The sequence below is a fragment of the Paraburkholderia sp. UCT31 genome, assembly GCF_014397655.1.
GTDB lineage: Bacteria > Pseudomonadota > Gammaproteobacteria > Burkholderiales > Burkholderiaceae > Paraburkholderia > Paraburkholderia tuberum.
The window spans coordinates 115,009-226,890 of sequence record NZ_VZQP01000008.1 but is presented as its reverse complement, the minus strand read 5'-3'; the positions used below and the strand labels follow the sequence as shown (position 1 = coordinate 226,890).

Annotated in this window: 102 protein-coding genes and 1 pseudogene (1 of these 103 only partly in view); 59 read left to right on the top strand and 44 right to left on the bottom strand. The window is 63.3% G+C overall.

All coding sequences use genetic code 11. The features are described 5' to 3' along the window. Positions 1-174 precede the first annotated feature (174 nt). Positions 175-510: an IS66 family insertion sequence element accessory protein TnpB gene (gene tnpB / locus F6X40_RS09120; protein WP_158447331.1), complete on the bottom strand. Its 336-nt coding sequence runs from the start codon at positions 508-510 to the stop codon at positions 175-177. Continuing rightward, on the bottom strand, positions 507-893 hold the full coding sequence (locus F6X40_RS09115) for a transposase (RefSeq protein WP_262421409.1): 387 nt from the start codon (positions 891-893) through the stop codon (positions 507-509). Before F6X40_RS09115 ends, tnpB begins: the two co-directional genes overlap by 4 nt. A gap of 80 nt (positions 894-973) precedes the next feature. Here F6X40_RS09115 and traT point away from each other — a divergent pair, with 80 nt between their 5' ends. Further along, positions 974-1,192, top strand: a complete 219-nt coding sequence (traT, locus tag F6X40_RS09110) for a complement resistance protein TraT (RefSeq protein ID WP_187627490.1) — start codon at positions 974-976, stop codon at positions 1,190-1,192. 114 nt (positions 1,193-1,306) lie between these two features. On the opposite strand, the gene F6X40_RS09105 is transcribed toward traT, so the two are convergent. Beyond that, a complete protein-coding gene (locus F6X40_RS09105) occupies positions 1,307-2,824 on the bottom strand; it encodes a sensor domain-containing diguanylate cyclase (protein ID WP_187627489.1) in 1,518 nt (505 codons plus the stop codon). 437 nt (positions 2,825-3,261) lie between these two features. Here F6X40_RS09105 and F6X40_RS09100 point away from each other — a divergent pair, with 437 nt between their 5' ends. Beyond that, entirely contained in the window at positions 3,262-3,849 is a 588-nt protein-coding gene (locus F6X40_RS09100) for a LysE family translocator (RefSeq protein ID WP_184074338.1), read from the top strand. 40 nt (positions 3,850-3,889) lie between these two features. Here F6X40_RS09100 and F6X40_RS09095 read toward each other — a convergent pair whose 3' ends face one another. From F6X40_RS09095 to cadR, 6 genes are all read right to left on the bottom strand, one after another. Continuing rightward, entirely contained in the window at positions 3,890-4,762 is an 873-nt protein-coding gene (locus F6X40_RS09095) for an AraC family transcriptional regulator (RefSeq protein ID WP_187627488.1), read from the bottom strand. 141 nt (positions 4,763-4,903) lie between these two features. Further along, positions 4,904-5,698, bottom strand: a complete 795-nt coding sequence (locus F6X40_RS09090; protein ID WP_187627487.1) for an ABC transporter substrate-binding protein — start codon at positions 5,696-5,698, stop codon at positions 4,904-4,906. Between the two features lie 64 nt (positions 5,699-5,762). Beyond that, positions 5,763-6,917, bottom strand: coding sequence for a pyridoxal phosphate-dependent aminotransferase (locus F6X40_RS09085; RefSeq protein ID WP_184074344.1), 1,155 nt, complete (start codon positions 6,915-6,917; stop codon positions 5,763-5,765). A gap of 340 nt (positions 6,918-7,257) precedes the next feature. After that, complete coding sequence (dbpA, locus tag F6X40_RS09080) at positions 7,258-8,661, bottom strand: ATP-dependent RNA helicase DbpA (RefSeq protein ID WP_187627486.1); 1,404 nt, start codon at positions 8,659-8,661, stop codon at positions 7,258-7,260. A gap of 23 nt (positions 8,662-8,684) precedes the next feature. Next, positions 8,685-8,885: a hypothetical protein gene (locus F6X40_RS42225; RefSeq protein ID WP_090802271.1), complete on the bottom strand. Its 201-nt coding sequence runs from the start codon at positions 8,883-8,885 to the stop codon at positions 8,685-8,687. A gap of 122 nt (positions 8,886-9,007) precedes the next feature. Then, positions 9,008-9,439 carry a Cd(II)/Pb(II)-responsive transcriptional regulator gene (cadR, locus tag F6X40_RS09070; RefSeq protein WP_184074348.1) on the bottom strand — a complete coding sequence of 144 codons (432 nt, stop codon included), beginning with the start codon at positions 9,437-9,439 and terminating at the stop codon, positions 9,008-9,010. Positions 9,440-9,520: 81 nt separating this feature from the next. On the opposite strand from cadR, the gene F6X40_RS09065 reads away from it, so the two are divergent. Further along, positions 9,521-11,956, top strand: a complete 2,436-nt coding sequence (locus F6X40_RS09065; protein ID WP_187627485.1) for a heavy metal translocating P-type ATPase — start codon at positions 9,521-9,523, stop codon at positions 11,954-11,956. A gap of 30 nt (positions 11,957-11,986) precedes the next feature. On the opposite strand, the gene eutC is transcribed toward F6X40_RS09065, so the two are convergent. After that, entirely contained in the window at positions 11,987-12,778 is a 792-nt protein-coding gene (gene eutC, locus F6X40_RS09060; protein WP_187627484.1) for an ethanolamine ammonia-lyase subunit EutC, read from the bottom strand. Next, the gene (locus F6X40_RS09055; protein WP_090802277.1) at positions 12,775-14,169 is read right to left on the bottom strand and encodes an ethanolamine ammonia-lyase subunit EutB; all 1,395 of its coding nucleotides are present in this window, start codon (positions 14,167-14,169) and stop codon (positions 12,775-12,777) included. Before F6X40_RS09055 ends, eutC begins: the two co-directional genes overlap by 4 nt. A gap of 317 nt (positions 14,170-14,486) precedes the next feature. On the opposite strand from F6X40_RS09055, the gene F6X40_RS09050 reads away from it, so the two are divergent. Continuing rightward, positions 14,487-15,368, top strand: a complete 882-nt coding sequence (locus tag F6X40_RS09050) for a GyrI-like domain-containing protein (RefSeq protein WP_187627483.1) — start codon at positions 14,487-14,489, stop codon at positions 15,366-15,368. Between the two features lie 490 nt (positions 15,369-15,858). Here F6X40_RS09050 and F6X40_RS09045 read toward each other — a convergent pair whose 3' ends face one another. The 4 genes from F6X40_RS09045 to dnaA form a co-directional block, all read right to left on the bottom strand. Then, positions 15,859-16,764, bottom strand: coding sequence for a dienelactone hydrolase family protein (locus tag F6X40_RS09045; protein WP_262421406.1), 906 nt, complete (start codon positions 16,762-16,764; stop codon positions 15,859-15,861). 628 nt (positions 16,765-17,392) lie between these two features. Beyond that, a complete protein-coding gene (gene gyrB / locus F6X40_RS09040) occupies positions 17,393-19,864 on the bottom strand; it encodes a DNA topoisomerase (ATP-hydrolyzing) subunit B (RefSeq protein WP_184069936.1) in 2,472 nt (823 codons plus the stop codon). A gap of 114 nt (positions 19,865-19,978) precedes the next feature. Continuing rightward, complete coding sequence (gene dnaN, locus F6X40_RS09035; RefSeq protein WP_187627481.1) at positions 19,979-21,082, bottom strand: DNA polymerase III subunit beta; 1,104 nt, start codon at positions 21,080-21,082, stop codon at positions 19,979-19,981. A 530-nt stretch (positions 21,083-21,612) separates the two neighbouring features. Beyond that, positions 21,613-23,211: a chromosomal replication initiator protein DnaA gene (dnaA, locus tag F6X40_RS09030; protein ID WP_222946028.1), complete on the bottom strand. Its 1,599-nt coding sequence runs from the start codon at positions 23,209-23,211 to the stop codon at positions 21,613-21,615. 383 nt (positions 23,212-23,594) lie between these two features. On the opposite strand from dnaA, the gene rpmH reads away from it, so the two are divergent. The 4 genes from rpmH to yidC all read left to right on the top strand — a co-directional run bounded on the left by rpmH (position 23,595) and on the right by yidC (position 26,260). Beyond that, complete coding sequence (rpmH, locus tag F6X40_RS09025; RefSeq protein WP_004198824.1) at positions 23,595-23,729, top strand: 50S ribosomal protein L34; 135 nt, start codon at positions 23,595-23,597, stop codon at positions 23,727-23,729. Between the two features lie 19 nt (positions 23,730-23,748). Further along, the gene (gene rnpA, locus F6X40_RS09020) at positions 23,749-24,228 is read left to right on the top strand and encodes a ribonuclease P protein component (protein WP_410452391.1); all 480 of its coding nucleotides are present in this window, start codon (positions 23,749-23,751) and stop codon (positions 24,226-24,228) included. Between the two features lie 112 nt (positions 24,229-24,340). Then, on the top strand, positions 24,341-24,571 hold the full coding sequence (gene yidD, locus F6X40_RS09015; protein WP_167050029.1) for a membrane protein insertion efficiency factor YidD: 231 nt from the start codon (positions 24,341-24,343) through the stop codon (positions 24,569-24,571). 30 nt (positions 24,572-24,601) lie between these two features. After that, the gene (gene yidC, locus F6X40_RS09010; protein WP_187627478.1) at positions 24,602-26,260 is read left to right on the top strand and encodes a membrane protein insertase YidC; all 1,659 of its coding nucleotides are present in this window, start codon (positions 24,602-24,604) and stop codon (positions 26,258-26,260) included. Between the two features lie 137 nt (positions 26,261-26,397). On the opposite strand, the gene F6X40_RS09005 is transcribed toward yidC, so the two are convergent. After that, positions 26,398-26,805, bottom strand: a complete 408-nt coding sequence (locus tag F6X40_RS09005) for a helix-turn-helix domain-containing protein (RefSeq protein WP_018418931.1) — start codon at positions 26,803-26,805, stop codon at positions 26,398-26,400. A gap of 381 nt (positions 26,806-27,186) precedes the next feature. Between F6X40_RS09005 and mnmE the strand changes: the two genes are divergently transcribed. The 3 genes from mnmE (at position 27,187) to F6X40_RS08990 (ending at position 30,363) form a co-directional block, all read left to right on the top strand. Next, complete coding sequence (mnmE, locus tag F6X40_RS09000) at positions 27,187-28,581, top strand: tRNA uridine-5-carboxymethylaminomethyl(34) synthesis GTPase MnmE (protein WP_187627477.1); 1,395 nt, start codon at positions 27,187-27,189, stop codon at positions 28,579-28,581. A gap of 183 nt (positions 28,582-28,764) precedes the next feature. Beyond that, positions 28,765-29,934, top strand: coding sequence for a tyrosine-type recombinase/integrase (locus F6X40_RS08995; RefSeq protein WP_187627476.1), 1,170 nt, complete (start codon positions 28,765-28,767; stop codon positions 29,932-29,934). 267 nt (positions 29,935-30,201) lie between these two features. Then, complete coding sequence (locus F6X40_RS08990; protein WP_167368611.1) at positions 30,202-30,363, top strand: hypothetical protein; 162 nt, start codon at positions 30,202-30,204, stop codon at positions 30,361-30,363. A gap of 99 nt (positions 30,364-30,462) precedes the next feature. On the opposite strand, the gene F6X40_RS08985 is transcribed toward F6X40_RS08990, so the two are convergent. After that, positions 30,463-30,792 (bottom strand): ecotin precursor, encoded by a 330-nt coding sequence (locus F6X40_RS08985; RefSeq protein ID WP_090802296.1) that lies wholly within the window; start codon positions 30,790-30,792, stop codon positions 30,463-30,465. Between the two features lie 285 nt (positions 30,793-31,077). Between F6X40_RS08985 and F6X40_RS08980 the strand changes: the two genes are divergently transcribed. Beyond that, a complete protein-coding gene (locus F6X40_RS08980) occupies positions 31,078-32,193 on the top strand; it encodes a diguanylate cyclase (RefSeq protein WP_187627475.1) in 1,116 nt (371 codons plus the stop codon). Between the two features lie 29 nt (positions 32,194-32,222). Here F6X40_RS08980 and F6X40_RS08975 read toward each other — a convergent pair whose 3' ends face one another. Next, positions 32,223-33,062 (bottom strand): SDR family NAD(P)-dependent oxidoreductase, encoded by an 840-nt coding sequence (locus tag F6X40_RS08975; RefSeq protein WP_184069921.1) that lies wholly within the window; start codon positions 33,060-33,062, stop codon positions 32,223-32,225. A gap of 175 nt (positions 33,063-33,237) precedes the next feature. On the opposite strand from F6X40_RS08975, the gene F6X40_RS08970 reads away from it, so the two are divergent. After that, on the top strand, positions 33,238-34,173 hold the full coding sequence (locus F6X40_RS08970) for a GlxA family transcriptional regulator (protein ID WP_187627474.1): 936 nt from the start codon (positions 33,238-33,240) through the stop codon (positions 34,171-34,173). 102 nt (positions 34,174-34,275) lie between these two features. Then, a complete protein-coding gene (locus F6X40_RS08965) occupies positions 34,276-34,701 on the top strand; it encodes an HIT family protein (RefSeq protein WP_090805510.1) in 426 nt (141 codons plus the stop codon). Between the two features lie 204 nt (positions 34,702-34,905). Here F6X40_RS08965 and F6X40_RS08960 read toward each other — a convergent pair whose 3' ends face one another. Further along, positions 34,906-35,085, bottom strand: coding sequence for a hypothetical protein (locus tag F6X40_RS08960; protein ID WP_184069957.1), 180 nt, complete (start codon positions 35,083-35,085; stop codon positions 34,906-34,908). Positions 35,086-35,708: 623 nt separating this feature from the next. On the opposite strand from F6X40_RS08960, the gene sap1 reads away from it, so the two are divergent. Beyond that, positions 35,709-36,047: a surface attachment protein Sap1 gene (gene sap1, locus F6X40_RS08955; RefSeq protein WP_018418921.1), complete on the top strand. Its 339-nt coding sequence runs from the start codon at positions 35,709-35,711 to the stop codon at positions 36,045-36,047. Positions 36,048-36,299: 252 nt separating this feature from the next. On the opposite strand, the gene araH is transcribed toward sap1, so the two are convergent. The 4 genes from araH to F6X40_RS08935 form a co-directional block, all read right to left on the bottom strand. Then, entirely contained in the window at positions 36,300-37,304 is a 1,005-nt protein-coding gene (gene araH / locus F6X40_RS08950) for an L-arabinose ABC transporter permease AraH (protein WP_187615159.1), read from the bottom strand. Positions 37,305-37,378: 74 nt separating this feature from the next. Beyond that, the gene (gene araG / locus F6X40_RS08945) at positions 37,379-38,938 is read right to left on the bottom strand and encodes an L-arabinose ABC transporter ATP-binding protein AraG (RefSeq protein ID WP_187627473.1); all 1,560 of its coding nucleotides are present in this window, start codon (positions 38,936-38,938) and stop codon (positions 37,379-37,381) included. A gap of 94 nt (positions 38,939-39,032) precedes the next feature. Further along, positions 39,033-40,037, bottom strand: coding sequence for an arabinose ABC transporter substrate-binding protein (locus F6X40_RS08940; RefSeq protein WP_187627472.1), 1,005 nt, complete (start codon positions 40,035-40,037; stop codon positions 39,033-39,035). A 160-nt stretch (positions 40,038-40,197) separates the two neighbouring features. Then, a complete protein-coding gene (locus tag F6X40_RS08935) occupies positions 40,198-41,646 on the bottom strand; it encodes an aldehyde dehydrogenase family protein (RefSeq protein WP_187627471.1) in 1,449 nt (482 codons plus the stop codon). A gap of 171 nt (positions 41,647-41,817) precedes the next feature. Between F6X40_RS08935 and F6X40_RS08930 the strand changes: the two genes are divergently transcribed. Then, positions 41,818-42,795, top strand: coding sequence for a LysR family transcriptional regulator (locus F6X40_RS08930; protein ID WP_184036791.1), 978 nt, complete (start codon positions 41,818-41,820; stop codon positions 42,793-42,795). 142 nt (positions 42,796-42,937) lie between these two features. Further along, positions 42,938-43,492, top strand: coding sequence for a YaeQ family protein (locus F6X40_RS08925; RefSeq protein ID WP_026228986.1), 555 nt, complete (start codon positions 42,938-42,940; stop codon positions 43,490-43,492). A 44-nt stretch (positions 43,493-43,536) separates the two neighbouring features. On the opposite strand, the gene F6X40_RS08920 is transcribed toward F6X40_RS08925, so the two are convergent. Continuing rightward, the gene (locus tag F6X40_RS08920) at positions 43,537-43,962 is read right to left on the bottom strand and encodes a VOC family protein (RefSeq protein WP_090802309.1); all 426 of its coding nucleotides are present in this window, start codon (positions 43,960-43,962) and stop codon (positions 43,537-43,539) included. A 463-nt stretch (positions 43,963-44,425) separates the two neighbouring features. Here F6X40_RS08920 and ada point away from each other — a divergent pair, with 463 nt between their 5' ends. The 4 genes from ada to F6X40_RS08900 all read left to right on the top strand — a co-directional run bounded on the left by ada (position 44,426) and on the right by F6X40_RS08900 (position 49,119). After that, positions 44,426-45,616, top strand: a complete 1,191-nt coding sequence (ada, locus tag F6X40_RS08915; RefSeq protein WP_262421405.1) for a bifunctional DNA-binding transcriptional regulator/O6-methylguanine-DNA methyltransferase Ada — start codon at positions 44,426-44,428, stop codon at positions 45,614-45,616. After that, the gene (locus F6X40_RS08910) at positions 45,613-46,533 is read left to right on the top strand and encodes a DNA-3-methyladenine glycosylase family protein (protein WP_187627470.1); all 921 of its coding nucleotides are present in this window, start codon (positions 45,613-45,615) and stop codon (positions 46,531-46,533) included. Before ada ends, F6X40_RS08910 begins: the two co-directional genes overlap by 4 nt. A 230-nt stretch (positions 46,534-46,763) precedes the next feature. Then, positions 46,764-48,380: a glutamate--cysteine ligase gene (gene gshA, locus F6X40_RS08905; protein ID WP_187627469.1), complete on the top strand. Its 1,617-nt coding sequence runs from the start codon at positions 46,764-46,766 to the stop codon at positions 48,378-48,380. Between the two features lie 223 nt (positions 48,381-48,603). Beyond that, positions 48,604-49,119 (top strand): hypothetical protein, encoded by a 516-nt coding sequence (locus tag F6X40_RS08900; protein ID WP_311540095.1) that lies wholly within the window; start codon positions 48,604-48,606, stop codon positions 49,117-49,119. A gap of 51 nt (positions 49,120-49,170) precedes the next feature. Here the strand turns inward: F6X40_RS08900 and F6X40_RS08895 are convergent, their stop codons facing one another. Beyond that, a complete protein-coding gene (locus F6X40_RS08895; RefSeq protein ID WP_187627468.1) occupies positions 49,171-50,733 on the bottom strand; it encodes a DHA2 family efflux MFS transporter permease subunit in 1,563 nt (520 codons plus the stop codon). 211 nt (positions 50,734-50,944) lie between these two features. Beyond that, on the bottom strand, positions 50,945-51,451 hold the full coding sequence (locus F6X40_RS08890) for a MarR family winged helix-turn-helix transcriptional regulator (protein WP_187627467.1): 507 nt from the start codon (positions 51,449-51,451) through the stop codon (positions 50,945-50,947). Between the two features lie 258 nt (positions 51,452-51,709). Between F6X40_RS08890 and F6X40_RS08885 the strand changes: the two genes are divergently transcribed. Then, positions 51,710-52,108, top strand: coding sequence for a hypothetical protein (locus F6X40_RS08885; RefSeq protein WP_187627466.1), 399 nt, complete (start codon positions 51,710-51,712; stop codon positions 52,106-52,108). Between the two features lie 279 nt (positions 52,109-52,387). Then, on the top strand, positions 52,388-53,992 hold the full coding sequence (locus F6X40_RS08880) for an efflux transporter outer membrane subunit (RefSeq protein WP_187627465.1): 1,605 nt from the start codon (positions 52,388-52,390) through the stop codon (positions 53,990-53,992). 138 nt (positions 53,993-54,130) lie between these two features. On the opposite strand, the gene F6X40_RS08875 is transcribed toward F6X40_RS08880, so the two are convergent. The 8 genes from F6X40_RS08875 to gspG all read right to left on the bottom strand — a co-directional run bounded on the left by F6X40_RS08875 (position 54,131) and on the right by gspG (position 60,272). After that, positions 54,131-54,910, bottom strand: coding sequence for a type II secretion system protein N (locus tag F6X40_RS08875; RefSeq protein ID WP_187627464.1), 780 nt, complete (start codon positions 54,908-54,910; stop codon positions 54,131-54,133). Between the two features lie 28 nt (positions 54,911-54,938). Further along, positions 54,939-55,442, bottom strand: a complete 504-nt coding sequence (locus tag F6X40_RS08870; RefSeq protein WP_184069902.1) for a type II secretion system protein M — start codon at positions 55,440-55,442, stop codon at positions 54,939-54,941. Next, on the bottom strand, positions 55,439-56,848 hold the full coding sequence (gene gspL / locus F6X40_RS08865) for a type II secretion system protein GspL (RefSeq protein ID WP_187627463.1): 1,410 nt from the start codon (positions 56,846-56,848) through the stop codon (positions 55,439-55,441). Before gspL ends, F6X40_RS08870 begins: the two co-directional genes overlap by 4 nt. 28 nt (positions 56,849-56,876) lie before the next feature. Then, entirely contained in the window at positions 56,877-57,992 is a 1,116-nt protein-coding gene (gspK, locus tag F6X40_RS08860) for a type II secretion system minor pseudopilin GspK (protein WP_187627462.1), read from the bottom strand. A 1-nt stretch (position 57,993) separates the two neighbouring features. Next, entirely contained in the window at positions 57,994-58,668 is a 675-nt protein-coding gene (locus F6X40_RS08855; RefSeq protein WP_187627461.1) for a type II secretion system protein J, read from the bottom strand. After that, positions 58,646-59,038, bottom strand: a complete 393-nt coding sequence (gene gspI, locus F6X40_RS08850; RefSeq protein ID WP_184069951.1) for a type II secretion system minor pseudopilin GspI — start codon at positions 59,036-59,038, stop codon at positions 58,646-58,648. The genes F6X40_RS08855 and gspI overlap by 23 nt, the downstream gene beginning before the upstream one ends. 52 nt (positions 59,039-59,090) lie before the next feature. Beyond that, entirely contained in the window at positions 59,091-59,618 is a 528-nt protein-coding gene (locus F6X40_RS08845; protein WP_409259081.1) for a GspH/FimT family pseudopilin, read from the bottom strand. Between the two features lie 189 nt (positions 59,619-59,807). Further along, positions 59,808-60,272, bottom strand: a complete 465-nt coding sequence (gspG, locus tag F6X40_RS08840; RefSeq protein ID WP_184069894.1) for a type II secretion system major pseudopilin GspG — start codon at positions 60,270-60,272, stop codon at positions 59,808-59,810. Between the two features lie 135 nt (positions 60,273-60,407). On the opposite strand from gspG, the gene F6X40_RS08835 reads away from it, so the two are divergent. Further along, the gene (locus F6X40_RS08835; RefSeq protein ID WP_184069892.1) at positions 60,408-60,821 is read left to right on the top strand and encodes a type II secretion system protein N; all 414 of its coding nucleotides are present in this window, start codon (positions 60,408-60,410) and stop codon (positions 60,819-60,821) included. A gap of 76 nt (positions 60,822-60,897) precedes the next feature. Here F6X40_RS08835 and gspF read toward each other — a convergent pair whose 3' ends face one another. The 3 genes from gspF to gspD are packed head-to-tail and all read right to left on the bottom strand — an operon-like array spanning position 60,898 to position 66,027. Beyond that, complete coding sequence (gene gspF, locus F6X40_RS08830; RefSeq protein ID WP_184036826.1) at positions 60,898-62,115, bottom strand: type II secretion system inner membrane protein GspF; 1,218 nt, start codon at positions 62,113-62,115, stop codon at positions 60,898-60,900. Positions 62,116-62,119: 4 nt separating this feature from the next. Continuing rightward, positions 62,120-63,640, bottom strand: a complete 1,521-nt coding sequence (gspE, locus tag F6X40_RS08825) for a type II secretion system ATPase GspE (protein ID WP_410452390.1) — start codon at positions 63,638-63,640, stop codon at positions 62,120-62,122. Further along, positions 63,637-66,027, bottom strand: coding sequence for a type II secretion system secretin GspD (gspD, locus tag F6X40_RS08820; RefSeq protein ID WP_187627460.1), 2,391 nt, complete (start codon positions 66,025-66,027; stop codon positions 63,637-63,639). The genes gspE and gspD overlap by 4 nt, the downstream gene beginning before the upstream one ends. Positions 66,028-66,524: 497 nt before the next feature. On the opposite strand from gspD, the gene F6X40_RS08815 reads away from it, so the two are divergent. Both F6X40_RS08815 and F6X40_RS08810 read left to right on the top strand, forming a co-directional pair. After that, the gene (locus F6X40_RS08815) at positions 66,525-66,968 is read left to right on the top strand and encodes a lytic transglycosylase domain-containing protein (RefSeq protein ID WP_090802338.1); all 444 of its coding nucleotides are present in this window, start codon (positions 66,525-66,527) and stop codon (positions 66,966-66,968) included. A 145-nt stretch (positions 66,969-67,113) separates the two neighbouring features. Beyond that, on the top strand, positions 67,114-68,406 hold the full coding sequence (locus F6X40_RS08810) for a GTP-binding protein (RefSeq protein WP_187627459.1): 1,293 nt from the start codon (positions 67,114-67,116) through the stop codon (positions 68,404-68,406). 147 nt (positions 68,407-68,553) lie between these two features. Here F6X40_RS08810 and F6X40_RS08805 read toward each other — a convergent pair whose 3' ends face one another. Together F6X40_RS08805 and F6X40_RS08800 are read right to left on the bottom strand one after the other, a co-directional pair. Continuing rightward, positions 68,554-68,832, bottom strand: coding sequence for an HU family DNA-binding protein (locus tag F6X40_RS08805; protein WP_018418891.1), 279 nt, complete (start codon positions 68,830-68,832; stop codon positions 68,554-68,556). An 18-nt stretch (positions 68,833-68,850) separates the two neighbouring features. Further along, on the bottom strand, positions 68,851-69,048 hold the full coding sequence (locus F6X40_RS08800; protein WP_090802341.1) for a hypothetical protein: 198 nt from the start codon (positions 69,046-69,048) through the stop codon (positions 68,851-68,853). Between the two features lie 230 nt (positions 69,049-69,278). Here F6X40_RS08800 and mnmC point away from each other — a divergent pair, with 230 nt between their 5' ends. The 7 genes from mnmC to F6X40_RS08765 all read left to right on the top strand — a co-directional run bounded on the left by mnmC (position 69,279) and on the right by F6X40_RS08765 (position 78,627). Beyond that, positions 69,279-71,246 carry a bifunctional tRNA (5-methylaminomethyl-2-thiouridine)(34)-methyltransferase MnmD/FAD-dependent 5-carboxymethylaminomethyl-2-thiouridine(34) oxidoreductase MnmC gene (mnmC, locus tag F6X40_RS08795; RefSeq protein WP_187627458.1) on the top strand — a complete coding sequence of 656 codons (1,968 nt, stop codon included), beginning with the start codon at positions 69,279-69,281 and terminating at the stop codon, positions 71,244-71,246. A 939-nt stretch (positions 71,247-72,185) separates the two neighbouring features. Continuing rightward, entirely contained in the window at positions 72,186-73,391 is a 1,206-nt protein-coding gene (locus tag F6X40_RS08790) for a cation:proton antiporter (protein ID WP_090802344.1), read from the top strand. Positions 73,392-73,478: 87 nt separating this feature from the next. Continuing rightward, positions 73,479-74,594: a YbdK family carboxylate-amine ligase gene (locus F6X40_RS08785; RefSeq protein WP_184036839.1), complete on the top strand. Its 1,116-nt coding sequence runs from the start codon at positions 73,479-73,481 to the stop codon at positions 74,592-74,594. A 569-nt stretch (positions 74,595-75,163) separates the two neighbouring features. After that, the gene (locus F6X40_RS08780) at positions 75,164-75,802 is read left to right on the top strand and encodes a MarR family winged helix-turn-helix transcriptional regulator (RefSeq protein ID WP_184069881.1); all 639 of its coding nucleotides are present in this window, start codon (positions 75,164-75,166) and stop codon (positions 75,800-75,802) included. A gap of 142 nt (positions 75,803-75,944) precedes the next feature. Beyond that, positions 75,945-76,658 carry a glutamine amidotransferase gene (locus F6X40_RS08775; protein ID WP_184069879.1) on the top strand — a complete coding sequence of 238 codons (714 nt, stop codon included), beginning with the start codon at positions 75,945-75,947 and terminating at the stop codon, positions 76,656-76,658. Positions 76,659-76,767: 109 nt separating this feature from the next. Then, positions 76,768-77,880: an NADH:flavin oxidoreductase/NADH oxidase gene (locus F6X40_RS08770; RefSeq protein ID WP_187627457.1), complete on the top strand. Its 1,113-nt coding sequence runs from the start codon at positions 76,768-76,770 to the stop codon at positions 77,878-77,880. A gap of 213 nt (positions 77,881-78,093) precedes the next feature. Beyond that, positions 78,094-78,627 carry an SET domain-containing protein gene (locus tag F6X40_RS08765; RefSeq protein WP_187627456.1) on the top strand — a complete coding sequence of 178 codons (534 nt, stop codon included), beginning with the start codon at positions 78,094-78,096 and terminating at the stop codon, positions 78,625-78,627. 83 nt (positions 78,628-78,710) lie between these two features. Here the strand turns inward: F6X40_RS08765 and F6X40_RS08760 are convergent, their stop codons facing one another. Then, on the bottom strand, positions 78,711-80,225 hold the full coding sequence (locus tag F6X40_RS08760; protein WP_187627455.1) for a sensor histidine kinase: 1,515 nt from the start codon (positions 80,223-80,225) through the stop codon (positions 78,711-78,713). Between the two features lie 167 nt (positions 80,226-80,392). After that, on the bottom strand, positions 80,393-81,079 hold the full coding sequence (locus F6X40_RS08755; RefSeq protein ID WP_187627454.1) for a response regulator transcription factor: 687 nt from the start codon (positions 81,077-81,079) through the stop codon (positions 80,393-80,395). 149 nt (positions 81,080-81,228) lie between these two features. Between F6X40_RS08755 and F6X40_RS08750 the strand changes: the two genes are divergently transcribed. After that, the gene (locus F6X40_RS08750) at positions 81,229-81,453 is read left to right on the top strand and encodes a DUF3717 domain-containing protein (RefSeq protein WP_090802357.1); all 225 of its coding nucleotides are present in this window, start codon (positions 81,229-81,231) and stop codon (positions 81,451-81,453) included. Between the two features lie 156 nt (positions 81,454-81,609). Here the strand turns inward: F6X40_RS08750 and phhA are convergent. Beyond that, a pseudogene (phhA, locus tag F6X40_RS08745) lies at positions 81,610-82,188 on the bottom strand (phenylalanine 4-monooxygenase); the annotation flags it as partial. A gap of 147 nt (positions 82,189-82,335) precedes the next feature. Here phhA and F6X40_RS08740 point away from each other — a divergent pair. Next, positions 82,336-82,827, top strand: coding sequence for an Lrp/AsnC family transcriptional regulator (locus F6X40_RS08740; RefSeq protein WP_184036864.1), 492 nt, complete (start codon positions 82,336-82,338; stop codon positions 82,825-82,827). An 86-nt stretch (positions 82,828-82,913) separates the two neighbouring features. Here the strand turns inward: F6X40_RS08740 and F6X40_RS08735 are convergent, their stop codons facing one another. Both F6X40_RS08735 and F6X40_RS08730 read right to left on the bottom strand, forming a co-directional pair. Then, positions 82,914-83,450 (bottom strand): class IV adenylate cyclase, encoded by a 537-nt coding sequence (locus F6X40_RS08735; RefSeq protein WP_184051682.1) that lies wholly within the window; start codon positions 83,448-83,450, stop codon positions 82,914-82,916. 236 nt (positions 83,451-83,686) lie between these two features. Next, positions 83,687-84,586, bottom strand: a complete 900-nt coding sequence (locus tag F6X40_RS08730; protein ID WP_187627453.1) for a LysR family transcriptional regulator — start codon at positions 84,584-84,586, stop codon at positions 83,687-83,689. Between the two features lie 145 nt (positions 84,587-84,731). On the opposite strand from F6X40_RS08730, the gene F6X40_RS08725 reads away from it, so the two are divergent. From F6X40_RS08725 to atpD, 24 genes are all read left to right on the top strand, one after another. After that, on the top strand, positions 84,732-86,285 hold the full coding sequence (locus F6X40_RS08725; protein ID WP_260336527.1) for a CoA-acylating methylmalonate-semialdehyde dehydrogenase: 1,554 nt from the start codon (positions 84,732-84,734) through the stop codon (positions 86,283-86,285). Between the two features lie 172 nt (positions 86,286-86,457). Further along, positions 86,458-88,173 (top strand): GMC family oxidoreductase, encoded by a 1,716-nt coding sequence (locus tag F6X40_RS08720; RefSeq protein WP_187627452.1) that lies wholly within the window; start codon positions 86,458-86,460, stop codon positions 88,171-88,173. Positions 88,174-88,466: 293 nt separating this feature from the next. Next, entirely contained in the window at positions 88,467-89,246 is a 780-nt protein-coding gene (locus F6X40_RS08715) for an ABC transporter ATP-binding protein (RefSeq protein ID WP_018418872.1), read from the top strand. Then, positions 89,243-90,001 (top strand): ABC transporter ATP-binding protein, encoded by a 759-nt coding sequence (locus F6X40_RS08710; protein ID WP_187627451.1) that lies wholly within the window; start codon positions 89,243-89,245, stop codon positions 89,999-90,001. Before F6X40_RS08715 ends, F6X40_RS08710 begins: the two co-directional genes overlap by 4 nt. 62 nt (positions 90,002-90,063) lie before the next feature. Continuing rightward, complete coding sequence (locus F6X40_RS08705) at positions 90,064-91,278, top strand: ABC transporter substrate-binding protein (RefSeq protein WP_187627450.1); 1,215 nt, start codon at positions 90,064-90,066, stop codon at positions 91,276-91,278. Positions 91,279-91,467: 189 nt separating this feature from the next. Then, a complete protein-coding gene (locus tag F6X40_RS08700) occupies positions 91,468-92,352 on the top strand; it encodes a branched-chain amino acid ABC transporter permease (protein WP_184069865.1) in 885 nt (294 codons plus the stop codon). After that, the gene (locus F6X40_RS08695) at positions 92,352-93,323 is read left to right on the top strand and encodes a branched-chain amino acid ABC transporter permease (RefSeq protein ID WP_184036970.1); all 972 of its coding nucleotides are present in this window, start codon (positions 92,352-92,354) and stop codon (positions 93,321-93,323) included. Before F6X40_RS08700 ends, F6X40_RS08695 begins: the two co-directional genes overlap by 1 nt. Positions 93,324-93,880: 557 nt before the next feature. Further along, positions 93,881-95,047 (top strand): ABC transporter substrate-binding protein, encoded by a 1,167-nt coding sequence (locus F6X40_RS08690; protein WP_187627449.1) that lies wholly within the window; start codon positions 93,881-93,883, stop codon positions 95,045-95,047. Between the two features lie 419 nt (positions 95,048-95,466). After that, the gene (locus F6X40_RS08685; protein ID WP_184036889.1) at positions 95,467-96,627 is read left to right on the top strand and encodes an ABC transporter substrate-binding protein; all 1,161 of its coding nucleotides are present in this window, start codon (positions 95,467-95,469) and stop codon (positions 96,625-96,627) included. A 220-nt stretch (positions 96,628-96,847) separates the two neighbouring features. Next, positions 96,848-97,903, top strand: a complete 1,056-nt coding sequence (locus F6X40_RS08680; protein ID WP_187627448.1) for a branched-chain amino acid ABC transporter permease — start codon at positions 96,848-96,850, stop codon at positions 97,901-97,903. A 4-nt stretch (positions 97,904-97,907) separates the two neighbouring features. After that, positions 97,908-99,692: an ABC transporter permease subunit gene (locus F6X40_RS08675; RefSeq protein ID WP_187627447.1), complete on the top strand. Its 1,785-nt coding sequence runs from the start codon at positions 97,908-97,910 to the stop codon at positions 99,690-99,692. Further along, the gene (locus F6X40_RS08670; RefSeq protein ID WP_187627492.1) at positions 99,692-100,468 is read left to right on the top strand and encodes an ABC transporter ATP-binding protein; all 777 of its coding nucleotides are present in this window, start codon (positions 99,692-99,694) and stop codon (positions 100,466-100,468) included. Before F6X40_RS08675 ends, F6X40_RS08670 begins: the two co-directional genes overlap by 1 nt. Before the next feature lie 175 nt (positions 100,469-100,643). Continuing rightward, the gene (gene mnmG / locus F6X40_RS08665) at positions 100,644-102,602 is read left to right on the top strand and encodes a tRNA uridine-5-carboxymethylaminomethyl(34) synthesis enzyme MnmG (protein WP_184069857.1); all 1,959 of its coding nucleotides are present in this window, start codon (positions 100,644-100,646) and stop codon (positions 102,600-102,602) included. Continuing rightward, positions 102,599-103,282, top strand: coding sequence for a 16S rRNA (guanine(527)-N(7))-methyltransferase RsmG (rsmG, locus tag F6X40_RS08660; protein ID WP_187627446.1), 684 nt, complete (start codon positions 102,599-102,601; stop codon positions 103,280-103,282). Before mnmG ends, rsmG begins: the two co-directional genes overlap by 4 nt. 71 nt (positions 103,283-103,353) lie before the next feature. After that, positions 103,354-104,145, top strand: coding sequence for a ParA family protein (locus tag F6X40_RS08655; protein WP_187627445.1), 792 nt, complete (start codon positions 103,354-103,356; stop codon positions 104,143-104,145). A gap of 18 nt (positions 104,146-104,163) precedes the next feature. Continuing rightward, complete coding sequence (locus tag F6X40_RS08650; protein ID WP_187627444.1) at positions 104,164-105,051, top strand: ParB/RepB/Spo0J family partition protein; 888 nt, start codon at positions 104,164-104,166, stop codon at positions 105,049-105,051. 576 nt (positions 105,052-105,627) lie between these two features. Further along, positions 105,628-106,173 (top strand): ATP synthase subunit I, encoded by a 546-nt coding sequence (locus tag F6X40_RS08645; protein WP_187627443.1) that lies wholly within the window; start codon positions 105,628-105,630, stop codon positions 106,171-106,173. 165 nt (positions 106,174-106,338) lie between these two features. Beyond that, positions 106,339-107,190, top strand: coding sequence for a F0F1 ATP synthase subunit A (gene atpB, locus F6X40_RS08640; RefSeq protein ID WP_184069851.1), 852 nt, complete (start codon positions 106,339-106,341; stop codon positions 107,188-107,190). An 81-nt stretch (positions 107,191-107,271) separates the two neighbouring features. Continuing rightward, complete coding sequence (atpE, locus tag F6X40_RS08635) at positions 107,272-107,541, top strand: F0F1 ATP synthase subunit C (RefSeq protein ID WP_007180033.1); 270 nt, start codon at positions 107,272-107,274, stop codon at positions 107,539-107,541. A 136-nt stretch (positions 107,542-107,677) separates the two neighbouring features. Beyond that, on the top strand, positions 107,678-108,148 hold the full coding sequence (locus F6X40_RS08630) for a F0F1 ATP synthase subunit B (RefSeq protein WP_187627442.1): 471 nt from the start codon (positions 107,678-107,680) through the stop codon (positions 108,146-108,148). A 2-nt stretch (positions 108,149-108,150) separates the two neighbouring features. Further along, on the top strand, positions 108,151-108,690 hold the full coding sequence (locus F6X40_RS08625; RefSeq protein ID WP_184051706.1) for a F0F1 ATP synthase subunit delta: 540 nt from the start codon (positions 108,151-108,153) through the stop codon (positions 108,688-108,690). Between the two features lie 56 nt (positions 108,691-108,746). Continuing rightward, on the top strand, positions 108,747-110,288 hold the full coding sequence (gene atpA, locus F6X40_RS08620) for a F0F1 ATP synthase subunit alpha (protein WP_187627441.1): 1,542 nt from the start codon (positions 108,747-108,749) through the stop codon (positions 110,286-110,288). 140 nt (positions 110,289-110,428) lie between these two features. Continuing rightward, positions 110,429-111,313: a F0F1 ATP synthase subunit gamma gene (gene atpG / locus F6X40_RS08615; RefSeq protein ID WP_184069847.1), complete on the top strand. Its 885-nt coding sequence runs from the start codon at positions 110,429-110,431 to the stop codon at positions 111,311-111,313. Between the two features lie 101 nt (positions 111,314-111,414). Beyond that, a protein-coding gene (gene atpD / locus F6X40_RS08610) for a F0F1 ATP synthase subunit beta (protein ID WP_184036913.1) crosses the window boundary here: on the top strand, positions 111,415-111,882 show its 5' portion. 927 nt of this gene lie beyond the right edge of the window; only the first 468 of its 1,395 coding nucleotides appear in the window; the start codon lies at positions 111,415-111,417; its stop codon lies beyond the right edge, outside the window.

Genomic DNA, 111,882 nt, shown 5'->3' with positions numbered 1-111,882 from the left:
CTCCTTCTCGCCGGCCTCCCGTTCTTTCTCGGTGACCTGCACGATCAGTTGCGCAGCCAACGCACGCAGCTGTTCCGGGCTCAGGGTGTCGAAGTCGGTGGGCAGGTCCATGCGGGCCAGTCTGCCAGAGGCCACCCCGTCACGGAAGCGAAACTGTTTACGTCCCTGCGCGCCTCACACCACGCTAATCGTGTGATCGTGCGTCAGCGTCTGCCACGGCAGCCCCGTCACGAGCGCCCGCAACTGTTCGGGATTCAACGCGACGGCGACCGCCTCGTGCCCGTTCGTCCAGACAAAGCGGCCCTTGTTCAGGCGACGCGCGGCCAGCCAGATTCCGAACCCGTCATAGACGAGTACCTTCATGCGCGTCGAATGCCGGTTAGCGAACAGGTAGGCGTGGTGCGGGCGCGCTGCGCCGAATACCTTCACCACACGTGCCAGAATCGTATCGGTACCGGCACGCATGTCCAGCGGTTCGGTCGCCAGCCAGATCGCGTCGATGCGGATCACCGCAGCCATCCCTGCAGCCACGCCGCACAATCACTGGCTGCCGATAACGGCCAACGCACGGTCACCGTCGCCGCACCCCGACGCACCTCAATCTGGATCTCCGTCGCGCCAGATGCCACTGTGGATGTCTCCAGCTGTAACGGCACGAACTCTGCCGACGGCACGTTCATCGACTTGCGGGCCACTTCAGCCGCATCCCGTTCTTCCTGGGCGGCCACCCAGCTTCGCAGCATGTTGGCATTCAGGCGGTAGTGCAGCGCTACCGCCGCGATCGACACGTTCGGCTGCATCGCCGCCCGGATCACTTGTGCCTTGAACTCTTTGCTATGCCGCCGACGTCGCGTCGGTTGCACAACCTCCTGCATCACCTCGGTCTCGCTCATCGTGTACATCTGTCCATTAAAAATTTAGATGGACACGATCCTCGCCTTCACACCTTACGCAATCAAGATGCCTTCACCGGGTGCTTACGCACAGTGGCGTAGCGAGCCACGAAAACTCCACACACAACCTGGACCAAGGCAACAGTGGCGGCACAACCGTGACCTACAGCGAAGATACGAACTATCGTACCTATCAGACCCGCATCTTGAGCGTCGCCAACAAGGTGAATCTCGAGTTCGCTGAAGCAGCGCCGCCGCTGCGCAGTGGGCTGGTGCGCGTTATCGCTGGCTCGTTCTAATCCAGGCATCGACAACCGGCGCGAGGTAGCACGTCGCGGAAATCAGAAAGGGTTGCACGCGAAAGCGTCGCAACCCTTCTTCATTTCCGGCGCAGAAAAATCAGGAGCGACCGGTCACCCAACTCCCATTTGCGCAACCCTATTCCTGCCACCGGCCTTCGCCGTATACAACGCCTCATCGGCAGCCCGAACGACGACGCTGACATCCGTCACCCGATCCGACCGCGACGTGGTCGCGCCGATGCTGACCGTCACGCGACCGAACTCGCAGCCCAGGTGCGCGATGCCCAACTCGCCGATCGCCACGCGGATGTTCTCGCCGACCACCCCGGCACCGGCGGCGTCGGTATCCGGCAGCACCACGACGAATTCCTCGCCGCCGTATCGACCGACGCAATCGCCCGGCCGCTGGATCACCCTGCGGATGCAGCGCGCGACCGCGGTCAGCGCGACGTCGCCGGCCTGATGACCATACGTATCGTTATAGGCTTTGAAGTGATCGATATCGACGAACAGCAGCGATAACACGCTGCCCGTGCGGCGCGCGCGCAGCCATTCGCGCTCGAGCGTTTCGCACAGCGCGCGGCGATTGGGCAGGCCGGTGAGTCCGTCCGTGCCGGCAAGCCGTTCGAGCTCGTGCTCCACCCGCTGTCGCCGCCGCAACTCGGCGCCGAGCCACGCCGCCAACACGATCACGCCGATCCCGAAGATCAGCATCAGCGAACCGATCGTCAGCGCGCGCCCCCACCAGCCCGCATAGATATCGTCGGTCGCCTCGGCGACCAGCACGATCAGCGGCAATTGCGGAATCCGTCTGAACGAGTAAAGCCGCTCGGCGCCGTCGAGCGGCGAAGACGCGATAAAGCTGCCCTCGTCTTTCGCGAGCAGGTGCTGGAAGAACGCCGTCTTGCTGATGTCGCTGCCCGTCACGTGTCGATCGTCGGGCCGTCGCACGATGATCGTGCCGTCCGTTCTGACGATCGACACCGAGCCATGCTGCCCGATCCGCAGATCCGCGAACAGGCTCGTGAAATACTCCTGATCGATACCGAGCGCGACGATTCCCGCAAACGATCCGTCAGGCCGGGACAGTCGCCGGCTCAGCGCGATGCTGCGCGAACCGGGTCTGAGTCTCGAGTTGTACGGCGCGCTGACATCGAGCCCGAGATCCGGATCTTCACGATGAATCCTGAAATACGGACGATCCGAGAGGTTTCCCCCGCGCGGCACGTCGCTATCCGAATCGATCACGACGTTGCCCAGTGCGTCGATCACCACCATCGCGCCGACGTATTGCCCGGTCGCCGCGCGATCGAACAGGATCTCGCGCCGCAAACGCGGCGAACCGAGCACGCCCGGACGCCCGAGGCCATCGGCGACGGCCTGCAGCGACAGCGCGTACAGCTCGAAATTGCGCGCGATGTCGCGCTCGGTGATCGTCGCGACATCGCGCGTCGAATCGAGTGCGCGCGCAATCGCATCCTCGCGGCTCTGATACAGCGCGTAGCCACACAGCGCGAGCATTGCGAGCACCACGCCGCATCCCGCGTAGATGACGCCATCGCGTGGCATCCGCCATCTGCGCGCCCATGCGATCAGGAGGCGAAACCGGGCCTTTCTTTTGTGGATCATGTGCTCTGCGTTTCCAACGGCGGGACTCAGTTTGTCGAAGTGCTCACTACGCTTCCGGTTTGTTGGGACAGAGCACCCAGCAGATAGCGAATCCATACGCAAGTGGAATCATGCATTTTCGAGGGCTTCGGACTGTTTATCGGGCCGAATAATCGCCCGCTGCATAGGGGCATATCATAAGTTTCGATAAATAGAATTTACCTGATAATTCAAAAATTGTTTTTCCTCGGTAACGTTTGCGCATATTTCTTTTTTAAATTCAAACGCGTGTTTGTTATCGAATCATCGCGTCATCGCCTAATGTTTTTGTGAACCGTTGAAGCCGCAGCGGTTTTACCTTCTTATCGATTGGGCAATTTCCTTCAATACATGCCCTCGCCGCCTCGTTACCGTTGAGCGTCGCAATCCATTCGCACACTCACGTTTCGAGGCATCCGATGACCGCATTACTCTCGATGGCCGCGTTCGCGCTCGCCAGTTCCATTTCTCCCGGCCCGGTCAACGTCGTCGCGCTGAGCGCCGGCGCGCAGCACGGGCTCGCCGCGAGTCTGCGGCACGTCACTGGCGCGACGGTCGGTTTCACGTTGCTGCTTCTGTTGATCGGCCTCGGCCTGCACGAATTGCTCGCGCGCTTTCCCAATCTGATCGAGATCGTCAAATGGGCGGGCGTGGGCTTTCTGCTCTACATGGCCTACAAGCTCGCCATCGACAACGGCCAGCTCGGCGCGGACAAGCCGGCGCGCGGGCCGTCGTTCGCGCACGGCGCGGCCATGCAATGGCTCAATCCGAAGGCGTGGCTCGCGTCGCTGGCCGGCATGGGCGCGTATGCGGCAGGCGGCGACGGCGGGCTCGTCTGGCGATTCACGGCGCTGTACTTCGTGATCTGCTATCTATCGATCGCGAGCTGGGCGTATGCCGGCACGTTTTTGCGCAGGCATCTGCGTGAAGCGAAGCGGGTCCGGGTGTTCAATCGCGTGATGGCGGCGCTGCTCGCGCTCAGTGCGATGTATCTGCTCGTGGAGTGACGCGAGCCGCGCCTGCTTCCTGACGCGGCTTCGTGCCGCGTCACGCTCCGCTGCGATATTGGCCCGGCGTCGCCGCCACCAGCCGCTTGAAGGTGTGCTGCAAATGCGCCTGATCGGCGAAGCCGGCATCGAGCGCGACATCGGCGATCAGTGCCCCGCGCCGCAGTTGCGCGCGACTGTACTGGATGCGTCGGTTGATCAGATACGCGTGGGGCGTCATGCCGTAGCGCAGCTTGAACGCGCGTATCAGGTGCGACGCGGACAGCCCGGCGGCTTCGCACATATCGTCGAGTTTCAGCGCGCGCGTGCAGTTTTCGGCGATGTACTCCGCGGCGCGCGCGAGTTGGCCGCTCACGGCACGCTCGGGCAGGCTCGCCGGATTGAGCGTTTGCTGCACGCTGGAGAAGAAGGTGATGGCCGCGCTTTCCTTGCGCAGCGTGTCGATGTCGTCGTCGTTACCGGCGAGAATCGCACACAGCCGGTTCAGGCCGTCGAACAGCGCGGCGTCGAGCGTCATGATCTGCGAAAACGCGCGGAACGCATGATTCTCGTTGAAGCCCAGTTCGTGCTGCAGTTTCGTGAACCACGCAACGTCGACGTGCAGCATCCGATACGACCACCGCTCGCCGGCAACCGGGTTGCACGCGTGCACATCGTCGGGGTTCATCATCACGACGGCGCCCGCGCCGACCCATTCCCGCGCGTGGCGGTTCAGATACACGCTGCGGCCTCCCGTCACCGCGCCGATCGAAAACGTTTCGTGCGAATGTTTGGCGTAGCAGACCTTGCGGCCATCGTCGATGGAACGCGCCTCGATGAACGGCAGCGCCGCGCTGCGCCAGAAGCGCGGCGCGTCTGCGCCTTTTGCGCGTGCGGCGTTCGCAGCGCTTGCCGCTTCGATCGTCTCGCTCATGCGCGCTCTCCGGTTGATCCGCCGACTTCGCCGTTGTCTCCGACTTCGCGAAGCCTACGTATCGTAGCCGTCAAACGCATGGCCAACAAGCGAACGCGCGGCGCCGCTCGCAAACGGCGCCGCCGGCCGAACGCGACGCGATTACTTCGCGCTGACGTCGATATTGCCGAGATATTTCGCGGCGAGCGTCTTCACCGTGCCGTCGGCTTGCACCTTCGCGATCGCGGCGTTCAACTGATCGCGCAGCGCGGTATCACCCTTGCGAATGCCGTATGCGATGCCGCTGCCGAGAATCTTGTCGTCACGCACAGGCTGACCGACGAACGCGTAGCCCTTACCTTCGGGCTTCGACAGAAAGCCCGTTTGTCCGGCCGGCGCGAGCACGAGCGTGCCGTCGAGACGGCCAGCCGTCAGATCGGCATAGACCTGGTTCTGATCCTGATACGGCAGCACGATCACGCCGGCCGGTTCCCAATGCACCTTAGCGAAGGTCTCCTGAATCGAGCCTTGCAGTACGCCGATGCGCTTGCCCTTCAGCGACTCAGGCGTCGGCTGCAAACCGCTGTCGCTGCGCGCGATCAGCTGCGACGGCACGCGATAGACGACGGTCGTGAAATCGATCGCCTGGCGGCGCTGCTCGGTCGCGTTCATCGCTGAATTGATCGCGTCGAACTTGCGGCCTTGCAGCGCCGGAATCAGGCCGTCGAACGAGGTTTCCACCCACTTGCACGTCATGTGCGCGGCCGCGCAGACCGCGTTGCCCACGTCGATATCGAGCCCTTGCAGTTCGCCGTTCGGTCCTTTCGACTCGAACGGCGGGTACTGCGCTTCGAGGCCGAAACGCAGCGTCGCGGTATCGGCGGCGCTTGCGGCCGACGATGTTGCGAGCGACGCGCCGGCACAGGCCAGCGCCACCAAGCACTTGAGCAACTTCATAACATCTCCCTTCATTCTTCGAATACCTTGATGACTTCGATAGTTCGAGTGTGCTCTCGCGCGCTCAGATTTCACACAAACGCCGCGCGCCTTCGAGCAGCGTCGCGTCGTCCTTCGAGAAACTCAGGCGAATCAGCCCCGAATCCGTGCCGTCGGTGTAGAACGCCGACAACGGAATCGTCGCGACGCGCGCATCGCGGATCAGGCGCAGCACGAAATCGCTGTCGCTTTCATCGGAGAAGCCGCGGAACCGGGCGAGCATAAAGAAACTGCCTTCGCTCGGCAACAGCTCGAAGCGCGATTCGCGCAGCGCATGCGCGAGCAGATCGCGTTTCTTCTGATAGAAGTCGGACAGGCCGAGGTAGCTGTCGCGATTGGCGAGCGCGTCGACGAACGCGTGTTGCATCGGCGTATCGGCGGAGAACACCATGAACTGATGGACCTTGCGGATCTCGTCCATCAGCGCGGCGGGCGCGAGGCAGTAGCCGACGCGCCAGCCGGTCACGTGGTACGACTTGCCGAACGACGACACGATCACGCTGCGCTCGGCGAGTTCCTGATGGCGCGCCATGCTCTGATGCTTCGCGCCGTCGAACACGACGTGTTCGTAGACCTCGTCGGACAGAATCACGATGTCGGTGTTGCGTGTGAGCGCCTTCAGCCGCTCGATATCGGCGTCGCTAAAAATCGTCGCGGTCGGATTGTGCGGTGTGTTGACGATGATCATGCGCGTCTTCGGCGTGATCGCGGCGGCGACTTCATCCCAGTTCACGCGGAAGTGATCGAGCGACAGCTTGATCGCGACCGGCTTCGCGCCCTGCAGGCGCACGATCGGGCCGTAGCTGTCGAACGACGGCTCGAAGTAGATCACTTCGTCGCCCGGATGCACGAGCGCGCTGATCGTCGAATAAAGACCTTCGCTCGCGCTCGCGAGCACGGTCACCTCGCTGGCGGGGTCGTAGCGCACGCCGTACAGCGTTTCGACCTTGTCGGCGAGCGCTTCGCGCAGCGCGCCGATGCCGGCCATCGGCGCGTACTGGTTGTGGCCGGCGCGCATCGCCTGCGCGACGCCGTCGACGAGCTTCGGGTCCGGCGCGAAATTCGGCGCGCCCTGCGACAGGTTCAACGCATCGTGTTGCGCGGCCAGTTGGCCGATCACGGTAAAAATGGTGGTGCCGACGTCCGGCAGTTTCGAGCGGGCTTGCATGGCGCTCTGCATAAGACTTTCTCCCTATCTACACCCGCCGGCGGCCGCGCGAATGGCGGCGGCGGGGCGTTCCTTCCGGTGGGGTGATTAGGCATCAGCCAAAGAACGCTCACAATCGAAACTTTGTCATGCGCGGCATGCGTTTTCTTCATGGCTCGCGCGAAGCCGCTCGACGCAGGCCTAAGCCGGCGGGTTCATGGTTTGCGGGGACGCGGTGCGGATTTCGGGGAACGCGGGTAACTGCGTAGGTATGAAGGAATGTGATGCAGAGCGGCCCGGGCGCGAAAACGGCCGCTGACGCGGCCGTTTTCGAGTTATTGGACTTTCAATGAAAGCCGGAGCTTCGGGTGAATCAGGCTTCGTCCATCAAACGAACCTTGACCTTGCGCCCCTTCAGCTTGCCCGCGCTGAGCCGGCGCACCGCCTCGCGCGCGATGCTGCGCTCCACCGCGACATAGGTCGACATGTCGGTCACGTTGATCTTGCCGATCTGCGAGCCCGCGAAGCCGGCGTCGCCGGTCAGCGCGCCGAGCACGTCGCCGGGACGGATCTTGTCCTTGCGGCCGCCGAGGATCTGCAGCGTTTCCATCGGCGGCAGCAGCGGGTCGTTGCTGGCCGCCTTCAGCTCGGCCAGCTTGTGCCATTCGACGTCGCGCTTGTGCGCCTGCTCGATCCCACCGACGCGCCCCATCTCGTCCATGCTCGCGAGACTCAGCGCCCAGCCTTCCTGATCGGCGCGGCCCGTGCGGCCGATGCGATGCGTGTGCACTTCCGGGTCCGGCGTCACGTCGACGTTGATCACCGCTTCGAGTTGCGCGATGTCGAGGCCGCGCGCGGCAACGTCGGTCGCGACGAGCACCGAGCAGCTGCGGTTCGCGAACTGGATCAGCACCTGATCGCGCTCGCGCTGATCGAGTTCGCCGTGCAGCGCAAGCGCATGGAAGCCCTGCGCGCGCAGCACGTCGAGCAGATCGCGGCACTGCTGCTTCGTGTTGCAGAACGCGATCGTGCTGACCGGACGATAGTGATTCAACAGCAGACCGACCGCGTGCAGACGCTCGTCTTCGGTCACTTCGTAGAAGCGCTGACGGATCTTGCTGTCGTCGTGCCGCTCGGCAAGTTTGACTTCCTTCGGGTTTCGCAGGAATTGCTGGCTCAGCTTCGCGATGCCCTCGGGGTACGTCGCCGAAAACAGCAGCGTTTGGCGCTCTTTCGGGCATTGCCTTGCGACCTTCGCGATGTCGTCGAAGAAACCCATGTCGAGCATGCGGTCGGCTTCGTCGAGCACGAGCGTGTTCAGCGATTGCAGATCGAGGCTGCCGCGTTCGAGGTGATCCATGATGCGGCCCGGCGTGCCGACCACGACGTGCGCGCCATGTTCGAGGCTCGCCGTCTGCGGACGCATCGGCGTGCCGCCGCACAAGGTCAGCACCTTGATGTTTTCTTCCGCGCGCGCGAGACGGCGGATTTCCTGCGTGACCTGATCGGCGAGTTCGCGCGTCGGGCACAGCACCATTGCCTGCGTGCCGAATTTGCGTGCATCGAGGCGCGCGAGCAGCGCCAGCGAAAACGCCGCGGTCTTGCCGCTGCCGGTTTTCGCCTGCGCGATCAGATCTTGACCGGCGAGCGCGATCGGCAGGCTCGCCGCCTGGATCGGCGTCATCTCGACGTAGCCGAGCTGCGTCAGGTTCGCGAGCGTGGCGGGCGGTAGCGGCAGCTCGCTGAATGCGGCGCCGGCGGGGGTAGGACTGTTCATAGGATCGTCTGTAGGAATCGCGATTACTCAGCCATCGGGCCCTGATCGGGGCGGCCCGGCAACTGCTCGTACAGCACCGCGCCGTTGTCGCCGTCGAAACGCTCGACGTAATTGCGCGCGCCGCACAGCGGGCAGCGGAACAGCAGCCCCTGGCCTTCGTTCTTGATGACGACGTCGGATTGCTCCCACTGCGCGCCGCAGGACTGGTTTCTACAGGTGAACACGTTGATTCTCCAACTGGATTCGATGATCGATTCGCAAGGTCGCACAGGCGGCCTTGCCGTGTATGGGGTTGCCGCGCCGGCGCTGCGTCGTGACGCGATAGCGCTCGACGGCAAGCATGGCGTCAGCCGAGATGCGTATGCCGCGGACGCGGCACGGCCACATCCATGTCGGTCAGGCCGTGCACGATGCCGCAGTCTTCGACCGGATGCTCGCCGTGGCATTGGTCGCGCAGCGTCGTCAGTTGCGCCTTCAGCTGCTGCAGTTCTTCGATACGCGTGTCGATGTGCGCGATGTGCTCGTCGACCAGCGTATGCATGCCGCCGCAGCCGTTCGCCGGCGCGTCGGTCAGACGCAGCAATGCGCGGATTTCGTCGTGAGTCATGTCGAGCGCGCGGCAATTGCGGATGAAGCGCAGGCGCTCGACATGCTTTGCCGTGTAACTGCGGTAATTGGCTTCGGTGCGCTCCGCCTCGGGCAGCAGGCGCTCTTTCTCGTAGAAACGGATGGTTTCCGTCGTGCAATGGGCGATTTTCGCCAGTTCGCCGATTTTCATGGACCCTTCCTCCACGCGGCCTTGACCTTGTAGTGGCTTCAGGGTGTTTACTAGACCACAAATCGCACGAGGAAGCCACCAATGCCTGACACCTGCCGTATTGCCACCGATCGTCCGGAACGGGAGGAAGCTTGTATACACGGGGGTTGCGGCGACATTGATGCGCGGCGCGACCATGCTCACGGCAGGGGCACGGGTGAGGGATGTGGGCATTCGCATGGCGGTGAACATGCTTGTGGCGCCGACGTGGGCGGCGGTGATCGGCATGAAGGGCACGATCATCAGGACGGTCGTGATCACGGCCACGCCCATGATCACGCTGCTGTCGCTTGCTGCGCCGCTAGCGCTTTTGCGCCTGCGTCGCTGCGCCTGCCTCCGTCCGAAGCCGTCGACGACGACCTTTGCACCGCAATCCGCATCCTGCAGATGGACTGCCCGACCGAGGAAGCGCTGATCCGCAAGAAACTCGGCCGTATGCCGGCCGTGCGTAGCGTGGACTTCAACCTGATGCAGCGCGTGCTAACTGTCGTCCACGCGCCGGAGGCGCTCGAGTCGGTCCTCGCCGCCCTGCGCTCGCTCGACTTCACGCCCGACCTGGCAAGCGACGCCGGAAAGGGTGGGAACGCCGACGCGGTGCCCCAGGCAGCCACTGACGCAATGCGCAAGCCGTGGTGGCCCCTGATTCTCGCCGGCATCGTCGCGGGAGCCTCAGAAGCCGCTAGCTGGCTCGGCGCGCCGGCCTGGGTGGTGGCGGGTATGGCGGTCGTCGCGATTGCCTCCTGTGGCCTCACGACATATCGCAAGGGCTGGGTCGCGCTGCGCAACGGCAACTTGAACATCAACGCGCTGATGAGCATCGCCGTGACCGGCGCGGCGCTGCTCGGCCAGTGGCCCGAAGCCGCAATGGTGATGGTGCTCTTCACGATCGCCGAACTGATCGAGGTGCGCTCGCTCGACCGCGCGCGCAACGCGATCGAAGGGCTCATGCGGCTCACGCCCGAACAGGCCAGCGTGCAGCAGCCCGATGGAGCGTGGCAGCCCGTCCGCGTCGACGCGATCGTGCCCGGGACGCTCGTGCGCGTGAAGCCGGGCGAGCGGATCGCGCTCGATGGCGAAATCGTCGCGGGCCGCTCGAGCGTCGATCAGGCGCCGATCACCGGCGAGAGCCTGCCCGTCGACAAGGCGATCGGCGACGCCGTATTCGCCGGCACGATCAACCAGGCGGGCTCGTTCGACTATCAAGTGACGGCGGCCGCGGGCAACACGACGCTCGCGCGGATCATCCACGCGGTCGAGGAGGCGCAGGGCACGAAGGCGCCGACGCAGCGCTTCGTCGATGAATTCGCGCGCGTTTATACGCCGATCGTGTTCGCGATTGCGCTCGCCGTCGCTCTGGTCCCACCACTCGTGTTCGGTGGAGCGTGGCACGCGTGGGTGTACAAGGCGCTGGTGCTGCTCGTGATCGCGTGTCCGTGCGCGCTCGTGATTTCGACGCCGGTGACGATCGTCAGCGGGCTCGCGGCCGCGGCGCGCAAGGGGATTCTGATCAAGGGTGGCGTTTATCTCGAACAGGGTCGCAAGCTGACCCGGCTGGCGTTCGATAAGACCGGGACGATTACGCACGGGAAGCCAGTGCAGACGGAGTTTGAGGTGGTCGGTGACGCGGGTGAAACGTTCCGATACCGTACGCTTGCGGCAAGCCTCGCGGGCCGCTCCGACCACCCTGTTTCGATGGCGATCGCTGCTGCCGCCAATAACGACGGCGTCGAACACCTACATGTCGATGCATTCGAAGCGATCGCTGGACGCGGCGTGCGCGGCGATATCAACGGTATCGGGTACTGGCTCGGCAATCATCGCCTGGTCGAGGAACTGGGACGCTGCTCGCCGCAACTCGAAGCGCGTCTCGATGCGCTCGAACAGCACGGCAAAACCGTCGTGATGCTCGCCGATGCGCAGCGCGTGCTCGCGCTGTTTGCGGTCGCTGACACGGTGAAGGAAACGAGCCGCGCCGCCGTCGCCGAATTACGGCGGCTCGGCGTCGGCACCACGATGCTGACCGGCGACAACCGTCATACCGCCGAGGCGATCGCGCAGCAGGTCGGCGTCGATGAAGCGCGCGGCGATCAGTTGCCCGAGGACAAGCTCGACGCGGTCACGCAATGGTCGAGCGATGGCGCGACGGTCGGCATGGTCGGCGACGGCATCAACGATGCGCCCGCGCTCGCGCGCGCCGACATCGGCTTCGCGATGGGTGCGATGGGTACCGACACCGCGATCGAAACCGCCGACGTCGCGTTGATGGACGACGATCTGCGGAAGATTCCGACGTTTATCCGGTTGTCGAAGGCGACGTGCGGAGTGCTGGTGCAGAACATCGCGCTCGCGCTTGGCATCAAGAGCGTGTTCTTCGTGCTGACGTTGATGGGCTTCGGCACGATGTGGATGGCGGTGTTCGCAGATGTCGGTGCGAGTTTGCTGGTAGTGGGCAATGGGTTGAGGTTGTTGCGGAAGTGACGGGCGCGTGAGGTTTGCGCTCGTTGCGTCCTACGCTGAACCGTCGTTCACGGCAGGATGCGTCGGAGCGCTGGCTAGCAGCTCATCGCTGTCGTCTTTCAAGCCCACCCCTGTCAGTCTCAGCTTCCTCGCCTGCGTGAGCAGATAGTGCAGCTTGTGCGCGGCTTGCGGATAGTCGAGGCCTTGCGGGCGCACGTTGGAAATGCAGTTGCGCTGGGCGTCGCTGCACCCCGTTTTCGGCGCGTACGTGACGTAGATGCCGAGGCTATCCGGTGAACTCAAACCCGGCCGCTCGCCGATCAGCATCACAACGATTTTCGCGTCGAGCAATTCGCCGATCTCGTCGCCGAGTGCGACGCGTGCCTGACGCGCGACCACTACGGGACCGATGGTCCAACCCGCGAGCTTTGGATGTATAACTTGCAGCAACGGTACAGCCTGCTTCGATGCGGCGAACGCCGATAGACCATCGCCGATCACAAACAGTACATCGCTTGATTGCGATGGCAGTCGGGCAAGCGTCGCGCGACTCTCCTCCGACAGACGCCGCCCAAGATCAGGGCGCCTCAAATAATGCTCGCGATCCGGCGCGGCGCTATGCACGTCGAGCGTGTTGAAACCTTGCGCGCGCAGTTGTGCGTGCAGCGGGTCCACGTCGAGCGGATGGTGCACGGCGTCGCGCGCCTGCGCATGCGCGAGATTGAACGCGAGCAATGGTGCGGTCGGCAGGCTGTTGCCCGCTCGGCCCAACGCGATGCGTGCCTGCGTAAACCGACGCAGCGCGCTCCACGGGTCCTTGTCGCGTGCGTCGTTCTCGCTCATGCGATCCCCATCCAGTCGCGCGCGCCTTCGAGCAGCGGTTGCCGCGCCGATGCGCCGATCAACGCGCCGCGTGCGTCGATGATCTGCATCGACTCCAGCCATTCCTCGAATTCCGGCGCGCGGCGCAAACCGAGCACGTCGCGCACGTACAGCGCGTCGTGAAAGGACGTGCTCTGATAGTTGAGCATGACGTCGTCCGCGCCAGGTACGCCCATGATGAAATTGATGCCCGCTACGCCGAGCAGCGTCAGCAGATTGTCCATGTCGTCCTGGTCCGCTTCGGCGTGGTTCGTGTAGCAGATGTCGCAACCCATCGGCACGCCGAGCAGCTTGCCGCAGAAGTGATCCTCGAGACCCGCGCGCGTGATCTGCTTGCCATCGTACAAATACTCGGGGCCGATGAAACCGACTACCGTGTTCACCAGAAACGGCTTGAACTTGCGCGCGACCGCATAGGCGCGCGCCTCGCAGGTCTGCTGGTCAACGCCGAAATGCGCATCCGCCGACAACGCGCTGCCCTGCCCCGTTTCGAAGTACATCAGATTGCTGCCGACGGTGCCGCGTTGGAGCGACAGCCCCGCCTCGTACGCTTCCTGCAGCAGCGCGAGCGAAATGCCAAAGCTCGCGTTCGCTTTTTCGGTACCGGCGATCGACTGGAATACGAGATCGACCGGCGCGCCTTTTTCCATCGCGGCGATCGTGCTCGTCACGTGCGTGAGTACGCACGACTGCGTCGGTACCTGATAGCGCTGGCGGAAGTCGTCGATCATCTGCAGCAGCTTCGTGATCGCGGCGAGGTTGTCGCTCGCGGGGTTGATGCCGATCAGCGCGTCGCCGCAGCCGTACATCAGGCCGTCGAGCATCGAGGCGGCGATGCCTTTGACGTCGTCGGTTGGGTGGTTCGGTTGCAGGCGTACGGACATGCGGCCCGGTAAGCCGACCGTGTTGCGAAAGCGGGTGATGACCGGGCGTTTACGGGCGGCGGTAATCAGGTCCTGGTTGCGCATCAGCTTTGAGACGGCGGCGACCATTTCTGGTGTTAGGCCCTCGGTGATGCGGGTGAGTGCGTCGGTGTCGGTTGTGGTGCTGAGTAGCCAATTGCGGAAGTCGCCTACCGTCAGATGGGAGATTTCGGCGAAGGCTGCTGGCGAGTGATCGTCGATGATCAGGCGGGTGACTTCGTCGGTTTCGTAGGGGATCAGCGGTTCGTTCAGGAACGTGCGTAGCGGCACCTCGGCGAGCGCCATTTTGGCGGCGACCCGCTCTTCTTCGCTCGCTGCCGCGATGCTTGCGAGCTGGTCGCCCGAGCGTTGCGGGCTCGCTTTCGCGAGCAGGGTCTTCAGGTCGGCGAAGCGGTACGTGCGACTGCCGATCGACTCGGTGTAGCTCATGTTTGCGGCTCCATCGCCTCGCGCGAACGCGGGTAGGAATGGGAACGGCGGTTACATGCTGCAGGTTGCTTGCTGCTGGTGCTGGTGCTGCGCACTACACGATAGCGCCAAACGGCGGCAGCGTCACGTTGCGGAGATTGGGGCTGTTTGCCGATGCTGTGTCTGGCGCTCCTGCTCGCGTCCACGGGGCGCGGTCAACAGGCGCTCAACCCCTTTGTGCGCACCGCTTGAAATCCGCAGGATTTGGTAAACGGCCGACACTCGCTGACGTGATACTTTGTTCGCATCCTCTCGCGCCAATTTTCTGCGGTCCAGTCATGAACGAATCAGACCATCAGGCTCGATACGAGACGCGACTCGCACGGGTGCTCGACCATATCTACGATCACCTCGACGAACCGCTCGATATAGGACGGCTTGCGGAGATTGCTTGTTTGTCACCCTATCACTGGCACCGGATTTATCCGGCGATGTGTGGCGAGACGGTCGCGACGACCGTGCGGCGTTTACGGTTGCATCGCGCAGCGGGTTTTCTTGCGAGTAGTTCGATGCCGATTGCTCAGATTGCCGAGCGTTCGGGGTATAGCAGTTTGCAGGCTTTTTCGCGGACGTTTCGCGCGGTGTTTGGTGTGCCGCCGGCGCAGTATCGCAGGCAAGGCACGCATGGCCGGTTTCGGCCGGCGCTTTCAGGAGACGATCAGATGACGATGATTCGTGAGGTCATGATTCGTTATATGGAGCCGATGGAGATTTTGTCGGTCGATCATGTCGGACCTTATATGCAGATCGGAAAGGCTTTTGATGCTTTGTTGGGGTGGCTTGCGAAACATAATCTGCTGGAGGCGCAGATGCGGATGATCGGGGTTTACTTCGATGATCCGGGAGTGGTCGAGGAGAAGGCGTTGCGGTCGAAGGCGGGTGTGTTGTTGCCGGGGCCTGTGATGGCTGAAGTGGCTTCGGCTGTTGGGATGGGTGAGGCGGTTTCTGCCACGCGTATACGCGGTGGGGAATATGCGGTGCTGCGGCATGTTGGGCCGTATAGCGATATGCGAGCGGCTTATGAGTGGTTGTACGGGACCTGGCTCGTGCAGTCTGGGAGGGAGGCGGCGGATGCGCCGGTGTTTGAGGAGTATTTGAACAGTCCCAAGAAGACTGCGGCTGCGGAGCTGGTTACGGAGATTTGTTTGCCGTTGGGGTGAGGTGTGGGTGGCTGCGTTGGTGCTCGCTGGTTCTGCGTCCTGCGATGTTGCTGTCGTTATGTGCGTATACGTTGCGCGTGTTTCGGGGTGCTTCTCCGGTTTTTATAGTCTTTATATATGTATACGTAGTAATCTTTAACAAGTGGGGCGTTCGGCTGTGGATAACGTGGAAGTTCGGTTACGGATCAACGCGCTGCAGAATCGATAACCCTTGGGAGCGCGTGCGGACAGGTTAACGGAGCCAGGGAGAAGTTTTAGCCGACCGGTTAACGCGGCGCATTTATCAAGGTTTCGCCCACAATATGTTCGGCTGTTTTTACAAAAGTTTTCCAAAGGGGGATGTGGATAAGTGGCCTCGAGTGAATGGCCATTTTTTGAAGATCTAGTTAGCGGCAACTGAATAGTGGCGACCCGTTCGCGCAGAAAGCAAATCTCCGCGCGTTTTACGTAACAGCCCAAAGCAATGCTGTTCCCGCCAGTTTCAACGGAATTACGGGGCACGTGTCGGTGTCGGCTTAAGCGTAGTGGTAACCAGGTTGGCTATTGCCTTCTTCGTTTGCTCCGTCGCGCTCTCGTCGTACCCGATTGTCACGCCCCGTTCGACACAGGGGTCCGCATATGAGAACGGCAGGTTGCTTTTGACGTTAAGCAAATGTCCCGCACTGTGTTCTTCCCATGCACAATTGCGCACTGTTTGCGCTTTCGGCAGAGAGGTTGGATGTGCGAAGGCGCGCGCATCGAAAATATGATTAACCCCGGCAAACTCGGTCAGCTCTACGTCCGCCCCCTTGGCTTTCAGCCGTTCCACATAGGCCTTGCAAGGCGCGACCGGGTCATAGTTGTCTGCGCTTCCATGGAATATGCGAATGGGAGCCTTTGATACGTTGTCGTCATCGAGGTAGCGGGCACTGCAGTCTGGGTAAAGTGGAACATAGGCTGCAAATCCTGGAGTCAACGCATCGGCATGCGCTTTCTGGAAGCGCACCATGCTCGCGTAGAGCGTGTCTTGCCCTCCACGGGAAAAGCCCATTAGCATCACGCGGCTCGCGTCGACATGAGGGTTTTTGGAAATAAGGCTGAGCGCGCGATACGCGTCTTCTGTCTGGGCGAGTCTGCCAAGCTGACTCTGGTCATTGATTGTGTTTTCTATGCCTCGGCCCGTGAAACTGTCGACCACGAAAGTGGCGACGCCCAACGACAGGAACCACTGCTCCCAGTCCGCTATCTGGCCGCCGATACCCCCAGACGGGTGCAGCAGTATGACGGCGGGCAGCCTGTCGGTCCCGGGTCGAGGCAGCCGCAATTCACCGGCTATCGTCACGCGCTTGCCGTCTTCGCTTCCGGCCAGAAATTGCTCGTCCGTGAGCGTCATCGACTCGAATGGAATGACTTCCATTCGCGCCACCTGCGCGTAGGGGACGCGCGGAATGCAAAGGAGCACAAGGACTAGCAAAAGGAACGGCAAGCCTCTCACACTTGCGAACATGGCCGTCTCCCATGAGTACGGACAGAGTTATTTATGCAGCGTTATAGGCGGTCCGGGCAGGAATGCAATGCAAATGACAGAATTGTCGTGATACGACAGACGGTGACGGCAGACGGCAGACGGCAGACGGCAGACGGCAGACGGCAGACGGCAGACGGCAGACGGCAGACGGCAGACGGCAGACGGCAGACGGCAGGCACTTTATCGATTCGCCGGGTCGCGCATGTCCAGAAAGTCGAGGATTCGAGTCGCTTTAGCCGTTCGGAATCGCCGAGCGCGATCGGCGCGCGAGCGTAGCGCCGATTTCACTTCGCCGCCCCCAGGTTGATTCCTGAGCGGGGAGAGGAGCAAAAACTCGAAGAAAGCCACCAACAGCTGTTTGGCCTGAATGTCGACTCCGCGAGCAGGAAGAAAAGCTCAAGCAGTATCAGCACGTCGACGTATTGTTCATCAGCCTGACTATTAATAAAAAGACCCATAAGTTTCTCAACTTACGGGCCCGTTTTTCTCAGGTTATGCGTCTACCTACAACACACCCTCAAACGTCGATATTCCCCGCCCTCAACGCATTCGACTCAATAAAAGCCCTGCGCGGCTCCACGTCATCCCCCATGAGCGTAGTAAAGATGCCATCAGCAGCAATAGCATCCTCAATCTGCACCCGAAGAAGACGCCGCACCGCAGGATCCATAGTCGTCTCCCAAAGCTGCTCCGGATTCATCTCCCCGAGGCCTTTATAGCGCTGCTTGGACATGTTCCTCTCAGCATCAGCCAGCAGCCACTTCATCGCACTCTTAAAGTCGGTGACAGCCATACTCCGCTCCCCACGCTTGATCACAGCGCCAGAGCCAATCAACCCCTTGAACGTATTAGCGGTCGTCACAAGCTGCTGATAATCCGCAGTCAACTGAAACTCTTCATCGATCACAGAAATCTTCTGATTCCCATGATGCGTCCGCGCGACGCGCAGCGAGCGCAGCTCCCGCACAGGGTCATACATCGTGGTCACGGTCACCTCAGGCTTCAACGCATCATCCCGCAGCTTCGCTTCGAGCGCGCGCGCCGAAGCCTCGGCCGCCTGCTCACTGGACAGATCGATAGCAACCCCATCCATCACGGCCTCGAGCGCACCCGCGTCATACAGCCGGCTCAACCGATCAACCACGGCCTGCGCCAACAGATAAGCCCGAGCCAACTCACCCAACGCATCCCCGGTAATCGGAGTCGCACCTTCAGAAGCCACCAACTCCGACCCCTGCAACGCGAGCCGAAGAATATGAGCGTTGACTTCCGACTCATCCTTCAGATACCGCTCATCCTTCCCCGCCTTGATCTTGTAAAGCGGCGGCTGCGCGATATAGATATACCCTCGCTCGATCATCTCCGGCATCTGCCGATAGAAGAACGTCAACAACAGCGTCCGAATGTGCGCGCCATCGACGTCAGCATCGGTCATGATGATGATGCGGTGATAGCGCAGCTTGTCGAGGTTGTAGTCTTCCTTACCGATCCCGCACCCAAGCGCGGTAATCAGCGTAACGATCTGCTCGGAAGAAAGCAGCTTGTCGTAACGCGCCTTCTCGACGTTCAGCACCTTGCCGCGCAGCGGCAAGATAGCCTGAAACTTCCGATCACGCCCCTGCTTCGCCGACCCACCCGCCGAGTCACCCTCGACGATATAAATCTCCGACTTCGCCGGGTCCTTCTCCTGGCAATCGGCGAGCTTCCCGGGCAAACCGACGCCATCGAGCACGCCCTTACGGCGCGTCATCTCACGCGCCTTGCGCGCCGCGTCGCGCGCACGCGCCGCATCGACGATCTTGCCGCAGATGATCTTCGCGTCGGCCGGCGTCTCGAGCAGGAATTCCTCGAGCGCCTTTGCGACCACTTCTTCCACCGGCGCGCGCACTTCCGACGACACCAGCTTGTCCTTCGTCTGCGAGCTGAACTTCGGCTCCGGCACCTTCACCGACAGCACGCACGACAGCCCTTCACGCATGTCGTCGCCCGAGGTCTCGACCTTTGCCTTCTTCGCGACTTCGTGATCGGCGATGTACTTGTTCAGCACGCGCGTCATCGCCGCACGCAGACCGGTAAGGTGCGTGCCGCCATCGCGCTGCGGAATGTTGTTCGTGAAGCACAGCACGTTTTCGTTGTAGCTGTCGTTCCACTGCATCGCCACTTCGACGCCCACACTATCCTTCTCGCCCATGATGTGGAAGATGTTCGGGTGCAGCACGGACTTGTTCTTGTTGATGTACTCGACAAAACCCTTCACGCCGCCGACGAACGCGAAATCCTCTTCCTTACCCGAGCGCTGATCCACCAATCGAATCCGCACGCCGTTATTGAGGAACGAAAGCTCACGAATCCGCTTCGCGAGAATGTCGTAGTGGTATTCAACATTGCCGAAAATCTTTTCATCGGCCATGAAATGCACTTCGGTGCCGCGGTTTTCGGTGTCGCCGATCACCTGTATCGGCGACGTGGTCACGCCGTCGATCTCTTCGAGCACGCGGTTCTGCGGCACACCACGGTGGAATTCCATGAAGTGCTTCTTGCCGTCGCGGCGCACGGTGAGGCGCAACCACGCCGACAGCGCGTTCACGCACGACACGCCCACGCCGTGCAGGCCGCCCGACACCTTGTAGCTGTTCTGGTCGAACTTGCCGCCGGCGTGCAGCTCGGTCATCACGATTTCGGCGGCGCTGCGCTTCGGATCGTGCTTGTCGTCCATCTTGAGGCCGGTCGGCACGCCGCGGCCGTTGTCGGTGATCGACACGGAGTTGTCCGCGTGGATGATCACCTGGATGTCGTTGCAATGGCCGGCGAGCGCTTCGTCGATCGAGTTGTCGAGCACTTCGAACACGAGGTGGTGCAAACCGGTGCCATCCGATGTATCCCCGATGTACATCCCAGGCCGCTTGCGCACGGCTTCCAGACCTTCGAGGATCTGGATGGACGAGGCGCCGTAGCTGTTATCGGGCTGCGTATTGTTCGTTTCAGTCATGGATTTTTTCCGGTTCTGCGTTACTGCAAGGTTGCTGCTCTGGACTTTTCAAAACGCCATAAAAACGCCAAAGGGGCGCTGCGCCCCTTGGTGTTCTTCTTGATGTTGGACGCGTCAGATGCGCATCGGCATCACCACGTACTTGAATTCGTCGTTCTCGGGAATCGTGATCAATGCGCTGGAGCTGGCATCACCCAGGCTCACCTGCAGCATGTCGACCTTCAAATTCGCGAGCACGTCGAGCAGATACGTGACGTTGAACCCGATATCGACGCTGTCGCCGTCGTATGCGATTTCCAGTTCTTCCTGCGCCTCTTCCTGATCGGCGTTGGTCGACATGATCTTCAACTGGCCCGGCTCGACGATGCAGCGCACGCCCTTGAACTTATCCGACGTCAGAATCGCCGCGCGTTGCAGCGAACGCTGCAGTTCTTCGCGGCCAATCTGGAATTTGTTCTTGTGCGACTTCGGAATCACGCGCTGGAAGTCGGGGAACTTGCCTTCCACGAGCTTCGACACGAGTTCAACCTGACCGAACGTGAACTTGACCTGCGTCTGCGCGATGTCAATCTTCAGCGTGTCGTCGATGTCTTCGAGCAGGCGCTGCAGTTCGAGAATCGTCTTGCGCGGAATGATCACTTCGTGGCGCGCGAAGGAGCCCTCGATCTTCATCGACGAGAACGCGAGACGGTGACCGTCGGTCGCGACCGCCATCAGCTGATCGCCGTCCACCACCAGCAACATGCCGTTCAGGTAGTAGCGGATGTCCTGCTGGGCCATCGAGAAATGGACCATGCCGAGCAGCTGGCGGAACGTCTTTTGAGGAACCACCAGGCTCGCGCCGTAGTCTTTGGCCTGAGCGACGGTCGGGAATTCGTCCGCGGCGAGCGTCTGCAGCGCAAAGCGGCTCTTGCCGGATTGCACGGTCAGACGCTTGTCGTTCAGCGTCAGCGTGACCTGGCCGTCAGGCATCGCGCGCAGAATGTCGAGGAGCTTGCGCGCCGCCACCGTGGTCGCGACCGAATCGCCGCCCACGCCGAAATCGGCGCGCGTGGTGATCTGCAACTCCAGGTCGGTCGACAGGAACGATATGTCAGGACCGTTCTTGGTGATCAGCAAATTGGCGAGGATCGGCAACGTATGGCGGCGTTCGACGATGCCGCTCACGGTTTGCAGCGGCCTGAGGAGGTTGTCGCGTTCGGTCTTGACCAGTTGCATAGGGTTCCTTCGTTGATATAACGGCCTGCACGCCTTACGGGACAAGCTTTTCAGCGCGCAGCCACGGCTCCCCGTCGGCGCCCTGAAAAGCGCCCGACACGGCGTGAAATCCGCCCGTCGCCGCCGGGCGGTTAAACCTGTATTGTGCCTGAAAACGGGACCGCCTCACTAAAATGGGGGCGAGTTCGGGAATAAACAGGTCGATTTTGTAGGGCGTGGTCCGGGCTGCCGCCGACTTGTCGCGCCGCTGCGCGGCGCTACCGGTTCGCAGGCTCGTTGTTCCGCCACTTCTGGCCGGTTGCGCCGCAAATTCGTCACGGGTTTGCCGCGCTTTTTACGTCGCTTCTGCCCGCTTACCGTCGCGTTCCTTGTCATTTCCCGTTCGGACCCGACAGCGCCGCCGGGTTGTGAGTCCCCTGCCCGTTTCTCGATTTACAGCGTTTTCGCGGCCTCATTCAAACCACTGCGTAGCCGCTTCCAGCGTTTCCTGCCGCCGACGTCTGTTTCACGGTCGCGTGCGGCCAGCCCGTTTAGCCCTTCAGCGTCTGCTCCAGCACGTGCAGTTCGTGATTCAGCTGCGCGTCCTTGCTGCGCTCGTCGGCGATCTTGCGCACCGCGTGCAGCACCGTCGTGTGGTCGCGCCCGCCGAAAAGCTCGCCGATTTCCGGCAGACTCTTCTGCGTCAATTCCTTCGCCAGGTACATCGCGATCTGCCGCGGCCGCGCGATGTTCGCCGGACGCTTCTTCGAATACATGTCCGCGACCTTGATGCTGTAGAAGTCGGCGACCGTTTTCTGGATGTTTTCCACCGAAATCTGCCGGTTCTGCACCGTCAGCAGGTCTTTCAGCGCTTCCTTGGTCAGTTCGATCGTGATTTCGCGGCCGTGGAACTTCGAATACGCGAGGATCTTGCGCAGCGCGCCCTCGAGCTCGCGCACGTTCGAGCGGAGATGCTTCGCGACGAAGAACGCGACGTCCTCATTCAGGCTCACGAACTCCGATTGCGCCTTGCGCATCAGAATCGCGACGCGCATTTCGAGTTCGGGCGGCTCGATCGCCACCGTCAGGCCGGAGTCGAAGCGCGAGATCAGGCGATCGTCGATACCCGAGATTTCCTTCGGATACGTATCGCTCGTGATGATCACTTGCGCCTTGTTGGCGACCAGCGCCTCAAAAGCGTAGAAGAATTCCTCCTGCGTGCGCGACTTGCCCGAAAAGAACTGAATATCGTCGATCAGCAGCAGGTCGAGCGAGTGGTAGTAGCGCTTGAAGTCGTCGAACGCCTTGCGCTGGTACGCCTTCACGACATCGGACACGTACTGTTCCGCGTGGATGTAGCGAATCCGCGCGCCGGGTTTGTCCATCAGCAACTGATTTCCGATAGCATGGATCAGGTGTGTCTTGCCGAGGCCCACGCCACCGTACAGGAACAGCGGGTTATACGAAATGCCGGGGTTGTCGGCGACCTGGATCGCCGCGGCGCGCGCGAGCTGATTCGCCTTACCGGTCACGAAGTTGTCGAAGGTCAGCACGGGGTTCAGCTTCGAGCGCTCGTACATCGAGTCGCTCTCGCTGGATGCCGTCGCGCCCACGCCTTGGCCTGGGCGCCACGTGCGACGTCCGGCGGCGGCTTCGTTCGCGTCCAGGCTCGGCAGATCGAGATCTGCAACGTTTTCGGCGGCACTGCGCGAATTCGCGTTTTGCGCTGCGAGCGCCGCAGCCGCGGCTGCGGGATTCGCGCGCGCGGCATGCGCGGCGTGCACGGCGCCGACAGCCGCATCGAGGGCCGCGACGCCACCGGCACTACCGCCCTGCGGCGCGGCCGAAGCCGGGCGTGCCGACGACGGAGCCGGCGCCGCGGCCGTTGGGCTACGCATGCCGGCCTTCGGATCCAATACGAATTGCACGTCCACCGGCGCATGCCAGAAATCGCGGGCCATATCCGCGATGCGGCCGGAGAACTGGCTCTTGACCCAGTCGAGCTTGAAGCGGTTCGGCGCGGCAATGCTCAACGTGTTCGCATCGGCGTCGAAGGCGACCGGGGCCAAGGGTTTGATCCACGTCACGTACTGCTGGGGCGTAAGCTCACGCTCCAGCAATGCGGAACAGTGTTGCCAGAATTCGTTCATCAAGTTGCTATCGTTATGGTGTGCACGGCGGTCGCCGCTGCCCCTGTCGCGCACGCGCAACAAGGCCCTGAGCAGCCAGGCGTAACGGCCCCAGGCGCCTGTGCCACAAGGGTCTGCGGGACAAGCGTGCCGGAGCGGCGTGCAACATTTTTGGGAAGTAAGGCGAGATTCTAACGCCAAAACGAACCCGAAAGTGAGTTATCCACAGGGACCGATCGCTTGGTCCGGCAACCCCCGGCTACGCCAGACGACGGCTAAACTATTGACGGCCAACGGAAAACCAGTTTAAATAGCGGGTTCCGCGAAAACCAATTTCAGTAAACCACCGGCCATTGCGCTTTCAGCGATGATCGCGCGGTTTTTTTCGATCAAGTGAGAGCAACATGAAACGTACTTACCAACCTTCCGTTACCCGTCGCAAGCGCACCCATGGCTTCCGCGTTCGCATGAAGACCGCTGGCGGCCGCAAGGTCATCAACGCACGTCGCGCGAAGGGCCGCAAGCGCCTCGCGATCTAAGGCAAGCGGATTGCGCGCTGTGACCGAAACCCGCGGCGAAGCGGGAGCGGCCGGGGCGCAGCAACCGGGCTCGGTTCCGTTGCGAGCGCAAGCCGCCTTCCCCAAAGCCGCAAGGCTGCTAAAAACGGATGAATTTTCATCCGTTTTTCGTTTGCGGCCGTGGCGCCGTACCGCACACTTCGTCGTGTACGGCCGGCCCACCGGCAACGAGGCGCGTCTTGGCCTCGTGATCGGTAAGAAGTATGCGCCGCGCGCGGCTACGCGGAATCTGGTGCGCCGGATCGCGCGCGAAGCCTTCCGGCTGCGTCGCGCGGAATTCGGCGGTTGGGATGTGCTGCTGCGTCTACACACGCGTTTCGACAAAAAAGCTTTGCCGAGCGCGTCGTCGTCGCCGTTGAAGGCGCTGTGCCGCAGCGAAATCGAGGCGCTGCTCGACAAGGCAGCGCGCGAAATTACCCGTCGTCAGGTGCCGCCCGCGGAGGCGCCCAGGACGGAATGACGCAGTGACCGCCCGCACCACGGTCGCCGCAACGGGCGTTGCGCCGGCAGCTTCAGAGCGCGGGCGTCGTCCTGTACTTCACGTTGCGCGGCGCCGTACGGCCGCACCTGCCATGCAAACGGTACTCTTCGCTTTATTGCGCTTTTACAAGCTTGCCGTGAGCCCCATGCTCGGCAACCGGTGCCGTTTTTACCCTTCCTGCTCTGATTACGCGCGCGAGGCAATCCAGTATCATGGCGCCGCGCGCGGGACTTATCTCGCCGTGAGGCGTGTTTGCCGCTGCCACCCGTTTTCCGCGGGCGGCATCGATCTCGTCCCGCCACCCACTTCTGAAAAGCGCTGACGCGCCGTTCCATCGACACTGAGACAACGCATGGATATCAAACGCACCGTCCTATGGGTCATCTTTTTCATGTCAGCTGTCATGCTGTTCGACAACTGGCAACGCGACCACGGACGCCCGTCGATGTTCTTCCCGAGCACGACGCCGACCCAGACCGCCGGCAGCGCCGCGCCGGGCACCACGACAACGGGCACCCAGCCGGCCGATCTGCCGACAACCAACGCGGCCGCGCCGGGCAACGCGCCAGCGGCCGAGCAATCGCAGCTCGTGAAGTTCGGCACCGACGTCTATAGCGGCGAAATCGACACCCGCGGTGCCACATTGTCGCGCCTGTCGCTCGTCAAGCAGGGCGACGGCAAGCAGCCGGATCTCGTGATCACGCTGTTCGACAAGACGAACAATCACACGTATCTGGCGCGCACCGGCCTGCTCGGCGGTGACTTTCCGAATCACAACGACATCTTTACGCTGATGCCGAATCAGCCGACCCACCTGGCCGACGGCCAGAACTCGTTCCAGATGAGCTTCGAGTCGCCGGAAAAGGGCGGCCTCCGGGTCATCAAGACGTATACGTTCACGCGCGGCAGCTACGTGATCGGCGTCGAGACGAAGGTCCAGAACGTCGGCACCACGCCGGTGACGCCGCAGATCTATATGGAACTCGTGCGCGACGACCAGCCGGTCGAAACGCCGCGCTTCTCGCACACGTTCATCGGACCGGCTGTCTACACGAACGAGCATCACTTCCAGAAGATGACGTTCAGCGATCTCGACAAGAACAAGGAAAACTTCGCGACGTCGGCCAACGACGGCTGGGTCGCGATGGTCCAGCACTACTTCGCGTCGGCCTGGATTCCGCAGGAAGGCGTGAAGCGCGAGTTCTACGCCGAGAAGATCGATCCCTCGCTGTATCGCGTCGGCATGAAGGAGGCGATGCCGACCATTCAACCGGGCCAGACCGTCAGCGTGTCCGCGCGTCTGTTCGCCGGTCCGGAAGAAGAAAAGATGCTCGCAGGTATCGCGCCGGGTCTCGATCTGGTGAAGGACTACGGCTGGGTCACGATCATCGCGAAGCCGCTGTTCTGGCTGCTGTCGAAGATCCACAGCTATGTCGGCAACTGGGGCTGGTCGATCGTGCTGCTCACGGTGCTGATCAAGGCGGTGTTCTTCCCGCTGTCGGCCGCGAGCTACAAGTCGATGGCGCGCATGAAGGCGATCACGCCGCGCATGCAGGCGCTGCGCGAGCGTTTCAAGGGCGATCCGCAGAAGATGAACGCGGCACTGATGGAGCTGTACAAGACCGAGAAGGTCAATCCGTTCGGCGGCTGTCTGCCGGTCGTGATCCAGATCCCGGTGTTCATCTCGCTGTACTGGGTGTTGCTGTCGTCGGTGGAAATGCGCGGCGCGCCGTGGATTCTATGGATTCAGGATCTGTCGCAGCAGGACCCGTACTTCATCCTGCCGATCCTGATGGCCGTGTCGATGTTCCTGCAGACCCGCTTGAACCCGACGCCGCCGGACCCAGTCCAGGCGAAGATGATGATGTTCATGCCGATCGCGTTCTCGGTGATGTTCTTCTTCTTCCCCGCAGGTCTCGTGTTGTACTACGTCGTGAACAACGTGCTGTCGATCGCGCAGCAGTACTACATCACGCGGATGATGGGCAGCTCGAAGGCGAAGCCGGCCTGATGTTCCGTCCGGTGGCGGCCCGCAGGGCCGCCGTGACGCAAGCTCAAAACGAAAAGCCGCCCGGTGCGAACCGGGCGGCTTTTTTTATGGTGCGGTTGTAGGAAATGCGGCGGGCGGCTGCGCTTGAGTTTCGTCGTTCACTCTTCGTCGGAATCTTCGCCGTAAAAACGCACGATCATTTCCTCGACCAGATTCCGGTCCTTCGGGGTCAACGATGCGATCTTCGAAGCGAGTTCGATCGTTTCGGGTGTCGGCGGATATTTTTCGCCACGTGCCATCGGTCGTGCGCTGGCGCCGGGCGGTGGTCCGTAATGGAGCCAGTGCTCCTTGACGTTCAACCATTCGGCGAGCGTGCGCAACTTGTCCGGCTTCGGGATCGTCGTGCCCGTCAGCCATTTGTGTGCGGTCTGGGGCGTCACGGGCCGCTCGCCGTAATAGCGAAGATTGAATTGCTCGGCGAGTTTGGTCCCGCCGCGGATTTTCAGCGGCTCCAGCAGATCCTTCAGCCTCTTGGCGAAGGCGGCTTTTTCTTTGTCGGTCGGCATGGGCCAGATTGTGCAATTCGGAGTTCAGCCAGTTGACAACCGATCAAGCTTTGTTTTCTCTTATTTGAGATAGTTTTAGCTTGCAGCGCGCGCCCCATAACGCATTGCGCGAATTTGATTTTTTTCATCTCTCGACTGCCAGGCTTGGCTTTACCTGAACTGCAGTTCCTGCCGAGTCTCAATAATTCCCAAGTAGCGCGGTAATAATCCTAGCTTAATTGGGATAAATCTGAGTTGTTCAAACGATAGGGCGAACGGGCACGTCATCCGCTTCGCGTCCTTGTCGCCAGCCCTTCCGTGCGAGGCGCGCGCGTTACAATGCCTCGCGCCGGCTCGACCGATGCGGCCCTGCCCTTCCCCTCCCGTTTCGCCCGACTTCACATGCTCACGACCGACTCCGATTCCATCGTTGCCATTGCTACCGCGCCCGGCCGGGGAGGCATCGGCGTCGTGCGGATTTCGTTCGGCCGCGCTGGCGCGGCGGCGGCCCAGCCGTTGATGCAGGCCCTCACCGGCCAGACGCTCGCGGCGCGGCGCGCGAGCTACGTGCCGTTTCTCGACGCGAGCGGCAATCCGCTCGATCGCGGCATCGCGCTGTACTTTCCGGCGCCGCATTCGTACACCGGCGAGCACGTGCTTGAACTGCAAGGCCATGGCGGCCCGGTCGTGCTGCAATTGGTCCTGCAGCGCTGCATCGACGCCGGCCGCGCGTTCGGTCTACGGCTCGCCGAGCCCGGCGAATTCACGCGTCGCGCGTTTCTGAACGACAAGCTCGACCTCGCGCAGGCCGAGGCCGTCGCCGATCTGATCGAGGCGAGCACCGAGGCCGCCGCGCGTTCGGCCGGCCGCTCGCTCGACGGCGCGTTCTCGCGCGACATCCACGCGCTGGTCGAAGAGGTGATCACGCTGCGGATGCTGGTCGAAGCGACGCTCGACTTCCCGGAAGAGGAAATCGACTTCCTCGAAGCCGCTGACGCGCGCGGCAAGCTCGTGCGCATACGCGAGCGTCTCGCGCACGTGCTGAGCGAGGCGCGCCAGGGCGCGTTGCTGCGCGAAGGTTTGTCGGTCGTGCTGGCGGGGCAGCCGAACGTCGGCAAGTCGTCGTTGCTGAATGCGCTCGCCGGCGCCGAACTCGCGATCGTCACGCCGATCGCCGGCACGACGCGCGACAAGGTAGCGCAGACGATCCAGATCGAAGGCATCCCGCTGCACGTGATCGACACGGCCGGCCTGCGCGAGACCGAGGACGAGGTCGAGAAGATCGGCATCGAGCGCACGTGGGGCGAGATCGAGCGCGCGGACGTGGTGCTGCATCTGCTCGACGCGCGCGCCGGAATGACGGCCGGCGACGAAACGATCGCCGGACGCTTTCCGCGCGGCGTGCCCGTCGTCCGCGTGCTGAACAAGACCGACCTGACAGGGCTCGCGCCCGCGACGCAGGCGCTCGACGCCAACCTCGAACTTAGCGAGGTGCGGCTGTCGGCGAAGAAGGGTGACGGCGTCGCGCTGCTGCGCGACGAACTGCTGCGGATTGCCGGCTGGCAGGCGGGCGCGGAGAGCGTCTATCTCGCGCGTGAGCGGCACCTGATCGCGTTGCGCGCGGCCGACGAGCATCTGGCGACCGCCGCCGTGCATGCGGAGCAGAACGCGCAGGCGCTCGATCTGTTCGCCGAGGAATTGCGGCTCGCGCAGGATCAACTGAACTCGATCACCGGTGAGTTCAGTTCGGACGATCTGCTCGGCGTGATTTTCAGCCGATTCTGTATCGGCAAGTAACGCCGAACTTGTGCGTCGGCGCAATGCGGCCGTCATATAGGCTCTCGCGGCCGAATCGGCGCCGCTGCCACACACGCGAAAATCGCACTCCGTCGACCAAAAACCCGCCGGATTTTTGGTACACAACCGGGCAAGGGTTTAGAATCCAGCTGTCCGAGCCTAAACGTACAGCGTCCCCAAAGCATGCCCCGCCTCGCCACCCCGCTCACCGAATCCGAGATCCGCGCGCTCGAACCGCGCGCGACCCGCTACTGCGTCGCCGACGGCAACGGCCTCGTGATCGAGGTCATGACGACCGGCACCAAGGTCTGGCGCTTCCGCTATACGTTGAACGGCAAGCGTCAGCCGCTCGCGACCATCGGCGATTACCGGATGATTTCGCTGCGCGTCGCGCGCGCGAAGGCGCAGAGGTACGCGGCGCTCGTCGCGCAGGGCATCTCGCCGGTCGCAACCGCGCGGCGCGATCGCGGTGCCGAGAGCAAGGCCGACGTGCTGCGCGAAGCGGCCGAGCTTTATCTCGCGACGGCGCTGGCCGGCAAGTCGGATGAATATCGCCGCACCACGCGACGCGCGCTCGACAAGGACGTGCTGCCCGCGATCGGCAACAAGCCGATCGGCGCGGTCACCGCTGACGACGTCGTCGCGATCTGCGAGCGCATCAAAAGCCGCGGCTCGCCGAAAATGGCGCTGCACACGCGCAACGTCGTGAAGCGCCTGTACGCATACCTGATCGCGCGCCAGCTCGCGACCGGCAATCCCGCGGAAGTCGTACCGGCGCGCTCGATCGCGACCTTCGACAGCCGCACCCGCGTGCTGTCCGGCGCCGAGATCGGTGTCATGCTGCGCACGATCGACACATCCAATATCCGCCGTCCGCTGAAGCTCGCGCTGCATCTGCTGGTGCTGACGATGGCACGCAAAGCGGACCTCGTCGAATCGACATGGGTCGAGTTCGATCTCGACAACGCGCTGTGGACGATCCCCGCCGCGCGCCTGAACGCGCGCGAGGACCGCGTCGTCCGTTTGCCGCGTCAGGCGGTTGCGCTGCTGCGCGAGCTGCAGCGCGGGCGCACCAGCGAGACGTTCGTGTTCCCGAGCGTCAGGGGCGACGATCGGCCGATCGCGAAAAGCACGCTGAACCAGGCAGTCAAGGCATTGGGGCTCGACGTGGAGCATTTCGTGCTACACGACTTTCGTCGCACCGCGTCGTCGCATCTGCGCGACATGGAACAGCAAACAGCTGCGGGGGGCGACATCGCGAAGCGTGAAGCAACCGACGAAGCGGCGTGGCAGCGTCGCATGCTTCAGAGTTGGGCGGACTTTGTCGATAGCCAGATGGAAGTCGCGCGGTAGACGGCGAACGGGACGGCTTGACGGCATTGTCATGGGTTTTGGCGCCATGTGACGCTTGCCGTCAGGCCGGTAACAGGATGGTACACAGGCTAATGCGACCTCACCCAGACGCTAAGCAAATAAAGGAAAATTCATCAAAAGAACAGGTTTCCAAACCGGGCGCAAATGCGCCTTTTTTTGCTTCTCTGGACCGTTTGACATCGTCGTTCTTTCCCCGCTTCCTTCGCCTACACTGAGAGATGGATGCAAGCCGATACGGAGGTTCCGATGCCTGAATCAATGCTCGCTTATCTGATGGGGCCCGCCGTCATGCTGGTGGTCGGCCTTGCCATCTGGATGATGTCGCGTCACCGCGACCCGTCCAGACCGCCCAAGCTCGAGCGCTGGCTCGACACGCATTACGCGGAGTGGCTGCATCACAAGCATTAAGCCGTGCCTCAAATGGAAAAAGGCCGTCGCATTGGGCGACGGCCTTTTTGTCTACGCGTTGTTCGGCTGAATCATCCGCGCATCAGAGCCTGGCCGCGCTCACCACTGCGGCTCGGGTTGCGGTTGCGCATAGCCGTACTGTCCGGGCGGCGGTGCGCCGCACGCGACATAGGCGCGCTGATACTGGTCGTAGCAATATCCGGGCGGCGGTGCCACGTAAGCCGGCGCGGGCTGGTACGCGGGCTCGGCATAGACCGGCTGCGGATACGCGACCACCGGCGCCGGCGTCAACGCCGAGGTGACCACCGCGCCTAGCACCGCGCCGCCAATCAGCGCACCCACCACATCACCGCCGTGTCCGTGCGCGGACGCCTGGCCCGCCACCGTCAAACTACCCGCCATTACCAACGCCACTGCGATCTTTTTCATATTGAGCTCCCGCCGTTCAGGCATGGACGAATTGTCGCCGGCGCGCGCGGAAATAGATGCTGCAGTTGGTAACCGGAGATTAACTCTGTAACAGGTGCATAACGCTGGACGCGTGAGCCCACGCATGGCATTGCGCTGCATTTCATCCAGGCATCGCGGGGAAGATCGCCGCGCTGGCCTTGATGCGGGCGCCGACTATTATCTGACCAAGGGCAGTGGTCAACGAGCGCCTCGCCTCCCCGCAAGCTGACGTGCCCTCCCTGAACTTCATCCTGGCCGAACCACATGGACACCTCTAAACCGCCCCAGAACGCCGCAACGCTGCATCCCGCAGACGACGTGAGCCCGCAGGCGCACGCGCTCGTCGCTGAGGATGCGCCCAGTCTCGCCAGCGACGACGCGCTCGCGCGCATCCTCGCCGACCCGCCGGCGGCCGAGTGCCCGATCATGGTGCTGCTGGTCGGCGACCACGCGGTCATCGCCGAGGGGGTGCGCGAGGCGCTCGCCGACGAGGCGGGCATCGACTTTCGCTACTGCGCGTCATGGGAAGACGCGGTGCGCTGCGCCGAGGAAACGCGCGCGACGGTGATCCTGCAAGATCTCGTGATGCCGGGCACCGACGGTCTGACGCTGGTGCGGCAATACCGGCTGAATGCCGCCACTCGCGACATCCCGATCGTCGTGCTGTCGACCAACGAAGAGCCGCTCGTCAAAAGCGCGGCGTTCGCGGCCGGTTCGAGCGACTACCTCGTGAAGCTGCCCGACCGCATCGAGCTGATAGCGCGCATCCGCTATCACTCGCGCTCGTACCTACACCTGCTGCAACGCGACGAGGCGTACCGCGCGCTGCGGCAATCTCAGCGGCAACTGCTGGCGACGAATCTGGAGTTGCAGCGGCTCACGCATTCGGACGGTCTGACCGGCCTGTCGAACCGCCGCTACCTCGACCAGTATCTGGCCGCCGAATGGCACCGCGGCACCCGCGACAAGACCGGCCTCGGCCTCCTGATGATCGACGTCGATCACTTCAAGGCCTACAACGACACCTATGGGCACGTCGCCGGCGACGAAGTGCTGAAGAGCGTCGCGCATACGATCGAAGCGTGCCTCGGCCATTCACTGGATCTCGCCGCGCGCTTCGGCGGCGAGGAGTTCGCGGTGGTCGTGCCGGACACGTCGGCGGGCGGCTTGCGCCTGCTCGCGGAGAAAATCCGCATCGCGGTCGAAGACCGCGCGATCACCCATGCGGGCTCGGCAGAGGGCGTCGTCACGATCAGCATCGGCGCGGCGATGGTGGTGCCGTCGGCCGCCGAACCGGTCACGACGCTGATCGAGGCCGCCGGCGTCGGCCTGTATCGCGCGAAACACGACGGCAAGAATCAGGTGGCCGTGAGCGGCTGAGTCTGGCGCCGCCCTCCTCAACCTTCGGCTTACGCGGCCACGGCGCGCGTATAGCGCTCAGCCGGCGCGCTGCGCGACAGATTCGGCTGCAGATGCAAACGCGCGCTGTTCAGACGCTCCCAGTCGGCGGCATCGGGCAACGACGGGATCGTCACCAGTTCGCCCTGGTCGAGACCGGCAAGCGCCGCGTCGACCATGTCCTCGGCGCTCATCACGATCTGCGAAGGCAGGTTCTCGACCGCGAGACCCGCGCGATCCCAGAACGCGGTGCTCGTCGCGCCCGGCAGCACCGCTTGCAGCCGCACGCCCTTGCCGCCCACCTCGTGATGCAGCGACTGCGTGAGGTTCAACACGTAGGCCTTGGTGCCGCTATAGGTGCCGTTCAACAATTCCGGCGCCAGCGCGACGATCGACGAGATATTGATCACCGTACCGGCACCGCGCGCGATGAAGCCCGGCAACACCGCCGCCGTCAGGCGCGTGAGCGAGGTCACGTTCAGCTCGATCATCTGCTCGAGTTCATCGATGTCGGAGTCGAGCAGCGTCGCGGTCGCGCCGACGCCCGCGTTGTTGATCAGCATCGTGATGCCGCGCTCGGCGCGCAACTGGTTCTCGATGCGGCGCACGTCGGCCTTGTTGGTCAGATCGGCGCTTACGGTGCTCACGCGGCGGCCGGTTTCCTTCGTCAGCCGGTCGGCGAGGCTGCTGAGGCGTGCGCCGTCGCGCGCGATCAGCAGCAGGTCGTAGCCGCGTCGCGCGAGCCGGTCCGCGTAGACCGCGCCGATACCCGACGATGCGCCCGTGACCACCGCCGTACCCTTGCCTTCGTTCGAATTGCCTTGTACGCCCTTGTCTGCCTGCGTTGCCATTGAAGCTCTCCTTGCGGGCTGCGCATGATGCGGCCGCCCTGTCCGGTGAATGGGAACATCCGTGAACTCGCCGCCTTGCGGCTTTTGCGCTGATACGGCGGGGTTGACGAGCTGAGTTTAGGCGCGTACTGTTTTGTCTCAAATGTCGTATTTCCCTCGTTTCCGGACATCGCAAATGAAACGCATCGGCGTGGTGGTCTTTCCGGGCTTTCAGATCCTCGACATGGTCGCGGTATCGATTTTCGAACTCGCCAATCAGGACTCCGGCGAGCCCGCGTACGACGTCGCGGTGATCTCCGAGCACGGCGGCATGGTGCGCAGCTCGGCGGGCGTCGAGGTCGCGACGCGCCCGTTCGGCGATCCCGCCTACGACACGGTGATCGTCACCGGCGCGATGGAGATCGCGCCGTCGTCGCCGGGGCTGCTCGCGTTTCTGAACGACGCCCTCGCCGCCTCGCGCCGCACCGCGAGCATCTGCACCGGCGCGTTCGTGCTCGCCGAAGCGGGCATCCTCGACGGCCGCCACGCGACTACGCACTGGGCGCATGCGCGCGATTTGCAACGGCGCTTTCCGCGCGCGCGGGTCGACGAGGACCGCATCTTCATCGTCGACGGCTCGGTGTGGACGTCGGCCGGCATGACCGCGTGTATCGATCTGTGCCTCGCGCTCGTCGAGAACGACCTCGGCGTCGCGGTTTCGCGCGCGATCGCGAAGAAGCTCGTGGTCTATCACCGGCGCACCGGCGGGCAATCGCAGTACTCCGCGATGCTCGATCTCGAACCGAAATCCGATCGGATCCAGAACGCGCTGTCGTATGCGAAGAGCCATCTGCGCGAGCCGCTGACCGTCGAGCAGCTCGCCGACGTCGCGCATCTGAGCCCGCGCCAGTTCAGCCGCGCGTTTCGCGACGAGACGCGCCAGTCGCCGGCCCGCGCGATCGAGGCGCTGCGTGTCGAAGCGGCTCGCACGATGCTCGAAACCGGCCGTCATTCGATCGAAACCATCGCAGCCGACACTGGCTTCATCGACCCCGAGCGGATGCGGCGCGCGTTTTTGCGCGCGTTCGGCCAGCCACCTCAAGCGATCCGGCGTGCCGCACGCGTGGCGTAAGCGTTCGGGTAGAGAATAGGAAACCCGCGGTGCGAAGCTACGCAAAAAAAAGTATCCCGCTCGACCCGTGAATCGAACCCAGCCCAAATGAAAGGAAACGCGATGAGCTACAACGACAGCAACCCGTTCGCCAAAATCTTGCGCGGCGAACTACCGTGCATCAAGGTGGCCGAAAACGACCAGGCGCTGGCTTTCATGGACTTGATGCCGCAAGCCGACGGCCATCTGCTCGTCGTGCCGAAGGAAGCGGTCGCGGAAATTTTCGATCTGTCGGATGCGGCGCTCGTCGCGTCGACGCGCATGGCGCAAAAGCTCGCGATCGCGGTGCGCGCGGCACTGCGTCCTGACGGCGTGTTCATCGGCCAGTTCAACGGCGCGGCGGCGGGACAGACAGTGCCGCACGTCCATTTCCACGTGATTCCGCGCTGGGAAGGCCAACCGCTGAAGCTGCATGCGCGCGAGGTCGCCGATCCGGACACGCTCGAAGCGCTCGCCAAACGGATTCGCGCGCACTGGCGCGCCCACTGAAGCGCGACGCGAGGCCTGCCGACGCAACGTCGCGCCCCGCATTACGGTCACGCCCGGTAACAACTGTAAAAGCCGTTGAAACCACCGATCGGCGTGTCGCGACTAGACTGCTATTGCCTTGTGTTCAAGGCATTGAGTGTGGATCTCTTTTTTCAGCCTGCCCCTGTGGCAGGCTTTTTTTCTTTGGGGACCCGCTTCGCAATCTCAGAGCCGCTCGCGCGAACGGCGTAGCGGATGCCGCCAGTCGATGCGTCGGCGACGCGCTGCCAACGGCCGTCCGTCGTGCAGGTCTCGATGCTCCTGCCACAGTTCGTCGGAAAAAAGAAACATGACGATCAGCAGCGGAACGACCAGAAAAATCCCGAGTATTACGTGCTCGTTCACGATAGCCTCCGGGTGCAGGAGATTCGTTTTCATTGTAGAGCACCGCCTGTACCCGCATATGGGCTCGACGAAGATCCACCTGGATTCAGGCGGCACGCGAAGGGTACATCGCACTGCGATCGCGCCACCCCTCGCCTATCCACGCGGCTTTGCGCCGCGCGGCTTTTTTTCATGCGTTTTCGGCAATGGCGCGTTGCAAGCGTTTCACCAAGGCCCGTGAGAGACGGCTGGCACTGTTTATTTTCTGCACTTGCCTCCTTATTGCGCATCGCAGCTTTTGCCTGTGGAATGACTTTGTGTGCGACGCACAAACCCATTGATTAAATTGTATTAAATCGCTTAATTGACGCTACGCGTTTACGTGAATGCGCGCGCAAAGCTTTACCAGCTACGCCGTGTGCGGGAGTGGATTTTTAGTTATTCATTTCATTGCCATTCGATCAAGCGTGTGCTCAGGCTTTAATCAGCTTCGACAGCAGGTGCGACAATTCGCCACTGTTGCGATCGCACACAAGATGTGCTTGTCGTTCTCATCGGTTCTCCTACAGTGCGAGATGCGGGTCCACCGTTAAAGTTAAATACATAGCTAACCGAGATTTTTTCGGCCCGCCCCGGAGGAACGAATGAAAACTCGAATTGCCGTTGTTTTCGCCATCGCGGGTTTGGCTGCCGCTAGCGTTCAGGCGCAAGACGTCGTGATCAAGCCGCAGCAAACGATCCAGTTCAAGGCCAATGCGTATGGCTGCGTATCGAAGGACAAGCTCGATGCCGCCGATCACCATGCGCAAGCCGGTGAACAGCAGCAGATGCAGGAATTCTTCTCCGGATATCAATGCGTGTCGACTCCGACCGACTCGAGTTTCCGCGTGGTGCGCGTGGTCGGCCACGACGTCGAGTTCGTAAATTCAGCCAATAGCGATACCGAGGGGCTCTGGGCGAACGACCGATTCATCAAGCAATAAGTACAACACCGGTATTCCGGCAAAAGCGGGAATACGGTCGCATGCGTATCCGCTGCGGCTTTAAAAGTCGCAGGCGTGAACGCGTGAGCTAAAAGAGACGGCTTGGGCATTCCGATGCCAAGCCGTTTTTTATTGCTTTTGATACTTGCCAGGCTTCACCTGCAATAAAAAAGCCGATGCGGGTTTTATCGACCCGCATCGGCAGTACGCCTTCTCGCAAAGCGCAGGAAACCGGCCACGAGCGACGGCGCGTCAGTGCACGCGCTTGCTGCGGCGGAACTGGTCGAACAGAACCGCGAGCAGCAGGATGCCGCCGCGAATCAGATACTGATAGAACGTTGGCACGTTCAGCAGGCTCATGGCGTCCTGCACGGAGCCCATGATCAGCACGCCGACCAGCACGCCGGAGATCGTCGCAACACCGCCCGTCAGCGACACACCTCCAAGCACGCACGCGGAAATCACGCCGAGCTCGAGCCCGACCGACGTCTTCGGATCGCCGAGGCTCATGCGCGACGCGAGCATCACGCCCGCGAAGCCGGTCACGAGGCCTTGCAGCACGAACACGGTGATCTTGATCCGCGTGACGGGCAGCCCCGCGAGCACAGCCGCTTCGCTATTGCCGCCGACGGCCAGCACGTTCTTGCCGAACACGGTCTTTTTCAGCAGGAAGCCGAACAGAACGAAGCCGACGATGTTGCTCCAGATCGGATAAGAAATGCCGAGGAACGAGCCGCCGCCGAGGTCGAAAAAGCGCTCCTCGGAGATCATCACCGCGTCGCCGTTCGAGGTGATGTAGGCGAGGCCGCGCACGACCTCCATCATCGCGAGCGTGACGATCAGCGAGTTGATCTTGTAGCGCGCGACCAGCGTGCCGTTGACGAGCCCGACCGCGCCGCCCGCGAGCACGCCGGCCGTGATGCCGACTAACACGCTGTGCGTCGCGGTGATCAGCACGGAAGCCACCACGCCCGAAAACGCGACGATCGACGCCACCGACAGGTCCACCTCGCCGAGCGCGAGCACGAACATCATCGTGACGGAGATCGAGCCGATCAGCGTGACCGACAGCAGCAGGCCCTGGATATTGCGCGTGCTCAGAAAGTCTGGGACCGTGAGCGACAGCACCGCGAACAGGATGACGAACACCATCACGATGCCGGATTTGTTGATCAGGTCCCAGGTGCGCGCGGCGCGCGCGGTCAAGCCCACGGAGGCGACGGCGGGGGTCGAGGAATCGGTGGAAGGTGTATTCATGATGTCTGTTCCATTCAATGCCGTTTTCGTTGCGGTATTCGGTAAGGGGTCTGGTGGCGCGATCCGTTGGGCGATCAGCGCGGCAATGCCAGCTTGATCAGCGCATCCGGCGTGGCCTGCGCCTTCGGCAGATCGCCGACGATGCGGCCTTCCTTCATCACGATCACGCGATCGGTCACGCCGATCACCTCGGCGAGATCGCTCGACACGACGATGACCGTGCGGCCCGCCTCGGCGAGCCCATACAGCAGCCCATAGATCTCGCTGCGCGCCCCGACGTCGATGCCGCGCGTCGGCTCGTCCATCAGGAACACGTCGATCTCTTCGGCGAGCCAGCGCGACAGGATCACCTTCTGCTGATTGCCGCCGGACAGCGTGCCGATCGGCGTGTCGCCGTTGCGCGTCTTGATCGCGAGCTTGCCGATGAATTCACGCGTGGTCTGCGCTTCCTTGCGGCCGTTGAGCACGTTGAAGCGGCTGAAGTGGCGGCGGCAGCTGATGTTCAGGTTGTCCGACACCGACGCGATCGAGACGATGCCTTCCTGCTTGCGATCCTCGGGACACAGCGCGACACCGGCGCGCACCGCGTCGCGCGGCGTGGCGAACTGCACGCGCTTGCCCTTCAGCGCGACCTCGCCGGCGCTCGGCTTGACCGCGCCGTAGATCAGCTTCATCAGCTCGGAGCGGCCCGCGCCGACGAGCCCGAAGAAGCCGACGATCTCGCCCTTGCGCGCCGAAAACGATGCCGGTTCGCGCAGGCCCGGTCCCATCAGGCCGTCGACCTGAAGCTGCACGTCGCCGTGCTCGCGCGTGCGATAGCCGTAGACATCGGTGATCGAGCGCCCCACCATGCAGCTGATCAGCCGATCGCGGTCGAGTCCCGCGCCGGCCTCGAAGGTGTCGATGCGGCGGCCGTCGCGAAACACGGTGACGCGATCGCACAGTTCGTAGACTTCATCCATCCGGTGCGTGACGTAGATGATCGCGCGGCCTTCGGCCTTCAGCGCGCGGATGATGCGGAACAGTTGCGTGGTTTCGCGCGACGACAGCGAGCTGGTCGGTTCGTCGAACGCGATCACGCGCGCGTCGCGCATCAGCGCCTTGCCGATTTCGATCATCTGCCGCTGACCGATCGACAGATGCTTGACCTGCTGCGACGGATCGAGCTTTTCGCCGAGCCGTTCGAGCTCGCGCATCGCACGCGCGACCAAAGCCTTTTCGTCCAGTACGCCGAAGCGATTCGGCAGGGCGCCGAGCATCAGATTCTCGGCGACCGTCAGCTCCGGCACCAGATGCAGTTCCTGATAGATGATCGCAATGCCCGCGGCGATCGCCGCCTTGGTCGTCGCGAACTGCTGCTCGACGCCGTCGAGCGACAACGTGCCCGAGACAGGATGATTGACGCCGGACAGCACCTTCAGCAGCGTCGATTTGCCGGCGCCGTTTTCGCCCATCAGGCCGTGCACCTCGCCGCGGCGCACTTCTAGCGAGACCTGGTCGAGCGCGAGCACGCCCGGAAAGCGCACGGTGATGCCGTCGAGCCGGAGATAGGGGGCGTCGGATGCGGGCGTCGATGCAGGCGAGGGCGCGAGCGCCGCCTCGCTGGCATGAGACCCGGTGAATAAGGACGTCATCGAAAAAAACCTCGAACGGAGGAAACCTGAGCGGGCCGCGCTCGCGCTAAACGCGAGGCACGAGGCGGCCCGCCGACTGCTGCGAGAACCTCGCTCAAATACCCAGTTCCTTGCGCACGTCCTGCCAGTTGCCGCGCACCATCAGCTTGCCGGTGGTTTGCGTGTCGGCGGGCGGCTGCTTGCCGTCCTTGATCCACTCGATGAGGTTCTCGGTGCTTTCCTTGCCGTGGTTCGTCGAGCTGACCGCAATCGTGCCGTAGAAGCCCGTCGGTTCCTTCTTCTGGAACTCGGCGAACGCCTCGCCCGCGCCGTTGATGCCGACGCCGATCACGTCCGCGGCCGGAATATGCAGCTGTTCGGTCGCGCGCACGCCGCCGAGCACGCTTTCCTCGTTGAGCGCGAAGATCACCCACTTCTTGATGTTCGGATGCTGCGCGAGCACCGGCGATACCGCGTTGAAGCCGCCTTCGTCGTCGGTGGTTTTCTGCGGCGCGTCGAAGACGTTTTCCTTCTTGAAGCCGCCGGCGAGCAGCGACTGCGTCGCGCCGTCGGTGCGCAGCTTCGCGGTCGGCAGCTCATAGTCCGCGATACGCAGCGCGCCGACTTCCTCAGGCTTCCAGCCGCGGCGCTTCATTTCGTCGGTGATCGCCTGGCCCACCTGGTTGCCGATCTTGAAGGCCGACATGCCGAGGTGCGGCACGTTCGCCAGCGGCTTGCCGGTCGAATCGACCAGCTGGTCGTCGACGGTCACGAACTTCATGTTGTAGCGCTTCGCGCGCGCCTGAATCGCCGGTCCGAGACGCACGTCGGGCGCGCAGATCACGAAGCCCTTCGCGCCTTGCGCGCCGAGGTTGTCGATCGCGGCCAGCACTTTTTCGCCGTCGGGCGTGCCGATGTTGACGACCGAGAAGCCGTCCTTCTTGCCGAGCGCGCTCGCGGCTTTCTGTTCGTTGATGAACCACGCCTGTTCGGGCATCTTCACGAGGAAGCCGACTTTGAGCGGCTCATCCGCGTGGGCGGACAGTTGTGCGGCGAACGGGGCGGCGAGGGCGGCGGCGGCCATCGCGGTCAGGGTCAAACGGCGAAGCTTGCTGGTCATCTACTGTCTCCTGAGGGTGAAAAGCTGCATTGATGTCGTGTAGTTGCAGCGGGGTAACGCGGGCGGCGTCAGCCGTCGCGCGAATCGGGGCGGATCTGCGCGTGGCACGCCGGGCGGTTCGCGCAAGTCGCGGTGAAAACGGTGGCGCGGCTCATTGCTTCTAGCTCGCCAGGTACGCCGTTTTCACGGCGGTCCAGAACGCGGCATCGCTCGCACCATAGGCCGACGCCTTGCGCCCGCCGCCGGGTCCATGATGCTCGACGGCCGTAGTCGGCAGATTGATCGTGACGAGACCGCTCTGCACGTGGCGGCGAAAATGCCGCGCGCGTTCGAGCGAGCGCGTGCAGATGCCGGCGCACAGTCCGTAGGCGGTGTCGTTCGCGAGATGTAGCGCGTGTTCGTAATCGTCCGCGCGCAGCACGACCGCGAGCGGCCCGAAAATCTCTTCACGCGCGATGCGATGCTCCGATTCGCCGATAAACAGCGCCGGCTCGAAAAAATAGCCGCGCGTCGCGCGCTCCAGTTGCCGCCCGCCGCGCAGCAACTGCGCGCCTTCCTGCTCGCCGACGCGCACGTAGTCGAGATTGCGTTCGAGCTGCGCGGCGTTCGCCACCGGGCCGATATCGGTGCCGTGCTTCAACGCGTGATCGACGGTGAGTTTCGCGAGCTTTGCCTGCAACGCGTCGACAAACGGCGCGAACACCGCGCGTTCGACGATCAGCCGCGCGGCAGCCGTGCTGCGCTGGCCGGTCGCGCTGAAGGCACCGGTGAGCGCCGCGTCGACCGCGCCGTCGAGATCGGCGTCGGCCAGCACGACGAACGGATTCTTGCCACCCATCTCGAGCTGCACGCGCGCCTGGCGCGTCGCGGCGGCCTGCAGCACGCGCGTGCCGGTGTCGGACGAACCGGTGAAGCTGATCGCCGCGACGAGCGGATGTGCGACGATGCGCGCACCGACCTTGCGTCCGCTGCCCATCACGAGGTTGAACACGCCGGCCGGCAAGCCCGCGCGACTGACGATCGACGCGAGCGCCGCCGCGCAGGCCGGCGCCGATTCGGCCGGCTTGTAGACGACGCAGTTGCCGTGCGCGAGCGCGGCGCCGATCTTCGCCGCGGCGATCGCGAGCGGCGCGCTCCACGGCGCGATGATGCCGACCACCCCGAGCGGCTCGCGCGTCATGTCGATTTCGACGCCGGCACGCGCCGACGCGAGCGGCTCGACGAACGCGCGCAGCGCCTCGGCCGCGAACAGCTTGAACAGTTGCCCTGCGCGCGTCGCTTCCGCGAGCGCCTCGGGCAGCACCTTGCCGACTTCACGCGCGAGCAGCCGGGCCAGTTCCTCGCGGCGCGCGAGCATTTCGCTGCCGATCGCGTCGAGCGCGTCGGCGCGGCGCTGTGCGGAGGCGAGCGACCAGTCGCGAAACGCCGCGTGCGCGGCCTCGATCGCGCTGTCGGTCTGCCGCACGTCGGCGCGCACGTATTCGCCGACCGGCTCGTCGAGATCCGACGGATTGAGCGACACGCCCGTGGTCGCGCCGGTCTCCCATCCGCCATTGATGTAATGGCGAAACGGGCTGGCAACGAGGGGGACGAGCGGATCGCGGTTCATCGGCGAAAAAAGGCGCACCGTAAGTTCACAAAGTCCACGAATGGTATGAGCCGGCCCAATAACTTTCCAATCCCTTTTTAGGCTTCTCCGATATCAGTTTCGGTATGGCATCATGGAGCTTCGGAGGAAGAACGTACAAACATCGCTCGTAAAAACCCAGGAGACCCTGCGATGACGCGTAGCTATTCGAACTGGTTCGTGCGCGCGCGGCTAAAGACGCGCCAGTTGCTGCTGCTTGCCGCGATGGAGGAGGAGGGCAACGTGCGCCGCGCGGCCGACGTGCTCGGCATGACGCAGCCGGCCGCGTCGCGCCTGTTGAAAGAGCTCGAGGACATGCTCGGCGTGAGCCTGTTCGACCGCACGCCGCACGGCATGCACGCGACGCTGTACGGCGAGGTGATGATCCGCCACGCGCGCATGGTGCTGTCGAACCTGAGCCAGGCGCACGACGAAATCTCGGCGCTGCGCTCGGGGCTCGCGGGTCAGGTGCGTATCGGCGTGATCGCCGCGGCCGCCGCGACGATGGTGCCGCGCGCGATCGCGAGCGTGAAGGAGCGTTATCCGCAGCTGCAGATCTGGGCCGAGGTCGAGACCTCCGACGTGATGCTGCCGCGGCTCGCCGAAGGCGATCTCGACATCATGATCGGCCGCGTGCTCGAACGGCAGAACCAGTTCAAGACCGACGTGCGCTACGAACCGCTCGCCGACGAACCGCTGTGCGTGGTCGCGCGTCCCGGCCATCCGCTCGAAAATGAAACGGGATTGACGCTGCGCGGTATCGTCAACGCGAGCTGGGTGCTGCATCCGCCGGGCAGCGTGCTGCGCCATCGCTTCGATCTGATGTTTTCGCAGATCGGCCTGAATCCGCCGCAGAACGTCGTCAATACGAACAACTTCCTCGCGATTTCGAGCCTGCTGCTGCAAAGCGACATGTTGGCGGTATTGCCCGATGAAGTGGCGCGTCAGTACCAACAGTACGGGGTATTGAAGCGCGTCCCGATCGATTTGCCTTGCAGGATGGATACATTCGGTATCATCACGCGCCAGTCGCATCTGTTGTCGCCGGCGGCCGCCGTCGTGCTCGACGCGCTGCGAGATGCGGCTCGCGACGTGTACGGCACGGCCACGGAACCCGCGGTGGCCCGGTAAATGCTTCCTTCTGTGTCATAGGCATCGGCTGACGGCGCGGGAGGGACATACGATGTACAGCAAACACAAGAAACGGCAACGCGCCGTCGACGATTCATTTTCGCTGCGCTCCGGTGGAGCGAGCGCCTGGTTTAGCAACGGCATGGCTCTCAAATCGACGATATACAAGGCGGAACTGCAGATCGCTGACATGGACCGGCACTATTACGCCGACCATTCGCTGACGATCGCCCGTCACCCCTCCGAAACCGACGAACGGATGATGGTCCGCGTGGCCGCGTTCGCGCTGTTCGCGCAGGAACGGCTGGAGTTCTGCAAAGGTTTGTCGGATGTCGACGAACCGGATCTGTGGGCGAAGGATCTGACCGGCGCGATCGACACGTGGATCGAGGTCGGCCAGCCCGATGAGCGCCGCATCGCCAAGGCGAGCGGGCGGGCGAATCACGTGGTCGTGATCGCGTATGGCGGGCGTACTTCGGAAATCTGGTGGCAGGGCGTGCGCAACAAGGTCGAGCGCCTGCGCAACGTGACGGTCTGGACGCTCGGCGAAGACGTCGCGGCATCGCTCGGCTCGCTTGCCGAACGCACGATGCGGCTGCAATGCACGGTGCAGGACGGCGAAGCATGGCTCGGCAGCGCCGAAGCCGATGCGGTGAAGATCGACTGGACCGTACTGAAGGCGCCCGCCGATGCGTGACGGCTCAGGTCTGAACCAGTTTTTGCGCCGCATCGTTCTCGCCTTCAGAGCGACGTGACCCGCGCCGCTTCCGGCGGCCCCTTCAGTTCGACCATATTGCCCTCCGGGTCGAACAGATACAGCGACGGCCCGAATCCGTCCGCGCCATAACGCACTCCCTGTTCGCCGAGCCGCGCGCCATGCGCGCTCAGATGCGCCTTCAGCGCGTCGGCGTCGAACGACTCGACGCGCAGACACAGGTGGTCCATGTTGCGCCCCGTGCCCGCCGCGCCGTTTTCCGCGCGATCGAGCTTCGCGCCGACCTGCAGCAGATCGATCAGTGATCGGCCCGCGCGCAGTTGCGTGAGGCCGAGTTCGCGCTGCTCCTTTTCAACGCTGCAACCGAGTACGTCGCAGTAAAAGCGCGCGAGGGTTTCGACGTGCGTCGCCCGGATCACGACGTGGTCGATCTCGCGAATGTGGATTTTCATGTCGAACGCCCTTTCGCTAGTTCGGAGAACCGATTAGGAAGTGTAGGAGAAAGGAAAGGGCGGAGTGGATCGGCGGGAAGTCGTGGGCGAACCGGACCAAATGCGGTCCAGGCGCGGACAGAAAACGCAGGCAAAAAAAGCCCGCTCAAGTGGAGCGGGCTGAATCCATATCAGGAGGAGACATGGAGGAGACAAGCACTAATATACACATCGGCTTGGTGCGACGCAATAACTTTTTAAGGGAAAACCCGATATCGTGCGAAATTGCCGCACTTTGAGGCAAAACGTCCGGCCGCAGGGCATTCCAAGGCGCTTCGGATTGCGATTTTGCCGGGTTTGACCCCACTACGGGTACGGACAAGCGCGTCCGAATGACAGAGCAAGATCCGGCGCGTACTGTGTAGCGTTCGGGCCTAGATTGATGAGCATCGACACTGCCTGCCCATCCGGGCCCCAGGACATCATGAACGCCACCACTCGCCATTCCGCCCCCCTGGGCGCCGCCGCCGACGTCGACACCACCCAGTGGCGCACCGACGACGAACGCTGGGACGCCGTCACCCACCGCGACCGCGATGCCGACGGCGCATTCTTCTACGCGGTCAGGACGACCGGCGTGTTCTGCCGGCCGTCGTGCGCGTCGCGCCAGCCGCGCCGCGAAAACGTCGCTTTCTTCACCGATGCCGCCGCCGCGCGCGCCGCGGGCTTTCGCGATTGCAAGCGCTGCCAGCCCGGCGGTCTGCCGCGCGAGCTCGACATCGTCGCCAGGGCGTGCGCCGCGCTCGACGCCGACCCGCAGCAGCGCCTCACGCTCGCGCAACTGAGCGATGCCGTGCACGTGAGCCCGTTCCATTTGCAGCGCCTGTTCAAGCGCGTGGTCGGCGTCTCGCCGCGTCAGTACCAGGCCGCGCAGCGCGGCGCCGCGTTGCGCGATGCGCTGCAGGGCGGCGCCGACGTTACGCGCGCGACGCTCGACGCCGGTTTCGGCTCGCCGTCGCGAATGTACGACAGCGCGCCGGCCGAGCTCGGCATGGCGCCGTCCGCGTATCGCCGCAAGGGCGCGGGCCTGACGGTGGGCTATGCGAGCGCGCCGACCTCGCTCGGCTTCGTGCTGGTCGCCGCGACTGACAAGGGCATCTGCAAGATCGGTTTCGGCGACGACACCACACTGCTGATCGACGAATTGCGCGGCGAGTTCGCGAATGCCGAGCTGCGCGAAGACGCCGGCCGGCTCGCGCCGTTCATCGCACAGATCGACGCGTATCTGCGCGGCACGCGCCACGACTTCGAGTTGCCGCTCGATATCGCGTCGACCGCATTCAAGCAGCGCGTATGGGATGCGCTGCGGCGAATCCCGTACGGCGAGACACGCAGCTATTCGCAGATCGCCGAGGCGGTCGGCTCGCCGCGGGCGGTGCGCGCCGTCGCGAGCGCATGCGCGACCAACCCGGTCGCGCTCGCGATTCCTTGCCATCGCGTCGTGCAGAAGGGCGGGGCGCTCGCCGGCTATCGCTGGGGGCTGCCGCGCAAGGCCGCGTTGCTCGACAATGAGGCGCAGCACGCAGGCGGCGTTTCAGCCAGCGACGCGCCCCGCCGCGACGCAAGCCGCACAGATGCCGACTCCCACAACTCCCAACTGGATCACGCCGCTTGAGCACGCTTCACGAGGTTGCAACTCTCGAATTACCGTTCAAGGCACCGTTCGACTGGCCGCGGCTGCTGCGCTTTTTCAGCGGCCGCGCGACGCCTGGCGTCGAAGCCGTCGAGGACGGCGCGTATCGTCGCGCGATCGACTGGAACGGCGACGGCGGCACACTCAGCGTGCGGCTGCATCCGCGCAAGCGCTGCATCGTCGCGAGCATCGAAGGGCCGGCGAGCCGCCACGCCGATGCACTCGCCGCGCCAATCGCAAGAATGTTCGATCTGCGCGCCGATCCAAAGAAGATCGCCGCCGGACTCGCGGCGGACCCGTGGCTCGCGCCGCTCGTCGCCACGGTGCCCGGCCTGCGCGTGCCGGGCGCGTGGTCCGGCTTCGAACTGGTGGTGCGCGCGATCGTCGGTCAGCAGGTCAGCGTGAAGGCCGCGACGACCATCATCGGACGGCTCGTGCAGCGAGCGGGCGAACGCATCGACGGGCATCCGCACGAAAACACCGCGTGGCGTTTTCCGACGCCGGCCGCGCTCGCCGAAGTCGATCTCGCGCAGATCGGCATGCCGGGCAAACGCGTCGCCGCGTTGCAGGGCTTCGCGCGCGCGGTCGCGAGCGGCGACGTGCCGCTCGACAGCAGCGACACCGTCGACGCCGCGAGCCTGCGCGCCGCATTGCTCGCGCTCGCGGGCATCGGCCCATGGACCGTCGAATACGTCGCGATGCGTGCATGGCGCGATCCCGATGCATGGCCCGAGGCGGATCTCGTGCTGATGCAATCGATCTGCGCGCGCGATCCTTCGCTCGTACGGCCCGCGCAACAGCGCAGCCGCACCGACGCGTGGCGGCCGTATCGCGCGTATGCCGCGATGCATCTGTGGAACGAGGTGGCGGATCGGGCGGGCGCTGCGCGCGGGGGATGAGCTGAGCGTGAGCGTCGTCGCGACGTGCCGATGCCGATGCCGATGCCGATGGCGTAGTTCAGCGCGACCTCAAGTGCCCGCTGAAACTCCGCCGAAGCGGCCGCAAGCAGCGGTTCTGGCGAGATGTTAAAGTGCCCGCTACTGAAAATTCCGCCGAACGTTGTCAGCCGCTATACCGTCTGTGGATCGTCCGGCGATACACGGCGACCGGCAACGCCCGACTTGCATCAATGCCAAACACCACACCTTCCTGCACGACCGACGCGCTTTCGCACCGCCTGTCCGTGCTCGACTCGAGCCCGCAGCGCGATGTGCTGATACGCGGCCTGCGCGGCATCGAAAGGGAAAGCCTGCGCGTGACGCGCAACGGCCAGCTCGCGATGACGCCGCATCCGCGCGCGCTCGGCTCGGCGCTCACGCACCCGTCGCTGACGACCGACTACTCCGAGGCGCTGCTCGAGCTGATCACGCCGGCTGAGCAGGACGCCGCCGAAACCCTCGCGCAACTCGACGTGCTGCATCGTTTCGTCTACGCGGAGCTCGGCGACGAGATCCTGTGGAACAACTCGATGCCGGGACTGTTGCCCGCCACCGACGATGGCATTCCGATCGCGCACTACGGCACCTCGAACATCGGCAAGCTGAAGTACGTGTACCGCGTCGGCCTCGCGCTGCGCTATGGCCGCACGATGCAGTGCATCGCGGGCATCCACTACAACTATTCGCTGAGCGAAGACGTGTGGCGCCTGCTGCACGCCGATCAGCAATCCACCGCGAACGCCGTCGACTTCCAGTCCGACCGCTACCTCGCGCTGATCCGCAATTTCCGCCGCACGAACTGGCTGCTGATGTATCTGTTCGGCGCGTCGCCGGCGCTCGATCGGCGCTTTCTCCGCGATCGCAAACACACGCTCGAGACGTTCGACGCCGACACGCTGTACCGCCCGTACGCGACCAGCCTGCGCATGAGCGATCTCGGCTATTCGAACACGACCGCGCAAGCCGCGCTGCACGCCGACTACGACACGCTGCCCGGCTATCTCGACGCGCTCGCGAAAGCCGTGAGCCAGCCGTATCCCGCCTACGAGCAGATCGGCACGCAACGCGACGGCGAGTGGGTGCAGATCAACACCAACGTGCTGCAGATCGAAAACGAGTTCTATTCGACGATTCGTCCGAAGCGCGTCACGTATCCGGGTGAGCGGCCGTTGCATGCGCTCGCCGCGCGCGGCGTGCAATACGTCGAAGTGCGTTGCATGGACATCGATCCGTTCGAGCCGGCCGGCATTTCGCTCGAAACGTCGCGCTTTCTCGACGCGTACCTGCTCGTGTGCGCGCTCGACGACAGCGCGTCCCTGCCTCCGCCCGCGTACACCGAAGCGAACCAGAACTTCGGCCGCGTGACGATGGAAGGCCGCAAGCCAGGCCTCGAACTGGTTCGCGACGGCAAGCCGGTCGCGATGATCGATTGGGCCGACGAACTGCTCGTGAAAATCGACGCCGCGGCGGCCGTGCTCGACAGCCTGAAGGGCGGTGACGAACACGCGCGCGCGGTCGCCGCGCAACGCGCGAAGCTCGCGGACGTGTCGCTGACGCCATCGGCGCGCGTGCTGCAAACGATGCGCGACCAGCAGCAAAGCTTCCTCGCGTTCGGCCTCGCGCAAAGCGAAGCGCACGCCGCGTACTTCCGTGCGCGTCCGCTCGATGCCGCGCAGTCCAAGGCGTTTGCCGACCTCGCGGTGCGATCGCTCGACGAACAGGCGAAGCTCGAACGCGACGAGGTTGGTTCGTTCGATGCGTTCGTCGCTGCGTATCGGGCCTATACGCTCAATCGCTTCAGCGTCTGAGCGTTCGGACCACAGCATCCCGGAAGTGCTTCAAGCGGCCCACGTGGCCGCTTTTTCTTTGCCCCGAGCAACGCGCAGGTAACCTCTACGGATTGCGCTCTTCAGGCGTCCGCGGAATCGGCAAATACTCCGCGCGATGTCGCGATTCTCTGATCTGGGTGAAACACCGCTTCGATGGGGTAGTCCAAACTCTTATGACATGCTCCACAGGGGAGGTATCGACGTGAGGAACAAAGCTCTGTTGGCCGCGCTGTGTCTCGTGGCGGCGACGGCATGCTCGACCCAGGGTCAGGTCGATCCCGATGTCATGCAGATCGCGACCAGGCCGTTGACGTGTTCGAACAAGGCCGAATGCGACCTCTGGTGGCAACGGGCGCAAACGTGGGTCGCGAGTCATTCGAAGTACAAGATCGAGACCGCTAACGACTCGCTGATCCAGACCGCCGGCCCGGACGGCGGCAAGCGCGCGCTCGCGTTTCAGATCACGCGCGCCGCAGGTCCCGATGGCACCACCACGATCGGCTTTTCGGCGCATTGCGACAGCTCGCTCGGCTGCAAGCCGAATCCGTGGGAAGCCGGTGCGGATTTCAAGCAGTATGTGAGAGGCACCACGGGCACAGCCGCCAGCGCGCCGCAAGGCAGCGCGACGCCATCGCAGAACGCGCCCGATGCGACGCATCCGGAGACGATGCCCCGTAACACGACCAGGCTGCCGAATGGCGAGGTGATGTCGCAATAGATCGAGCGGTGGCCGCAGCGGCGATGCGTTCGCCGCCGCCGCGCGTTTGCTTCAGTGTCCTAATGAAGGTCCGGTGCCTTTGCGCGGCTTCGTGATCCACACGAGCACCGCCAGCACGATAAACGCCGCGCCCGAGATGCGGAAGAAGTCGTTGGTGGCCATCATGTACGCCTGACTCGTCACCACCTGGTTCAGCTGCGCGGTCAGGCTGTCGCCGGAGAGCCCGGCGCCCGCCAGCGCATTCGTATAGGCGTTGGTGTTCGCCGAATACGTGCTGACCGTATCTGCAAGCATCGCGTGGTGATAGATCGTGTCGTTTTCCCAGAACGTCGTGCTGATCGCGGTGCCGATCGCGCCCGACAACGTGCGGAAAAAGTTCGACAAACCCGACGCGCTTGCAAGACGCTCGTCGGACACGCTCGACAGCGTGATCGTCGTCATCGGCACGAAGAAGCAGGCGACGCCGATCCCCTGCACGAGCCGCGGCAGGATCACGTGGCCGAACGGCACGTCGAGCGTGAACGTCGAGTTCCAGAACGATACGATCGCGAACACGACGAACGCGAAGCTCGCGACCATGCGCAGATTGAGCCGATGCATGTTCTTGCCGATCATCGGCGACAGAAACAGCGCGAGCAATCCGACCGGTGCCGTGGCGAGACCCGCGAGGCCGGCCGTATAGCCCATCACCGTTTGCAGCCATAGCGGGAAGATCACCACCGAGCCGAAGAACGCCATGAAGCCGAACGAGACGATCACGACGCCGAGCGCGAAGTTGCGATCCTTGAACAGCGACAGGTCGACGATCGGCTCCTTCTCGGTCAACTCCCACACGAGCAGGAACGCAATCGACACGAGCGCGATCACGGCGAGCGCCACGATGAACGTCGAGTTGAACCAGTCGCGGTCCTTGCCGAGGTCGAGCATCATCTGCAGACACGACACGCCGGTCACGAGCAGCACGAGGCCCACCGCGTCGATGCGCTGGCGCGTCGTCTGCGTCTCGCGGCCACGCAGCAGCAGATACGCGCAGAACGCCGAGAACAGGCCGATCGGCACGTTGATGTAGAAGATCCACGGCCACGTGAAGTTATCGGTGATGTAGCCGCCCATCACCGGGCCGAAGATCGGCGCGCAGATCACGGTCATCGCCCATAAGCCGAGCGCGAGTCCACGTTTGGCGGGCGGGTAGGAGCGCATCAGGATCGTCTGCGACAGCGGCACCATCGGCCCGGACACGAGCCCTTGCACGAGCCGGAAGGCGATCAGCGATTCGAAGTTGTGCGCGAAACCGCAGGCCGCCGACGCGATCGTAAACAGCAGCACGGACAGCGTGAAGAGTCGTACCTCGCCGACGCGTCGCGCGAGCCAGCCGGTCAGCGGCACGGCGATCGCCGAGGCGACCGAGTATGACGAGATCACCCAGGTGCCCTGGCTTGCGGCGACGCCGAGGCTGCCGGAAATGGTCGGCACCGCGACGTTCGCGATCGAGGTGTCGAGCACCTCCATGAAGGTGCCGAGCGCAAGGCCGACGGTCAGCAGCGCGAGCGTGCCGCCCTGGAGCGGGGCAAGTTCTGGTGCGGGCAGCGTGGCGTTGGAAGCCGTGGCATCCATAGGTTTGTTCTCCTCAGGCGGCGAAAGCTTGTCGCGGCAGCCTTATCGCGTGTTTCAGATACCATGCTTGCATGCCGCATCACCCTCTGCCCAGACAGATATCTGATGACAATGACGCCTTGGAAAAGCGCCTCGTGATTGTCCTGCTAGTACTTCGTGATGACGCGCCGCCGCCATCCGACGACGACCGTTGTTTGACGCATGCTTCGGCTCATCCCGGCGGCTTGTCCGGCGGTGGCGCCGGTCCGCAACCCACGTCGGCGTCTCCCTCGGGACCGTTTGCGATGAAACGGGCGAGCAGGTGAATCAGCGTCGCGTGCTCCTCCGCGGTAAAACCGCGCAACTGGTCGTTCAGCACAGTTGCGCCGAGGTTCGGCAACTGGCGCGCGGCCTCGTGGCCCTGCTGCGTCAGCTCGAGTTTCACCATACGTCGGTCGTCGCTGCTGCGGGTGCGCACGACGAAGCCCTTCTTTTCCAGCCGGTCGAGCAGACGCGTCATCGAGCCGCTGTCGTACGACATCGCGCGCGACAGCTCGAATGGCGTGCTCGCGCGCCGCGACGACAGCATCAGAATCACGCCGATCTGCTGCGCGGTGAGCCCGAGCGGCTTGACCGCACGGTCCGTGCGCTCGACCAGCACGTTGCGCGCTTTCGTCAGGTAGTAGCCGAGACTGCTCGTGAGCTCGACCTCGTCCGCTTTGTAGGGGCCATCAGTCATGGGGTATCCGCAACATCCAGGCAAGACGAAGTTTAGCTGCCTAAGCAGACAAGTCAAATCGCATTTTGCGGTGCGCAACGGGGCCAACCGAAATACAACAGTCGAATCAATTGCGCCGCACAGTATCTTGAAATTTGATTGCATGGTCAATATTATGACAAGCAATGAGTTTCGCGCGTCCTGCGCCATTCGAGACCATGTTCTGACCGATCGACCGCACGCCGCCCGCCTCGCGACGCGCGCCAAAGGATTTCCCCGATGCTGTACCTCAAAAACACGCTTGGCGGCCTCAGCCGCTCACTGACCGATTCCGCACTCCATACCTTCCAGGGCCGACACCGCTGGTGGAAGCTCGCGCTGTTTGCGGGACTGTTCGTGCTGCCGGGTGGGTCGGTGGGTGTCGCGTTGCTCGCGTGGGCCGAGCATCGAAGGGGGACGAAGCGGGCGAGGAAAGGCAGCGTTGTGGGCGAGGAATCCAGCGAGATCGTGCTGCCGAAGGAAAGCTTCGTGATAAAGGCGGGAAACGTCGTCCCCGCGACGGCCAACAGCGGTAACGCTTGCCTCGCGCCTGGCGGTGCGTCGTGCCGGGCCTCGGCTGGCAAGCTCGCGTGTCTGCGTCAACGCCAGCAGACCCAATCCACGGAATCGCGGCTCTGAAGGTGCACCGATTCGCAGCGCGCTTTTCGGCACACAGTTTCGCTTCGTCTAGCCATCTGAACCACCGCGAACCCGCAGCCCCTCGCGCCGCCGGTAACAACGCGTAACCAGCGCGTCACCGCAAGTAACACACCTGCGCACCGCCTCGCATTAACCTTTCGGCTTTCAGTTTCCCGCGCTCGCGCGGGCTCATACGCTAACATTCCGGCAGACCACGATCTCGCCCGGCCGGTGGCGCCATTCCCGGCCGCATTGCGGCGTCCAGAAGGAATTCATTGCATGCAGTCTGATCGAATGTCGCGGCCGCTTGCGCCGCGCGTCCTGTCCCTTGCCGTGAGCGCGGCCTGCGCGACGCTCCTGGCCGCCTGCGCGGTCGGTCCGAACTATCAGCGGCCGGCCACCGAGATCCCCGCGTCGTTCAAGGAAGCCGCGCCCGGCTGGAAAGTCGCCGAACCCGCCGATCAACACGACCGCGGCGACTGGTGGGCGATCTACGAAGACCCGAAGCTCAACGAACTCGAAGCCAAGCTCAACACCGCGAACCAGACCATCGCGCAATTCGCCGCGAGCTACCGGCAGGCGCGCGCGCTCGTCGGCGAAGCGCGGGCAGCGTACTTCCCGACGATCGGTGCATCGGCGGGCGCGACGCGCTCGGGCAACGGCACGCAAACCGGTGGCAATGCGACTACGGCGACCAGTCGCGAGGGCATCACCAACAGCTTCAACGTGCAGATGACGGCGAGCTGGGAGCCCGACCTGTGGGGCTCGGTCACGCGCTCGGTCAACGCGCAGAAAGCCGGCCAGCAGGGCGCGGCCGCCGACCTCGCGAACGCGCGCCTGTCCGCCCAGGCCACGCTCGCGCAGACCTACTTCCTGCTGCGCGCGCTCGACTCCACGCAGAAGCTGCTCGACGACACCGTGATCGCCTATCAGCGCTCGCTGCAACTCACGCAGAATCAGTACGCGGCCGGCGTCGCCGCGCGCTCGGACGTGATCCAGGCGCAAACGCAGCTGCAATCGGCGCAGGCCGCCGCGATCGACAACGGCATCCAGCGCGCGCAGGACGAGCACGCGATCGCGGTGCTGGTCGGCGTGCCCGCGTCGATGTTCTCCCTGCCGCCGATGCCGCTCACCGCGACGCCGCCCGCCGTGCCTGCGCAGATGCCCTCCGCGCTGCTCGAACGCAGGCCGGATATCGCATCGGCGGAACGCAAGGCCGCGGCGGCGAACGAGCAGATCGGCGTGGCGATCGCCGCCTTCTTCCCGTCGCTGACGCTGTCGGCGACCGGCGGCTTCGAGAACTCGGTGTTCTCGCAATTGTTGACGTTGCCGTCGCGCTTCTGGACGCTCGGCCCGCAACTGGCCGGGACGATCTTCGACGCCGGCCTGCGCAAAGCGCAAACCGAGGCCGCGCGTGCCACCTATGACGCGGATGTCGCGACCTATCGGCAGACGGTGCTCGCCGCGTTCCAGGACGTCGAGGACAACCTCGCGTCGCTGCGCATCCTCGAACAGGAAATCGTCGTGCAGCGGCAGGCGGTCGACTCGGCGCGCCAGGCGCTCGCCATCGTGACGAACGAGTACAAGGCGGGTACGGTCGGCTTCGTCAATGTGCTGACCGCGCAGACCACGGCTTTCACGGCCGAACAGAAGCTCGAGAATATCGCCGGGCAGCGGATGGTGTCGTCGGTGGGGCTCGTGAAGGCGCTCGGCGGCGGCTGGGACGCGTCGCAGATGAATCGCGAGACCGGCGATGTCGCGGCGCCCGCGCCGCTGCCGGCATCGGCGCCGACGGCTGCGGCCACGTCAGTCGGCGCGCCGTCCATCGCACAGAGCACCGCGTCGGGCACAGACGCGCCGCAAGCGCGGGTGCAGAGCAAATAATGTCCGCTGCGCTCGCCGCGCAGCAATGCCACAAAACAGAAGAGGCATGGTCGCAACTCGCGGCCATGCCTCTTTTTTCATCGCGCCACGCGCGCGAAACACGCGCCTCGGCACACATCAGCGCACGTCAGCCCCAACTCAGCGCACGAACGTCAGCGCCACCGTATCCGGCCCGCTAGGCCGGCCAAGCAGATTCAGCAGGCCGGCGAGGTTATCGTGCTGTTCCGGCGCGGCGCTCGCCGTGCCATGAAACGACGTCGATGCGGCCGACACCGTGCCGCTGCCGGTCAGCGTCAACGGACCCTTGATCGTGCTCAGATCGAGCGCCGACGACGTGCCCTGCGCCTGAAACCTGACCCGGTACGACCCGAGCGGCTTCACGAGCGACACCCGGGAGCTGACGTCGTCGAGCATCATCGTCAGCTGGCCGAACGCTTCGCCGTTGAAACTGCGCCACTCGGACCACGACAGCTGCACGTTGCCCTGCAGATCGAGCGTGTTGAATGGCGCGCCAAGCCCCGCGAGCAGCGACGCCGGCACCGCGAGCGCGCCGGGCGTGACGGTTGCGCCGCGCGGCGTCGCTTCGACCGTGACCGGGTCGGGCATCGCCTCGCTATGGCGCATGACCATGCGCACGCGTCCGGTGAAAAGCGGCCAGAACGCCGTGCGCCATTCGATCCGACCAGGCAGCAGCGTCGCCGCGCTCATATCGGCGCCGGCGGCCAGCATCAGGGTCGCCGAGCCATGCCACAGCGAGCCCTCGGCGTCGACGAGATTGACGTGCCCGTGCGTTTGCCGCGCGAACCGCGGCGTAATCCAGGCGGCCGGCAGTAACGCGAGCGTCACGGCCGCCACCGACAAAACGGCGACCACCAGCCACGGCAGCGCCGGACGCAGGCGCCACATCCAGTAATTCATGCGAGATCCTGTAGCGAGCGGCGCGTTGTTATTTCGCGGTCGACGGTTGCAGCGCGACCGTCAGATCGACCTGGCCGTCGTCTTTCAACGCGGTGATGTGCGCCTCGGAGACCTGCACCTTGAACTGCTTGCGCACGTCATCGACCCACGCGGTCCAGGCTGGAAACGCCACGTTTTTCATTTGCACCTGCACCGCGTTGCCGACGAACTGCACCTGCGTCGCGGCGAGGCCATGTTCGCCGAGCGATGCGGAAAGCGCGTCCTTCAGCGCCGCGCCGGTCGGCGCGACACCTTGCGCGGCCGCCGACAGCGAGCGCGCCTCGTTCGACTGCGCGGTCATCTGCGCAAGCTGCCGCTGCAGGCTGGGCAGCGATTCACGCAGGTGCGCGCGGCCTTCCTGCGCGGGCGCCCACAGCACCGACCATGCAATCGCCACGGCGAGCGCGGAGCCGCCCCACGTCAGCAGCGCCTTTTCGCGATCGGTGCGCTGGTCCCAGAAGCCAGCCCATGTTTGAGCGAGTTCAGCTTTCATTGTCCGTTCCTGATGGTCCACTTGCCGGTACTGCTGTCGATCGCGCCGGTAAGGCCGTTGCGCGCGAGGCGCTTGGCGAAGTCGGGGTCGACCTTGACCGCGGATTTGAAGGTCACGTCGAGGCGGTGCTCGTGATAGTCGAGCGCGGCAATGCCGTTGACCGGCAGCGGCGACAGCGAGCGCGCGAGGCCGTCGGCGAGCGACAGGAAATCCTCCGGCGACAGCTCGCCCGCCGCCACGCGCAGCTGTTGCACCTGACGCGCCATCTGATCGGGCGCGTCGAGTACGACGGTCGTCTTCGGGAACGTATTGAGCAGCAGCTCCGTCATCTGCGTGTTGATCGCGTCACGCTGACGCGCAAGCATCAGCCACTGCACGTTCGCGCCGATGATCGCGACGACGAGCGCGGCGACCGCGAGCACGATCGGCAGACGCAGACGCCGCAGCGTCGCGCGATCGAGGCGCCACGGCTGCGACGCGAATTCGAACTGGCACAGGTCGAAGCGGCATTCGAGCGCGCGTCGCGCGAGCTGCTCGAACGGCAGCGGACTCGCGCCGTGAATATGCGAGGCGAGCCGCGCGGGACTCGTCGTGGATTGGTTCGGCTCGTTGCCGGGCACCTCGGTCAGCATGTACAGCGACACCGACGCCGCACCCGCTAGCGCGGACAGCGTCGCGTTCACCGCATCGGCCGGCGCCGCGAAACCCTCGCCCTGGACACCGCGTGCAATCGCCAGTTCGACGCGCGGCACGCCGCTGTCGAGCGCGCCTTCGACGAGCAGCGCGGGTGCGGTCTGCACGACCGCACCGAGCACCGCGGCCACCATCGGCACGATGGACGGCGCTTCGGGCGCGACCACCGGCGCGATGCCCGGTAGCGACGTCGCGACGCTCGCCGCGCCGGCCATCGTCGGCTCGCGCACTTCGGCTGTTTCATCGACGTTCGCGGCAACTTCGGTCACCGGCGCCAGCGGCAGGCAACGCGTGACCGGCACCGCGCGCAGACTGCGATGACCGGCCGCCGTGAACGCCTCACAGATGAAACGGAACCAGCCGCGATCAATGATCGCGAGCAGGTGCCGACCTTCACCAAGCCCCTGCGGATCGACCGCGATGTGGCAGGTCTGCGGGTCCTGGATCAGTTGATCCTCGACGATATTGGGCAGCGCCTGGCGCAGCTTCGGGCCACGCAGCGGCGGCAGCGTCGCGGGCATCAGCAGCAGGTCGCGCGCGGCGAGCATCAGCACCGTCGTGCCGGCGCGCGGCAGCAGCGCGAGTGCCGAGCGGCCGGCGCGCTGCGTGCGCCCCGTCTTGTCGAGCAGCACGAACGGCAGCTCGGGCAGTTGCCATTCCTGCGAGGGCACCGCCGGATCACGCGGTGGCAATAGGACGATCAGCGTGCTCAAAGGCCACTCTCTCTGTGGATTGCGTTGTTCATAGTTGGTCTTGTACCCGCACGATACGCGTGGTGTGAGTTAGCGGATCGCGATAGACGAGCGTCGTGCGATCCACTTCGGCGCGCTCGTGCTGCACACTGCCGTGGACTAAAAAGTAGCTCGAATTGACGTCGAACTCATTCGGATCGATCGACACCGATTGCACACCGGCGGCGGTCAGCGCGAGCTGCACGTCGCCGACGTTGCGGAAAAACACGGTCTGGCGCCGCGCGACGAGTGCTTGCGCCTGCGACACGGTCATGCCCGGCACCATCGCCGCGATCACTTCGGCCGACGCGGTGTTCATGTTGATCGCGGTGGTCGTAGGCAGCACGGTGACGAACGGCCGCAGCTTCGCGACGATCTCCGGCGTGTAGCCCGGAATGTCGAGCAGCGAATCGACGCTCGTCATCAGCAGCGGCGCGACCGCCACGTTGTCGTCGCCGTCCTCGATGCCGGGCTGGTTCGTGAAGTTGCCGCCCGTCATACCGCCGCCGCCACCCACCTGCGGCGTGCTGCTGATCGACGTGCCGGTCTGAAAGCGCGTCGCCGATTGCGACAGCCCCGCGCGCACGTGCAGCGCGGTCACTTTGGCGAGCTGCCCGCTCAGGCCGAGCGACACCAGCAGGCGCTGATACGCGGCCATCTGCTCGGCGCTGATTTGCGTCACGCCGGGCGCCGGACTTGCGACCAGATTGCGCAGATTGAATCGGGACTGCGCGTCCTCGATCGATCCCGACAGGTAGGTGGCCGCGCCTTGCTCAGCGCGTACCTCGCCAATCTGGCCGAGAAAATCCGACAGCCGGGTTTTCGCGATCGGCACGCCCCACAAGCCACCCAGATACGTGATGCCAGCCGACGTATCGCCTTCGGAGCGCAGAATCAGCCGGGTCCAGTCGAGCGCGCCGCGCGCGACCCATTGCGCCTGCGACAACAGCCGCTGATTCTCGATGCGCCGGATTTGCACCTGCTGGCGCCACAACATGCCGGACACGAGGATCGCCGACAGCGCGACGACGAGCAGCGCGCTGATGATGGCCACACCGCGCTCGCGCGCGCCGGCCACGCGCGAACCGGATGCCGACCTTTTCGACGACGACGAGGAGAACGTCATGTCATTCTCCGACCAGAAAAACGCGCGTGACCGGCCGCGCGAGCGATGTTGCGCCGATGCTGACCTCGAGCCCCGTCACCGAGCGCGGCATCGGCGCGTTGCCGAGCTGCGGCACCTTCAGGTTGTTGACGGCTTCGGTCAGCGCGGTCTGTACGTCGTTCATCCGTATGGTCCAGCCGAGCTTCGGCACGTACATGCGCGCCGAGATCGAGCCGACGCCACCCATCAGCGGCACCGCGCTCCAGCCTTCGTCGCTGCCGTGCAACGCGCGCCGCAATTCGCCGACGTTGCCGAGCGGCGGCGACGCGTAGCGCACCACGCGGCCGTTCGAGATCTGATAGCGCACCACCTGCAGACGCGGCGCGGTGGCCGGCAGCACCATGTGCCGCACGATCTGCAGCGTGTTGCCGGACACCGAGACCGCGGCCTGGCCGGATTCGTCGTCGCTGGCGGCCTGGCGTGCGTCGATGCGCATCTGGTCGAACAGCTGCGCGAACACGCGTTCGTCTTCCATCGCGTTCGTGATCGTCGTGCGGCCGCGGATGATCTGATCGAGCCCGCGCCATGACAGCACGGCGATCACCGCGAGGATCGCGATCGCGACCAGCAGTTCGATCAGCGTGAAGCCGCGCGCGCCATAACGGCGGCGGCGCTCACAGCGAGCGGTTGTTTTCATTCGCGACCACCGTGACCATCTGCGCGAGATTGCCGGACTGCCCAGGCATCGTCACCATCACTTCGACACGGCGAAACACCGGATTCGGCGTCGCCGTCACGTGCTCGGTACAGCGCAGTTGCAGATTGCCTTGCGAGCAATCGAAGCTCGTTGAGCCGATGTTGGGCCATGCATGCTTCAGATGAAGGTCCGCGAGCGCGTTGTCCGCGCTCCAGCCGGCGAGCAGACGCCGGTGCAGATCGGCTTCGCCGCTCGCGAGACTGCCGACCGCGCGCAGCGACGCGGCAAGCGCGATCGCGATGATGGCGAGCGCGACCAGCACCTCGATCATCGTGAAGCCACGCTCCTCGCGGCACCCGACATCGCGCATCATGAAGAGGGAAGGGGCACGGACCGACCTGCCATAGCGAAGCATCCGCATCTCAGCGCACCTCGTAGCGGCCATTGCCGGTACCGACGATCGTCGCCTGGCCGGCCGCCGAAAACAGCGTGACCTGCACCGGCACGTCGATCGCCTCGGTACCGAACACGATGCGATCGGCGTGCGAATCCGAGCCCGGGTAACTGATCGCGACACTGGTCACGCCGCCTTCCCACTGACGCGGTCCGAGCAGATCGTCGCGCAGCGGACGCCAGCCGTCCTGGGTGCGCTGATCGAAACGGAAGCCGCCCTCGAACGGCTGCCACGCGATCGGCCGCGCGCGCACCTGCGCTTCATCGCCAGCCGATTCGAACAGCAACGCGAGACGCTGCGCTTCCTCGTTCAGATCGGTGCGCGGATTGCGGGTCATCGTGACCGCGGTCAGCGACACGAGCAGGCCCGCGATCACGAGCACGACCATCATTTCGAGCAGCGTGAAGCCTGCCGCGCGGCGGCGGCGCAGGCGGGAGCGCGGCCGCGAAGCCGTACACGGAGTGTCCACACGGGACTTGCAAGCGGACGTGCGCATAGTGCCGGCCATCGACGATCAACGGAAATTCATACAGCAATGCATCGGTGAAGCACGCACGCTTGCACGCGCCGCGAACATAACGGCGTGGCGGGCAGGGTGCCTGGCGAAACAAGCGGCCGAACCAGCGGCAAGGAGGGCGCGTGCATGAACATCATCGAGTCTGGCGGAATGCCAGGTTCAGCCTGTTCATTGCCAGGACCCGACGTCGGCGTCGTTGCCTTCGCCGCCCGGTTTGCCATCGGCGCCGTAGCTGAACACATCGACCTCGCCGTGCACGCCGGGATTCAGGTACTGGTACGCATTGCCCCACGGATCGTTCGGCAGACGCTCGAGATAGCCGCCGTCCTTCCAGTTGTTCGGCACCGGGTCGGTGGACGGCTTTTCGATCAGTGCGTGCAGGCCTTGCTCCTGGGTCGGATAGCGGCCGTTGTCGAGGCGATAGAGCTTCAACGCCTGCATCACGGTGCCAATGTCCTGCTTCGCGGCAACGCGCCGCGCTTCGTCCGGACGGCTCATGATCTTCGGCACGATCAGCGCGGCGAGAATGCCAAGAATGGCGATCACGACCATGATTTCGATCAGCGTGAAACCGCGTTGACGACGGCCGCGCGAACCCGCGTTGTCAGCGCGGCGAATGGTCGACAGTTGCATAGGTTGCTACCTCTTTTCAGGTGAAATTTTCGGCCCGGCTTATCAGATTGAACACGCCGGGCCGTCATTTTAATGTCATGCAGTTGAAGGGTTTCAACCCACCGCAATTTTCACAATAGTCCGTACAATGTGCGCATGAACGCCATCCAAATCCGCCTCCTGTCGCTCGCGCTGTTCGCCGCTTTCTGCGCGACGCTGACCTACTGGGTCATCACGCTCATCACGTTGTCCGGCGCGCCGTTGCCGGCTGCGGCGGCGCATGCGCAGGTCTCGACCGATCAGGCCGCGACGCTGTTCGGCGGACAGCTCACGCGCAACGTCAATCAGGACATCCATCTCTTCGGCATCCTCGCGTTGAGCGAAGGCGCCGCGGCGATCGTCAGCGTCGGTGGCGAGCCGCCGCGCGCGGTGTCGCTCGGCAGCACGCTGATGCAAGGCACCAGGCTCTCCGAGGTCCGCGCCCGCTCGATCATCATCGACCGCAACGGCGCCCACTCGGAAATCTTCCTGCCCCCCAACTCCAGCGGTCCCACCATTTACGTGCGCTGAAACCCGAAGCGGTTGCGCGGCTGATACCGCATGCCGCGCAAATCCTTTCTCTTCCTTCCTCGCGCTACGACGACTACTACTGCACGAGGTTGTTCAGTTCGATGATCGGCAGCATCACCGCGAGCACGATCACCAGCACCACGCCCCCCATCGCCAGGATCAGCAGCGGCTCCAGCAGGCTCGTCAGGAACATCGTGCGACGCTCCAGCTCGCGCGCTTCGCCATCGGCCGCGCGATCGAGCATCGTCGTCACGTCGCCGGTCGCTTCGCCCGAGCGGATCAGGTGCACGAGCACCGGCGGAAACGTCTTCGTGTTGCCGAGCGCGCGCGACAGCGACGTACCTTCGCGCACTCGCACGATCGCGTCGTCGATGTTCTCGCGCATCGCATTGTTGCTGAGCGTTTCGGCCGCGGCTTGCAGCGCGCGCAGAATCGGCACGCCCGCCGCGGTCAGAATGCCGAGCGTGCTGGCGAAGCGGACCGTGTTATAGCCGCGCACGAGCTTGCCGATCAGCGGCGCGGTCAGCAGCCAGCGGTCGAAGGCGAGCCGTGGGCCCGGTTGCCTGAGGGTCGCGCGCACCAGATAGACGACCACGATCGCGCCGATCAGCATCGCCCACCACCAGTGCCGCACGAAGCCGGACAGCGCCATCATCACGATCGTCAGAAACGGCAGTTGCTGCTTGGTGCTCGCGAACACGTTGACGACCTGCGGCACCACATAGCTGAGCAGGAACGTGACGATGCCGAACGCGATGATCGTGACGATCGTCGGATACGTGAACGCCAGCACGATCTTCTGCTTCAGTGCATTGCGCTGCTCGATGTAGTCGGCGAGCCGCGACAGCACCAGGCCGAGCTTGCCCGTGTGTTCGCCGGCCGCGACGAGCGCCCGGTAGATCTCGGGGAAGTCCTTCGGATGCTGCTGCAGCGCATTCGCGAGCGAATGACCGCCGAGCACTTCGGCGCGAATCGCCGCCATCAGCTCGCGGATGTAGTCGCGCTCCGACTGCTCGGTGAGCACCGCGAGCGCTTCGTCGAGCGGCAGACCCGCGATCAGCAGACTCGCGAGCTGCCGCGTCAGAATGGCCTGCTCGCGCTGCGACAGACGACGCCCGAGCGCGAGCCGCTGATTGCGCTCGCCGCGGGTGCGCGACGCCGCCGGTTCGACGACGAGCGGAGTGAGTCCCTGCGAGCGCAGGTTGGTGCGCGCGCCGCGCGCACTGTCGGCGTCGAGCACGCCTTTTTGTGCCTTGCCCGCCGCGTCGATCGCTTCGAAACGGAATGCCGGCATGCGCTTATGCTCCGCCCGTCACGCGAATCACTTCTTCGAGCGACGTCAGTCCCGAGGCGAGCCAGCGCTCTGAATCCTCGCGCAGCGTGCGCATGCCGTGCGCGCGGCCCGCTTCGAGAATTTCGGCGTCCGCCGCGTTGCGGTGGATCAGCGAACGGATCGTCTCATCGATCAGCAGCAGCTCGTAGACGCCGCGCCGTCCCGCGTAACCGGATTGGCCACAACGGTCGCAGCCGACCGGATGCCAGCGCTTGCTGCCGTCCTCTTCCGTACGCTCTTCGCGACATACCGGGCACAGCCGCCGCACGAGCCGCTGCGCGAGCACGCCGAGCAGCGACGAGGCGAGCAGATACGGCTCGACGCCCATGTCGGTCAGACGCGTGACGGCGGATGCCGCGTCGTTCGTGTGCAGCGTCGCGAGCACCAGGTGGCCGGTCAGCGAGGCCTGCACCGCGATCTGCGCGGTTTCGAGGTCGCGGATTTCACCGATCATGATGATGTCCGGATCCTGACGCAGAATCGAGCGCAACGCGCGCGCAAAGCTCATGCCGATCCGCTCGTTGACCTGGGTCTGGCCGATGCCGGACAGGTCGTATTCGATCGGGTCTTCCACCGTCATGATGTTGGTGGTCGCCGTCTCCAGTCGCGACATCGACGCATACAGCGTCGTGGTCTTGCCGGAGCCGGTCGGGCCCGTCACGAGCACGATGCCGTGCGGCTTGCCGATCAGCTTGTCGAACTTGCCGAGCGTGTCGGATGCCATGCCCAGCGCTTCGAGATTCAGTCGCGCCGCGTCTTTTTCAAGCAGCCGCAGCACCGCGCGCTCGCCGTGGCCGGTGGGCAGCGTCGATACGCGCACGTCGACCGGACGACCGCCGACGCGCAGCGTAATGCGGCCGTCCTGCGGCAGACGTTTCTCCGCGATGTCGAGCTGCGCCATGATCTTGATCCGCGAGATCAGCGCGCCGTGCAGCGCTTTTTTCGGCCGCACCACGTCGCGCAGCGTGCCGTCGACGCGAAAGCGCACCACGGACGCATTCTCGAACGGCTCGATATGAATATCCGATGCTTGTTCGCGCGCCGCTTGCGTGAGCAGCGCGTTGATCATGCGGATGATCGGCGCGTCGTCTTCCGATTCGAGCAGATCCTCGACCTCGGGAATGTCCTGCATCAGACGCGACAGATCGACTTCGCCTTCCACTTCACCGACCACCTGCGCGGCGCTGCCGTCCTGGCGCGCATAGGCCTGGTTGATCGCCTGCGCGAGATCGTCGGCGGGCACGCGCACGACCGATACCGTGCCGTAGTTGCGCGCGATTTCGGCAAGCGCGGCTTCGCTCGTGCGCTCGCTGATCCAGACTTCGAGGCTATCGGCATACTGATGCGCGACCAGGACCTGGCCGCTGCGCGCGAAACCGTACGGCACGAGCCGGGCGGCGAGCGGCGAGGGCGCCGCGCGCTCGCCGGAGGCGGCGCCGTTCAACAGACCTTGCGATGGCGCGGTTTGCGCGGGCGTCTGCGTCACGGACGAGCTCCCGGCGATACCGTACTCGGCCCCACGCCGCTGGCCGGATCGACGACCGCCGGTTGCGGCACGGTTTGCGGCATCGATTGCGGCACGGGTTGCGTGGTGGGCTGCGCGTTGGCTTGCGGCACCGCCTGCGGCGGCACCTGTTGAGGCACCTGTCGCGGTGCCTGCTGCGGCATCATCTGCTGGCGGCGCATCTGGTTCAGATCGAACAGGTTCAGCGCCGGCACACCGCCCTGGCTCGGGCCGAGCGGCATCGGCGGCACGACCGGATCGTCGCGATCCTTCATGATGTTGTTGTCCGAACGGTACGCACCCTGCACGCCCTGGACGTAGTCGTAGCGGTTCGCCGTGACGGCCTGGGTGGTGTCGCGATCGGCGAGAATGACCGGGCGCAGGAATACCATCAGGTTAGTCTTGTCGCGCGTCTTTTGCTCGGAGCGGAACAGCTGGCCCAGCCACGGAATGTCGCCGAGCAGCGGCACCTTGCTGTTGCTGACCTGGTAGTTGTCCTGCATCAGGCCGCCGAGCACGATGATCTCGCCGTTATCGCACAGCACGGTCGACTGGATCGAACGCTTCGTGAATTCCGGGCCCGCCGGGTTCGTCGCCGCGTTGTTCGTACCGTTCACGATCGCCGAATCTTCCGTGTAGAGCTGCAGCTTCAGGATGCCGCCGTCGGTAATCTGCGGCTTCACGTGCAGCGTCAGACCGACATCGACACGGTCGTACGTGTTGAACGCCGAGCTCGTCGTGCTGCTCGTCAGGTTCGAGTACGAACCGGTCTGGATCGGCACGTTGGTACCGACGATGATCTTCGCTTCTTCGTTATCGAGCGTGATCAGGTTCGGCGTGGACAGCACGTTCGCGTCGGCGGTCTGCGACAGCGCCTGCAGCAGCGCGCCGAGACCCTGCACGCCGAAAATGTTGTGGATCCAGCCAACGTTCAGGCCCTGTTGCAAGTTCTGGGCGCCCAGTGCCGCAGCGAGACCGCCGGTCGAGCCGGCAGCGGCCGCGGCCGCCGTCAGGTTGACGATGCTGTTGCCCGAGCCAGTCGACAGGTTGGTATTGGCATACAAGTTACCGTTCGCGACCTGCCACTGAATCCCGAGGTTGCCGCTCGTATTCGAGTTCAGCTCGACGATCAGCGCCTCGATATACACCTGCGCGCGACGTGCATCGAGCTGGTCGATCACCGCGCGCAAGTTGCGGTACGTCGCTTCGGGCGCCGTGATGATCAGCGAGTTGGTTGCGGGATCGGCCGTGATCATGCCGCCGCCCTGGTCCTCGCTCTTCTCCTTGTCTCCGCCGAGAAAGCCGCCACTATTGCTATTCGAGCCCGAGGCGCCGCCGCCCATCGGCGAGTTCATCGAGCTGCTGCCGAGTCCGCCTGACGGCAACGGTGGCGTGCCCGACGTGCCCGTCGAATTGCTGGCGTTCGACAGACCGCCGCCGCCACCACCACTGCTGTTCTGGTTGAACGAGTTCGCCTCGTTCGAGCCGCCCGACGAGCCTTCGCCGCCGCCCTTGCCGAGCATGTTGCGCAGCGTGCGCGCGAGCTTGGTCGCGTCCGCGTTGCGCAGCGGCACGACGTGAATGTTGCCCGGCATCGTGGTCGGCACGTCGAGCTGTTTCGCGAGCTCCTTTGCCGCCGCGAGACGTGCGGTGTTCGACGCGCGCATCAGTAGCGAGTTGGTGCGCGGATCCGCTGCGATCGACACCTTCAGCGTCGCGTCCGTACTGCCTATCGAGCCCGGATCGAGCATCTTGTTCATCTGCTGCGCGATGTCGATCGCATTCGCATTCTTCAGCGGCACGACCGCCACCGACTGGCCTGCCGCGTTATCGATGCCCGCGATGATCTGCGCGATGCGCCGCACGTTGTCGGCGTAGTCGGTGACGACGATCGTATTGTTGGCGGGGTAGGCCGCGACGGTGTTGTTCGGCGAAATCAGCGGACGCAGTACCGGCAGCAGGTTGTTGGCCGATTCGTTCCTCAGCGTGAAGACCTGCGTGACGACCTGGTCGCCGCGCGCCGTCGGCGCGTTGCCGACGTAGGTCGGCACGCCTTGCAGCTTGGCGTCGGCCTCGGGCACCACTTTCAGCACGCCGTGATCCTGCACGAGCGCGAAGCCCTGCATGCGCAGCGCGGACTCCAGGGTTTTGAGCGCCTGATCCTCGGGTACCGCGTTTTCGGACACGAGGTTCAGTTGCCCCTTCACCCGCGGATCGACGATGATCGTCTTGCCGGTCGCCGCGCCGATCGCCTTGGCGACCTGGTCGATGTCAGCGTTGACGAAGTTGAGTGTCACCTCTGCCTGTGCCGTCTGCGCGGTGATCAGTCCAGCCACCAGCAGCGCCGTTGCCACGCGACGCAAAGCCATACAATTTCTTCTCATGGAATGTGATATCGATGCCGGCAGCCTCTGCCACCGACGGTCATGCGATGCGGACCTGGCAGCAAGCTACCGCCCGGTCGGTCTGTGAGCCGGCCCCAAAAGCGAGTTTCGCTTCGAGCTCCAGCGTCCCGACGTCCGAAAAAAACGAACAGTAACAGCTTTTCATGTCGGATTTGAAACAAAACAAGGGGCCTCATGCGAATCCTTACGGAATCGCAGGGTGGTTATTGAATTGAAAGCTGACCGGCACCGTACCTGGACTCCATTACCCGGCTTTGTACGGTCTTATGTCGGTTAGCCAACTTGACGAAGGTCGGACTGCCGGTATGATACGAGCCGTTCGACTCACTGCTATGTGTTTGCTGACGCGGGTTTTCCCCGATGCTCGACAAATGCCCGGCCAGCTTGCCGTTGCGGCCGAAATGCGGCCGGCAAACTGCCTTACCGATTCTTACCTCGGGTTTATCCAGTCCTGTTGACCGATGAAAAGTCCGCTCGTCACCGTCGCCGCCACGCTCGCACTGCTCGTCGCAGCCGGCTCCGCGCGCGCCGACTGCTTCGACGAAGCGGCGAAGTATCAGAAGGTCAACCCATTGATTTTACGGGCTATCGCGTGGCAGGAGTCGCACAACCGGCCGGATGCGCAGCACAAGAACGCGAACGGCTCGACCGACTACGGTGTGATGCAGATCAATTCGGTGCATCTGCCGGTGCTCGCCCAGTACGGGATCTCGCAGGGCACGCTGATGGAGCCGTGCAAGAACGTTTATATCGCGGCGTGGCATCTGCGCCGCCAGATGAACAAGTACGGCAATACCTGGCAGGCGGTCGGAGCATACCACTCTGAGACGCCGGCGTTGCGGGACAAATACTCGCAACAGATCGCCGCGATTCTGCGTAGGTGGAAGTTGATGCCCGCGCAGTAGGCTTGTCCAGCGCTGTCGCTTGCGCAGGCTGCGCCCGTTTTAATGCACAATGCGGCTTCATGCTGCTGTCGCGCCGTCGCAGCGACGCCGACCATTTGGCCCCGCCCCCGGCACGCCTTTCAATCCTCCCGTATTCCGTACCGCGATGAACCAGCCGCTATTGCCCATCACCGTGCTCTCCGGTTTTCTGGGCGCCGGCAAGACCACGCTCCTGAATCACATCCTCGCGAATCGCGCCGGTTTGCGCGTCGCCGCGATCGTCGACGATCTCGCCGCGGTCAATATCGACCCGACGCTCGTGCGCCAGGCGGCCGACCTGTCGAGCGTCGACGAGCAGGTCGTTGAACTCGAGAACGGCTGTATCTGCTGCACGCTGCGCGGCGAGCTGCAAAACGAAATCCGTCGCCTCGCCGGCGAAAATCGCTTCGACGCGCTCGTGATCGAATCGAGCGGCATCGCCGAGCCGATGTCGAGTGCCGAAACCATTACATTCGAGGGCCACGAAGGCGCGTCGCTCGGCGACGTCGCGCGGCTCGATACGATGGTCACGATCGTCGATGCGTTCAACTTCCTGCGCGATTATGCGTCGGCCGACGCGCTCGCCGAACGCGACATCACGGTCGACGAAGACGACGACCGTACGATCGTCGAATTGCTGATCGAGCAGATCGAGTTTTGTGACGTGCTCGTCGTGAACAAGATCGATCTCGTCAGCGCCGACGAGCTCGCGCGTTTGCAGCGCATCCTCGCACGCCTGAACCCGCGCGCGGTGCAACTCGTGAGCCGCTTCGCCGACGTGCCGCTCGACCAGATCGTGAACACCGGACGCTTCGATTTCGACGAAGCGTCGAATGCGCCGGGCTGGCTCGCGGCACTCGAGCACGAGCACGGCGGTCAACACGGCCACATGCATCGCAGCGAAGCCGACGAATACGGCGTCGGCCATTTCGTCTATCGCGCACGCCGGCCGTTTCATCCGCAGCGGCTGTGGGAGCTGCTGCATCGAGAGTGGAAGGGCGTACTGCGTAGCAAGGGATTCTTCTGGCTCGCGACGCGCAACGATATCGGCGGTTCGCTATCGCAGGCCGGTGGCGCTTGCCGGCACGGTCCGGCGGGCATGTGGTGGGCCGCGCAGGATCGCAGCGAATGGCCGGCAGGCGACGACGAGCTGGCCGCCGAAATCGCCGCCGACTGGTACGGCGCGCCGGACGATACCAGCATCGGCGATCGTCGTCAGGAGTTCGTGCTGATCGGCGTGGATATCGACCCCGCCATCTGGCGCGCAAAGTTCGACGCCTGTCTGCTCACCGACGACGAATACGCGCTCGGGCCGCAAGCCTGGCAGCAGTTCCCTGATCCGTTCCCGGCGTGGGAGTTCGACGACCACGATCATGATGATGATCGCGGCCATCATCATCACGGGCACGGCGACGACTGAGAACATGGCGGACATGACCACGGCGAGAACGCGCATCGTCATGACTGAACGAAGCACGTCCCGCGCTTGAACCATATGCATGGACGAAAAAGAACCCGCCACTGGCGGGTTTTTCTCGCGGGTGTCAACTGCCCGGCAGGAATCTGCCTAGCGCTTGTTGACCGAGTCCTTGAACGCCTTGCCTGCCGTGAATTTGACGGTCTTGGCAGCCGGGATCTTGATAGTTTCGCCGGTCTTCGGATTACGACCCGTACGCGCTGCGCGCTTGCCCGAACCAAAGCTACCGAAGCCAATCAACTGGACCGCCTCACCCTTCGACACAGACTTCTTGATCACTTCAAGCAACGTGTCCAGCGTTTCACCGGTTTGAGCCTTGCTGGCGCCCGTCTGTCCTGCGACAGCGTCGATCAGTTCCTGTTTGTTCATTAAGGTTCCTTTCTGAGTTTAGGTTGATACGAACAGCGCGACCGCGCCGATTATACGTGCGCGCACCGCGCCGTCGAGCAGCTGCGGCCCTGATCCTGACGATCTCCCGCGCCGGACAAAACCCTGTTCGGCGGCCGTGCTGCCGCTCCCTTCGCGGCGCTTGCTATGATAGCGCAGCGCAAACCCAATCAGGATAAGGGTTTCGAGGAATTGCACGGTTTTCGGACCGTTCTTGCAAGGAAATCGAAATTTTGCCCCTCAGCACCCCCTAAACGAGGGCTGAAACCCAGTCCTGGCGGGGGTTAGCGTTGGTTTTTGCCAACGCAGCAAAGCGTCTAAATGCGTCCTGATGGGTCTTTTACGGCGACTCGCGCGCAGCGCGCGCCGGCTCGAACCATCGAACCCGCTCTTTCGAGCGACCTTTTGAGCGTGTTTTCCCGTCGCGCATGACCGATCCGCTGATCCCCGCCGTCCTCGCTTTCCGCGACAACGGCAGCCCCTTTTCACCACACTACGACGACATCTATCACAGCGCCGTCGGCGCGCTCGAGCAGGCTCACTACGTCTTTCTGCGCGGCAACGAATTGCCCGAAAGATGGCAGAGCCGCCGTACGTTCACCGTGCTCGAAACGGGCTTTGGCATCGGCATCAACTTTCTCGTCACGTGGGCCGCATGGCGCGCCGATCCGGCTCGCTGCGAGCGGCTGCATTTCGTGTCGACCGAGAAGCATCCGTTTAGCGCCACCGATCTGCGCCGCGTTCACGCAACGACGATCTCCGATCCGCTGATCGCCGGGCTCGCGAACACGCTCGCGAACGCTTGGCCGATGCTCGTGCCCGGCACGCACCGGCTCGAATTCGAAGGCGGCCGCGTCGTGCTGACGTTGATCTTCGCCGATGCGCTCGACAGCCTGCCCACCTTGCGGCTGCGTGCCGATGCGTTCTATCTGGATGGCTTTGCGCCCGCGAAAAATCCAGAGCTGTGGAGCCCGGCGATCTTCAAGGCGCTCGCGCGCGTCGCGGGCGATGACGCGACCTTCTCCACCTATAGCAGCGCGGGCGACGTCAAACGCGTATTGACGCAATGCGGCTTCGAGTATCGCAAGGTCGACGGCTTCGGCTGGAAACGCGCGATGCTGGTCGGCCGCTTCGCGCCGCGCTGGCGTGTGCGCCGTTATGAGCCGCCCGCACCGTTCTGGCACGACGAACGACACGCGGTCGTGATCGGTGCGGGACTGGCCGGCTGCGCGGTGATCGAGCGGCTTGCGGCGCGCGGCTGGCGCGTGACTTCGCTCGAACGGCATGCGTCGGTTGCACAAGATGCGTCTGGCAATCCAGCCGGCGTATTTCACCCAATGATTTCGCGCGACGACAGCGTCGCGTCGCGCGTCACGCGGGCGGGCTTTCTGTACGCGCTCAATCGTTGGGCAGCGCTCGAAAGTGCAGGGCATCGGCTCGCGCGCGGCGATCGCGGTCTGCTGCAGATCGCCGCGGACGACGACGAGGCGCGCGCAATCGGCGAGGCCATCGGCGCGTTCCGCTATCCGTCCGACTACGTGACGCCGGTGTGCGCGTCCGATGCCGAGCGACTCGCCGGCGTGCCGCTCGCGCGTGGCGGCTGGTTCTTTCCGCGCGGCGGCTGGATCGATCCGGCTTCGCTGTGCGCGGCGCAATTCGCATCGGCAGGCGGCTTGCTCGAACGACGCTTCGGTGTCGACGTCGCGCGGCTCGAACGTTCCGGCGATCAGTGGACCGTCTTCGATATCGCGGGAAAGGTAGTCGCTCGAGCGCCGGTCGTGATCGTCGCTGGTGCGCATGAAGCTGCGCGCATCGCTGGCTTGCGTCATGCGCCGACACGCAGCATTCGTGGTCAGTTGAGCTTGCTGCCGGCGGGTACCGTCGCGCCGCTTGCGCTGCCGGTGATCGGCGAGGGCTACGCCGTGCCGCTCGCGAACGATGTCACGCTGACAGGCGCGACCTATGAACTCGACGACCCCGACAGGTCGCTGCGCACGGACGGTCATCGCGAGAATATCGAGCGCGTCGCGCAGATGTTGCCGTCGTTCGCAAGCGCACTCGATGCCGCGCCGCTGACCTCGCTCGCCGGACGCGTTGCGTTTCGCTGCGTGACCTCGGATCGCATGCCGATGATCGGCCAGCTCGCCGACGAAGCCGCTGCCGCCCGCGATGCTGCCCGCCTGCGCGGCGCATGGCCGCTCGATCTGCCGCGTCTCGACGGTCTGTACGGCGCATTCGCTTATGGTTCTCGCGGGCTGGTGTGGGCCGCGCTCGGCGCTGAACTGATCGCCTCGCAGCTCGAAGGCGAGCCGTGGCCGCTCGAACGCGATCTCGCCGAAGACATCGACCCTGCGCGCTTTCTGCTGCGGTCCTTGCGACAGGGAACGATCGGTTAGCCGGCTTCGACCATTGCGAAGTTATCTCTGCGCCCGGCACGTTAACTCCGCCCGCCCTGTAAACCCGGTTCCGGCTTGTCCACTGCGACCTGTGGATAACCGCGCGGTTAACCGGCGCAAGTCGTGTGGAACCGTTGTGGACGTAAACGGGGTAACTGGGACATCGCAAAAAAGTGCGAAAAGTTGCTCGCGTATACCGGCAGCCGCCGCACATGCTGTGCATCCGGTTATGCGGCCGGGAACTCGATGATTTGTTTCGGTAAACATAGGTTATCCACAGAAACCGAGGCAGCTTGTTAACTGTTACTACGTATACATACGGTAAACCAGTAAACAGCAAAGACGGGGGCTAACGCCCCGCCTATCGGGCTAGCTGAGTTTCGTTCGAGTTCGCGTAAACCGGATCGCTCGACGCGCTGCGTTAACGACAAAACCGCGCATCGAAATCACCGACGCGACGGTAACGCCCGAGAGCGGATTCGCCGTTCGCGACGTGGTCGAAACTGATGCGATACCTCGAAAAAAGGTCGCTTTTTCCGTTCGCTGGGAAAATAACGTTCTTTTTTACCGTTTTGCCTGCGAGTTAACGTCTTTTCGGTTAACCCGGAAAAAGCTATGGCACAATCCCCGTTTTTCCGCGTCGTGCCACAGCAATGACGGCACGCGCAGCAATGGAACGGTGCCGGTCAAACAGAATCTGATTCACGGTCGACGGCGTTCCTTCAGCGTGCCTGTTGCTACTGCCGCATCCCGTGTATGTGCCCGACTCCGTGCGGTTCTTCGCGGCCATGGCGCATGCCGATCATCCGATCATTGAAACCTCGCAACGCTGATTTCGCGAAGCGCTTGCGACAACGTGCGCTCCCCGTGCGCTCGTGACGGCGTGCGTGTGCGCCGGTTCGTGTCGTCTGCCGTTGCTGCCAAGGAGAACCCATTACGATGAATTCGGCGTTTTCGTTTTTGCCAGCGTGGCCGCTTTCGCCCGACGCCATTTTCTGGGCGGGTCTTGCATTGCTTGCCGCCGGTCTGTGCGGCGAGCTTTGCTATCGCGCGTGGCGTTTACCGCGCATTTCCGGCTATGCGGTGATCGGACTCGTGGCCGGCGCGGCAGGCTTTGGCGTGATCGATGCAGATTCCGCGAGCGCCGCGCGGCCGCTGCTCGACGTCGCGCTCGGCCTGTTGCTGTTCGAACTCGGCAGCCGGCTCGATCTGCGCTGGATCCGCCGCAATCCGTGGCTGATTCTGTCGAGCGTCGCCGAAGCCACGCTGACTTTCGTGCTGGTGCTGCCCGTGTTGCTGTTTCTGCACGTGCCGCTGATGGTCGCGACCGTACTCGCCGCGATCGCGATGGCGACATCGCCCGCGATGGTGATCCAGCTCAAAACCGAACTACGCGCGGAAGGCCAGGTCACGCAGCGTCTTCTGACCTTGACCGCGCTGAACAGCATGTACGCGGTCGTGATCGAAAAGCTCGTGTCGAGCTGGCTGCATCAGGAGGTTTACGGCAACGTGTTCGCGACGATCCTGCAGCCGTTGTACCTGCTGGTCGGCTCGCTCGTGCTCGCGTATCTGCTCGCGCGCACCTGCACGTTCTTCTATCGGCGCCTGAACATGCAGGACGAGCATTCGTTCGTGGCGCTGTTCGGTCTCGTGCTGCTCGCGATCGCGATCGCGCATCTTTTCAAGCTGTCGACGATTCTCGCGCTGCTCGCCGCGGGCATCATCGTGAAGAATCACGAAGTGCGTCCGCAGTTGTGGCCAGAGCATTTCGGCACCGCGGGCTGGCTGCTGACGGTGATCCTGTTCGTGCTGACGCTGACGTCGTTCGAATGGAAGCACATCGCGTTGGGCGGAGTCGCCGCGCTGGGTCTGATCGTTGCTCGCCTCGTCGCGAAGCTGGTCGGCGTGCTGGCGTTCGCGAAGCCGAGCGGCCTGAACTTGAAGCAGGGCATCGCGCTCGGCCTGTCCTTGTCACCGATGTCGGCGCTCGCGTATCTGCTTGTCGACGACACGTACAACCTGTATCCGAACTTCGATCCGCAACTGCGCGCAATCGCTATGTGTTCGATTTTCGTGCTGCAGATTCTCGGGCCGTGGCTCGTCTATCGCAGCCTCGCGCTCGTCGCCGAGCGGCGCGAGGGGTAAGCGTGAAACGCGCATGGGCTGCCGTGCGCGTTTCACAAACCCGTCTTTCAATTCCTTCGCCTCAAACGACCTGACTCAGGGGACGCCATGTCACTCGAACCCTTCATCGACTCGAAACCGTTCACGTTCGGTATCGAGCTCGAAATGCAGATCGTCAATACGCACGACTATGATCTGACCAAAGCCGGCACGGATCTGCTGCGCCTCATCAAGGACGAAAAAATCCCCGGCAATATCACGCCGGAAATCACCGAAAGCATGATCGAGCTGTCGACCGGCATCTGCACGTCGCACGAACAGGCGGTCACCGATCTGCGCAAGATTCGCGACACGCTGGTGTCCGCGGCCGATCATCTGAACGTCGGTCTGTGCGGTGGCGGCACCCATGCTTTCCAGCAATGGAGCGAGCGGCAGATCGTCGATACGCCGCGCTTTCAGTATATTTCCGAGCTATACGGCTATCTCGCGAAGCAGTTCACCGTGTTCGGCCAGCACGTGCACATCGGTTGCCCGAATCCGAACAGCGCGCTGTATCTGCTGCATTCGATGTCGCGCTTCATCCCGCATTTCATTGCGTTGTCCGCGTCGTCGCCTTTCGTACAGGGCGTCGATACCGGATTTCATTCGGCACGTCTGAATTCCGTGTTCGCGTTTCCGCTGTCGGGCCGCGCGCCGTTCGTGCTGACGTGGGACAGCTTCGAGGAGTATTTCTCGAAGATGGTCCATACGGGCGTGGTCAACAGCATGAAGGATTTCTACTGGGATATCCGTCCGAAGCCGGGCTTCGGCACGATTGAGGTCCGCGTGATGGATACACCGTTTTCGGTGGACCGCGCCGCGGCGATCGCCTGCTACATCCAGACGCTCGCGCGTCATTTGTTGCTCGATAAGCCGATCATGCCGCAGGAAGACGACTATCTGGTCTACACGTTCAACCGTTTCGAAGCCTGCCGGTTCGGACTCGGTGGCACCTGCATCAATCCGCAAACCGGTGAACGCAAGACGATTTCCGAAGATATTCTCGAAACGCTCGAACAGATCGGACCGCATGCGGAAGCGCTCGGCTCGGTGAATGCGCTGGCCGAAGTCGGCGCGATCGCGCGCGGTCAGGTCAACGACGCGACGTGGCTGCGCAGTGTGTTTGCGCAGGAAAAGTCCTTGCACGAAGCGGTACGCCAGCAGTGTCTGCAATGGCGCGCCTAGTCGCGAAGACTTCATGAAACCGTTTGCGTGCGCCAGCTACGCGACGTTCCGACGAAACCCGCCGCGTGCGGGTTTTTTTTCGTAAGAAAATTTTATGGTTTTTCGCGCGCGCAACCCTTCAGGTTTTTCGAAAGCTTACGTATACCAGCGTAGTAGTCGTAAGCAGGCATTGCCAAAGGCTGTGGACAACTGAATAATTTCCTGCAAAGTCAATGCACTGGGGAAATGATAACTGGGCTCGTAAAACGGCCTCCGGCCACGCCTGGCAAGCGCAACCGAGGAAACGTTCAACACGCTGCAAGTGCTTGTTGCAAAACGGTACACAGGCTGTCCAAACGTTTTCCCCTGCTTATCCACAGCTCGCGTTGGATAAGTTAGCTGTACGATTAGCCGCTGTCGCATAGAATGTCGTTTTTCGCCGCCTTCGGCTTCCAAGACGGTGTATTTTTGAGATAGTACAAACGGTTTCATCCGCGGTTGGACGAAGCTACCCCACACACGCAACGGGTGTACTCCGGCAGGCAGCCGCCGGCATTGCACCAAAGCGGTAAATAAACGAATCGAAGATTATGAGCGAAGGCGTATACGGAGAACAGGCAGCCGGGCGAGTGACCCACAGCCTCTTGCGATTGAGCACGGCGATGCGAAGCCAGGCTTGGGAATGGGCGGAAGGCGCGGGCCTTACGCCGACCCAGGGCGAGATCCTCGTGCTGTTGATGCAACGTAAGGGGCCGATGCGTCTCGGCGAAATCGCGCGTGAAACGGCGCTGACTGCCGCGACCACCAGCGATGCGGTCAGCACGCTCGAGACCAAGGGCCTCGTCGAAAAGCGTCGCGCACTCGACGACGGTCGCGCGCTCGCGGTACGTCTGACCTCGCGTGGCCGCACTGCTGCCAAACGCGCCGCGCAATGGCCGGACTTCCTCTCGAAGGCGGTCGGTACGCTGCGCGAGGACGAGCAGTCCGTGTTCTATCGCACGCTGCTCAAGACCATCTATCAGCTCGAAGCGCAAGACACGATTCCGTCGCATCGTATGTGCCTGAGCTGCACGCATTTCCAGCCGAGCAAGAATCCGAAGAAGACGCCGCATCACTGCGCGCTGCTCGACCTGAACATGTTGGACACCGATGTGCGTCTCGACTGCTCCGTGCATGAAACGGCGGACGTCGCCACCCAGAAGAAGACCTGGAAGATCTTCGCCCAATAATCGGCGTCTTCCTGGGCAATCCGCTAACATGGCCTGGCCGGCGACGGCGGGCGGTATGCGCCGCCTGCTTGCCGGCTGGTGCCGTGCAAGGATAAAGTCGTTGGCGGCAGGTCGTTAGTCAACCTGAAGATAGGGCAGGCCGATGAATCGGGAAGTACTCGCCATCCGCCATGTGCACTTCGAGGATCTGGGCAGTCTCGAGCTCGTGCTCGGCGAGCGCGGGCGTCCGGTCCGTTATCTCGATGTGGGCGTTGCCCGTATCGAGGCGCCCAATCCGGTTGCCGCGTCGCTGATGGTCGTGCTGGGCGGCCCCATCAGCGCTACCGACGACGCGCTGTACCCCACGCTCGCGCCGCTGCTGTCGTTGATCGAAAAACGCATCGCGGCCGGTCTGCCGACACTCGGTATCTGCCTTGGCGCACAACTGATCGCGCGGGCGCTCGGTGCGCGCGTCTACCCCGCGGCTCAGGCCGAACTCGGCTGGACGCCGCTCACGCTGACCGATGCCGGCCGCGCCTCGCCGCTGCGTCATCTCGATGGCGCTCATACCTCGATGCTGCATTGGCACGGCGACACCTTCGATCTGCCGGCCAACGCGACCCGTCTGGCATCGACCCCGGCTTGCGAGAATCAGGCCTTCGCATGGGGCGATCACGTACTGGGCTTGCAGTGTCATCCCGAGATCCGCACCGATCGGTTCGAACCTTGGCTGATAGGGAATGCGAACGAACTCTCGGGCCACGGCATCGACGCGCGTCAGTTGCGCGCCGACACCGGCCGATACGGTCCCGTGCTCGAAGCCGCCGCGTGCCGCATGTTCGGCGAATGGCTCGATCACGTCGAGACGCAAGCCTGAATGGCTAGCCGAATGGCGACGTAAGCGGCCAGCCAGGTGCCACGTTCATGCAGTAAACCGCGTGCGGTGCTATCCTCGATCGCTCTCGGGCTTTCACTGGGCGTAATCCATGAGCGCGCTTTTCTCTCCGCTCACGCTGCGTAGCGTGACGCTTCCCAATCGTATCGTCGTCTCCCCAATGTGCCAGTACTCCGCCGAACGCGGCGAAGCGACCGCATGGCACATGATTCACCTCGGCGGTCTCGCGCTGTCCGGCGCGGGCATGCTGTGCATCGAAGCAACCGCCGTCGAGCCGGACGGGCGCATCACCCCCGGCGATCTCGGCTTGTGGGACGACGCGACCGAAGAGGCGCTCGTGCCGGTGCTGGCCGCGATCCGCAAGCATTCGCACGTCAACGTGACGATGCAACTGGCGCACGCGGGCCGCAAGGCATCGAGCCACGTGCCGTGGGAAGGCGGCCAGCTGATTTCGGTGTCGCAAGGCGGGTGGCTGCCGCATGCGCCGTCGGCGCTGCCGCACAAGCCGGGCGAGGAGCCGCCGCTCGCGCTCGATGTCGTCGGCCTGAACCGGATTCGCGAGGCGTTCGCCGCGTCCGCGCGGCGCGCCGCGCGTCTTGGCATCGATGCGCTCGAAGTGCATGCCGCCCATGGCTATCTGCTGCATCAGTTCCTGTCGCCGATCGCCAACCAGCGCACCGACGACTACGGCGGCTCGGTCGAAAACCGCATGCGTTTTCCGCTCGAAATCTTCGACATCGTGCGTGCCGCATTTCCTGCCGACAAACCGGTCGGCGTGCGCGTGTCGGCGACGGACTGGGTCGAAGGCGGCTGGACGCTCGAAGACACGATCGCGTTTGCACACGAGCTGGAAAAGCGCGGCTGCGACTGGATCGACGTGTCGTCGGGCGGTGTCTCGCCGCTGCAGCAAATTCCGCTCGAGCCGGGCTATCAGATTCCATTCGCGAAAGCGGTCAAGCACGCAACCGGTCTGACGACGATCGGCGTCGGACTCATCACTGATCCGCTGCACGCCGAGCAGCTGATCGAAACGGGCGATGCCGATCTGATCGCGCTGGCTCGCGCGCTGCTCTATAACCCGCGCTGGCCGTGGCACGCCGCCGCTAACCTCGGTGCGACCGTCGAAGCGCCGCCGCAGTACTGGCGTTCACAACCGCGTGAGCAGAAAGCGCTGTTCGGCGACATTTCGTTTGGTCAACGGTGACGCCCGTCGCACGTTGAACGAACGCATCGGCTGACGGTTGAAGGAAGCCGTGGACAACGTGTAGGATGCCGGTTGTGGCGCGGTGCGCGTCGCAAGTCGACGCGGCGCTTTCAGGGCGCCGCGTTTGCTATTCGCGTCAGAAAAAAGCCGCGCGCACGACGTGCCTGACGATTGCCAGATTTGATTCCCCAGTTCTTCACAAGGATTCATTCAATGAATTCACGCAGGATCGCCGTGCGCCGTTCGGGTGTGCACGGCAAAGGCGTGTTTGCTCTCGAACCGATCGCGGCCGGCGAGCGACTGATCGAATACAAGGGCGAGCGGATTACCTGGAAAGAAGCGTTGCGCCGCCATCCGCATGATCCGGCTGAACCGAATCACACGTTTTATTTCGCGCTGGATAACGGCAAGGTCATCGACGGCAAGGTGAACGGCAATAGCGCGCGCTGGATCAATCATTCATGCGCGCCGAACTGCGAAGCCGAGGAAATCGACGGACACGTGTACGTGCATGCGCTGCGCGATATCGCGGAGGGCGAGGAAGTCTTTTACGACTACGGCCTCGTGATCGACGCGCGTCAGACGAAAAAGCTGAAAAAGGAATACGAATGCCGCTGCGGCGCGCGCAAGTGCCGCGGCACGATGCTGGCGCCGCCGCAGAAGGGCAAGGGCGGCGGCAAGTCGGGTAAAGGCGCCGACAAGGGCGAAAAGTCGAGCAAATCGGCGAAGAAATCGAAGAAGAAATGAGCCGCGGGTCGGTGCGCGGCGGTAGCTGTCTGCGCTGATCGAAGCGCTGAGGCGAACGCCGCCACGGCAGCCGGGCAAACCTTCTACAAATCGACCGGCGCCGAGTGCGCCGGTTTTTTCGTGGCGCGCCGTGCGTTGGCATCGTTGGCGGTGGCAGCGCCTGCGGACGCACCGGGCGGCAGCAACGGAATCCTCACGATAAAGCGTGCGCCGCCCTCCGGTGCGTCCTCGTAATGCACGCTGCCATGATGCAGCACCATGATGTCGTGGACGATCGCGAGGCCCAGACCCGCGCCGCTGTCGACGCCCGCCTCGGTCTGCCCGTCGCCGCGGAAGAATCGCTTGAACAGATCCGCCTGCTGCGAACGCGGCACGCCCGGCCCGTTGTCTTCGACGACGATCTCGGCCATGCGCAGATCGTCGATCAGCGTCTGCGAAACTGTGACCGTGATACGCCCGCCGTCGACCCGCGAAGGCGGCACATACTTCAGCGCGTTATCGAGCAGATTCGCGATCACTTCATGGAGCAGCACAGGGTTGCCGCGCGCCATCAGCGGGTCATCGTTGGACGGATCGTCGAGGCGCTGGAAGCCGAGGTCCACGTGTACCGGTAGCGCGCGCGGCACCCATTCGGCGCCGGTGTCGAACGCGAGCGCGGCCATGTCGACATTGACGAAGCGGGCCGCCTGTTCGCCCGGCTCGGCGCGCGCGAGCGACAGCAATTGATTCGAAAGCCGCACGGCGCGATCGGCCGCGGCGCGCAGTTCGCGCACGGCAGCGAGCGTCTGCTGCGGATCGCGTGCGACGACCGCCTGCTCCGCATGCAGCTTCACGGCGGTGAGCGGCGTGCGCAGCTGATGCGCGGCATCGGCGATGAATTTGCGTTGCGCATCGAGCGCGGCTTTCAGACGATCGAGCAACGCGTTCAGCGCGCCCGTCAGCGGACGGATCTCGACCGGCACATAGGTTTCGTCGACCGGCTCGAGCGACGTGTGCGTTTGCCGGTTCAGCGAATCGGCGAGCGCCGTCAGCGGATTGAGCTGCTGATTGACGACGCGCCATACGATCACCCAGCCGGCTAGCAGCAGCAGCAATAACGGCATCATGATCGCGATGAGGAACTCGGCGGCGATGCGGAAGCGGTGATGCACGGGCTGGCCGACTTCGACGACGATCGGATTACCGCTCGGCTGATCGACGCGCACCTGAGCGACCCGCACGGTCACGCCTTCGTGCTGCGTCTCGAACACGTACGCGTAATGCATGCGGCGCACGTTGGTGCCTTGCAGCGGCAGATTGTGGTCGCCTGCGATTTCGGTGTCGCCGGTGCTGATCCGGTAGACCAGATGTTCGACCGGGTCGGAGAACATCGCCTGCGCGAGCGGTGGCACCGTGATCGGCGCTTCCGGTCCGGCAATCTGGATCTGTTTGGAGATCGCGGTCGCGAGGTCCGCGAGCGAACGGTCGACCACGTGCTGCGTGTACTGCCATGCGAGCCAGTAAGCGATCAGGCCGCTCATCAGCGCGAGCAGCGACAGGGGAGCAGCGAGGCGCCGCAGCAGCGTGCGGCGCAGACTATTGGCGGCCGGCTGGTGCATGATTGAACGCGCGGGAAAGTTGTGACTGCGGTGGCAACTGCGGTAGTAATGGCGCGAGGCGCCTTGAGACGGCCCGGAGCCCGGCACAAGGCGCCGCGGGCACAGCCGATGCGCGACGCCGCTCCGGGGCCGTCAGGCCGCGACGCAATGCGCGGCCTTCACGACGATTATGCGGCCTGGCGAATTTCCTGCAACAGGTAGCCAAAGCCACGCACGGTGACGATTTCGACACGGCAGTTCTCGAGCTTCTTGCGCACGCGGTGCACGTAAACTTCGATCGCGGTATCGCCGAGGTCGCCGCCGAAGTGTGTCAGATGATCCTGTAGTTGCGCCTTGCTGACGACGCGGCCATGACGCAGCAGCAGCATTTCGAGCACCGCGAATTCGCGCGGCGACAGTTCGAGCGGTTTGTCCTCGTTGAAGATGCGGCGGTCGACGCCCGACAGCCGCACGCCGCCCAGCGACACTTCCGGACGCGGCATGTCACCGTGCGGACCGCTGCGGCGCATCACCGCGCGAATACGCGCTTCGAGCTCGGCCGGCTCGAACGGCTTCAGCATGTAGTCGTCCGCGCCCGAGTTCAGGCCTTGCACGCGGTCGTTCAGTTCGTCGCGCGCGGTCAGGATGATCACCGGCGTGTGACGGTTGCTCTGGCGGAAACGCGACAGCAGCGTCATGCCGTCGATGCCCGGCAGACCCAGATCGAGGATCACGAGTTCGTGGCGATTTTGCGTGAGGGCCTGCTCGGCAAAGATGCCGTCATGGACCATGTCGACGGTGAAGCCGGCTTGTTCGAGACTGCTTTGGATGCCGCGTGCGATGGGGCGGTCATCTTCGATCAGAAGGAGTCGCATGGATTTCGCTCAATTACAATGGGTTTAGGCGTTTGGGCAAGCGGTTCGCCGGGGCGCCTGCTACACAGCCAGCGTGCGAAGCGGCGGCAGACGCGCCACGAAGCAGCTGTCGAGCCGAATCGAAGCACCGTGCCAGCCATCACGAAGTCATGTCCGAGATCAGCATTCACGAACTGGAAGCCGCGATCAACTTCTGGCGCACCCGCTCACCTTCAAGCGGCGACGAACACGTTCTGTGCAAGGAGGCAAGCGCGCTCTCCAAACCGTATGCGCTGCTGATTGTACAGCGTCAGCAGTCGCTATCACTCGATCGTTTCGACCCGATTGCAAGGCAGGCCTGGGAAGCTTACGTTCAACTTAAGAATAGCCTGTAGAACTGAAGGTTTGCCTAGGGAATTGCCTGCATTGTCCTTTCATGGTCACCCGATTACGCCGCGATTTATGCATAAACACGCATAAAGGCCCGTAATTTATTTGTATTACATAGTAATCCCGTCGATGAATGCGGCAAGCGCGATGTCGTGTTCGGTCACGCCGTTCGGACTCGCGTCATCGCGGATCAGTCCGAACTCCACTGTGTACCAATAGAGCCGCGCGAGCAGCGGCAGCGCGCCCGCGTCATTGGCAGCGAGCGCGACGCGGCCGTACGCGTGCATGTAATCGGCGAACACCGGGTCGATCAACAACGGCACATGGCCGAACAGATCGTGAAAACAGTCGGGCTCCTGCAGGTAGTCGAGCTGGTCGGGGCGACGCATCCACCACGTGACCGGAAAGCGGCGATTCGCCAGATGCTCGAAAAATACCTGATCCGGTACGAGGCCAGGCACCGCGACGATGCGCCAGCCGGTTGCGGGCGTGAGCTTCGCGTTGATGTCTTCGAAGGACGGCACGCGCTCGGACGGCAGGCCGATGCGCTCGACGCCCGCGAGGAATTCATCGCAGGCACGGCCTTCGAGCAAGGCTGTTTGGCGCGCGTACAGTTGTCGCCAGACCGCATGGTCAACCGTGCCGTAGCGCGCAAGCGGCTGATCGATCGTGAAGTCGGCGCGGGTCTCGAGACCGGCGTCGAACTGTTCCTTGAGTTTGGCGGTGCTGGCGGTGGACATGGCGAGGCTGCTGCAAGACGAATTGCATGAAATCGGTGTATGCAAGTGTAGAGCGGAGCACGTGCGGAAGGGGCGCAAGTTTCGCGTATAAACGGGTTAATATGCAATAATTGTGTGTTAAATGGCAGATTAATGCGGGATATCACCATGCTTGAACTCGACCACTTCGATCTCGCGCTGCTCGACGTGCTGCAGCGCTTCGGCCGCGCCACGCATCAGCAGTTGGCGGAGCAGGTGCCGCTGTCGCCGTCGCAGATCGGGCGACGCCTGCAACGGCTGGAACAGGTCGGCGTGGTGGATGGCTATCGCGTCGTGCTGCGGCCCGAAAAGCTTGGGCTTGGCGTCACCGCTTTCACGAGCTTGAAGCTGAAGCATCACGGCGATTCGATCATCGAGCAGTTTCAGCACCAGATCGACTTGCTGCCCGAAGTGCTCGAATGTCACGCGGTCGTCGGCGATGCCGACTATCTGCTGCGCATCGTCGCGCCGGATCTGAATTACCTGTCGACCTTCGTGATGAAGAAGCTGATGCGCGTGCCGGGTGTCGATAGCGTGCGCTCGAATATCGTGCTGACCACGTTCAAGCGCAATGGGCCGTTGCCGCTCGGGCATCTGGCGCCGGGGGCGGCTGCGGTTTGAGGGTTCGAAGCCGTTGCCGGCAGTGCCGACCGACAGGAAGAGGGAGCCGCGCATGCCTTGCCGCGGCCCCTGCGGTGACGGGATCTCTATGCCGCCCGCTGCGGCTCGTCGTCGGCATTCAGCAGATCGACATACGCGACCGGCACCAGATCCGCTTCCGATACGCCAAGGCTCTTGAACATCGCTTGTGCTTCCGCGTGGCCGCCTTCTTCGTCGTCGTCCTGCGCGAGCACCACTTCGAGTTCGACGAAATCGCCGAGACCGTCGACGCGATCCAGATGAATCCGCGTGCGCCCGCTCAGATATACGTGCCGCTCTTTCGAGACGATGCCGCGCGTGGTCAGCGCGGTCGCGAGCAGCGCATGCATCGCTTCGGGATTCGTCACCGGACTGCGCGTGTAGTACGACGCCTTCGGGCCGTCGCGGTCGTCGCGCTGATAGAAGATCAGCTCGGCCGGCGTGCCGTCGTCGAACTGGCGCAGCTTCAGGCGGCCGCGCGGCACGTCGTAGAAAAAGTCCTGCTGGCGGAAGATCAGCGGCGCGTCCGTCGCGAGCTGTGCGGCGCGCTCGCGCAGTTGGTCGAAATGCTGGGCGCGGGCTTTGATTTCGATGTTGCGTGCCATGTCAGGCTCCTGTGGATGGGGGAAGTGACCGGCGGCTCCGGAGTTGCTGGTGTTGCCGGGCGGAGGCCGCCGGGAAGGACGAAGCCAGGCGGAACGGAAAGCTGCGAGGGCGCTGCGCGAGCGCAAACCGACAATCTAGCAAAAATTTCGTGACGGAGCGGTTTCAGCTCGGCGGACAAGTGGGAGAGGGCGGGCATTAGCGAGACTCATATCGCAACGCGTCAGACCGTCCCCGCTCAAATCGCCCACTGCTGTTCGATCAGCTTCAACGCCGCCGCGATCGCTGGCTCGTCCTTGCGCTCGTCGAGCGTGATGAAGCTCAGCTGCGTCGGCACCGTTATGCCATCGACGATCGTCAGCGCGTGCGCATGCGCCTCGGCGATCGCGGTTGCGTCGCGCGCAAGCGTGAGACCGACGCCCGATTTGACCAGATCGAGCATCGACGGCTCCTGGTCCACCTCGGCCACCTTGACCGGCTTCACGCCGGCTTCGCCGAAACAGCGCGACAGCAGCCGGTTGTGCGCGGACGCCGGCGGCGTCCAGATCCACGGCAGCGCCGCAAGCGAGCGCCAGTCTCGCGCACCCTTCACGCGATCTTTCCAGCCCGCCGGCGCGAGCACGCGATACTGGAAATGCGTGAGCGTGACCGCGTGAAACGTGGTGCCGTCGCGCGTCTCGTCGTCGGCGGGCAAGCCAATGTAATAGCCGACGTCGAGCTCGCCCGCGCGAATCTGTTCGCGCACCCAGCCCGACATGCCGTGGCGCAGCGCGGTTTCGATCTGCGGCCAGGTCTCGACGAGCTGCTTCAGGAAACCGCCGAGGCGCAAAAACTCGGGGTCGAGAATGGTGCCGATGCGCAGGCGCCCGCGTACTTCCTGGCGCAGCGTCTGCGCCGCCCGCTGCACGTCGGCTGCCGCGCCGAGCGCGCGTTCGGCATGCGGCAGCAGCGCCTGGCCGTCGCGTGTCAGCGCGAGCCCGTGCGAATTCCGCGTGAACAGCGTCACGCCGAGCGTCTCCTGCAAGTGCTTGATTTGCAGGCTGACGGCAGGTTGGGTCAGATGCAGTTGCACCGCGGCACGCGTAAGGTTGCCCTCGCGTGCGACGGTGACGAAGGCCCTGAGGAGAGTCAGATCCATATGCTGATATTAGCGCGGCTTATGGCGCAGTTGAGCATTACTCATTGGATTTGTCGCTCGTAAGGGCCGTACGCTTGGTGTTCAGCACGCTTGTGCGCGCGGCATCGAGCGCGAAGCGGAAGATTTCACAGGAAAGAGGAACGAGATGAGCGAGACATATTCCGACGCAACCGCGCAGGACGAAGCCGCACGCAGCGCGGCGAGTGCACGCGCGCTGAGCCATTTCATCAACGGCAAGACGGTCGAAGGCACGAGCGGGCGCTTCGGCGACGTCTTCAATCCGGCGCTCGGCAGCGTCAGCGCGCGCGTGCCGTTCGCGAGCGTCGCCGAGGTGGACGCCGCGGTCGCTGCCGCCAAAGCCGCGTTTCCCGCCTGGAGCGAAACCGCGCCGATCAAACGCGCGCGGGTGCTGTTCAAGTTCAAGGAACTGCTCGACCGTCATCACGATGAGCTCGCGGAGCTGATCACGCGCGAACACGGCAAGGTGTTCTCCGACGCCAAGGGCGAGGTGATGCGCGGCATCGAGATCGTCGAATTCGCGTGCGGCATCCCGAATCTGCTGAAGACCGATTTCACCGATCAGATTGGCGGCGGCATCGACAACTGGAATCTGCGGCAACCGCTCGGCGTGGTCGCGGGCATCACGCCGTTCAATTTCCCGATGATGGTGCCGTGCTGGATGTTCCCCGTCGCGCTCGCGTGCGGCAACACCTTCGTGCTGAAACCGTCCGAACGCGATCCGTCCGCGTCGAACCGGCTTGCCGAACTGCTGAAGGAAGCCGGCCTGCCGGACGGCGTGTTCAACGTCGTGCACGGCGACAAGGTCGCGGTCGACGCGCTGCTCGTGCATCCGGAAGTCAGCGCGCTGTCGTTCGTCGGCTCCACGCCGATCGCCGAATACATCTACACCGAAGGCACGAAGCGCGGCAAGCGCGTGCAGGCGTTGGGCGGTGCCAAGAATCACCTCGTCGTAATGCCCGACGCCGATCTCGACCAGGCCGTCGACGCCCTGATCGGCGCCGCCTACGGCTCGGCCGGCGAGCGCTGCATGGCGATTTCGGTGGCGGTCGCGGTGGGGCATATCGCCGATGAGCTGATCGAGCGTCTGACGCCGCGAGTGAATAGCCTGAAGATCCTCAACGGCATGGAAGCGGCGGCCGAGATGGGGCCGCTCGTCACCGGCGCGCATCGCGACAAGGTGCTCGGCTATATCGACGCTGGCGTCGCCGCGGGCGCGAAGCTCGTCGTCGATGGGCGCGGTCATCAGGTCGCGGGGCACGAGAAGGGTTTCTTCCTCGGCGGCACGCTGTTCGACGACGTGTTACCCGACATGAAGATCTACCGCGAGGAGATTTTCGGACCGGTGCTATGCGTCGTGCGCGTGCCCGACTTCGCCTCCGCGGTCGAACTGATCAACGCGAATCAGTTTGCGAACGGCGTGTCGCTGTTCACGTCCGACGGCGGCATTGCACGCGCGTTTTCCCGGCAGATCGAGATCGGCATGGTCGGCATCAACGTGCCGATTCCGGTGCCGATGGCCTGGCATTCGTTCGGCGGCTGGAAGAAGTCGCTGTTCGGCGATCATCATGCGTACGGCGAGGAAGGCGTGCGGTTTTACACGCGCTACAAGAGCATCATGCAGCGCTGGCCTGACAGCATCGCGAAGGGCGCCGAATTCACGATGCCGGTCGCCAAGTAAGCTGGCGGCTTTGCGCGGCATCAAGTCGGCAAGCGCGCCAGGAAAACAGTAAAAGCGCAATAAAAGCGCAATAAAAGCGCAATAAAAGCGCAATAAAAGCGCTTCGCGGCGCACGCGTGGAAGCGATCGAGCAGCCACGCATGCGCCGCAAAAATGCTTAGGAGGCTAAACGATGAGTCATACCGACAGTACGCCTCGCGCCGCACGGCGACTCGAAGGCGAGTTCGACTACGTCATCGTCGGCGCGGGTACCGCCGGCTGCGTGCTGGCGAACCGGCTCACCGAAGATCCCGACATCCACGTGCTGCTGCTCGAAGCCGGGGGGAAGGACGACTATCACTGGATTCACGTGCCGGTCGGCTACCTGTATTGCATCGGCAATCCGCGCACGGACTGGCTGTACAAGACCCAGGCCGAGCCGGGTCTGAACGGCCGCACGCTGTCGTATCCGCGCGGGCGTGTGCTCGGCGGCAGTTCGTCGATCAACGGCATGATCTACATGCGCGGTCAGCGGGAAGACTACGACGAGTGGGCGCGTGTGACGAACGACAGGAGGTGGTCCTGGAACGCGGTGCTGCCGGTCTTCAGGCGCAGCGAGGATCACCACGGCGGCGCCAACGAAGCGCACGGCGCGGGCGGACCGTGGCGCGTCGAGAAGCAGCGCCTCAAATGGAAGATTCTCGAAGAGTTCGCGCAAGCCGCGCAGCAAACCGGCATCCCCGCCACCGACGATTTCAATCGCGGCGATAACACCGGTGTCGGCTACTTCGACGTCAACCAGAAGCGTGGCATTCGCTGGAATGCGTCGAAGGCGTTTTTGCGGCCCGCGTTGAAGCGGGAGAACCTCACTGTCATCACCGGTGCCCACACGCAGCGTGTCGTGTTCGATGGCCGCCGCTGCACCGGAGTCGAATATCGTGGCGGCGAGGTCGACTATCTCGCCAAAGCGCGTTGCGAAGTGATCCTTTCCGCCGGCGCGGTCAACTCGCCGCAACTGCTCGAATTGTCCGGTGTCGGCAATGGCGCGCGTCTGCAGAATCTCGGCATCGAGGTCGTTCAGGATCTGCGCGGTGTCGGTGAAAATCTGCAGGACCATCTGCAACTGCGCATGGCGTATCAGGTGCAGGGCGTGCGCACGCTGAATACGATGTCCGCGCACTGGTGGGGCAAGCTGATGATCGGCATGCGGTACGCGTTGTTTCAGAGCGGACCGATGTCGATGTCGCCGTCGCAACTCGGCGCGTTCGCGAAGTCCGACGCCGACGATCGCTCGCTGTCGCGACCCGATCTCGAGTATCACGTGCAGCCCTTGTCGCTTGATCGCTTCGGGGAACCGCTGCATCGCTTCAATGCGTTCACGGCTTCGGTGTGTCAGCTGCGCCCCACGTCGCGCGGCAGCATTCATATTGCGTCGGCCGATGCTTGCGCGCCACCGTTGATCGCGCCGAACTATCTGTCGACCGACTACGACCGCCACGTCGCCGCGAACGCGCTACGTCTGACGCGTCGCATCGTCGCGGCGCCCGCGCTCGCGCGCTATCAGCCGCGCGAGATCCTGCCGGGCCTCCAGTATCAAAGTGAAGAAGAATTGCAGCAGGCCGCGGGTGCGGTCGGCACGACGATCTTCCATCCGGTCGGCACCTGCCGCATGGGGACGACCGACGATCCGGCCGCGGTCGTCGACAACCGGCTACGAGTTATCGGAGTCGAGGGCTTGCGTGTCGTCGATGCGTCGGTGATGCCCAACATCACGTCAGGTAACACCAATTCGCCGACGCTGATGATCGCCGAGCGCGCCAGCGACATGATCCGCGAGGATCGTCGCGCGCGCGTGAGCGGCAGCATGGCCGCGCATACCGGTGTTGCCGCGTCGATGTCAGTTGTGTGACATGACTCGGTGAGCGCATCGGTCAGCTTTTTCGCCGCGTACGTGAAGCGTGCGTGTGAACCGCGCGTCACATGCGCACGGCGCGGGCCTCGTTCCCTAAGTGCAAATCCCAATGATTGCGCTGCATCATTGGCGCGACAATGGCAGCCATGCTGCGTGCCACGCCATGGATTACCGTACGGATTGGTGCAGCACGCCAAGGAGCGGCAAGGGGTGCCGCAAAAACAACAAGTCGCGCAGAGCTTCGCGCGGAAAGATCGTAGTGCTTCGCCTTACTCCGTATGGAAGGGAACATGATTCTCGGCGATACGATTCTCGAAACGCGCGGCCTCACCCGCGAGTTCAAAGGCTTTGTCGCCGTGAACGGCGTGAACCTGCGCGTGCGCCGTGGCTCGATCCATGCGCTGATCGGCCCCAATGGAGCGGGCAAGACCACCTGCTTCAATCTGCTCACCAAATTTCTCGAACCCACCGCGGGCCAGATCGTTTTCAACGGTGTCGATATCACCGGCGAACGGCCAGCTCAGATCGCGCGGCGCGGCATCATCCGTTCGTTCCAGATTTCCGCGGTATTTCCGCATCTGACGGCATTGCAGAACGTGCGCATCGGGTTGCAGCGCTCGCTCGGCACCGCGTTTCACTTCTGGAAGAGCGAGCGTACGTTGCGCCGTCTGAACGATCGCGCGATGGATCTGCTGACCCAGGTCGGCCTGACCGATTTCGCCGATGTGTTGACGGTCGAGCTCGCCTACGGCCGCAAGCGCGCGCTCGAAATCGCGACCACGCTCGCGATGGAGCCGGAACTGATGCTTCTCGACGAGCCCACGCAAGGCATGGGTCATGAGGACGTCGATCGCGTGACCGCGCTGATCAAGAAAGTGTCGGCCGGACGCACGATCCTGATGGTCGAACACAATATGAATGTGATCGCCGGTATCTCCGACACGATCACCGTGCTGCAACGGGGTGAAGTGCTCGCCGAGGGCAGCTACGCGGAAGTGTCGAAGAATCCGCTCGTGATGCAAGCCTACATGGGCAGCGCCGACGCGGCGCTCGCCGGAGCCCACGCATGAATACGACGGTCGAGCGCGAAGGCCTCGAAGCGAACCAAACGAAAAGCGGCGCACCCGCGCTGGAAATCGCGGGACTGCAAGCCTGGTACGGGGAATCCCACATTCTGCACGGCGTCGATCTGTCGGTCGGCCGCGGCGAGGTCGTGACGCTGCTCGGGCGCAATGGCGCGGGCCGCACCACGACGCTACGCGCGATCATGGGCCTCACGGGTCGCCGTACCGGCTCGATCCGTATCGACGGACGCGAAACCGTCGGCTTGCCCACGCATCGCATCGCGCATTGCGGCATCGGCTATTGCCCGGAAGAACGCGGCATTTTCTCGAGCCTGTCGTGCGAGGAAAATCTGCTGCTGCCGCCGCCCGTCGGCGACAAGGCGCGCATGATGTCGCTCGAGGAAATCTACGCGATGTTCCCGAATCTGCACGAGCGGCGCATGAGTCAGGGCACGCGGCTCTCGGGCGGCGAACAACAGATGCTCGCGGTCGCGCGGATTCTGCGCACCGGCGCGAATCTGCTGCTGCTCGACGAAATCTCGGAAGGGCTCGCGCCCGTGATCGTGCAGGCGCTCGCGCGCATGATCGTTACGCTGAAGGCGCGCGGCTACACGATCGTGATGGTTGAGCAGAACTTCCGCTTCGCCGCGCCGCTCGCGGATCGTTTTTATGTGATGGAGCACGGCATGATCGTCGAGCATTTCGGGGCTAGCGAGCTCGAAGGCAAGATGCCGGTGCTGCACGATTTACTGGGCGTATAGACACGGACACACGCGCGCCCGACTGCCTCTGATAACCACAAGCGAAGAACCAGGAGACATGCATGAAAAAGAACCCACTCGCGCGAATTGCCTCACTCTGTTTCGCAGTCGCCGCCGGCACCGCACTGACGCTGGGCAGCGCGCAAGCGGCCGACGATGCCGTGAAGATCGGCTTCATCACGGACATGTCGGGGCTGTACGCGGATATCGACGGGCAGGGCGGTCTTGAAGCGATCCGGATGGCGGTCGCCGACTTCGGCGGCAAGGTCAACGGCAAGCCGATCACGGTGCTGTACGCGGATCACCAGAACAAGGCGGACATCGCGGCATCGCGCGCTCGTGAGTGGTTCGACCGCGACGGCGTGGACATGGTGATCGGCGGCACGAACTCGGCGACCGCGCTGTCGACTAACACCGTCGCGGGCGAGAAGCACAAGGTCTATATCAACGTCGGCGCCGGCGCCGATACGTTGACCAACGAGCAATGCACGCCGTACACGATCCACTACGCATACGACACGACCGCACTCGCGAACGGCACGGGCTCGGCCGTGACGAAGCAGGGCGGCAAGACCTGGTACTTCCTGACGGCAGACTACGCATTCGGCAAGGCGCTCGAAAAAGCGACCTCGGAGGTCGTGAAGGCGAACGGCGGCCAGGTGCTCGGCGCGGTGCGTCATCCGCTGTCGGCGTCGGACTTCTCGTCGTTCCTGCTGCAGGCGCAGGCGTCGAAGGCACAGATCCTCGGCCTCGCGAACGCGGGCGGCGACACGATCAACGCGATCAAGGCCGCGAAGGAATTCGGCATCACCAAGACGATGAAGCTCGCCGCGCTGCTGATGTTCATCAACGACGTGCACAGCCTCGGTCTCGAAACGACGCAAGGTCTCGTGTTGACCGACAGCTGGTACTGGAACAAGGACGCCGACACGCGTAAGTGGTCGCAGCGCTACTTCGACAAGATGAAGAAGATGCCGTCGAGCCTGCAGGCTGCCGACTACTCGGCGGCGATGAACTATCTGAAGGCGGTGCAGGCGGTGGGCTCGACCGATCCGGACAAGGTGATGGCGCAGTTGCACAAGACGAAGATCGACGACTTCTACGCGAAGGGCTACATCCGTCAGGACGGCAGCATGATCCACGACATGTACCTGATGCAGGTGAAGACGCCGGCGGAATCGAAGGAGCCGTGGGATTACTACAAGATCACTGCGACGATTCCGGGCGATCAGGCCTTCACGACCAAGGCGCAGACCCGCTGCGCGCTGTGGAAGTAAGCGCGGGCGCAGTAAGCGGTCGAGGACCGCGCAGACCTGAGAGAACCGCCGGCGCTGCAGAGGCACGCGCTGGCGGATGACCGTTTCAGATGGCGCACGCGATGGGCAGCGTCGCCGCTCGTCGCGTGCCGGCCGGATCGTGCGTGACCGATCTCACCTTGACGATGGCTTGAAGGGCTAAGGGCTTCAATGGACATCTTTGGCGTTCCGCTACCGGCGATGCTGAGCCAGCTTCTGCTCGGGCTCGTGAACGGCTCGTTCTACGCGATTCTGAGCCTCGGGCTGGCGATTATTTTCGGCCTGCTCAACGTGATCAACTTCGCGCATGGCGCGCTGTTCATGCTCGGGGCGATGCTCGCGTGGATGGGGCTGGCGTATTTCAATCTGCCGTACTGGGTGATGCTCGTGCTCGCGCCGCTGATCGTCGGGCTGGTCGGCGTCGCGATCGAGCGCTCGATGCTGCGCTGGCTTTACAAGCTCGATCATCTGTATGGCCTGTTGCTGACGTTTGGCCTCACACTCGTGATCGAGGGCGTGTTCCATTCGATCTACGGCTCGTCGGGCCAGCCGTACGATGTGCCGTCGGCGCTGTCGGGCGCGACCAATCTCGGCTTTATGTATCTGCCGAACTATCGCGCATGGGTGGTCGTCGCGTCGCTGGTCGTGTGCTTTGCGACCTGGTTCGTGATCGAGAAGACGCGGCTTGGCGCGTATCTGCGCGCGGGCACCGAAAACCCGAAGCTCGTCGAGGCGTTCGGCGTCAACGTGCCGCTGATGATCACGCTGACCTACGGCTTCGGCGTCGCGCTCGCGGCGTTTGCCGGCGTGCTCGCCGCGCCGGTGATTCAGGTCTCGCCCCTGATGGGCCAGTCGATGATCATCACCGTGTTCGCGGTGGTCGTGATCGGCGGCATGGGCTCGATCATGGGCTCGATTCTGACCGGCCTGATGCTCGGCGTAGTCGAAGGACTCACGCGTGTGTTCTACCCCGAGGCGTCGGCGACCGTCGTCTTCGTGATCATGGCGCTCGTGTTGCTCGTGCGTCCGGCGGGTCTTTTCGGCAGGGAAAAATGATGCAGAGAAAGGTGCTCTACGGTCTGCTGCTGATCGTGCTGCTCGCGGTGCCGGTGCTCGGCATCTATCCGCTCTTCGTGATGAAGGTGCTGTGCTTCGCGCTGTTCGCGGCCGCCTTCAATCTGCTGATCGGCTATACGGGCTTGCTGTCCTTTGGTCATGCGATGTTTCTCGCGTCGGCCGGTTACGTCACCGGCTATGCGATGCAGACGCTCGGCTTTTCGCCGGAGCTCGGCGTGCTGAGCGGCACCGCGGCGGCGACGCTGCTTGGGCTCGTCGTCGGCTTCTTCGCGATTCGCCGTCAGGGTATCTACTTCGCGATGGTGACGCTCGCGCTCGCGCAGATGGTCTACTTCGTGTTCCTGCAGGCGCCGTTCACGCACGGGGAAGACGGTCTGCAAGGCGTGCCGCGGGGCAAGCTGTTCGGCGTGCTCGATCTCTCTTCGGACGTCGCGCTATATTTCGTCGTGCTCGCGGTGATCGTCGCGGCTTTCCTGCTGATCGTGCGGATCGTGCATTCGCCGTTCGGGCAGGTGCTCGTCGCGATCAAGGAAAACGAGCCGCGCGCGGTGTCGCTCGGCTACGACACCGACCGTTTCAAGCTGCTCGCATTCATTCTGTCGGCCGGTATTGCGGGTCTCGCGGGTTCGCTGAAGGTGCTGGTGCAAGGCTTCGAAACGCTGAGCGATGCCTATTGGACGATGTCCGGCCTCGTGATCCTGATGACGCTGGTGGGCGGCATGGGCACGCTGTTCGGGCCGTTGCTCGGCGCCGCGTTGATCGTGTCGCTCGAAGACAGGCTCGGTGATATCGGCTCGGCACTCGCGTCGATGACCGGCATCGACTGGTTCCGCTCGCTCGGCGAATCGGTGACGATCGTCACCGGGCTGATTTTCATCGCGTGTGTGCTGGCGTTCCGGCGCGGCATAGTCGGTGAGATTGTCGCGCGAGTGCGACCGTTGCGGGCTTGAGAGTGGCTGTTTGATCCCGCCCGCGTGGTCGCTCGCTTGATGCAGTGCGATACGAAATTGCTTCGACGTCCGATCTAATTGCGGCTCGTGCTGAAGGTCCGCTGGATCAGGGACTCGGGCGAACCTGTGGCAAACCGTGCGACGAAAAGCGCCCTACGCGCCCCAATCCGGTGCCGCAGTGCACCACTAGGGTAATTGCTAGTTGTGACTGCTGGGGTGGTCGTTTAATCTTCATGCAGTTCTGATGCACCACGAATTTGCCGGTGGAGAACGAGGAGACAAGTGAGGCACTCAGTGCCCAGAAGAAAGCGCTGTTGGATTGATATCCAACAGCGCTTTTTTATTGGTGTTTATTGAATTTTTTGACACGATCTCCCGGCTATTTCACGCGCCATTTTTTACTCTCCGTTAGCCGCTGAGGTAAGCATCACAAGCCTGCGAAACGCTTGCAGCACGGCGCTTGCGTCCGCTACACTCGCTATTCACCGACCATTGGGTTGGCAATTAAATCCGCGGATTTAATTGCAATTGAATAACGGGGTTAATAGAGGAGCAGGATGAAGTCGGCATTGCGTTGGATCAGCGCGGCATTGGTCGCCACAGGGGTCTCGGCTGCTTGGAGCGGCCATGCATTCGCGGACGTGAAAATCGGCGTCACCGTGTCGGCAATAGGACCGGCCGCATCGCTCGGCATTCCGGAAAAGAACACGATCGCGCTGCTGCCGAAAGAAGTGGCGGGCCAGAAGATCGACTACATCGTCCTCGACGACGCAACCGATTCCACCCAGGCGGTCAAGAACGCCCGCAAGCTCACTAGCGAAGACCACGTCGATACACTGATCGGCTCGACCGTCGTGCCGAACTCGCTCGCCATGATCGACATCGCTGCCGAAACCTCGACGCCGATGATCTCTCTGGCCGCGGCCGCGGGCATCGTCGAGCCGATGGACGCGAAGCGTGGATGGGTCTTTAAAACGCCGCAAAACGACATTCTGATGGCCACGGCGATCGCGCAGCACATGGCCAATCACGGCGTGAAAACGGTCGCGTTCATCGGCTTTTCCGACGCGTACGGCGAGAGCTGGTTCAAGGAATTCAGCAAAGCCGCTGACTTCGCGAAGATCAAGATCGTCGCGAACGAGCGCTTCGCGCGCAACGATGCATCCGTCACGGGCCAGGTGCTGAAGATGATGTCGCAGAACCCGGACGCGGTGCTGATCGCCGGTGCGGGCACGCCGGCCGCGCTGCCGCAGAAAACGCTGAAGGAGCGCGGCTACAAGGGCAAGTACTATCAGACGCACGGCGTCGCGAACAACGACTTCCTGCGCGTGTGCGGCAAGGATTGCGAAGGCACGTGGCTGCCCGCTGGCCCACTGCTCGTCGCCGAGCAACTGCCCGAGGCGAATCCGGTGAAGAAAAGCGCGCTCGCATACAAGCATGCGTATGAAACGGCATATGGCGCGGGGTCGGTGTCGACGTTCGGCGGTCACGCATGGGACGCGGGTCTGCTGCTGCAGCATGCGATCCCGCTCGCGTTGAAGAAGGGGCAGCCAGGCACGCCGGCATTCCGCGAGGCGCTGCGTGCCGCGCTCGAAGGAACGAAAGATCTGCCCGCGTCGCACGGCATCTTCAACATGAGCGGGAACGACCATGCCGGCCTCGATCAGCGGGCGCGCGTGATGGTGCAGATCGTCGACGGCAAGTGGAAGCTCGCCGGCGACTGAGCGAAGGCTCTGCGCCACGGGACCTCATCGAAAAAGACGCGTGCAGTTGACGCGTCTTTTTTATTATCCGGGCCGGGTGTCCGCATCGCGCAAAAGTGTGGTTTCGCTGCTTCAGGACAAACCCGCATTTGGCGCACGCTCTCTTGACCGTCGATAATGCAGAACGCAAACTACTAACATATTAGTGGTTTAGGAGATGCCTGGTTGGAATAAAGCCGCGCCACGGAAACGCGGCGTATGACGCGAATGCGCACTCGCGCGACGCGAGAGGAGCGGTACCCAACGCAGCTGGGGAAGGTATGCGCGCCGAGCAGGGAAAACCATGCTTGGCACACTTGAACCCGCTCACTAGATTCAAACACCCGGCCCAGCAAGCCGGTTTATACATAGGCGCTTTTCAAAGCGTTTGGAGACTCGCAATGAAAAAGACAAGGCATTGGGTACGCACCGGCATCGCGATGGCGCTGATGTGCGGCGCGGGGGCTGCATTCGCGCAGGTGAAGATCGGCGTCACGTTGTCGACGACGGGGCCGGCCGCGTCGCTCGGGATTCCTGAAAAGAACACGATCGCGTTGCTGCCGAAGGAGATCGGCGGCAAGAGCGTGCAGTACATCATCCTCGACGACGGGTCGGACACCAGCAAGGCCGTGCAGAACACGCGCAAGCTGATCGACGAAGACCACGTCGACGCGATCATCGGCTCGACCGTCACGCCGAATTCGCTCGCGATGCTCGATCCGGCCGCTGAGGGCAAGACGCCGGTGATCTCGCTCGCGGCATCGGCAGCGATCATTCAGCCGATGGATGCGAAGCGCGCATGGGCATTCAAACCGCCTCAGAACGACAGCCTGATGGCCGAAGCGATCGCCGATTACATGCAGCATCACGGCGTGAAGACGGTCGGCTTCATCGGATTCTCGGACGCGTACGGCGACAGCTGGAACACGACGTTCGACGCCGCCGCGAAAGCGCACAACCTGAAGATCGTGTCGAACGAGCGCTTCAACCGCACCGATGCATCGGTGACGGGCCAGGTGCTGAAGACGATGGGCGCGAATCCCGACGCGGTGCTGATCGCGGGCTCGGGCACGCCGTCGGCGCTGCCGGCCAAGACGCTGAAGGAGCGTGGCTACAAGGGCAAGATCTATCAGACTCACGGGGTCGCGAACAACGACTTCCTGCGCGTGTGCGGCAAGGATTGCGAAGGCGAACTGCTGCCGGCCGGTCCGATTCTCGTCGTCGATCAATTGCCGGATTCGAACCCGGTGAAGAAGTCGTCGGAAGCCTATAAGAACGCCTATGAGAAGGCTTATGGCGCGGGTTCGGTCGCGACCTTCGGCGGCCACGCATGGGATGCCGGCCAGATGTTGCAGGCTGCGATTCCGGTCGCGCTGAAGACCGCCCAGCCGGGCACGCCGGAGTTCCGCGCGGCGCTGCGCAACGCGCTCGAAAACATCAAGGAGTTGCCAGTGTCGCACGGCATCATGAACACCACCGCGAACGACCACAACGGCCTCGACCAGCGCGCACGCGTGATCGTGCAGATCGTCGACGGCAAGTGGAAGTTGCAGAACAACTAAGACTATTTACAAAAACAAGTAGCGGTACGCGCCTCTCGCGCAATCATGCGGTGCATGACGCCGCATTGCCATTGTGTTCGACGACAATGGCATCGACCGCCGCGCCGCGTCCCGGCGCGGCGGTTGTCTTTTCAGACATGCAGATCGATGGCCGGCTTCGCACCGCGCCGTCGCGACTGTTTCCCGGTTTTTCGATTTCGACGCTTCAGGACGAGGAAGTATGGATCTATCAATTGCGGCGATCCTCGCGCAGGACGGCATCACGACCGGCGCGATCTACGCGCTGCTCGCGCTTGCGCTGGTGCTGGTGTTCTCCGTCACGCGGGTGATCTTCATCCCGCAAGGGGAGTTCGTTTCGTACGGTGCGTTGACGCTCGCCGCACTGCAAACGCAGAAGTTTCCGGCCACCTGCTGGCTGTTGATGGCGATGGGCGCGGCATGCTTCGTCATCGAGACGGCGGCCGTGTTGCGGCATGCTGAGCGGCGTCGTCATGCGGCGCGCACGCTGCCCGTGCTGGCGGGGAAGTACCTGCTGTTTCCGATCGCGGTCTACGCGCTCACGCGCGGCATCTTCCTGCAGCCGCTGCCGATGATCGTGCAGATCGCGCTGACGCTGCTGATCGTGATTCCGATGGGTCCGTTCGTGTATCGCCTTGCCTACGAGCCGATCGCGGAGGCGACCACGCTGCTGCTGTTGATCGTCGCGGTGGCCGTGCATTTCGTGATGGTCGGTCTCGGCCTCGTGATGTTCGGCGCCGAAGGCTCGCGCACCAACGCGTTTTCCGATGCGACGTTCAACATCGGCACGTTGTCGATCTCCGGACAGAGCCTGTGGGTGATCGGCACCGCGGCCGTGCTGATCGGCGCGCTGTATTTGTACTTCGATCGCTCGATTTCGGGCAAGGCGTTGCGCGCGACGTCGGTGAACCGGCTCGGCGCGCGGCTCGTCGGCATCGGCACCACGCAGGCGGGACGCCTCGCATTCACGCTTGCGGCGGGGCTCGGCGCACTGTGCGGCATCCTCGTCGCGCCGCTCACGACGATCTACTACGACTCGGGCTTCCTGATCGGTTTGAAGGGCTTCGTGGGCGCGATCATCGGCGGTCTGGTCAGCTATCCGCTGGCGGCGGCCGGCTCGATTCTGGTTGGTCTGCTGGAGTCGTATTCGTCGTTCTGGGCTAGTGCTTATAAGGAAGTGATCGTGTTCACGTTAATCATCCCGGTGCTGCTGTGGCGCAGTCTTGCGAGTCCGCACGCCGAAGAGGAGGCGGAGTGACACGATGAAACGAATCATGCAAAAGAAGTTCTTCTGGTTGTTCCTCGTGGTGCTGTTCGCTTTGCCGGTTCTGCCGCATCCGATCCATGTACCCGAGTACTGGGTCACGCTGCTGAACTACATCGGTCTCTATTCGATCGTTGCGATCGGCCTCGTGCTGTTGACCGGCATCGGCGGGATGACGAGCTTCGGGCAGGCCGCGTTCGTTGGCATCGGCGCGTATGCAACCGCGTATCTGACGACGAACTTCGGCGTGTCGCCGTGGCTCGCACTGATTGCGGGCGTGATCGTCACTGCGCTGGTTGCGCTGATGCTCGGTCTCGTGACGATGCGCCTATCCGGCCACTTTCTGCCGCTCGGCACGATTGCGTGGGGGCTCGCGCTGTTCTACCTGTTCGGCAATCTCGACATCCTCGGCAAGTACGACGGCATCAACGGCATCCCGGTGTTGAATGTTTTCGGGATCAACCTCGAGTCCGGCCGCCATATCTATTACCTGATCTGGGTGGTCGTGCTCGGTGCGGTCGTCTCTGTTCAGAATCTGCTTAATAGCCGGCCGGGTCGCGCAATCCGCGCGTTGCGCGGCGGTGGTCTGATGGCCGAGGCAATGGGCGTCAACACCGGCTGGATGCGCGTCGTGATTTTCGTCTATGCGGCAGTGCTTGCGTCGGTTTCGGGTTTTTTGTACGCGCACTTGCAGCGCGCCGTGAATCCGACGCCGTTTGGACTGAATCACGGCATCGAGTTCCTGTTCATGGCGGTGGTGGGCGGCGTCTCGCATGTCTGGGGCGCGGTGCTCGGCGCGGCGATCCTGACCGTGCTGCAGGATTATTTGCAGACGCTGCTGCCAAAACTGCTCGGCGAGAACGGCAACTTCGAAGTGATCGTGTTCGGCATCATCATGGTGCTGCTTCTGCAGTACGCGCGGCAGGGCGTCTGGCCGTTCGTCGCGCGCTTTTTCCCGCGTGGTCCGCGGGCGCATCTCGCCGATCACGCGGATCCTCTGCCGCAGCGCAACAAGCCACAGACCGGCGAAGACCTGCTGACGGTGAACAAGGCGCGCAAGCAGTTCGGCGGTCTCGTCGCGGTGAACGACGTCAGCTTCGAGGTCAAAGCAGGGCAGATCATCGGGCTGATCGGACCGAACGGCGCGGGTAAGTCGACGACCTTCAATCTCGTGACCGGTGTGCTGCAGGCGACAAGCGGCGAGATCACGTTCCGCGGCGAGCGCATCGATGCGCTGAGTTCGCGTGAAATCGTCAAGCGCGGCATCGGCCGGACGTTCCAGCACGTGAAGCTGCTGCCGGGTATGACCGTGCTCGAGAACGTCGCGATCGGTGCGCATCTACGTGGCCATGCGGGCGTGTGGCGCAGTGTCGTGCGGCTGAACAGCTCCGAAGAGCAGCGGTTGATGGCCGAAGCCGCTCGGCAGATTCGCCGCGTCGGCCTCGAACAGCACATGTATGACGAAGCGGGCAGCCTGGCGCTTGGTCAACAGCGGATTCTCGAAATTGCGCGCGCCCTGTGCTGCGACCCGACTCTGCTATTGCTCGATGAACCGGCCGCTGGTCTCCGGTATCAGGAAAAGCTTCAGCTCGCCGAACTGCTGCGCAGACTGAAGACAGAAGGGATGAGCGTGCTGCTCGTCGAGCACGACATGGATTTCGTGATGAATTTGACGGACCGGCTCGTGGTGATGGAGTTCGGCACGCGGATCGCTGAGGGCCTGCCGCAGGAAGTCCAGCAGGATCCGGCGGTGCTCGAAGCGTATCTGGGTGGGGTGGAATGATGGACGACATGACAACGACCGGCGTGGCGGCGGCGGGACCGATTCTCGAAGTGAGCCAATTGTCCGTCCGCTACGGCAAGGTTGAAGCGCTGCACAATGCGGCGATCAAGGTGCGGGCGGGGCAGATCGTCTCCGTGATCGGCCCGAACGGCGCGGGAAAGTCGACGCTGCTGAATGCGATCATGGGCGCGTTGCCGACGTCCGGGCATGCGAAAGGCGCGGTTTCCTATCAGGGCGACGACGTCAGCGCGACGCCGGTCGAAAAACGCGTTGCGCTTGGAATGTGCCTGGTGCCGGAAAAGCGCGAGCTTTTCGCTTCGATGACCGTCGAGGACAATCTGCTGCTTGGCGCCTACCGGCGCAAGCGAGCAGGGGAGCGCAACTTTCTCGATCAGCTGGAACCGGTGTTCGAACTGTTTCCGCGGCTGAAGGAGCGACGCAAGCAGGCGGCCGGCACGCTTTCCGGCGGCGAGCGGCAGATGCTCGCGGTCGGCCGCGCCCTGATGGGCAAGCCCGATCTGCTGATGCTGGACGAGCCGAGCCTCGGTCTCGCGCCGCTGATCGTGAAGGAAATCTTTCACATCATCAGCGCCTTGCGGCAGACGGGCGTCGCGACGCTGCTGATCGAGCAGAATGCGCGCGCTGCATTGCAGATTTCGGACTACGGCTACGTGCTGGAAACCGGCGAGTTGGCACTGGAAGGACCGGCAACCGACCTCGCGCAAAATCCCCGGGTGATCGAAACCTATCTCGGTCTTGCCAAAAAGGTCGCATAAGCCCGCACTTATTTCGCTGATCGCTGTCTCTGGAAGCGGTGTGTTTCACGTGAAACACCCCGCTTTTTTATTGTTTCACCATTCGGACGAAATTCGGGCCGAAACTGAACCCGTTATAATTCGCCCATACATTTCTTTTGAAGGCTCACGCGACGATCTGGCGTGAGATCCCGCGATGCTTTTTCCCTCAGAATTTGACGTAATCGTCGTCGGTGGCGGTCATGCCGGCACCGAAGCTGCGTTGGCGTCGGCGCGCATGGGCAACAAAACGCTGCTTTTGACCCATAACATCGAGACCCTTGGTCAGATGAGCTGCAATCCGTCGATTGGCGGCATTGGCAAAGGCCATCTGGTCAAGGAGGTCGACGCGCTCGGTGGCGCCATGGCGGCCGCTACCGACGAAAGCGGCATCCAGTTTCGGATCCTGAATTCGTCGAAAGGACCGGCGGTCCGCGCGACGCGCGCTCAGGCTGACCGCGTGCTGTACAAAGCGGCGATCCGCCATCGTCTAGAGAATCAGCCGAACCTCTGGCTATTTCAGCAGGCCGTCGACGATCTGATGGTCGAGGGCGACCGCGTGGTCGGCGCCATCACGCAAGTGGGTATTCGTTTCCGGTCGCGCGCGGTGGTGCTGACGGCGGGCACGTTCCTCGACGGCAAGATTCACGTGGGGTTGAACAACTACACCGGTGGACGCGCGGGCGACCCGGCTGCGGTTTCGCTGTCGGTGCGGTTGAAAGAGCTGAAGCTACCGCAGGGCCGGCTTAAGACCGGTACGCCACCGCGAATCGACGGTCGCACGATCGACTATTCGCAGCTCGAAGAGCAGCCCGGCGATCTGGACCCGGTGCCGGTGTTCTCGTTCCTCGGGCGTGTCGAGCAGCACCCGCGCCAGGTGCCGTGCTGGGTCACGCATACGAATCAACGGACACATGACATCATTCGCGGCGGTCTCGATCGCTCGCCAATGTACACAGGCGTGATCGAGGGGGTGGGGCCACGCTATTGCCCGTCGATCGAGGACAAGATTCACCGGTTTGCGTCGAAGGAATCGCATCAGATCTACCTCGAGCCGGAAGGTCTGACGACCAACGAGTTCTATCCGAACGGGATCTCGACGAGCCTGCCCTTCGACGTGCAGCTCGAGCTGGTGCGTTCGATGCGCGGCCTCGAGCATGCGCATATCCTGCGCCCGGGCTACGCGATCGAGTACGACTATTTCGATCCGCGTGGCCTGAAGGCATCGCTAGAAACGAAGGTGATCAGTGGCCTGTTCTTCGCCGGACAGATCAACGGGACGACCGGCTACGAAGAGGCAGCTGCACAGGGCACGCTGGCCGGCATCAACGCCGGTCTGTTCGTGCAAGGCAAGGAAGCATGGTGTCCGCGTCGCGACCAGGCTTATCTCGGTGTGCTCGTGGACGATCTAGTCACGCGCGGGGTGTCCGAGCCGTACCGGATGTTCACGAGCCGCGCGGAATACCGTCTGAGCTTGCGCGAAGACAACGCCGATATGCGGCTGACGGAGATCGGGCGCGAACTTGGCGTGGTCGATGACGCTCGCTGGGACGCCTTCAGTCGCAAGCGTGACGCTGTTTCACGTGAAACACAGCGCTTGCGTTCAACCTGGGTCAATCCTAAGACCTTATCGGCAGAAGAGGCGACCGCCTTGCTTGGCAAGTCAATCGACCACGAATACAGTCTCGCGGACCTGCTGCGTCGTCCGGGCGTCAGCTACGACGGCGTCTGCGGGCTGCGTGACGGCACTTGTGGCGCGCCCGAAGCACTTGCGGAAGACCCCGTGCTGCTCGCGCAAATCAAGGAACAGATCGAAATCGGCGTCAAATATCAGGGCTACATCGACCGACAGGCCGGTGAGATCGAACGCAACGAGGCGCAAGAGAACACGCGTCTGCCTGACGGGCTGGACTACACCGAGGTCCGTGGGCTGTCGTTCGAAGCTCGCCAGAAGTTGATGCAGTTCCGGCCGGAAACGATCGGACAGGCGTCGCGTATTTCCGGTATCACGCCTGCCGCGATCTCGCTGCTGATGGTCCATCTGAAGCGTGGCCTCGGGCGTCGTCCGTCGAAGTCCGCCGAGCCCGGCGCCGACAGCACGCCGGTGGTTCAATGACGGCAGCGCAGAGGGGAATCGACCAACAGGCCTTGGCGTCATTGCTGGCGGAAGGTGTCCGTGAACTTGGTCTCGAACTCAGCGACGCGCAGCAGCGCAAGCTGCTCGATTACGTCGCGCTGCTCGCGAAGTGGAACAACGTCTACAACCTGACAGCGATCCGCGATCCGAGGCAGATGCTAATCCAGCACATTCTCGATTCGCTATCGATCGTGCCGCACCTGGCGCCGCGCGGGCCGTCGTCGGTGCTCGACGTCGGTTCGGGCGGGGGGCTGCCGGGCATCGTGCTCGCGATCGTGCTCCCCGATTGGACCATCACGACGAACGACATCGTCCATAAGAAGACTGCCTTTCAGTCGCAGGCGAAGGCGGAACTGGGCCTCGCGAACCTGTCGGTTGTGACCGGTCGGGTGGAGACGCTGCGGCCTGGCGCCGAAGTACCGGCAAAGTTCGACGTAATTGTCTCGCGCGCGTTCGCAGAACTCTCGGATTTCGTTACACTGGCCCGTCATCTGGTTGCGGAGCAGGGCGCAATTTGGGCGATGAAGGGTATGCGGCCGGATGCCGAAATCGCGCGTCTGCCGGCGGGCGCTCGCGTGGAACAGATCATCCGGCTGAACGTGCCGTCGCTCGACGCCGAGCGGCATCTGATCGAGGTGCGAGTGGACCCCGAAAGCTGACGGCCGCTTCGGCCTGTCAATACCCTCAACGATTTTCACTTCATCCAAGCAGCAAAAGGGACACACCAACGATGGCAAAAATCTTCTGCGTTGCGAACCAGAAGGGCGGCGTCGGCAAGACGACCACCACAGTCAATCTGGCCGCGAGCCTGGCAGCGCAGGGACAGCGAGTCCTTCTCATCGATCTGGACCCGCAAGGCAACGCCACGATGGGCAGCGGCATCGACAAGGCCGAATGTACGAACACGGTCTACGAGGTGCTCGTGGACAACGTGTCGGTGGCCGATGCGCGCGTACGGCCCGAGGCGGTCGGATACGACGTGCTTCCCGCGAACCGCGAGCTCGCGGGCGCCGAGGTCGAACTCGTCAGCGTGCAGAATCGCGAGCGTCAACTGAAGGCGGCGCTCGCCGGGGTCGAGGGCGAGTACGATTTCGTGCTGATCGATTGCCCGCCGGCTTTGTCACTGCTGACGCTCAACGGACTATGCGCCGCGCACGGCGTCGTCATTCCGATGCAGTGCGAATACTTCGCGCTCGAAGGGCTGTCCGACCTCGTCAACACGATCAAGCAGGTCCATGCGAATCTGAATCGCGACCTCAAGGTGATCGGTCTGCTGCGCGTCATGTTCGATCCGCGCATTACGTTGCAACAGCAAGTCTCGGATCAATTGAAAGAGCACTTCGGCGACAAGGTCTTCGACGCGGTGATTCCACGCAACGTGCGATTGGCCGAGGCGCCCAGCTATGGGCTGCCCGGTGTGGTGTTCGACAGGGCGTCGCGAGGCGCGCAGGCGTACGTGCAGTTCGGCGTCGAAATGATTGAGCGGGTGCGCGCGCTGAATGACGCGCCCCAGGCATCCTAAGCGGATCGAGGAAGCACGATGAACGCAGTAGCAAGAAAGAAGGGACTGGGCCGCGGTTTGGAGGCATTGCTCGGCGGCACCGCCGCTATCACCGAGGCAGCGGTGATCGACGGCGCACCGAACGTATTGCCGCTCGGCAAGATGCAGGCGGGCAAATACCAGCCGCGCACGCGCATGGACGAAGGCGCGCTGCAGGAGCTTGCGGCGAGCATCCGCGCGCAAGGGCTGATGCAGCCGATTCTCGTGCGTCCGATCGCGGCGGACCGCTATGAGATCATCGCGGGGGAGCGGCGTTTTCGCGCGGCGCGGCTCGCGGGCCTCGACGAGGTGCCGGTGCTTGTGAAGGACGTGCCCGACCAGGCCGCCGCGGCGATGGCGCTGATCGAAAACATCCAGCGCGAGGATCTGAATCCCCTCGAAGAGGCCCAGGGGATCCAGCGCCTGCTCGACGAATTCAATTTCACGCATGAGCAGGCGGCAGAGTCGGTGGGCCGCTCGCGCAGCGCGGTGTCGAACCTGCTGCGTCTGCTGAACCTTGCGACACCGGTACAGACGATGTTGCTCGCCGGCGATCTCGACATGGGCCACGCTCGCGCGCTGCTCGCCGTCGATGCCGCGACGCAGATCACGCTGGGCAACCAGGTCGTCAACAAGCGCCTGTCTGTGCGCGAGACGGAAAAGCTGGTTGCGATGACCACGAAGGTGACGCCGGCGGCCAAGGCCCGCGCGAATCCGGACGGCGGCCGTGACACGCGACGCCTGGAAGAGGAACTGTCGGACCTGCTGTCCGCTACGGTGAAAATCAAGCTCGGCCGACGCGGTCGCGGCCAGGTGCTGGTGGACTTCGGCGATCTCGACGCGCTGGAAGGCATTCTGGTTCGTTTGCGCGGGAACGCGAACGTCTGAGCACAGATTGGCGCTCAGCAGGCAAGAGTGGTGAACGGCTGGCGGCCTGTGCATGAGCACTGCCGCGAGTTGGTCTACCTCGGTGCGAGCGGCTATTGTGGATTCCAAAACAACCGATGCACGAATAATCAGGAATCCTAGCTTCAGACGCTCCACATTCACCCGATAATCATCCTGACGAGCCGCTATCAAAAGCGACCCGATCATCATTGAAATTTGCGGTGAGGCTGATTCCAGCTCATTAGAAGAGCTATCCCGTTCAGCCCTTAAAAAAGAGGCATTTGTTGCATTTTCGAGACGTCTGCCGCTGGGTCGGAACGCACTGCCAACGAGCTTCGATCCACGCGACCACCCGCACGGGTTTTGCCGCCCCCCGCCCGCCTTACATTTGACGTGTTTCGCGTCGTTAGCGTACGTTTTACCGCATCGTGAAGGGAAGTTTCACGCGGTTATAGGCTGGCCTAAAGTCTTGAATTGCCTGCAACTATCGCTTACAATCGCCCGGATTTAATTGCACGGCAACCCCGTAAGCGCTGCGTAAAGTCGCGGGCTGAACGAGACTTTCGGAACATTGCGATGGCGGTCAAAACGTCGAATCTGTCGCCGGAGAATGGTGACGACAGACACCGCGCTGAACGCTCCGCACCCGAGATGTCCTCCAGTCGGCAGTTCGATCCGGCCGAAGCGTGGGATGACGCGCAGGAAGATAACAATATCGTTCCGCTCACGCGGGCCGAGGCGGAAAAGCTGTTTGGTCCCGGCGTGGGTCGTCCATCGCGCGTAACGCCGTTCAGGGTCGTCGCAGCGCAAATGGTTTTGTCCCTGGTCGCAACGCTGTTGTGGTGGCTGTTCTACGAGCCGCCGGGTGCTGCTGCGCTGTCCGCGTTCCTCGGGGGGGCGATCTGCTGGGTGCCGGGCGCGTTGTTCGCGGCACGACTGAAAAAGCAGGGCGGCGCCGAGACCGTGATGAGCTGGATGATCGGCGAAGCACTCAAGATGGGGACAACGATTGCGATGTTTGTCGCAATCGCCTTCTGGTATCACGACGTACGCTGGATTCCGCTGCTCGTGACCTACCTCATCGCGCTGAAGACTTACTGGATCGCCTTGGCGTGGCGCTAAGGTAGCAGCACAAAAAACAGCAGCAAAAAGAATTTAAGGCCGGCGCGCAGCGCCGGCACGGGTGTGCGGGTGAGACAGGGCCCGCACCCGGCGCGTTCCCGCAACACAGTGTTCCGGCAGGAGCGGCCTCGAACGATTTTCGACAATTTGGGTGGCTTTAACGATATGGCAGCTAGCGAAGGCACACGCGCAATGGATCCGTCCGAGTACATCGCGCACCACTTGCAGAACTTTTCCACCGCACACCAGACGTCGATTTTCGACATCCATGTGTGGAATCTCGACACCCTTTTCTGGTCGATAGTGTGCGGCCTCGTCACGATCTTCGTGCTGCATCTGGCAGCCCGCAAGGCAACGGCCGGCGTGCCGGGTCGCTTCCAATGCGCGATCGAAATGCTTGTCGAAATGGTCGAGGATCAATCGAAGGCCATGATCCACGGCTCGCGCACCTTCATCGCGCCGCTCGCGCTGACCGTGTTCGTCTGGGTCGCGCTAATGAACTCACTCGACTTCATTCCCGTCGACCTGCCGGGCCGTGTGATCGGCTGGCTGGGTCTGTCCGAAGCCATCCCGCACCACCGCATCGTGCCGACCGCCGACCTGAACGGCACGATCGGTATCGCGCTCGGCGTGTTCGTGCTGATGATTTACTACAACTTCAAGATCAAGGGCGTTGGCGGCTTCGTGCATGAACTGCTGTCCGCTCCGTTCGGCGCGCATCCGCTGCTGTGGATCCCGAACCTCGCACTGAACATCATCGAGTTCGTCGCGAAGACGGTCTCGCTCGGCATGCGGTTGTTCGGCAACATGTACGCGGGCGAACTGTTGTTCCTGCTGATTGCCCTGCTCGGCAGCATCTGGAGCTTCGGCGCGGACACGACGGTGCTTGGCTTCATCGGCCACGTGGTCGCCGGCACAGTGTGGTCAATCTTCCACATCCTGATCGTTCTGCTGCAGGCGTTCATTTTTATGATGCTGACGCTGGTGTACATCGGCCAGGCACACGACACGCACTAACCTGCGTTGTCGGCAAAGAATCGTAGTTTTTCAAATCCCAGTTCCAACCAGTTCTAAAAGACTTTTCACAAAGGAGTGATCATGCAAGCTTTCATCGCCAACATCCAGGGTCTGACCGCCATCGGTATCGGCATCATCATCGGCCTGGGTGCTATCGGCGCCTGTATCGGTATCGGTCTGATGGGCGGCAAGTACATCGAAGCATGCGCCCGTCAACCGGAACTGATGAACCCGCTGCAAACCAAGATGTTCCTGCTGGCTGGTCTGATCGATGCGGCGTTCCTGATTGGCGTTGGTGTGGCAATGCTGTTTGCGTTCGCGAACCCGCTGCTCTCGAAGCTGGCAGGCTGAGGTTCCTCGGAGGTTTGCGCCTGAGCTATAACAGGTAAAGGCGCAGGGCGGAACGGGTACTGGGGCGCTGATCGAGCAGAATCGATGAGCGCCTTGCCGTTTCACTTTCCGAACTAGCAACGTTTAAGGAAACACCGTGAATCTCAACGCAACCCTGTTTGCGCAAATGGTCGTGTTCCTGATCCTCGCGTGGTTCACGATGAAATTCGTGTGGCCGCCGCTGATCAACGCCATCGACGAGCGCGCGAGGAAGATCGCCGACGGTCTGTCCGCCGCGGAAAAGGGCAAGCAGGAACTCGAAGCCGCTCACAAGCGCGTCGACCAGGAACTGGCTCAGGCTCGCAACGACGGCCAGCAACGCATTGCCGAGGCTGAAAAGCGCGCTGTCGCAGTCGCCGACGAAATCAAGGCTCAGGCGCAGGCGGAAGCCGCCCGCATCATCGCGCAGGCGAAGGCCGACGCGGATCAGCAAGTCGTGAAGGCGCGCGAAGCGCTGCGTGGCGAAGTTGCTGCACTCGCTGTGAAGGGCGCTGAACAGATCCTGCAGCGCGAAGTCGACCAGGCGGCTCATGCTGACCTGCTGAATCAACTGAAAGCCGAGCTCTGATCATGGCCGAACTTGCAACCATCGCCCGTCCGTACGCGGAAGCGCTGTTTGGCGTGGCCGAAGCTGGTGACATCGCCGCCTGGTCCACGCTCGTGCAGGAGCTGGCACAGGTTGCGCGTCTGCCCGAAGTGCTGTCGATCGCCTCGAGCCCGAAAGTGAGCCGTGCCCAGGTAAGCGATCTGCTGCTGGCCGCGGTCAAGTCGCCGCTCAAGGACGACGCGCAAGCGAAGAATCTGGTGCAGATGCTGGTGGACAACCATCGCCTGCAGCTGCTGCCGGAAATCGCCTCGCAGTTCGAAGAGTTGAAGAACGCCCGCGAAGGGGCAGCAGATGTGCTGATCGTCAGCGCATTCCCGCTCGAAGGTGCGCAGTTGAACGAACTCGTCGCAAGCCTCGAACGCAAGTTCAAGCGCAAGCTGAAGCCGACGGTCGAAGTCGATCACTCGCTGATCGGCGGCGTACGCGTGACGGTCGGCGACGAAGTGCTCGATACCTCGGTCCGCGCGCGGCTCGCCAGCATGCAAACGGCCCTGACGGCCTGAAGCGCTTCGCGTTTTAGCGGCTGGCACGCAACAGAATTGACTATCAGGAGCGAATAATGCAACTCAATCCCTCTGAGATCAGCGAGCTGATCAAGAGCCGGATCCAAGGCCTTGACGCGAGCGCAGACGTTCGCAACCAGGGCACCGTGATCTCCGTGACCGACGGTATCGTGCGTATCCACGGCCTGTCGGAAGTGATGCAGGGCGAAATGCTCGAATTTCCGGGCAACACCTTCGGTCTCGCGCTGAACCTCGAGCGCGACTCGGTCGGCGCCGTGATTCTGGGTGAATACGAACACATTTCGGAAGGCGACATCGTCAAGACGACGGGCCGCATTCTGGAAGTGCCGGTGGGTCCGGAACTGCTCGGCCGCGTGGTCGACACACTCGGCAACCCGATCGACGGCAAAGGCCCGATCAACGCGAAGAAGACCGATGCAATCGAAAAGATTGCTCCGGGCGTGATCTGGCGTAAGTCGGTTTCGGAACCGGTCCAGACCGGTCTGAAGTCGATCGACGCGATGGTGCCGATCGGCCGTGGCCAGCGTGAGCTGATCATCGGCGACCGTCAGTGCGGCAAGACCGCAGTCGCAGTCGACGCGATCATCAACCAGAAGGGCAAGAATCTCGTCTGTATCTACGTCGCGATCGGCCAGAAGGCTTCGTCGATCATGAACGTGTTGCGCAAGCTGGAAGAAACTGGCGCGCTGGAGTACACGATCGTCGTGGCCGCTTCCGCTTCGGAATCGGCCGCGATGCAATACCTCGCGCCGTACGCCGGCTGCACGATGGGCGAATACTTCCGCGATCGCGGCCAGGACGCGCTGATCGTTTATGACGACTTGACCAAGCAGGCTTGGGCATACCGTCAGATCTCGCTGCTGCTGCGCCGCCCGCCGGGCCGTGAAGCTTACCCGGGTGACGTGTTCTATCTGCACTCGCGTCTGCTCGAGCGTGCTGCTCGCGTCTCGGAAGAGTACGTCGAGAAGTTCACCAATGGTGAAGTGAAGGGCAGGAGCGGTTCGCTGACGGCACTGCCGGTCATCGAAACGCAGGCAGGCGACGTGACCGCATTCGTTCCGACGAACGTGATCTCGATTACCGACGGCCAGATCTTCCTTGAAACCGACCTCTTCAACGCAGGTATCCGCCCGGCAATTAACGCTGGCGTGTCGGTGTCGCGTGTGGGTGGCGCGGCTCAAACGAAGGTCGTGAAGAAGCTGTCGGGCGGTATCCGTACCGACCTGGCGCAGTACCGCGAACTCGCTGCGTTCGCGCAGTTCGCATCGGACCTCGACGAAGCGACCCGCAAGCAGCTCGAGCGCGGCCGCCGCGTGACGGAACTGCTGAAGCAGCCGCAGTATCAGCCGCTGCAAGTGTGGGAACTGGCTGTGTCGCTGTTCGCGGCGAACAACGGCTATCTCGACGACCTCGAAGTTGCTCAAGTCCTGCCGTTCGAAAAGGGCTTGCGCGACCACCTGAAGTCGAGCCATGCTGACCTGGTCAAGCGTATCGAAGATACCAAGGAACTCTCGAAGGACGACGAAGGCCTGCTGCACACGGCCGTCAAAGACTTCAAGAAGTCCGGCGCTTATTGATCCGCGAGTGATCCGCAAGGCATAAACGGACCTTGAAGCGGCGCGGGCCGCATGCGAATGCTCCCGCGCTACTTCGGCCGCATTGCATGGGACCCGAGTAAGCGCTAAAGCGCTAACTCGGGCCGACAAAGGAGCAAGCAATGGCTGGAATGAAGGAAATTCGCGGCAAGATCAAGAGCGTGCAAAACACGCGCAAGATCACGAAAGCGATGGAGATGGTGGCCGCCTCCAAGATGCGCCGCGCTCAGGAGCGCATGCGCGCTGCTCGCCCGTATGCCGACAAGGTCCGCGATATCGCCGCGCACATGAGCCGTGCGAACCCGGAGTATCGTCACCCGTTCATGGTGTCGAACGAAGGCGCGAAGGCGGCCGGCATCATCCTCGTCACGACCGATAAAGGTCTGTGCGGCGGGATGAACACCAACGTGCTGCGTGCGTCGCTGCAGAAGTTCAAGGAACTGGAAGGCCAGGGCAAGACGATCGAGGCAACCGCGATCGGCAGCAAGGGCCTGGGCTTCCTGAACCGACTGCAGGCGAAAGTCGTGTCGAACGTCGTGCAACTGGGCGATACGCCGCATCTGGAAAAACTGATCGGCGCTGTGAAGGTGCAGCTCGACCTGTACTCGGAAGGGAAGATTTCGGCGGTGTACCTCGCGTACACGCGCTTCGTCAACACGATGAAGCAGGAGCCGGTGATCGAGCAACTGCTGCCATTGTCGGCGGACCAGTTCGAGCGCACGGAAGAAGACGGTACGACGCCGAGCACGCAGTGGGACTACATCTACGAGCCGGATGCGCAGGCAGTGGTGGACGAACTGCTGGTGCGTTATGTCGAAGCGCTGGTCTATCAGGCCGTCGCGGAAAACATGGCATCGGAGCAGTCGGCCCGCATGGTCGCGATGAAAGCCGCTTCGGACAACGCGAAGACGGTCATCAACGATCTGCAGCTCGTCTACAACAAGAGCCGTCAGGCCGCGATCACGAAAGAACTGTCGGAAATCGTCGGTGGAGCGGCGGCCGTCTGACCCCGGTCCGGCAGGTCGTTGCGTGTGCGCCCGAGCGGCGCGCCCATCGGAGAAACTGCGCCTTTGCGCGAGTGAAGAATTGAGTATCTAAAGGAAAAGCGATGAGTACTACTGCTTTGGTAGAAGGCAAGATCGTACAGTGCATCGGCGCGGTGATCGACGTGGAATTTCCGCGTGAAACCATGCCGAAGATCTACGACGCGCTCATTCTGGAAGGTTCGGAACTGACGCTCGAAGTCCAGCAGCAGCTGGGCGACGGCGTGGTCCGTACCATCTGTCTGGGTGCTTCGGATGGTCTGCGCCGCGGCACGATCGTCAAGAACACGGGCAACCCGATCAGCGTGCCGGTCGGCAAGCCGACCCTCGGCCGTATCATGGACGTGCTTGGCCGTCCGATCGACGAAGCCGGCCCGATCTCGAGCGAAACCACGCGTGCGATCCACCAGAAGGCTCCGGCGTTCGACCAACTGTCGCCGTCGACCGAGCTGCTCGAAACCGGCATCAAGGTTATCGACCTGATCTGCCCGTTCGCGAAGGGCGGTAAGGTGGGTCTGTTCGGTGGCGCCGGC

Excerpts from the sequence above, each read along its gene's own strand:
- dbpA (WP_187627486.1), bottom strand. The coding sequence starts at position 8,661 with ATGAACAGTCCTACCCCCGCCGGCGCCGCATTCAGCGAGCTGCCGCTA.
- F6X40_RS08645 (WP_187627443.1), top strand. The coding sequence starts at position 105,628 with ATGGCGGTCAAAACGTCGAATCTGTCGCCGGAGAATGGTGACGACAGA.
- F6X40_RS09055 (WP_090802277.1), bottom strand. The coding sequence starts at position 14,169 with ATGAGCTACACCGAGTCGATCGGCAGTCGCACGTACCGCTTCGCCGAC.
- F6X40_RS08705 (WP_187627450.1), top strand. The coding sequence starts at position 90,064 with ATGAAAAAGAACCCACTCGCGCGAATTGCCTCACTCTGTTTCGCAGTC.
- araH (WP_187615159.1), bottom strand. The coding sequence starts at position 37,304 with ATGAATACACCTTCCACCGATTCCTCGACCCCCGCCGTCGCCTCCGTG.
- F6X40_RS08765 (WP_187627456.1), top strand. The coding sequence starts at position 78,094 with ATGAATTCACGCAGGATCGCCGTGCGCCGTTCGGGTGTGCACGGCAAA.
- F6X40_RS08700 (WP_184069865.1), top strand. The coding sequence starts at position 91,468 with ATGGACATCTTTGGCGTTCCGCTACCGGCGATGCTGAGCCAGCTTCTG.
- F6X40_RS08990 (WP_167368611.1), top strand. The coding sequence starts at position 30,202 with ATGCCTGAATCAATGCTCGCTTATCTGATGGGGCCCGCCGTCATGCTG.
- F6X40_RS08715 (WP_018418872.1), top strand. The coding sequence starts at position 88,467 with ATGATTCTCGGCGATACGATTCTCGAAACGCGCGGCCTCACCCGCGAG.
- F6X40_RS09095 (WP_187627488.1), bottom strand. The coding sequence starts at position 4,762 with ATGAGCGAGACGATCGAAGCGGCAAGCGCTGCGAACGCCGCACGCGCA.
- mnmG (WP_184069857.1), top strand. The coding sequence starts at position 100,644 with ATGCTTTTTCCCTCAGAATTTGACGTAATCGTCGTCGGTGGCGGTCAT.
- F6X40_RS08750 (WP_090802357.1), top strand. The coding sequence starts at position 81,229 with ATGTCCGAGATCAGCATTCACGAACTGGAAGCCGCGATCAACTTCTGG.
- F6X40_RS08870 (WP_184069902.1), bottom strand. The coding sequence starts at position 55,442 with ATGAAAGCTGAACTCGCTCAAACATGGGCTGGCTTCTGGGACCAGCGC.
- gspF (WP_184036826.1), bottom strand. The coding sequence starts at position 62,115 with ATGCCGGCATTCCGTTTCGAAGCGATCGACGCGGCGGGCAAGGCACAA.
- F6X40_RS08680 (WP_187627448.1), top strand. The coding sequence starts at position 96,848 with ATGGATCTATCAATTGCGGCGATCCTCGCGCAGGACGGCATCACGACC.
- F6X40_RS08785 (WP_184036839.1), top strand. The coding sequence starts at position 73,479 with ATGTCACTCGAACCCTTCATCGACTCGAAACCGTTCACGTTCGGTATC.
- F6X40_RS08710 (WP_187627451.1), top strand. The coding sequence starts at position 89,243 with ATGAATACGACGGTCGAGCGCGAAGGCCTCGAAGCGAACCAAACGAAA.
- rsmG (WP_187627446.1), top strand. The coding sequence starts at position 102,599 with ATGACGGCAGCGCAGAGGGGAATCGACCAACAGGCCTTGGCGTCATTG.
- F6X40_RS09065 (WP_187627485.1), top strand. The coding sequence starts at position 9,521 with ATGCCTGACACCTGCCGTATTGCCACCGATCGTCCGGAACGGGAGGAA.
- F6X40_RS08880 (WP_187627465.1), top strand. The coding sequence starts at position 52,388 with ATGCAGTCTGATCGAATGTCGCGGCCGCTTGCGCCGCGCGTCCTGTCC.
- atpB (WP_184069851.1), top strand. The coding sequence starts at position 106,339 with ATGGCAGCTAGCGAAGGCACACGCGCAATGGATCCGTCCGAGTACATC.
- F6X40_RS09100 (WP_184074338.1), top strand. The coding sequence starts at position 3,262 with ATGACCGCATTACTCTCGATGGCCGCGTTCGCGCTCGCCAGTTCCATT.
- F6X40_RS08670 (WP_187627492.1), top strand. The coding sequence starts at position 99,692 with ATGGACGACATGACAACGACCGGCGTGGCGGCGGCGGGACCGATTCTC.
- F6X40_RS08980 (WP_187627475.1), top strand. The coding sequence starts at position 31,078 with ATGGACACCTCTAAACCGCCCCAGAACGCCGCAACGCTGCATCCCGCA.
- eutC (WP_187627484.1), bottom strand. The coding sequence starts at position 12,778 with ATGAGCGAGAACGACGCACGCGACAAGGACCCGTGGAGCGCGCTGCGT.
- F6X40_RS09050 (WP_187627483.1), top strand. The coding sequence starts at position 14,487 with ATGAACGAATCAGACCATCAGGCTCGATACGAGACGCGACTCGCACGG.
- gspD (WP_187627460.1), bottom strand. The coding sequence starts at position 66,027 with ATGGCTTTGCGTCGCGTGGCAACGGCGCTGCTGGTGGCTGGACTGATC.
- mnmE (WP_187627477.1), top strand. The coding sequence starts at position 27,187 with ATGCTCACGACCGACTCCGATTCCATCGTTGCCATTGCTACCGCGCCC.
- F6X40_RS08965 (WP_090805510.1), top strand. The coding sequence starts at position 34,276 with ATGAGCTACAACGACAGCAACCCGTTCGCCAAAATCTTGCGCGGCGAA.
- F6X40_RS08940 (WP_187627472.1), bottom strand. The coding sequence starts at position 40,037 with ATGACCAGCAAGCTTCGCCGTTTGACCCTGACCGCGATGGCCGCCGCC.
- F6X40_RS08770 (WP_187627457.1), top strand. The coding sequence starts at position 76,768 with ATGAGCGCGCTTTTCTCTCCGCTCACGCTGCGTAGCGTGACGCTTCCC.
- F6X40_RS08885 (WP_187627466.1), top strand. The coding sequence starts at position 51,710 with ATGCTGTACCTCAAAAACACGCTTGGCGGCCTCAGCCGCTCACTGACC.
- F6X40_RS08975 (WP_184069921.1), bottom strand. The coding sequence starts at position 33,062 with ATGGCAACGCAGGCAGACAAGGGCGTACAAGGCAATTCGAACGAAGGC.
- F6X40_RS08685 (WP_184036889.1), top strand. The coding sequence starts at position 95,467 with ATGAAAAAGACAAGGCATTGGGTACGCACCGGCATCGCGATGGCGCTG.
- F6X40_RS09085 (WP_184074344.1), bottom strand. The coding sequence starts at position 6,917 with ATGCAGAGCGCCATGCAAGCCCGCTCGAAACTGCCGGACGTCGGCACC.
- gspG (WP_184069894.1), bottom strand. The coding sequence starts at position 60,272 with ATGCAACTGTCGACCATTCGCCGCGCTGACAACGCGGGTTCGCGCGGC.
- F6X40_RS08720 (WP_187627452.1), top strand. The coding sequence starts at position 86,458 with ATGAGTCATACCGACAGTACGCCTCGCGCCGCACGGCGACTCGAAGGC.
- F6X40_RS08650 (WP_187627444.1), top strand. The coding sequence starts at position 104,164 with ATGAACGCAGTAGCAAGAAAGAAGGGACTGGGCCGCGGTTTGGAGGCA.
- F6X40_RS08970 (WP_187627474.1), top strand. The coding sequence starts at position 33,238 with ATGAAACGCATCGGCGTGGTGGTCTTTCCGGGCTTTCAGATCCTCGAC.
- F6X40_RS08815 (WP_090802338.1), top strand. The coding sequence starts at position 66,525 with ATGAAAAGTCCGCTCGTCACCGTCGCCGCCACGCTCGCACTGCTCGTC.
- F6X40_RS08875 (WP_187627464.1), bottom strand. The coding sequence starts at position 54,910 with ATGAATTACTGGATGTGGCGCCTGCGTCCGGCGCTGCCGTGGCTGGTG.
- F6X40_RS08675 (WP_187627447.1), top strand. The coding sequence starts at position 97,908 with ATGAAACGAATCATGCAAAAGAAGTTCTTCTGGTTGTTCCTCGTGGTG.
- F6X40_RS08655 (WP_187627445.1), top strand. The coding sequence starts at position 103,354 with ATGGCAAAAATCTTCTGCGTTGCGAACCAGAAGGGCGGCGTCGGCAAG.
- gspK (WP_187627462.1), bottom strand. The coding sequence starts at position 57,992 with ATGACGTTCTCCTCGTCGTCGTCGAAAAGGTCGGCATCCGGTTCGCGC.
- F6X40_RS08740 (WP_184036864.1), top strand. The coding sequence starts at position 82,336 with ATGCTTGAACTCGACCACTTCGATCTCGCGCTGCTCGACGTGCTGCAG.
- gyrB (WP_184069936.1), bottom strand. The coding sequence starts at position 19,864 with ATGACTGAAACGAACAATACGCAGCCCGATAACAGCTACGGCGCCTCG.
- atpG (WP_184069847.1), top strand. The coding sequence starts at position 110,429 with ATGGCTGGAATGAAGGAAATTCGCGGCAAGATCAAGAGCGTGCAAAAC.
- mnmC (WP_187627458.1), top strand. The coding sequence starts at position 69,279 with ATGACCGATCCGCTGATCCCCGCCGTCCTCGCTTTCCGCGACAACGGC.
- gspI (WP_184069951.1), bottom strand. The coding sequence starts at position 59,038 with ATGCGCGATGTCGGGTGCCGCGAGGAGCGTGGCTTCACGATGATCGAG.
- dnaN (WP_187627481.1), bottom strand. The coding sequence starts at position 21,082 with ATGCAACTGGTCAAGACCGAACGCGACAACCTCCTCAGGCCGCTGCAA.
- F6X40_RS08925 (WP_026228986.1), top strand. The coding sequence starts at position 42,938 with ATGGCTCTCAAATCGACGATATACAAGGCGGAACTGCAGATCGCTGAC.
- F6X40_RS08755 (WP_187627454.1), bottom strand. The coding sequence starts at position 81,079 with ATGCGACTCCTTCTGATCGAAGATGACCGCCCCATCGCACGCGGCATC.
- F6X40_RS08625 (WP_184051706.1), top strand. The coding sequence starts at position 108,151 with ATGGCCGAACTTGCAACCATCGCCCGTCCGTACGCGGAAGCGCTGTTT.
- F6X40_RS08775 (WP_184069879.1), top strand. The coding sequence starts at position 75,945 with ATGAATCGGGAAGTACTCGCCATCCGCCATGTGCACTTCGAGGATCTG.
- rpmH (WP_004198824.1), top strand. The coding sequence starts at position 23,595 with ATGAAACGTACTTACCAACCTTCCGTTACCCGTCGCAAGCGCACCCAT.
- F6X40_RS08690 (WP_187627449.1), top strand. The coding sequence starts at position 93,881 with ATGAAGTCGGCATTGCGTTGGATCAGCGCGGCATTGGTCGCCACAGGG.
- F6X40_RS08835 (WP_184069892.1), top strand. The coding sequence starts at position 60,408 with ATGAACGCCATCCAAATCCGCCTCCTGTCGCTCGCGCTGTTCGCCGCT.
- F6X40_RS08845 (WP_409259081.1), bottom strand. The coding sequence starts at position 59,618 with ATGCGCACGTCCGCTTGCAAGTCCCGTGTGGACACTCCGTGTACGGCT.
- F6X40_RS08780 (WP_184069881.1), top strand. The coding sequence starts at position 75,164 with ATGAGCGAAGGCGTATACGGAGAACAGGCAGCCGGGCGAGTGACCCAC.
- yidD (WP_167050029.1), top strand. The coding sequence starts at position 24,341 with ATGCAAACGGTACTCTTCGCTTTATTGCGCTTTTACAAGCTTGCCGTG.
- F6X40_RS09105 (WP_187627489.1), bottom strand. The coding sequence starts at position 2,824 with ATGATCCACAAAAGAAAGGCCCGGTTTCGCCTCCTGATCGCATGGGCG.
- araG (WP_187627473.1), bottom strand. The coding sequence starts at position 38,938 with ATGACGTCCTTATTCACCGGGTCTCATGCCAGCGAGGCGGCGCTCGCG.
- F6X40_RS08995 (WP_187627476.1), top strand. The coding sequence starts at position 28,765 with ATGCCCCGCCTCGCCACCCCGCTCACCGAATCCGAGATCCGCGCGCTC.
- F6X40_RS08735 (WP_184051682.1), bottom strand. The coding sequence starts at position 83,450 with ATGGCACGCAACATCGAAATCAAAGCCCGCGCCCAGCATTTCGACCAA.
- sap1 (WP_018418921.1), top strand. The coding sequence starts at position 35,709 with ATGAAAACTCGAATTGCCGTTGTTTTCGCCATCGCGGGTTTGGCTGCC.
- F6X40_RS08790 (WP_090802344.1), top strand. The coding sequence starts at position 72,186 with ATGAATTCGGCGTTTTCGTTTTTGCCAGCGTGGCCGCTTTCGCCCGAC.
- dnaA (WP_222946028.1), bottom strand. The coding sequence starts at position 23,211 with ATGAACGAATTCTGGCAACACTGTTCCGCATTGCTGGAGCGTGAGCTT.
- yidC (WP_187627478.1), top strand. The coding sequence starts at position 24,602 with ATGGATATCAAACGCACCGTCCTATGGGTCATCTTTTTCATGTCAGCT.
- F6X40_RS09045 (WP_262421406.1), bottom strand. The coding sequence starts at position 16,764 with ATGGAAGTCATTCCATTCGAGTCGATGACGCTCACGGACGAGCAATTT.
- F6X40_RS08855 (WP_187627461.1), bottom strand. The coding sequence starts at position 58,668 with ATGAAAACAACCGCTCGCTGTGAGCGCCGCCGCCGTTATGGCGCGCGC.
- cadR (WP_184074348.1), bottom strand. The coding sequence starts at position 9,439 with ATGAAAATCGGCGAACTGGCGAAAATCGCCCATTGCACGACGGAAACC.
- F6X40_RS08695 (WP_184036970.1), top strand. The coding sequence starts at position 92,352 with ATGCAGAGAAAGGTGCTCTACGGTCTGCTGCTGATCGTGCTGCTCGCG.
- atpE (WP_007180033.1), top strand. The coding sequence starts at position 107,272 with ATGCAAGCTTTCATCGCCAACATCCAGGGTCTGACCGCCATCGGTATC.
- F6X40_RS09115 (WP_262421409.1), bottom strand. The coding sequence starts at position 893 with ATGAGCGAGACCGAGGTGATGCAGGAGGTTGTGCAACCGACGCGACGT.
- F6X40_RS09090 (WP_187627487.1), bottom strand. The coding sequence starts at position 5,698 with ATGAAGTTGCTCAAGTGCTTGGTGGCGCTGGCCTGTGCCGGCGCGTCG.
- F6X40_RS08730 (WP_187627453.1), bottom strand. The coding sequence starts at position 84,586 with ATGGATCTGACTCTCCTCAGGGCCTTCGTCACCGTCGCACGCGAGGGC.
- F6X40_RS08895 (WP_187627468.1), bottom strand. The coding sequence starts at position 50,733 with ATGGATGCCACGGCTTCCAACGCCACGCTGCCCGCACCAGAACTTGCC.
- F6X40_RS08985 (WP_090802296.1), bottom strand. The coding sequence starts at position 30,792 with ATGAAAAAGATCGCAGTGGCGTTGGTAATGGCGGGTAGTTTGACGGTG.
- F6X40_RS08890 (WP_187627467.1), bottom strand. The coding sequence starts at position 51,451 with ATGACTGATGGCCCCTACAAAGCGGACGAGGTCGAGCTCACGAGCAGT.
- F6X40_RS08805 (WP_018418891.1), bottom strand. The coding sequence starts at position 68,832 with ATGAACAAACAGGAACTGATCGACGCTGTCGCAGGACAGACGGGCGCC.
- F6X40_RS08920 (WP_090802309.1), bottom strand. The coding sequence starts at position 43,962 with ATGAAAATCCACATTCGCGAGATCGACCACGTCGTGATCCGGGCGACG.
- F6X40_RS08935 (WP_187627471.1), bottom strand. The coding sequence starts at position 41,646 with ATGAACCGCGATCCGCTCGTCCCCCTCGTTGCCAGCCCGTTTCGCCAT.
- F6X40_RS08725 (WP_260336527.1), top strand. The coding sequence starts at position 84,732 with ATGAGCGAGACATATTCCGACGCAACCGCGCAGGACGAAGCCGCACGC.
- gshA (WP_187627469.1), top strand. The coding sequence starts at position 46,764 with ATGCCAAACACCACACCTTCCTGCACGACCGACGCGCTTTCGCACCGC.
- ada (WP_262421405.1), top strand. The coding sequence starts at position 44,426 with ATGAACGCCACCACTCGCCATTCCGCCCCCCTGGGCGCCGCCGCCGAC.
- F6X40_RS09005 (WP_018418931.1), bottom strand. The coding sequence starts at position 26,805 with ATGCCGACCGACAAAGAAAAAGCCGCCTTCGCCAAGAGGCTGAAGGAT.
- F6X40_RS08930 (WP_184036791.1), top strand. The coding sequence starts at position 41,818 with ATGACGCGTAGCTATTCGAACTGGTTCGTGCGCGCGCGGCTAAAGACG.
- F6X40_RS08760 (WP_187627455.1), bottom strand. The coding sequence starts at position 80,225 with ATGCACCAGCCGGCCGCCAATAGTCTGCGCCGCACGCTGCTGCGGCGC.
- atpA (WP_187627441.1), top strand. The coding sequence starts at position 108,747 with ATGCAACTCAATCCCTCTGAGATCAGCGAGCTGATCAAGAGCCGGATC.
- F6X40_RS08810 (WP_187627459.1), top strand. The coding sequence starts at position 67,114 with ATGAACCAGCCGCTATTGCCCATCACCGTGCTCTCCGGTTTTCTGGGC.